At 46.1% G+C, this 115,343-nt stretch carries 93 protein-coding genes and 9 pseudogenes (2 of these 102 cut by a window edge); 64 read left to right on the top strand and 38 right to left on the bottom strand.

The annotated features are described in order from the left end of the window. From nasD to nirB, 3 genes are all read right to left on the bottom strand, one after another. Positions 1 to 532: the start of an NADPH-nitrite reductase gene (nasD, locus tag HC660_RS01870; protein ID WP_168746894.1), read on the bottom strand. Its footprint begins 1,886 nt before the window's first position; only the first 532 of its 2,418 coding nucleotides appear in the window; the start codon lies at positions 530 to 532; its stop codon lies beyond the left edge, outside the window. Positions 533 to 652: 120 nt separating this feature from the next. Continuing rightward, positions 653 to 2,785: an assimilatory nitrate reductase catalytic subunit NasC gene (gene nasC / locus HC660_RS01875; protein WP_168746895.1), complete on the bottom strand. Its 2,133-nt coding sequence runs from the start codon at positions 2,783 to 2,785 to the stop codon at positions 653 to 655. 6 nt (positions 2,786 to 2,791) lie between these two features. Then, positions 2,792 to 5,110 carry a nitrite reductase large subunit NirB gene (gene nirB / locus HC660_RS01880; protein WP_168746896.1) on the bottom strand — a complete coding sequence of 773 codons (2,319 nt, stop codon included), beginning with the start codon at positions 5,108 to 5,110 and terminating at the stop codon, positions 2,792 to 2,794. Between the two features lie 181 nt (positions 5,111 to 5,291). Between nirB and HC660_RS01885 the strand changes: the two genes are divergently transcribed. The 7 genes and pseudogenes from HC660_RS01885 to zinU all read left to right on the top strand — a co-directional run bounded on the left by HC660_RS01885 (position 5,292) and on the right by zinU (position 12,062). Next, positions 5,292 to 6,497 carry an MFS transporter gene (locus tag HC660_RS01885; RefSeq protein ID WP_010332971.1) on the top strand — a complete coding sequence of 402 codons (1,206 nt, stop codon included), beginning with the start codon at positions 5,292 to 5,294 and terminating at the stop codon, positions 6,495 to 6,497. Between the two features lie 130 nt (positions 6,498 to 6,627). Next, entirely contained in the window at positions 6,628 to 7,536 is a 909-nt protein-coding gene (folE2, locus tag HC660_RS01890; RefSeq protein WP_168746897.1) for a GTP cyclohydrolase FolE2, read from the top strand. A 2-nt stretch (positions 7,537 to 7,538) separates the two neighbouring features. Beyond that, a pseudogene (locus tag HC660_RS01895) lies at positions 7,539 to 7,625 on the top strand (L,D-transpeptidase); the annotation flags it as partial. A gap of 149 nt (positions 7,626 to 7,774) precedes the next feature. Further along, complete coding sequence (locus HC660_RS01900) at positions 7,775 to 8,938, top strand: response regulator aspartate phosphatase (RefSeq protein ID WP_168746898.1); 1,164 nt, start codon at positions 7,775 to 7,777, stop codon at positions 8,936 to 8,938. Next, a complete protein-coding gene (locus HC660_RS21215; RefSeq protein ID WP_267496093.1) occupies positions 8,925 to 9,047 on the top strand; it encodes a hypothetical protein in 123 nt (40 codons plus the stop codon). Before HC660_RS01900 ends, HC660_RS21215 begins: the two co-directional genes overlap by 14 nt. A gap of 616 nt (positions 9,048 to 9,663) precedes the next feature. Beyond that, positions 9,664 to 10,827: an FAD-dependent oxidoreductase gene (locus HC660_RS01905; RefSeq protein ID WP_168746899.1), complete on the top strand. Its 1,164-nt coding sequence runs from the start codon at positions 9,664 to 9,666 to the stop codon at positions 10,825 to 10,827. Positions 10,828 to 10,871: 44 nt separating this feature from the next. Continuing rightward, positions 10,872 to 12,062 (top strand): zinc metallochaperone ZinU, encoded by a 1,191-nt coding sequence (gene zinU / locus HC660_RS01910; RefSeq protein ID WP_168746900.1) that lies wholly within the window; start codon positions 10,872 to 10,874, stop codon positions 12,060 to 12,062. Positions 12,063 to 12,112: 50 nt separating this feature from the next. On the opposite strand, the gene HC660_RS01915 is transcribed toward zinU, so the two are convergent. Together HC660_RS01915 and HC660_RS01920 are read right to left on the bottom strand one after the other, a co-directional pair. Then, a complete protein-coding gene (locus HC660_RS01915; RefSeq protein WP_168746901.1) occupies positions 12,113 to 12,793 on the bottom strand; it encodes an amino acid ABC transporter permease in 681 nt (226 codons plus the stop codon). 9 nt (positions 12,794 to 12,802) lie between these two features. Beyond that, entirely contained in the window at positions 12,803 to 13,666 is an 864-nt protein-coding gene (locus HC660_RS01920) for a transporter substrate-binding domain-containing protein (protein WP_168746902.1), read from the bottom strand. A 244-nt stretch (positions 13,667 to 13,910) separates the two neighbouring features. Between HC660_RS01920 and HC660_RS20950 the strand changes: the two are divergent. Then, positions 13,911 to 14,012, top strand: a pseudogene (locus HC660_RS20950) (formaldehyde dehydrogenase); the annotation flags it as partial. On the opposite strand, the pseudogene HC660_RS01925 reads toward HC660_RS20950, so the two are convergent. Then, positions 14,009 to 14,104, bottom strand: a pseudogene (locus tag HC660_RS01925) (RDD family protein); the annotation flags it as partial. The pseudogenes HC660_RS20950 and HC660_RS01925 sit on opposite strands and share 4 nt — an antisense overlap. Before the next feature lie 11 nt (positions 14,105 to 14,115). Here HC660_RS01925 and HC660_RS01930 point away from each other — a divergent pair. From HC660_RS01930 to HC660_RS01955, 6 genes and pseudogenes are all read left to right on the top strand, one after another. Further along, positions 14,116 to 14,226, top strand: a pseudogene (locus HC660_RS01930) (RDD family protein); the annotation flags it as partial. Positions 14,227 to 14,305: 79 nt separating this feature from the next. Further along, complete coding sequence (locus tag HC660_RS01935) at positions 14,306 to 14,641, top strand: YckD family protein (RefSeq protein WP_168746903.1); 336 nt, start codon at positions 14,306 to 14,308, stop codon at positions 14,639 to 14,641. Positions 14,642 to 14,777: 136 nt separating this feature from the next. After that, a complete protein-coding gene (locus tag HC660_RS01940; protein WP_024120173.1) occupies positions 14,778 to 15,197 on the top strand; it encodes a MarR family winged helix-turn-helix transcriptional regulator in 420 nt (139 codons plus the stop codon). Then, positions 15,188 to 15,526, top strand: coding sequence for a DUF3147 family protein (locus HC660_RS01945; protein ID WP_168746904.1), 339 nt, complete (start codon positions 15,188 to 15,190; stop codon positions 15,524 to 15,526). Before HC660_RS01940 ends, HC660_RS01945 begins: the two co-directional genes overlap by 10 nt. 16 nt (positions 15,527 to 15,542) lie before the next feature. After that, positions 15,543 to 16,271, top strand: coding sequence for an AAA family ATPase (locus tag HC660_RS01950; protein WP_168746905.1), 729 nt, complete (start codon positions 15,543 to 15,545; stop codon positions 16,269 to 16,271). A gap of 72 nt (positions 16,272 to 16,343) precedes the next feature. Then, a complete protein-coding gene (locus HC660_RS01955) occupies positions 16,344 to 17,777 on the top strand; it encodes a glycoside hydrolase family 1 protein (protein WP_168746906.1) in 1,434 nt (477 codons plus the stop codon). 35 nt (positions 17,778 to 17,812) lie between these two features. On the opposite strand, the gene HC660_RS01960 is transcribed toward HC660_RS01955, so the two are convergent. The 5 genes from HC660_RS01960 to hxlA all read right to left on the bottom strand — a co-directional run bounded on the left by HC660_RS01960 (position 17,813) and on the right by hxlA (position 21,896). Continuing rightward, the gene (locus HC660_RS01960) at positions 17,813 to 18,211 is read right to left on the bottom strand and encodes a DNA-entry nuclease inhibitor (RefSeq protein WP_168746907.1); all 399 of its coding nucleotides are present in this window, start codon (positions 18,209 to 18,211) and stop codon (positions 17,813 to 17,815) included. Positions 18,212 to 18,237: 26 nt separating this feature from the next. After that, positions 18,238 to 18,675 (bottom strand): DNA-entry nuclease, encoded by a 438-nt coding sequence (gene nucA, locus HC660_RS01965; RefSeq protein ID WP_010332985.1) that lies wholly within the window; start codon positions 18,673 to 18,675, stop codon positions 18,238 to 18,240. Between the two features lie 186 nt (positions 18,676 to 18,861). Continuing rightward, positions 18,862 to 20,586: a methyl-accepting chemotaxis protein TlpC gene (gene tlpC, locus HC660_RS01970; protein WP_168749356.1), complete on the bottom strand. Its 1,725-nt coding sequence runs from the start codon at positions 20,584 to 20,586 to the stop codon at positions 18,862 to 18,864. 114 nt (positions 20,587 to 20,700) lie between these two features. Then, positions 20,701 to 21,258: a 6-phospho-3-hexuloisomerase gene (gene hxlB / locus HC660_RS01975; protein ID WP_168746908.1), complete on the bottom strand. Its 558-nt coding sequence runs from the start codon at positions 21,256 to 21,258 to the stop codon at positions 20,701 to 20,703. Between the two features lie 5 nt (positions 21,259 to 21,263). Then, entirely contained in the window at positions 21,264 to 21,896 is a 633-nt protein-coding gene (gene hxlA / locus HC660_RS01980; RefSeq protein ID WP_168746909.1) for a 3-hexulose-6-phosphate synthase, read from the bottom strand. A gap of 229 nt (positions 21,897 to 22,125) precedes the next feature. Between hxlA and hxlR the strand changes: the two genes are divergently transcribed. The 8 genes and pseudogenes from hxlR to HC660_RS02010 all read left to right on the top strand — a co-directional run bounded on the left by hxlR (position 22,126) and on the right by HC660_RS02010 (position 50,567). Further along, a complete protein-coding gene (hxlR, locus tag HC660_RS01985; protein WP_003241118.1) occupies positions 22,126 to 22,488 on the top strand; it encodes a transcriptional activator HxlR in 363 nt (120 codons plus the stop codon). A 578-nt stretch (positions 22,489 to 23,066) separates the two neighbouring features. Then, complete coding sequence (gene srfAA, locus HC660_RS01990) at positions 23,067 to 33,830, top strand: surfactin non-ribosomal peptide synthetase SrfAA (RefSeq protein WP_168746910.1); 10,764 nt, start codon at positions 23,067 to 23,069, stop codon at positions 33,828 to 33,830. Between the two features lie 12 nt (positions 33,831 to 33,842). Continuing rightward, a pseudogene (srfAB, locus tag HC660_RS21425) lies at positions 33,843 to 36,935 on the top strand (surfactin non-ribosomal peptide synthetase SrfAB); the annotation flags it as partial. A 43-nt stretch (positions 36,936 to 36,978) separates the two neighbouring features. Further along, a complete protein-coding gene (comS, locus tag HC660_RS21430) occupies positions 36,979 to 37,119 on the top strand; it encodes a competence protein ComS (RefSeq protein ID WP_229150297.1) in 141 nt (46 codons plus the stop codon). Continuing rightward, positions 37,065 to 44,597: pseudogene (gene srfAB, locus HC660_RS20965) on the top strand (surfactin non-ribosomal peptide synthetase SrfAB); the annotation flags it as partial. The gene comS and the pseudogene srfAB (HC660_RS20965), both read left to right, overlap by 55 nt. Positions 44,598 to 44,634: 37 nt before the next feature. After that, positions 44,635 to 48,462 (top strand): surfactin non-ribosomal peptide synthetase SrfAC, encoded by a 3,828-nt coding sequence (gene srfAC / locus HC660_RS02000; RefSeq protein ID WP_168746912.1) that lies wholly within the window; start codon positions 44,635 to 44,637, stop codon positions 48,460 to 48,462. A gap of 27 nt (positions 48,463 to 48,489) precedes the next feature. After that, positions 48,490 to 49,218, top strand: coding sequence for a surfactin biosynthesis thioesterase SrfAD (srfAD, locus tag HC660_RS02005; protein ID WP_168746913.1), 729 nt, complete (start codon positions 48,490 to 48,492; stop codon positions 49,216 to 49,218). Positions 49,219 to 49,322: 104 nt separating this feature from the next. Further along, on the top strand, positions 49,323 to 50,567 hold the full coding sequence (locus HC660_RS02010) for an MFS transporter (RefSeq protein ID WP_168746914.1): 1,245 nt from the start codon (positions 49,323 to 49,325) through the stop codon (positions 50,565 to 50,567). Positions 50,568 to 50,646: 79 nt separating this feature from the next. On the opposite strand, the gene HC660_RS02015 is transcribed toward HC660_RS02010, so the two are convergent. Then, a complete protein-coding gene (locus tag HC660_RS02015) occupies positions 50,647 to 51,186 on the bottom strand; it encodes a YcxB family protein (RefSeq protein WP_168746915.1) in 540 nt (179 codons plus the stop codon). A 49-nt stretch (positions 51,187 to 51,235) separates the two neighbouring features. Further along, a complete protein-coding gene (locus HC660_RS02020) occupies positions 51,236 to 52,177 on the bottom strand; it encodes a DMT family transporter (RefSeq protein WP_168746916.1) in 942 nt (313 codons plus the stop codon). A gap of 123 nt (positions 52,178 to 52,300) precedes the next feature. Between HC660_RS02020 and HC660_RS02025 the strand changes: the two genes are divergently transcribed. Then, positions 52,301 to 53,635: an aminotransferase-like domain-containing protein gene (locus HC660_RS02025; protein WP_168746917.1), complete on the top strand. Its 1,335-nt coding sequence runs from the start codon at positions 52,301 to 52,303 to the stop codon at positions 53,633 to 53,635. On the opposite strand, the gene HC660_RS02030 is transcribed toward HC660_RS02025, so the two are convergent. From HC660_RS02030 to HC660_RS02065, 8 genes are all read right to left on the bottom strand, one after another. After that, positions 53,630 to 54,304: a 4'-phosphopantetheinyl transferase family protein gene (locus HC660_RS02030; protein WP_168746918.1), complete on the bottom strand. Its 675-nt coding sequence runs from the start codon at positions 54,302 to 54,304 to the stop codon at positions 53,630 to 53,632. The two genes, HC660_RS02025 and HC660_RS02030, sit on opposite strands and share 6 nt — an antisense overlap. 53 nt (positions 54,305 to 54,357) lie before the next feature. After that, positions 54,358 to 55,200, bottom strand: coding sequence for a TIGR03943 family putative permease subunit (locus tag HC660_RS02035; RefSeq protein ID WP_244956480.1), 843 nt, complete (start codon positions 55,198 to 55,200; stop codon positions 54,358 to 54,360). Between the two features lie 12 nt (positions 55,201 to 55,212). Next, entirely contained in the window at positions 55,213 to 56,208 is a 996-nt protein-coding gene (locus tag HC660_RS02040; protein WP_168746919.1) for a permease, read from the bottom strand. 131 nt (positions 56,209 to 56,339) lie between these two features. Beyond that, positions 56,340 to 56,987 carry a YczE/YyaS/YitT family protein gene (locus HC660_RS02045; RefSeq protein WP_010333001.1) on the bottom strand — a complete coding sequence of 216 codons (648 nt, stop codon included), beginning with the start codon at positions 56,985 to 56,987 and terminating at the stop codon, positions 56,340 to 56,342. A 124-nt stretch (positions 56,988 to 57,111) separates the two neighbouring features. After that, the gene (gene tcyC / locus HC660_RS02050) at positions 57,112 to 57,855 is read right to left on the bottom strand and encodes a cystine ABC transporter ATP-binding protein TcyC (RefSeq protein ID WP_010333002.1); all 744 of its coding nucleotides are present in this window, start codon (positions 57,853 to 57,855) and stop codon (positions 57,112 to 57,114) included. 13 nt (positions 57,856 to 57,868) lie between these two features. After that, positions 57,869 to 58,573: a cystine ABC transporter permease TcyB gene (tcyB, locus tag HC660_RS02055; protein ID WP_168746920.1), complete on the bottom strand. Its 705-nt coding sequence runs from the start codon at positions 58,571 to 58,573 to the stop codon at positions 57,869 to 57,871. Continuing rightward, positions 58,560 to 59,366 (bottom strand): cystine ABC transporter substrate-binding lipoprotein TcyA, encoded by an 807-nt coding sequence (gene tcyA / locus HC660_RS02060; RefSeq protein ID WP_010333004.1) that lies wholly within the window; start codon positions 59,364 to 59,366, stop codon positions 58,560 to 58,562. Before tcyA ends, tcyB begins: the two co-directional genes overlap by 14 nt. A gap of 115 nt (positions 59,367 to 59,481) precedes the next feature. Beyond that, positions 59,482 to 60,354 (bottom strand): transcriptional regulator BsdA, encoded by an 873-nt coding sequence (locus HC660_RS02065; RefSeq protein WP_168746921.1) that lies wholly within the window; start codon positions 60,352 to 60,354, stop codon positions 59,482 to 59,484. Positions 60,355 to 60,442: 88 nt separating this feature from the next. On the opposite strand from HC660_RS02065, the pseudogene HC660_RS02070 reads away from it, so the two are divergent. From HC660_RS02070 to HC660_RS02090, 5 genes and pseudogenes are all read left to right on the top strand, one after another. After that, positions 60,443 to 61,058, top strand: a pseudogene (locus HC660_RS02070) (non-oxidative hydroxyarylic acid decarboxylases subunit B). Positions 61,059 to 61,060: 2 nt separating this feature from the next. Further along, positions 61,061 to 62,482 (top strand): phenolic acid decarboxylase BsdC, encoded by a 1,422-nt coding sequence (bsdC, locus tag HC660_RS02075; protein ID WP_168746922.1) that lies wholly within the window; start codon positions 61,061 to 61,063, stop codon positions 62,480 to 62,482. A 16-nt stretch (positions 62,483 to 62,498) separates the two neighbouring features. Continuing rightward, on the top strand, positions 62,499 to 62,726 hold the full coding sequence (bsdD, locus tag HC660_RS02080) for a phenolic acid decarboxylase subunit BsdD (RefSeq protein WP_010333008.1): 228 nt from the start codon (positions 62,499 to 62,501) through the stop codon (positions 62,724 to 62,726). Next, complete coding sequence (locus HC660_RS02085) at positions 62,723 to 63,187, top strand: pyridoxamine 5'-phosphate oxidase family protein (RefSeq protein ID WP_168749361.1); 465 nt, start codon at positions 62,723 to 62,725, stop codon at positions 63,185 to 63,187. Before bsdD ends, HC660_RS02085 begins: the two co-directional genes overlap by 4 nt. 73 nt (positions 63,188 to 63,260) lie before the next feature. Further along, entirely contained in the window at positions 63,261 to 64,106 is an 846-nt protein-coding gene (locus tag HC660_RS02090) for an alpha/beta fold hydrolase (RefSeq protein WP_168746923.1), read from the top strand. 35 nt (positions 64,107 to 64,141) lie between these two features. Here the strand turns inward: HC660_RS02090 and HC660_RS02095 are convergent, their stop codons facing one another. Beyond that, on the bottom strand, positions 64,142 to 65,620 hold the full coding sequence (locus tag HC660_RS02095) for a peptide MFS transporter (RefSeq protein ID WP_010333011.1): 1,479 nt from the start codon (positions 65,618 to 65,620) through the stop codon (positions 64,142 to 64,144). A 280-nt stretch (positions 65,621 to 65,900) separates the two neighbouring features. Here HC660_RS02095 and HC660_RS02100 point away from each other — a divergent pair, with 280 nt between their 5' ends. Further along, a complete protein-coding gene (locus HC660_RS02100) occupies positions 65,901 to 67,655 on the top strand; it encodes a right-handed parallel beta-helix repeat-containing protein (protein ID WP_168746924.1) in 1,755 nt (584 codons plus the stop codon). 16 nt (positions 67,656 to 67,671) lie between these two features. Here the strand turns inward: HC660_RS02100 and HC660_RS02105 are convergent, their stop codons facing one another. Further along, positions 67,672 to 67,893, bottom strand: coding sequence for a YczF family membrane protein (locus HC660_RS02105; RefSeq protein WP_010333013.1), 222 nt, complete (start codon positions 67,891 to 67,893; stop codon positions 67,672 to 67,674). 128 nt (positions 67,894 to 68,021) lie between these two features. Here HC660_RS02105 and gerKA point away from each other — a divergent pair, with 128 nt between their 5' ends. The 3 genes from gerKA to HC660_RS02120 are packed head-to-tail and all read left to right on the top strand — an operon-like array spanning position 68,022 to position 72,011. Next, positions 68,022 to 69,650 (top strand): spore germination protein GerKA, encoded by a 1,629-nt coding sequence (gerKA, locus tag HC660_RS02110; protein WP_010333014.1) that lies wholly within the window; start codon positions 68,022 to 68,024, stop codon positions 69,648 to 69,650. Next, positions 69,640 to 70,860, top strand: a complete 1,221-nt coding sequence (locus HC660_RS02115) for a Ger(x)C family spore germination protein (RefSeq protein ID WP_168746925.1) — start codon at positions 69,640 to 69,642, stop codon at positions 70,858 to 70,860. The genes gerKA and HC660_RS02115 overlap by 11 nt, the downstream gene beginning before the upstream one ends. 26 nt (positions 70,861 to 70,886) lie before the next feature. Then, positions 70,887 to 72,011: an endospore germination permease GerKB gene (locus tag HC660_RS02120; RefSeq protein ID WP_168746926.1), complete on the top strand. Its 1,125-nt coding sequence runs from the start codon at positions 70,887 to 70,889 to the stop codon at positions 72,009 to 72,011. A gap of 100 nt (positions 72,012 to 72,111) precedes the next feature. On the opposite strand, the gene HC660_RS02125 is transcribed toward HC660_RS02120, so the two are convergent. Together HC660_RS02125 and HC660_RS02130 are read right to left on the bottom strand one after the other, a co-directional pair. Then, positions 72,112 to 72,792 carry an ABC transporter ATP-binding protein gene (locus tag HC660_RS02125; protein WP_168746927.1) on the bottom strand — a complete coding sequence of 227 codons (681 nt, stop codon included), beginning with the start codon at positions 72,790 to 72,792 and terminating at the stop codon, positions 72,112 to 72,114. Positions 72,793 to 72,807: 15 nt separating this feature from the next. Further along, complete coding sequence (locus HC660_RS02130; protein ID WP_168746928.1) at positions 72,808 to 74,262, bottom strand: ABC transporter permease; 1,455 nt, start codon at positions 74,260 to 74,262, stop codon at positions 72,808 to 72,810. A 212-nt stretch (positions 74,263 to 74,474) separates the two neighbouring features. On the opposite strand from HC660_RS02130, the gene yclJ reads away from it, so the two are divergent. The 4 genes from yclJ (at position 74,475) to phrC (ending at position 77,992) form a co-directional block, all read left to right on the top strand. Then, positions 74,475 to 75,158: a two-component system response regulator YclJ gene (yclJ, locus tag HC660_RS02135; RefSeq protein ID WP_010333020.1), complete on the top strand. Its 684-nt coding sequence runs from the start codon at positions 74,475 to 74,477 to the stop codon at positions 75,156 to 75,158. Continuing rightward, positions 75,145 to 76,560: a two-component system sensor histidine kinase YclK gene (gene yclK, locus HC660_RS02140; RefSeq protein ID WP_168746929.1), complete on the top strand. Its 1,416-nt coding sequence runs from the start codon at positions 75,145 to 75,147 to the stop codon at positions 76,558 to 76,560. The genes yclJ and yclK overlap by 14 nt, the downstream gene beginning before the upstream one ends. Before the next feature lie 177 nt (positions 76,561 to 76,737). Beyond that, complete coding sequence (rapC, locus tag HC660_RS02145) at positions 76,738 to 77,886, top strand: response regulator aspartate phosphatase RapC (protein WP_168746930.1); 1,149 nt, start codon at positions 76,738 to 76,740, stop codon at positions 77,884 to 77,886. Continuing rightward, positions 77,870 to 77,992, top strand: coding sequence for a phosphatase RapC inhibitor PhrC (gene phrC / locus HC660_RS02150; protein ID WP_010333023.1), 123 nt, complete (start codon positions 77,870 to 77,872; stop codon positions 77,990 to 77,992). The genes rapC and phrC overlap by 17 nt, the downstream gene beginning before the upstream one ends. 104 nt (positions 77,993 to 78,096) lie before the next feature. Here the strand turns inward: phrC and HC660_RS02155 are convergent, their stop codons facing one another. The 3 genes and pseudogenes from HC660_RS02155 to HC660_RS02165 form a co-directional block, all read right to left on the bottom strand. Beyond that, a complete protein-coding gene (locus HC660_RS02155; RefSeq protein WP_026014660.1) occupies positions 78,097 to 78,189 on the bottom strand; it encodes a YjcZ family sporulation protein in 93 nt (30 codons plus the stop codon). Positions 78,190 to 78,274: 85 nt separating this feature from the next. Further along, positions 78,275 to 78,364, bottom strand: a pseudogene (locus HC660_RS02160) (YjcZ family sporulation protein); the annotation flags it as partial. Positions 78,365 to 78,483: 119 nt separating this feature from the next. Beyond that, positions 78,484 to 79,848, bottom strand: a complete 1,365-nt coding sequence (locus HC660_RS02165) for an aspartate kinase (protein ID WP_168746931.1) — start codon at positions 79,846 to 79,848, stop codon at positions 78,484 to 78,486. Between the two features lie 385 nt (positions 79,849 to 80,233). On the opposite strand from HC660_RS02165, the gene yclN reads away from it, so the two are divergent. Genes yclN through HC660_RS02185 form a run of 4 tightly spaced genes read left to right on the top strand, consistent with a single transcriptional unit; the run spans position 80,234 to position 83,851 of the window. After that, positions 80,234 to 81,184, top strand: a complete 951-nt coding sequence (yclN, locus tag HC660_RS02170; RefSeq protein ID WP_010333025.1) for a petrobactin ABC transporter permease YclN — start codon at positions 80,234 to 80,236, stop codon at positions 81,182 to 81,184. Further along, positions 81,177 to 82,124 (top strand): petrobactin ABC transporter permease YclO, encoded by a 948-nt coding sequence (yclO, locus tag HC660_RS02175; protein ID WP_024120217.1) that lies wholly within the window; start codon positions 81,177 to 81,179, stop codon positions 82,122 to 82,124. The genes yclN and yclO overlap by 8 nt, the downstream gene beginning before the upstream one ends. Beyond that, complete coding sequence (gene yclP, locus HC660_RS02180) at positions 82,118 to 82,876, top strand: petrobactin ABC transporter ATP-binding protein YclP (RefSeq protein WP_168746932.1); 759 nt, start codon at positions 82,118 to 82,120, stop codon at positions 82,874 to 82,876. Before yclO ends, yclP begins: the two co-directional genes overlap by 7 nt. Before the next feature lie 21 nt (positions 82,877 to 82,897). After that, positions 82,898 to 83,851 carry a siderophore ABC transporter substrate-binding protein gene (locus HC660_RS02185; RefSeq protein WP_168746933.1) on the top strand — a complete coding sequence of 318 codons (954 nt, stop codon included), beginning with the start codon at positions 82,898 to 82,900 and terminating at the stop codon, positions 83,849 to 83,851. A gap of 48 nt (positions 83,852 to 83,899) precedes the next feature. Here HC660_RS02185 and HC660_RS02190 read toward each other — a convergent pair whose 3' ends face one another. The 4 genes from HC660_RS02190 to HC660_RS02205 form a co-directional block, all read right to left on the bottom strand. Further along, positions 83,900 to 85,318: an MDR family MFS transporter gene (locus tag HC660_RS02190; protein ID WP_010333029.1), complete on the bottom strand. Its 1,419-nt coding sequence runs from the start codon at positions 85,316 to 85,318 to the stop codon at positions 83,900 to 83,902. 18 nt (positions 85,319 to 85,336) lie between these two features. Next, complete coding sequence (locus HC660_RS02195) at positions 85,337 to 86,215, bottom strand: TetR/AcrR family transcriptional regulator (RefSeq protein WP_168746934.1); 879 nt, start codon at positions 86,213 to 86,215, stop codon at positions 85,337 to 85,339. A gap of 162 nt (positions 86,216 to 86,377) precedes the next feature. After that, the gene (locus HC660_RS02200; RefSeq protein ID WP_168746935.1) at positions 86,378 to 87,127 is read right to left on the bottom strand and encodes an NADPH-dependent oxidoreductase; all 750 of its coding nucleotides are present in this window, start codon (positions 87,125 to 87,127) and stop codon (positions 86,378 to 86,380) included. 16 nt (positions 87,128 to 87,143) lie between these two features. Beyond that, positions 87,144 to 87,431 (bottom strand): putative quinol monooxygenase, encoded by a 288-nt coding sequence (locus tag HC660_RS02205; protein ID WP_003225015.1) that lies wholly within the window; start codon positions 87,429 to 87,431, stop codon positions 87,144 to 87,146. 140 nt (positions 87,432 to 87,571) lie between these two features. Between HC660_RS02205 and HC660_RS02210 the strand changes: the two genes are divergently transcribed. Continuing rightward, entirely contained in the window at positions 87,572 to 87,886 is a 315-nt protein-coding gene (locus HC660_RS02210) for an ArsR/SmtB family transcription factor (protein ID WP_010333032.1), read from the top strand. Here the strand turns inward: HC660_RS02210 and gabR are convergent. Continuing rightward, positions 87,849 to 89,328: pseudogene (gene gabR, locus HC660_RS02215) on the bottom strand (MocR-like transcriptional regulator GabR). The gene HC660_RS02210 and the pseudogene gabR sit on opposite strands and share 38 nt — an antisense overlap. Positions 89,329 to 89,433: 105 nt before the next feature. Here gabR and gabT point away from each other — a divergent pair. The 4 genes from gabT to gdh all read left to right on the top strand — a co-directional run bounded on the left by gabT (position 89,434) and on the right by gdh (position 93,998). Further along, positions 89,434 to 90,747, top strand: a complete 1,314-nt coding sequence (gene gabT / locus HC660_RS02220; RefSeq protein ID WP_168746937.1) for a 4-aminobutyrate--2-oxoglutarate transaminase — start codon at positions 89,434 to 89,436, stop codon at positions 90,745 to 90,747. A 69-nt stretch (positions 90,748 to 90,816) separates the two neighbouring features. Next, the gene (gene gabD, locus HC660_RS02225) at positions 90,817 to 92,205 is read left to right on the top strand and encodes a succinate-semialdehyde dehydrogenase (protein ID WP_168746938.1); all 1,389 of its coding nucleotides are present in this window, start codon (positions 90,817 to 90,819) and stop codon (positions 92,203 to 92,205) included. 125 nt (positions 92,206 to 92,330) lie between these two features. After that, positions 92,331 to 93,194: a glucose uptake protein GlcU gene (glcU, locus tag HC660_RS02230; protein WP_010333036.1), complete on the top strand. Its 864-nt coding sequence runs from the start codon at positions 92,331 to 92,333 to the stop codon at positions 93,192 to 93,194. An 18-nt stretch (positions 93,195 to 93,212) separates the two neighbouring features. Then, entirely contained in the window at positions 93,213 to 93,998 is a 786-nt protein-coding gene (gene gdh, locus HC660_RS02235) for a glucose 1-dehydrogenase (RefSeq protein ID WP_010333037.1), read from the top strand. A 42-nt stretch (positions 93,999 to 94,040) separates the two neighbouring features. Here the strand turns inward: gdh and HC660_RS02240 are convergent, their stop codons facing one another. From HC660_RS02240 to cutR, 3 genes are read right to left on the bottom strand one after another with little or no spacing between them, the layout of a single operon-like run. Next, positions 94,041 to 94,661: a YcnI family copper-binding membrane protein gene (locus HC660_RS02240; protein WP_168746939.1), complete on the bottom strand. Its 621-nt coding sequence runs from the start codon at positions 94,659 to 94,661 to the stop codon at positions 94,041 to 94,043. A gap of 12 nt (positions 94,662 to 94,673) precedes the next feature. After that, positions 94,674 to 96,299: a copper transporter YcnJ gene (locus HC660_RS02245; protein WP_168746940.1), complete on the bottom strand. Its 1,626-nt coding sequence runs from the start codon at positions 96,297 to 96,299 to the stop codon at positions 94,674 to 94,676. A gap of 34 nt (positions 96,300 to 96,333) precedes the next feature. Further along, positions 96,334 to 96,906: a copper uptake transcriptional regulator CutR gene (cutR, locus tag HC660_RS02250; RefSeq protein WP_168746941.1), complete on the bottom strand. Its 573-nt coding sequence runs from the start codon at positions 96,904 to 96,906 to the stop codon at positions 96,334 to 96,336. A 161-nt stretch (positions 96,907 to 97,067) separates the two neighbouring features. On the opposite strand from cutR, the gene HC660_RS02255 reads away from it, so the two are divergent. The 7 genes from HC660_RS02255 to HC660_RS02285 all read left to right on the top strand — a co-directional run bounded on the left by HC660_RS02255 (position 97,068) and on the right by HC660_RS02285 (position 102,887). Next, positions 97,068 to 97,421 (top strand): YcnL family membrane protein, encoded by a 354-nt coding sequence (locus HC660_RS02255; protein WP_010333041.1) that lies wholly within the window; start codon positions 97,068 to 97,070, stop codon positions 97,419 to 97,421. Positions 97,422 to 97,589: 168 nt separating this feature from the next. Continuing rightward, on the top strand, positions 97,590 to 99,023 hold the full coding sequence (locus HC660_RS02260; RefSeq protein WP_168746942.1) for a PTS mannitol transporter subunit IIBC: 1,434 nt from the start codon (positions 97,590 to 97,592) through the stop codon (positions 99,021 to 99,023). A gap of 24 nt (positions 99,024 to 99,047) precedes the next feature. Next, a complete protein-coding gene (locus HC660_RS02265; RefSeq protein WP_168746943.1) occupies positions 99,048 to 99,479 on the top strand; it encodes a PTS mannitol transporter subunit IIA in 432 nt (143 codons plus the stop codon). Between the two features lies 1 nt (position 99,480). After that, complete coding sequence (locus tag HC660_RS02270; RefSeq protein WP_168746944.1) at positions 99,481 to 100,602, top strand: mannitol-1-phosphate 5-dehydrogenase; 1,122 nt, start codon at positions 99,481 to 99,483, stop codon at positions 100,600 to 100,602. 87 nt (positions 100,603 to 100,689) lie between these two features. After that, a complete protein-coding gene (locus tag HC660_RS02275; protein ID WP_168746945.1) occupies positions 100,690 to 101,754 on the top strand; it encodes a tartrate dehydrogenase in 1,065 nt (354 codons plus the stop codon). Positions 101,755 to 101,877: 123 nt separating this feature from the next. Beyond that, complete coding sequence (sipU, locus tag HC660_RS02280) at positions 101,878 to 102,438, top strand: signal peptidase I sipU (protein WP_168746946.1); 561 nt, start codon at positions 101,878 to 101,880, stop codon at positions 102,436 to 102,438. Between the two features lie 68 nt (positions 102,439 to 102,506). Beyond that, positions 102,507 to 102,887 (top strand): 3-hydroxyacyl-ACP dehydratase FabZ family protein, encoded by a 381-nt coding sequence (locus HC660_RS02285; protein ID WP_168749385.1) that lies wholly within the window; start codon positions 102,507 to 102,509, stop codon positions 102,885 to 102,887. A 37-nt stretch (positions 102,888 to 102,924) separates the two neighbouring features. Here HC660_RS02285 and HC660_RS02290 read toward each other — a convergent pair whose 3' ends face one another. After that, positions 102,925 to 103,089 carry a YczO family protein gene (locus HC660_RS02290; RefSeq protein ID WP_010333048.1) on the bottom strand — a complete coding sequence of 55 codons (165 nt, stop codon included), beginning with the start codon at positions 103,087 to 103,089 and terminating at the stop codon, positions 102,925 to 102,927. A gap of 130 nt (positions 103,090 to 103,219) precedes the next feature. Between HC660_RS02290 and HC660_RS02295 the strand changes: the two genes are divergently transcribed. From HC660_RS02295 to HC660_RS02335, 9 genes are all read left to right on the top strand, one after another. Next, on the top strand, positions 103,220 to 103,969 hold the full coding sequence (locus HC660_RS02295; protein ID WP_168746947.1) for a Cof-type HAD-IIB family hydrolase: 750 nt from the start codon (positions 103,220 to 103,222) through the stop codon (positions 103,967 to 103,969). Positions 103,970 to 104,175: 206 nt separating this feature from the next. Continuing rightward, positions 104,176 to 104,943, top strand: a complete 768-nt coding sequence (gene pxpA / locus HC660_RS02300; RefSeq protein ID WP_168746948.1) for a 5-oxoprolinase subunit PpxA — start codon at positions 104,176 to 104,178, stop codon at positions 104,941 to 104,943. An 18-nt stretch (positions 104,944 to 104,961) separates the two neighbouring features. Beyond that, entirely contained in the window at positions 104,962 to 106,176 is a 1,215-nt protein-coding gene (locus HC660_RS02305; protein WP_168746949.1) for an NRAMP family divalent metal transporter, read from the top strand. A gap of 23 nt (positions 106,177 to 106,199) precedes the next feature. Beyond that, entirely contained in the window at positions 106,200 to 106,973 is a 774-nt protein-coding gene (locus tag HC660_RS02310; protein ID WP_168749387.1) for a putative hydro-lyase, read from the top strand. Positions 106,974 to 107,017: 44 nt separating this feature from the next. Then, positions 107,018 to 107,740 carry a 5-oxoprolinase subunit PxpB gene (gene pxpB, locus HC660_RS02315; protein WP_168746950.1) on the top strand — a complete coding sequence of 241 codons (723 nt, stop codon included), beginning with the start codon at positions 107,018 to 107,020 and terminating at the stop codon, positions 107,738 to 107,740. 2 nt (positions 107,741 to 107,742) lie between these two features. Next, positions 107,743 to 108,750 (top strand): 5-oxoprolinase subunit C family protein, encoded by a 1,008-nt coding sequence (locus HC660_RS02320; protein WP_168749389.1) that lies wholly within the window; start codon positions 107,743 to 107,745, stop codon positions 108,748 to 108,750. Between the two features lie 16 nt (positions 108,751 to 108,766). Next, positions 108,767 to 109,519, top strand: coding sequence for an IclR family transcriptional regulator (locus HC660_RS02325; protein ID WP_168746951.1), 753 nt, complete (start codon positions 108,767 to 108,769; stop codon positions 109,517 to 109,519). A gap of 63 nt (positions 109,520 to 109,582) precedes the next feature. Beyond that, complete coding sequence (gene lipC / locus HC660_RS02330) at positions 109,583 to 110,209, top strand: spore germination lipase LipC (protein WP_168746952.1); 627 nt, start codon at positions 109,583 to 109,585, stop codon at positions 110,207 to 110,209. A 188-nt stretch (positions 110,210 to 110,397) separates the two neighbouring features. Then, the gene (locus HC660_RS02335; protein ID WP_010333057.1) at positions 110,398 to 110,643 is read left to right on the top strand and encodes a YczI family protein; all 246 of its coding nucleotides are present in this window, start codon (positions 110,398 to 110,400) and stop codon (positions 110,641 to 110,643) included. A 2-nt stretch (positions 110,644 to 110,645) separates the two neighbouring features. Here the strand turns inward: HC660_RS02335 and HC660_RS02340 are convergent, their stop codons facing one another. Further along, the gene (locus HC660_RS02340; RefSeq protein ID WP_010333058.1) at positions 110,646 to 110,936 is read right to left on the bottom strand and encodes an antibiotic biosynthesis monooxygenase family protein; all 291 of its coding nucleotides are present in this window, start codon (positions 110,934 to 110,936) and stop codon (positions 110,646 to 110,648) included. Positions 110,937 to 111,087: 151 nt separating this feature from the next. Here HC660_RS02340 and HC660_RS02345 point away from each other — a divergent pair, with 151 nt between their 5' ends. From HC660_RS02345 to HC660_RS02355, 3 genes are all read left to right on the top strand, one after another. Then, on the top strand, positions 111,088 to 113,094 hold the full coding sequence (locus HC660_RS02345; protein ID WP_168746953.1) for a penicillin-binding transpeptidase domain-containing protein: 2,007 nt from the start codon (positions 111,088 to 111,090) through the stop codon (positions 113,092 to 113,094). Positions 113,095 to 113,191: 97 nt separating this feature from the next. After that, positions 113,192 to 114,094: an aldo/keto reductase gene (locus HC660_RS02350; protein WP_168746954.1), complete on the top strand. Its 903-nt coding sequence runs from the start codon at positions 113,192 to 113,194 to the stop codon at positions 114,092 to 114,094. A gap of 188 nt (positions 114,095 to 114,282) precedes the next feature. Continuing rightward, positions 114,283 to 115,343 carry the 5' portion of a BglG family transcription antiterminator gene (locus HC660_RS02355; protein ID WP_168746955.1) on the top strand. It continues 1,024 nt past the right edge of the window, so the window shows 1,061 of its 2,085 coding nt (coding positions 1-1,061); the start codon lies at positions 114,283 to 114,285; its stop codon lies off the right edge, out of view.

Here is a 115,343-nt window from a genome sequence, read left to right on the forward strand (position 1 = left end):
GAGCGAGATGGATAACGGAGACTTCCATACCGAGATTCAGCAGGCCGCGCGCAGCTTCCAAGCCAAGCAAGCCCCCGCCGATGACGGCTGCTTTTTTATATTGTTTTGACGCGGCGAGCATCGTGTCTGTATCCTTTATGTCCCGGAAAGCTGTGACGCCTTTTTTGTCTGCGCCCGGAATCGGCAGGATAAAAGGGACAGAACCTGTAGCCAGAATCAGTTCATCATAAGGCTGTATTCGGCCTGCATCGGTGATGACGGTTTTGCTTTCTATGTCCACTTTGATGACTGTTTCATTGGTATACAATTGTATATTGTTTTCTTCGTACCAGTTCCAATCGTTTAACGTAATATCTTTGATATCTGTATCGCCTTGCAGCACTTTTGACAAAAGGATTCGGTTGTAGTTGGGATGCGGTTCGGAACCAAAAATTGTGATTTGGAATTCGTCTTTTGAAACACTCAGTATTTCTTCAATGGCCCTTACCCCGGCCATTCCATTACCAACAAGAACTAGCTGTTTTTTCCCCATCAGATGATCCGCTCCTTATCAATGTTTTTTTCAGCGTAGCACAGCAAAAAGAAATATTTAAGATGCATGTTATAAAATGTAACAAAATATACGAAAATTTCTAAAATTTTTATGAAAAATTTAAATAGGTCTGACTCGGACGGCGCATACCTTAAAACCGGGCATTTTACACGCTGGATCTAGGCTGTCACCAATCAAGTCATTTACGTTTTGGGCATCCGCCCAGTGGATGGGAACAAATACTGTGTCTTTTCTGATGTGTTCTGACCATTTGCTGCGGACGGTGATGCTTCCGCGAGGAGATTCGATGTTCACGAGAACACGGTCCTCGATATTGTGGGCCGCTGCTGTTTTCGGATGGATTTCCATAAATGATTCAAAATCTCTTGCGGCCAAAGAGGCGCTTTTTCTCGTTTGGACACCTGTTAAATAATGAGACATGACCCTGCCGGTCGTTAAAAACAACGGATATTCGGCAGTCGTCTTTTCTTTAGGAACAACGGGTTCGTTTGGGATCACACTTAATGCCGCTTTATGATCCGGATGTGCAAATGAGTCCTCAAACAAGCGTCCGGTTCCGGGGTGATCAGGTTCCGGACACGGCCAGTGAATCCCGCCTTCTTGTCTGAGCCTGTCGTATGTGATGCCGGAATAATCGGCGATTCCGCCGCGGCTTGCTTCTCTCAATTCGTTAAAGATGTCCTCCGCAGACGTGTAGGGAAAATAACGGCCTTTTCCGAGAGTGGACGCGATCTCGCAAATGATCTGCCAATCATGCTTTGCTTCCCCCGGGCAGGGGCGGCTCGCTTCCCTTAATGTCACGCGGCCTTCCACATTTGTCATCGTGCCTTCGTCTTCTAAGTAAGAGGATGCGGGCAAAATGACATCTGCAAATTTCGCTGTTTCAGATATAAACAAGTCGATTGCAACAAAGAATGTCAGTTTTGACAGCGCCTGTTTGACAAGGTTGGCATTTGGGCTGGAGACTGCTGGATTGGAACACATTAGAAACAGTCCTTTAATGTCTCCATCGTTGATTTTTTCCATCATTTCATAGGCTGAGACGCCTTTTCGCGGGAGCTCATCCGGATTGACTCCCCACACTTTTGCAATATAAGCCCGATGGTCTTCGTTTTCGATGGAACGGTAGCCGGGAAGCTGATCTGCTTTTTGGCCATGCTCTCGGGCGCCTTGCCCATTACCCTGTCCGGTGATCGCTCCGTAGCCCGAGTAAGGCTTGCCGATTTTTCCTGTGATCAGCACCACATTTAAGAAGCCTCTCACAGCCGCGGTACCATCGGTTTGCTGTTCAATGCCGCGGGCTGTAAACAGCATGCCGGACGTTTCCATGGCAAACTTCATAGCAGCCTTTCGCATTTGCTCTAAAGGAACATTTGTCTGCTCGGCGATGTCTTCCAGATTTAAAGCACCGATATGCTGTTTGAGCTCATCAAATCCGTTCGTGCGTGTGCGAATAAAGTCTTCATTTATGAGCTGTTCGTCTATAATGATTTTGACTAAACCGTTGGCAAGGGCGGCGTCTGTCCCGGGTTTGATTTTTAGATGAAGGTCGGCTATTTTTGTCGTCGCTGTTTCCCGGGGGTCAATGGCAATGAGATAAGCCCCGTTTTCTTTCGCTTGTTCAAAATACGGCATGATGGTCGGCTGGCATTCTGCGATATTGGTGCCGGCCAAAATGATCACTCGGGAGTGGGGGATTTCCGATAATGGATTCGTCAAGCCTCTGTCTGCTCCGAATGTTTGGTTGGCTCCGGTTGCTGCGGCGGACATACAGAGCCGGCCGTTGTAATCGATGTATTTTGTCTGTAAGCCGACTCGTGCGAACTTTCCTAACAGATACGCCTCTTCATTCGTAATCGAGGCGCTTCCGTAGACAGCCATCGCATCATGGCCGTGTTTGGCTTGGATCAGGGTGACTTGCTCCTTTATATAGTTCAGTGCTTCATCCCAGGAAACAGGCACAAATTCACCGTTTTTTTTGAGCAGCGGCCGGGTGATACGGGAGGCGTGCAGGGCATGCTGATGGGCATTCATCCCTTTCATGCATAAACGGCCTAGTGTCGTAGGATTGTGGATGCCGATGGCTGTATATCTTTTCCGTGTAACGATGGTTTGTTCCACAAGCTGCATTTTGCATTGCATGCTGCAAAATGGACATTGGGTGTCGTATGTTTTTTCTGATTGGACGTCTTGCTGTTTTTCGCGGAAATATCTAAGCAGTCGTTCAGTCAAAATGCCTCATCCTTTCTTCATTGCGCCAGACTGTACAGGCTGATTTTGCAGCAATGACAGGTCTGTTTGGAGGTTTTCCAGCAGCTGTGTCCGCAAATCCTGTTCAAATAATACCTCTCTGATATGAATGATGCCGAGGCGGTCAATCCACTGATGAACCGCTTCTGCGTAGTGAGCCGTTTCGCGATAATATTGAAGAAGGCCTTTCATCATAATGGCAGTATTTTCTTCGCTATCTGTCACACAAAACAGCATTCCGGAACGGGCATGTGCTCCCCGGATGCCGCCAGTGTAAATGTCCCAGCCCTCTTGTGTTTGAATGGCGCCGATATCCTGTATAGCTGCCGTTGTGCAGTCTTTTTCACACGACAAGCTGATCGATATGTGATCGGGCATGGGAAGCATGTCAGCATGTCTTTCGATATGGCTTGCTAGCTTTTGAATAGATTGATCTTCTCCGCACGTACATGCTAAGACACTTCGCAGCGTGCGGCGGTGCTGATGAGAGAAAGCCGGCATGTTCAGTTCTTTTCTGATGTTTACAAGGTCATTTGGATGGAATCCGGAAAGCTTCAGCCTCTGGCCGTGAGTAATTGAAACATAGGGGATGCCGTATGTCTCAATGATGTTTGCGATGTTTCTGAGTTCCTTCGCATTTGTCAGTCCGCCGTACATTTGCGGAATGAGGGTGCATGTATCCTGGGCCGATGCTTTAGGGGACTGGATATAGCCGGGCTGCAGCAATTCCATATAATAGTGAAGCGCCGGAATACAAACATTGCAGCCGTTTTTCATTTTCCAGCCAAGCTGATTCATTACCTCAGCAGGATCAGTGAAATGACAGCGGTGCAGTTCGGCGATGACTTCGTCTTCCGTCAAATCAGTGCAGCCGCAAAACGAAGGCTGGCCGGCTGGTTCTGTATATTCGCTGCTGGCCATGTATTCCAGAAGGTCTTCAACGAGCGGCTTGCAGCCTCCGCAAGAGCCGGATGCTTTTGTGCACTGCTTGACTTCTTCGACCGTTTTTAAGCCTTTCGTGTGCACCGCTTTTTCAATCAGACCTTTTGTCACTGAGTTGCATTGGCAAATGGTTTCAGTGGGAGGCATGGTTGCAAATGAAATGCCCGTTTGATCCGGTTCAATCAGCTGCTGTTTGACAATGGAAATGTCTCTTTGCTTGAGAAGGCTGTCGAGAAGCCGCTGTTTATCGCGTGTGTCTCCGAATAAAATAACGCCAGCCAGTCTGTCGTTCTCAAAGAGCGCTTTTTTGTAGCAACCGGCATGTTCATCATGAAGCTTCATGCTCGTCGTGCCTGCGTCTTCGTGCACCTTTCCTGCCGACCACACATCAATTCCCGCTATTTTTAAGGCTGCCGATTGGGCAGAGCCATGATATCCTTCACATGGAACGCCGCAGATGTGCTGTGCGAGGACTTTTCCTTGTTCATAAAGAGGGGCGACCAATCCGTATACCATTCCGTTATGCTCGGCGCATTCCCCGACGGCATACACATTCGGTTTGCTCGTCTGCATGAATTGATTGACGATGAAGCCGCGGTTTGCGGCGAGTCCGGCTGATGCAGCCAATTGGATATTGGGTCTTACACCAGCCGCCATTACAATCAAGTCTGCTTTTATCGAAGAACTGTCGCTGAATCGGATACCATCTGCCCGTGAGCCTCCTGTAATGGCTGCTGTGTCTTTCTCTAAAAGAAAGGTTAAGCCTTTTCGTTCCAGTTCAGACCGCAGCAGACGAGACGCTGTTTGATCGAGCTGTTTTTGCATGATGTTGGGGGAGTGGTGAACGACGCTGACATCCATGCCCAGGTGCCGCAGGCCGACAGCCGCTTCAAGGCCTAATAAGCCGGCGCCGATGACCGCTGCCTTTTGATAATGTTCAGCCATGCTGATAATAGCTTGACAGTCTTCTATTGTCCGAAAGCCGTAAACACCTTCTTTGTCTGTCCCGGGTATGGGGAGAATATGAGGGGAGGAGCCTGTTGCCAGGATCAATTTGTCGTAGGACAGGCTGCGTTTTTGATCTGTAGTGACTTGCTGTAAATCTGGGTTGATTTGCACGACCGTTTCTCCAGTGTAAAGTGTTATGCCTTGCTTGGCGTACCATTCACTGCTGTTCAGCACAATGTCATCGAGCGCTGCCTCCCCCTGTAAAACAGAGGATAAGAGAATGCGATTATAGTTGGGATGCGGTTCGCTGCCGAAAATGACAATCTCAAACATGTTACGATGAAGCTTCAATATTTCTTCAATACAGCGAATTCCGGCCATTCCGTTCCCTGCTACGATTAATCTTTGTCTCTTCATTTGCCAGACCTCCTTTGCCTCAGCTTGTAAGTTTTTCTCCTACCAAAAATTATGGCACAATGCTCAGTTAACGCATTAAACGTGTCACATTAGCTTACACATGTCTTTTCCGAAAAAATAAGGTCATATATTCTTAATTCAGAAAATTGAAATTTTTAATAGGTCAAGAAAGGGGAATGTTATGAAGCTGTCGGAACTGAAAACAAGCGGTCACCCAACCACTTTGCTCTGCTCGTTTTTATACTTTGATGTAAGTTTTATGATATGGGTTATGCTTGGAGCGCTCGGTGTTTATATTTCTCAGGATTTTGGCCTGTCTCCCTTTGAAAAAGGACTTGTCGTGGCTGTGCCGATCTTATCGGGGTCTGTGTTTCGGATCATATTAGGCGTGTTAACGGACAGAATCGGTCCAAAAAAAACAGCTGTCATCGGGATGCTGGTGACAATGATCCCGCTGCTTTGGGGGACATTTGGAGGCCGGTCGCTGACTGAACTTTATGCGATCGGCATTCTGCTTGGCGTGGCAGGCGCGAGCTTTGCTGTTGCGCTTCCTATGGCAAGCCGGTGGTATCCGCCTCATTTGCAGGGACTAGCGATGGGGATAGCGGGTGCGGGTAATAGCGGCACCTTGTTTGCGACACTGTTTGGCCCCCGGCTTGCAGAGCAGTTCGGCTGGCACAGTGTGATGGGGATTGCGCTTCTTCCTCTGATTATCGTCTTTGTTCTATTTGTTTTCATGGCGAAGAATTCCCCTGAACAACCGGCGCCGCAGCCGCTCAAAAACTATTTGCAGGTGTTCGGACAAAAGGAAACGTGGTTTTTCTGTCTGCTGTACAGCGTCACGTTTGGAGGTTTTGTGGGGCTGTCCAGCTTTTTGGCGATATTCTTCGTCGATCAATATCAGCTGTCAAAAATTCATGCAGGAGATTTCGTCACATTATGTGTAGCAGCCGGCAGTTTTTTCCGGCCTGTAGGGGGCTGGATTTCAGATCGTGTCGGGGGCACGAAGGTTCTTTCTGTTTTGTTTGTCATTGTGGCCCTTTGCATGGCCGGAGTCAGCAGTCTGCCGTCTCTTTCAGTGGTTATCATCCTTTTATTTGTCGGAATGATGGGACTCGGAATGGGCAACGGAGCAGTGTTTCAGCTCGTCCCGCAGCGCTTCCGGAAAGAAATCGGAATGGTGACGGGAATCGTCGGCGCAGCAGGAGGCATCGGAGGTTTCTTTCTGCCAAACATTTTAGGGTCATTAAAACAGATGACAGGCACATATGCCATCGGATTTATCACATTTTCCTGTATCGCATTGCTGGCGTTTGTGCTTGTGATTGCCGCAGGATATTACTGGAGAAAAAGCTGGAGCGCGGAAAGCAGCCCGGCGGATGTTTGATGTTTGAATGGAAGACACGCGATTGTGCGTGTCTTTTTTTTGCTGTTTTCAACTTTCTCTTGATTTTAACTCGTGAACCGATCAGAATAAATAGTAATTATTACGATTTAAATCGGAAGGAGTTTTCTGATTGGAACAGCACATTCTGCTCCCGGGAAAAACGGAGCGTCTTCACTATTTTGGGTCAGTCAGTCCCATGAAAGGGCAAAAGCCTGTGGAAAAGGAGAACATGAAGGATCTTCAGAATATTAGAAAAGACTATTTTTTTGATATTCAGCAAGTAGGTGTCACCAATGTGTCTCACCCGGTTACTGTTGCCTCAGCGATGAAGCCTTTTCAGCAAACGACAGCAGCGAACTTTACCATGACCGCCAGCCTGCAGCGGAATCAGAAGGGCATCAATATGAGCAGGTTAACAGAGCAGCTTCAACGCTATCATCAAAACGGCTGGGTTCTCTCTTTTTCTTCCCTTCAGCAATTTACGAAAGAGCTTGCAGAAAACATGGATCAAATCTCGGCTTGCGTCGAAGTGCGGTTTCCGTGGTATTTCGAAAGAAAGAGTCCAATGCTGGAGAAAGCGGGGCTGATGCATGCTGAGATGCTGATGTCTGTCACCTACCACGAAGATCAGCCGTTTAAACAGCGGGCCGGTATCTCAGCGAAAGTAACGACTCTTTGTCCTTGCTCTAAGGAAATCAGTGAATACAGTGCCCACAATCAGAGAGGAACGGTCAGCATTTTGGCCGATATTCATCCGGCGGCACTGCTCCCAGTCGATGTCAAAGCCGATTTGCTTCACGTTGCAGAATCAAATGCCAGCGCGAGGCTGCACCCGGTGCTAAAGCGTCCGGATGAAAAAGCCGTAACGGAAACCGCATATGAAAATCCCAGATTTGTTGAGGATCTGGCCCGTCTCATTGCCGCAGACTTGTATGAGCTTGAATGGGTGTCGGCCTTTGATATTGAATGCCGCAACGAAGAATCAATTCATCTGCACGATGCCTATGCGAAGCTTAGGTTTTCAAAACAGGAGGAATGACTATGAAGCTTTCATTATTATTTATTTCTGTTTTTGCGCCGGTAATTCTGCTGTCAGCTTGTTCTTCTCATGCGGAAGAGAAAGAAAGCTAAAAACGAGTCCATATCATTTGATATGGGCTTTTTACTTTTTAAATCATAATTAGGATGAATAGAGAGATTTTTCAAAAAATAATACTATTGATACATGTCTTTAGTGGTATAATATTTAATAAATGTAAAGAAAAGGGGGTAAATCGTTGTCTGTCCCTGATTTAATCCCATATCATTTTGTTACCACAGACATAAATCACTGGTATGTTGTAATAAAACAAGGCCGAATAGAGAAAGCAAAGGAAATGAAAAGAAAAGTAGAGAATGAATTTAATAAGATGGAGAAAAACGAGAAGGTTGCAGTTTACCTTCAGCTCTTAAAATTGAGGCATGAGATTATGCTTTCTTATTTAGAGCCTGACTCTGTTAAAGATATTGACAGCGTTTTTGAGGGCCTTAAAGAGACAAGAGAAAACCTTGCTCCGGAATCTCTTACGAATACAATTGAATTTTATTTTCATTTTTTCACCGGGATGTATCATTTCCGGACAAGAGATTTAGTCATTGCTTTAACATATTATCGAGAAGCCGAGAGATATCTTGATTTATTAGATGAAAACGCAAATACAGATAAGGCAGAGTTCTATTTCAAAGTGTCAGAGGTCTATTACTACATGAAAGAGACTCATTTCTCCATGAATTATGCTCAACGGGCATACGCTATTTTTAAACGGCAGAAAGACGATAAGGGCAATCTTACATATGGAAAAGAAATGGTTCACTGCCAGTTTGTTATCTTTGGTAACTGGCTTGATAAAATGTGTTATGAAGAAGCCTTAGAAACAGCAGAAAAAGCGTTAAAAGATGCTGTTAAAATAGGTGAGCAGCATTTAATTGGTTCTGCTCATTTTAATGTAGGATTATGTTATAATCATCTTGAAGAACTTGACAATGCAGAAAAACATTTTCAAATTGCCTATGAAATTCACAAGGCCCAGAAACATATCTATGAGTCAAAAGCGGTCTTTAATTTAGCTTATGTTAAGGCAAAACAAAATGACCTTCAGGCTGCATTAAAATTGTACGAAGAAGGAAAAAAGATTGCAGAACGTCATAATAATCAAGAGGTAGCAGAAAAACTGAAACTCGTTAAAGGGCTTTATTTATCATTTGATTTGCAGACACTCAGAGAAGTGTTCGAGTTCTTCAGGGAAAAAAATCTGTATGGTGACATGGAAGAATACGCTGTTGCTGTTGCTGATTTTCTGACCAACAAAGAAAAAAGACATGATGCGGTCGATTTTTATCAATTGGCAATTGAAGCACGCAAACAAATTCAAAGGGGGAAACATTTAAATGAAAAAATGTAAAATTGCAATTTGTTTAGCGCTTTTATTTGGCATTGTTGGTGTTTCTGGCGCTTCGTATGCTTTTAATGAGCAGTCCACTTATAAAGTCGCAGATAGAGCAGCGACTTAATTGAATATTATCAATCAACCCCCATTTTGGATAATCTCTATCAAAATGGGGTTTATTAATTTCTATGTTCGATGCTCATCCAAGTCGTGTATTGATTTAATAAAGTTTCGAATATTCATGGATGTGAATGAAAGTTCTTTGAATGAAACTCTTCAACTGAATGTAAGATGCAAGCATGGGTTCTTTATCAATAAACCCTCAGCAACAATAAAGTGGGACCAATTATCACATTATGATGGATGGAGTACTAAAAAGAGATTGAGCAAATGACAAAAACATTAAAATTAGAGGATTGGCCTGTAGCATAATTTTATTATGAAGCTTGTATACTTTGTGTAATGCCAATTGTTCCCCAGTCGATAAAAAATTCCCCATATCCATCTAACTCTTATTCTATAACAAAGATCGATAGAGTTTGTTTTATCTAAACTTCAACATAATTTGGTCGTTTTGAGATGGTTTGTTTGGATGGATCTCCAACGACATGGATATACAAAAACATACCTGACCACACAAAAGTTGTGATCAGCTGATAGAAAGCAGTTGACAAAAAGGGAAAAAGAACATACGATTTAAATCGTAATAATTACGTTTTGTGTAGAGAGGAGTTACTCCTATGTATAAATGGCTTATCATTGGCGGCGGAATTCAAGGCTCGACCTTGGCTGTGCATCTGGTGAAAAGCGGAAAGGTGCCTATACAGGATTTTGTGGTCATTGATCCTCATGAACAGCCTCTTGAGTGCTGGAAACGAAATACGGGCCGCATTCGGATGAACTATTTACGCTCTCCATCGGTTCATCACATGGATACCGAGCCGTTCAGCCTGCAAACGTATGCGGATAAAAGCCAGTGGCCGGAGGTATTCTTCGGAAGGTATAAGCGCCCCTCTTTATCGCTTTTTAATCAGCATTGTGAAACGATATTGGATGAGATACATATTGATCAGGCGTGGAAGAGAGGTATGGTGACAGACTTGAGAAGGAGAAACGGATTGTGGGAAGTGAGGACAGATGCCTCCGAAACAATCATGAGCGAAAGAGTTGTACTAGCCATGAGTTTTTCACAACAGCCTTGCTGGCCGGAGTGGGCAAAGCCATTTCAGAATGACGGCATTTACCATGTGTTTGACAGGGATGTGCAAGGGTTAGGACAGGAAGGTGGAAGTGCGGCAGTTGTGGGCGGAGGGATCACGGCGGCTCATTACGCCATCAAGCTCTCAGATGACGGGTACGACGTGACGATGTTCGTGAGGCATCCACTTCGCACCTATGATTTTGACAGTGATCCGGGCTGGCTTGGCCCGAAATATATGAAAAGATTCAGCAAAACGTCAGACTATCAAAAGAGAAGGCAATGGATCACAAACGCCAGACATCGCGGCTCCTTCCCGAAGGACATCTCAAGAAAGCTTGCTGTCTATAGAGAAGAGGGCAGGATAAAGGTCATTCAGGATGAAGTGATATCATGTCAAAAAACAGCTGACGGCTGGATGTACATACAGCTGAAGAAAAATGAATCGTCATACACATTCGAACATATCGCGCTGGCAACAGGCTTTGCTTCTGACATCAGCCGATTCGAGTGGGTTCAAAAAGCAGCGCAAGCAGAGCAATTGCCTTTTGCCGGCTGCGGCTTTCCGATTGTCGGCAAGGATTTGCAATGGGGGAACGGGTTATACGTGATGGGTGCCTTTGCGGAACTTGAAATCGGGCCGACTGCGAGAAATATTTCTGGGGCGCGAAAAGCGGCATTCACTATTACACAAACGGTGAAGTAAATGATTTAAATCGTAATGATTCTATTTTGGAAGGATGAGATCACATGAAAAAAATTCCGGTTACAGTACTAAGCGGCTATCTTGGCGCGGGAAAAACAACACTGCTCAATAGCATTTTGCAGAATCGTGAAGGCTTAAAAATAGCCGTTATTGTAAATGACATGAGCGAGGTAAACATTGACGCTGGGTTGGTTAAGCAGGAAGGCGGGCTTTCCAGAACAGATGAAAAGCTAGTGGAAATGTCAAACGGCTGCATTTGCTGCACACTTCGCGAGGATTTGTTAGTCGAAGTGGAGAAGCTGGCAAAAGAGGGACGGTTTGATTATATCGTAATCGAATCGACGGGAATCAGCGAACCGATCCCGGTGGCCCAGACATTTTCTTATATTGACGAAGAGCTGGGAATCGATCTCACAAAGTTTTGTGAGTTAGATACGATGGTGACAGTGGTCGATGCGAACCGTTTTTGGCATGACTATCAGTCGGGTGACAGCCTTCTGGACCGCAAAGAAGCACTCAGGGAAGAGGATGAAAGAGAAATTGCCGACCTGCTAATCGATCAAATTGAGTTTTGCGATGTTCTGATCTTAAATAAATGTGATTTAGTCAGCGAGCAAGAGCTTGAACAGCTTGAGAAAGTCCTTCGCACCCTGCAGCCAAGGGCTAAATTCATTCGCGCTGTCAAAGGGAACGTCAAGCCGGAGGAGATTTTACATACAGGGCTATTTAACTTCGAGGAAGCGAGCGGATCTGCCGGCTGGATAAGAGAGCTGACAGCAGGCCATGCAGCCCATACCCCGGAAACCGAGGAATATGGCATTTCTTCATTTGTTTATAAAAGACGACTGCCGTTTCATTCAACGCGCTTTTATCAATGGATGGATCAAATGCCTAAAAATGTTGTCCGCGCCAAAGGCATCGTCTGGTGCGCATCGCATAACAGCCTCGCTCTTCTGATGTCTCAAGCCGGTCCGTCCGTAACGATTGAGCCGGTATCCTATTGGGTGGCGGCGATGCCGAAGCTTGAACAGGAGCAAATCAAACAGCAGGAGCCGGAAATATTAGAGGATTGGGATCCAGAGTTTGGCGACCGTCTGACGCAGCTGGTGTTTATCGGAACAGACTTGGACGAAGAAGCGATTACAAAGGAGCTTGATCAATGTTTGCTGACTGAATATGAGTTTGATTCCGATTGGTCGCTGTTTGAAGATCCATTTAAATGGAAGCTGAATTAATAGGAAAAAGCCGTCTCCTGCGGAGCGGCTTTTTTTAATGAAACGTTTGTTTAAAGATAATGCGCGTATTTCTTCTCAAGGATATTCTGAAACGCCGCCGCAACGGAGCAGATGGCCCAATAAATGAGTGCGGTCAGAATATACATGGTCATGTAATCAAACTCTCGGCCCCCGATAATTTTCGCATGCTGGAGCAATTCCGGCACCGTAATCATCGCGGCGAGCGAGGATGCCTTGATCAAATCGAGCAAAACATTGGCGAGCGGAGGCAGCGCAATGCGGATCGATTGCGGCAAAATGATCCCCCTCATCGTCTGCCAATATGAAAGACCGAGCGAGGATGCAGCTTCCCACTGTCCTTTTTCAACGGATGAAATGGCTGAACGGTTAATTTCCGCAATATAAGCAGCGCTGTTGAGGCTAAAGCCGATCAAGGCGGCTGTAACGGCAGAAAATTCAATGCCGATATAAGGGAAACCAAAATAAAGGATAAACAGAATTACCAAAATCGGAACACCGCGCATAAAAGAAATGTAAAGACGCGCCGGCCATCTCAGCAGGGCAATCTTAGACATTCTGGCGAGCGATATAAACAGCCCGATCACCGTTCCGGCAAACATGCTGACAAAAGAAATAAGCAACGTGTATCCAATACCCTTTATAACATAAGGAAACGATTCTATCGCCAGCTGCGTGTTGAAAATATATTCCCACTGAATGCTGTATATCATGGCGTCTGATTAAAGGTCAACGTCTTGAACGTCGACATCCAGTTTCTTTGATACATCCGCTTTATTGAAGAATTGTTTCGACAGCTTGGTCAAAGTGCCGTCATTGCTCATCTTTTTCAGCGTCTCGTTCATTTGTTTCTGAAACTCAGTATTGCTTTTTTTCATGACAAGCGCCTGTTTATTCGGCATGTACTTGATGTCAGGATGGATCGTGATGTTAAGATTCGGAAATGCCGCCAGTGCGAGTGTCTGCAGGTAATAGTCGTTTAAGATGACATCAGTGCGGCCGTTGGCAACATCTTTTAAATACTGCTCGTTGGTCGCGTTATCATAAATAACTTCTTGGGCGCCGTATTTTCTGGCAACGTCCATATAGACAGTTGTCGCTGCGCCAGCCGCTTTTTTCCCTTTTAAATCTTTCAGCGTTTTTATCCCTGATAAATCATCTTTTCGGACAATGGCTGTGCCGTATGAATATTTATAAGGAGAAGAAAACGCGAACTTCTTCTCGCGGTCCTTTGTCACATCTATATCATTGGCGGCAGCGTCAACCTGGCCGCTGTTCACCGCTGTCAGCATCCCGTCGATACCCATTTCCTTGAACTCGACTTTCAGCCCGAGACGCTTAGCCGCTTCTCGAACAACTTCAACCTCATAGCCTGTCAGTTGATCCTTACCTGAATCGGTATCATGATAGGACGTAGGATAAAGTGTGCCGGACGTAGCAACGACAATTTTTCCTTTTTCTTTGATCTGCTCCCAGTCTGTATTCTTGGAACCGGCTTCATCCTTGCCGGAACAGGCTGCCAATATAAGAAAGAAAGCCATTGTTAAGCTAAAGATAACGGCTTTTGATTGCTTAAATGATTTCACCTATGTTTCCCCCAATCTGTTAATCAACTAAAAAGATAGCATTGAACATAGGGGGTTGCAATATGTTGATGGCGTTTTCAAAAAGTTCGAATTGTGTATACAAATGAGACTGTGAGCCTAAAAGCAGCAAAGAGGTTGAAGCTCGCCGGATTCAGGAAGCAAGAGATGCTGTTATCAGAATTCCGGCAACAGGTATTTGCGGCTCTGATCTTCATTTGGATAAAACGGGATTCCTGCTGCGCCTGATATCATTACGCACAAATTAAGTCTTGCTGATGCCCCTAGAGCATATGATATATTCGATAAGAAAGAAGACAGCAACATCAAAGTCAAATTGAAACCATAGTAGATCAGCAAAAGAGGCACCGAGACAATAATGTAATCCAGTAATGAAGCTCCTAGTCTGATCCAAAATCCGGCCGGTTTGTAGATGTTCATGTAACTCCCCCAGAGAAGACAAACAGACGCTGCATGATTTTATCGCAGGAACATACGTTACTTACGCAGCACCGGGAGAAGAAGAACTTTATACAGACGAACAGATCAGAAAGAGCGAATAATGGTTCGCTCTTTTTATTTTGTATACATAAAAAACACAATGAAGCAAAATATACAAAAAAGATAGGAGGAATAAACTGGATGAAAAAAGCGAATGTCAATATCATCGGAATGCTCATTGCCGCGGCTGTTATTTCTTTAACTGGCACAGCTGAAGCGGTGGAAAAACAACAGCAACAGCCGCCTGCAAATGTTACACTGACTGAACAGCAAAAGAAAGAAATTGAACAGCTGGAAGCAGATATATTAAAAAAACGCAAGGATGTCATCTCTAAGTATGTAGAATACGGCGTTCTGCCTAAAGAAAAAGGAGATCACATCAAAAATCACATGGTCCAACACTTTGAAATGATGAAACAAAACGGCTTTGTTCCGAAACGCCATTCTCATCAGCATAAATTTGAAAAGAGACATTAGGCTTCAAGCATCCAATTGAGATTGGATGCTTTTTTGATTAAAGGTATTATCCATTATGATATTGAAGTTTTTTTATAAAATTATATCGTTCAAAAAGAATATATCGTAATATAAGATATAAAGAGGGGTGTGAATAATGGAACTGGATTTCATAAATAAATTAAATCAGCAATGGACCGACATCTACTATTCATTACACTACAAGCAAAAAGATAATATTTCTCATCAGGCGATACGACTCATGCAGCATATTGAAAAGCAAGGTGAGGCAACAATAGGAGCTTTAGCAGAGTATTTATCTGTCTCTCATAATACAGCATCTGAACATACAAAACGGTTGATTCAAAAGGGATTGGCAGCTAAACGTCGAAGTCAGCAAGACGAACGTAAGGTTTTGGTAGTTTTAACAAAGGAAGGACGCTCTGTTCTTGAACAGCATACTCAGCTGGACAAAGAGAAATTAAAAGAAATAATCGAACGAATAAGCTCATCGGAAAAGGAATTGATTCAACAAGCATTTGAAATTTTAAGCAAGGAAGCTAAACAATGGCGGTAATCAGTAAAGTAATCATCTCAGCACTGATTATTGGATTCGTTACTGAAATATCAAAAAGACATCCAACCTATGGAGGGATTATTGCAGCTTTGCCCTTAGTCAGCTTGTTAAGCCTGTTTTGGATGAAAGTGCAGGGCGAAAATACAGCACAATTGAGTCAATTTGCGTCTGGTGTGCTTAAGGGCATACCTGCTACGGTTTGTTTGCTCGCGGTAATGGCGTTTTTATTGAAAACGAATGTTCCATTCTGGTTAGCGCTATGCTTTGGAGTCCTAGGATGGATCGCTTTTTTGCTACTGCAAAAGATTTTTTTGAATATATTCATTTAACGCGAGAGGAGAAGCTATGTATTTAAAAAAGGTCACACTCCTTAGAGAAAAGATCCCGTCCTTTGACAGATACCCATTCACTATCCCTGCTGTAAGTCAATTACACGAAATTTCATTTACCAAAGAAGTGTCTTTTTTTGTCGGAGAAAACGGCTCGGGGAAATCAACGTTGCTTGAAGCAATTGCGGATAAGTGTGAATTTAATACAGCGGGCGGCAGCCGTAATAATATCTATGAATTGCAGGAGTCAGACTCTCATTTGGGAGATTACATACGTTTATCATGGCTTCCTAAGATCACAAATGGTTTCTTCTTAAGAGCAGAATCGTTTTATCAGCTTTCTCTTCACCTTGATGAAGTGGAACGAGATGCTCCGCAGCCATATCTCTCCTATGGCGGAAGGCCGCTGCACAAGCAATCGCATGGTGAGTCTTTTATGTCGCTGTTCCATCATCGTTTTAAAGGAAAAGCCATTTATCTTTTAGATGAGCCTGAAGCCGCACTTTCTCCCGCACGGCAGTTAGCTTTTTTGAGAGTCATACACGATTTAGTGAAGGGCGGAAATGTACAGTTCATCATTGCTACTCACTCCCCAATTTTGCTAGGTTATCCGAATGCTGACATTTTCAGCTTTGACGGGGGCAGTATACATCATACAGAATACGAAAGCACTGAACACGTCCAGTTAACCAGGTATTTTCTTGAACAAAGAGAGAAAATATTAGCTGAGCTGTTCCGAGATTAACATCGTGTTGCTATGAAACGCGTTTCATAGCCTATGATAGGTTTATCAAATACTTCAGGAGTGATTAACACAATGATCCATCAACATCCAGAATCTTTTCCGAAACATTTTTTATGGGGCTCGGCTTCAGCAGCTTACCAGGTTGAAGGAGCATGGAACGAAGATGGCAAAGGCCCTTCTGTATGGGACGTGTTTACGAAAATCCCCGGCAAAACGTTTAAGGGCACCAATGGTGATGTTGCAGTTGACCATTATCACCGTTATAAGGAAGATGTCGCTCTGATGGCTGAGATGGGGCTGAAAGCATATCGATTCTCTGTCAGCTGGCCGCGTATTTTTCCAAAAGGAAAAGGAGAAATCAATGAAGCCGGCCTGGCATTTTACGATAACCTGATTGATGAATTGCTTTCTCATAACATTGAACCGGTTTTGACTTTATATCACTGGGATTTGCCTCAGGCGCTTATGGACGAGTATGGCGGATTTGAGTCGAGAAACATCATAGAGGATTTTAATCATTACTGCATGACTCTTTATAAACGCTTTGGACAGAAAGTGAAATATTGGGTAACGTTGAATGAACAAAACTACAATTTTAATCACGGCTTTCTTACAGCCATGCATCCGCCTGGCGTGAAGGACCGAAAACGATTTTACGAAGCAAATCATATTGCGTTTCTGGCAAATGCGAAAGCTATTGAGTCCTTCAGAAAATATGTGCCCGAAGGCAAAATAGGACCAAGCTTTGCTTATTCTCCCGCATATCCTTTAACCAGTCACCCAGAGGATATCACAGCTTTTGAAAATGCTGAAGAATTTATGAATAATTGGTGGCTGGACATGTATTGCTGGGGAACCTACCCGCAAATTCCTTTCCGCTATTTAGAAAAACAGGGATGGGCGCCGACAATCGAACCGGGTGATATGGAGCTGCTTGCCAAAGGGAAGCCGGATTTTGTAGGTGTCAACTATTATCAAACGATTACTTACGAACGAAATCCGCTTGACGGCGTTTCAGAAGGGAAAATGAATACGACGGGCCAAAAAGGGACCAATCAGGAAACAGGGATGCCGGGACTATTTAAAACTAAGAAAAACCCGAACCTCACAACGAGCAACTGGGATTGGACGATTGATCCGGTAGGATTGCGTATCGGGCTCCGCCGCATTACGACACGTTATCAGCTTCCTGTGTTTATTACAGAAAACGGTTTAGGAGAATTCGATAAAGTTGAAAACGGCACTATACATGATGATTATAGAATTGATTATTTGCGATCGCATCTTGAGCAATGCAGACAGGCCATTAGTGATGGAGTCGATTTGATCGGATATTGCAGCTGGTCATTTACTGATCTGTTAAGCTGGCTGAACGGTTATCAAAAAAGATACGGCTTTGTTTATGTGAATCGTGACGAAGAGAATGAATATGACTTAAAACGATTGAAGAAAAAAAGCTTTTATTGGTATCAGGACGTTATTAAGAAAAATGGAGAAAATATATAAAGAGTCCCTGAGAGTATTCCTCTCAGGGCTTTTCATTAGACGGAAACAGCATCAATGATGTAAGTGTCAGCATGCAGATCTGACAGCTCAGCCGGTACAGTGTAGCATGTGAATTGATAGTCCCCTTTAGGAAGGTCGAAGGAGAGCCGTTTGGACATGATGCTTTCAATTTCAATTCCGTCATTTGTGACGTGAAAAGGAACAGTCACTTTTTTTTCATAGGATGCTACTGTTTCTGAACTGTTAAGGCGCAAAAGAATATATACCTTTGAATTTCGCTGTGCCTCAAACGAAATGGCTTCGGCCGCTTCCGCATATCCTTTTTCAATCGCTTCATCTGTCCAATCGATGACAGGCGGTGCGGAACCCCTTTGAAATACAGTAAATTGATGATATGAAATCGTCAGTTCTTGCGGCTTCCATGATTTGATCAATGTGCTGTTCCTCCTCTTTTAACTGTTTACTGAATCGTAAATAAAACCTTTGTGCCATCAGGGTAATCGGTCAGCTGATGCCCGACCCAGGAGCCTGCGCCGCGATTGTCAGCGGGAGAAATATATTCTACAGAAGCCCCTTCACCGCCTTCTTTGCACATGGCCATTGGCCATTCATCTCGGTCATACCCTGTTTTGGTAGGTACGTCTTTCAATGATTGTTCGCGGCGTTCCTCAGCTCCGTCTCTGTCTACAGTGCACACATCTGAATGCCCCTCACTTATTGCGTCCTTGATATGATTTGCTGTCTCAGGATAACGCTCAGAAGGGAAGGCTATTGTTTCGTCATATTCTTCTGTTTGAGACGTTTTTTGTTCGTCTGAGAAAAAGTCTCCCTTAATCAGGCCAACAGCTGCAGCTGCTATGACAACTATTACGAGAAGTAAAGTTTTTATAATGTCCATTCGTGATGATCACCTCCCGCGTCAGCAACTTTTAAAACTGCTCCAAGAGTAATGCAGAAAGGGCTTGGTGTAAAGATTAACATTTTTTGTTTTGCCTTAGGTTTATTGCAGGAATCGTCATTTTAGCAGATCGAAATATTCATTTTTAATAAAATAACGTTATCAAATTGAAATATTAATACGAGATTATAAGCTGTTTTCAGGTTGATTAATCATTTTAAATTGGCTTATGATACCGGTAAGCTCTTCAGCTAAATGGGATAACGTTTCCGAGGCTGCAGTAATCTCTTCCATTGCAGCAAATTGCTCTTCTGTTAAAGCTGCTGCCTGCCGGGTATTTTCTGTTGATTCTTTAATGTCTGTTGTATTGGCGGCAAAGGATTCATTTATTTTTTGCGTGCTTGCTGAAATGTTGGTAACAGATGCTGATAGATCGCTGATTTCCGCAGTAATTTCATCTGTTGCAGCTGCAATTTCTTTAAATGCGTCTCTGGTGCGGTGGATCATGTTTACACCTTCAGCAGCTTCTGTTTTCACATGTTCAACAGACTGCGCAGATACAGTCATATCATTTTTTATCTCAGCGATTAATTTGGAAATCTGTCCGACAGACCGTTGAGATTCCTCTGCTAATTTGCGAACTTCATCAGCAACAACGGCAAAGCCTTTGCCGTGTTCTCCGGCTCGGGCAGCTTCAATTGCCGCATTAAGGGCAAGCAGGTTTGTCTGATCGGCAATTTGGGTGATGACAGATAAGATTTGTTCAATTTGTTTAGAGCGGCCGTCCAGCTGCTGAATGATCTCACCGCTTTTTTCAATCGAATGGTGAATGGTATCCATTTGTGCCTGAACATTTGAAATTTCTTTTTGGCCAATGTCTGCTTTAGATTGCGCAAGCTGTCCTTTCTCAGCAATGGCAACAGTATTTGAAGAAATTTGCCGTATGTCAGCCGTTGTTTGCTCCAGTGATTTTTCACTGTTTTCAATTCGTGTGATTTGATGCTTTGCTCCGTTTGCAATATGCTGAACAGCTTCTGTGATTTTTTCTGAAGCTTGATTTGTTTCTTCAGCTCCGGCTGAAAGCTGCTGAGAGGCTGATGCAAGCTGAAGGGCCGATTGCTGTACGGTTTGGATTGTCTGATTCAGCTTCATTCTCATCTTATTATAGTAAACACTCAGTTCTGCTAACTCATCAGCGGACTTGTCTGAAACTTCTATTGTCATATCTCCGTTTCCGGCGCTTTCAAAGGCGTATTTTAACACGTTTAGCCGCCGATTGATTCTTCTGGTGAAAAGCAGAACAAGGATGACAGATATAATAATAACTACAGCGAGAACGATAGCGAATTGAGTGAACAGCGATTGGGTAAGCGATGCTAAAATGCTTTGATTGGCTCCTGTATACAGCATACCGATAATGTTGCCTTCCTTATCTTTTAAGGGCATATATGCTGTTTGATAAGAGGAGCCCGCCACATCTGCTTGTCCGTAGAATTGCTTCCCGTTTTTTAAAACAGCGTCAGTGACTTCAGAAGAAGCTTGAGTGCCGACAGCTCTTTCGCCGTCTTTCATTACGTTGGTTGCCACTCGTGTATCTCCTTGAAAAATCGTTACGGTGTCACCTGTTTTTTTGCCAAGCAGATCAACAATGTCTTCATTTCCGTTTATTTGTGTCTCGCCTTTATACAGCTTATCGTTTTTTACCTCCCAGTTCCCTAAAATCACGTCGTCAATATACGTGCTGCTTAAAGCAAGATCGCCTTTCGCCTTGTCAGTGGCCATTTTTTTCATGCTGCTTGTAATGTCCTTAAGCATCACGGCGCCGACTGATAGAGAAAACAATAGAATAACCGCGAAGACCAAGCCGAGAATTTTAGTTCCAAGCTTCAGTTTTATTTGCTTTTTCAATATAATTCCTCCCTTTGTATATTTGTAGGTCATATTACTTATCGGGTTTTTGGGTTTAAAGTTTTATTTTAGAGGAATATCAAAAACCGGCCTGATCTCCAGGCCGGTTATGTGACGCTATTCAAGGTTTGCGTGGTAAGTGAACATGGTTTCAGAATCGAGTCCTTTTTTCTCCATGAGTTTTAAGATGACTGCATCATAGAATAGCAGCAATGTTTGCTCAAATAATGAACCCATTGGCTGTATGGTTTGATAGCTTCCGTTTGACCGGTCTTTAGGAGAACCGGGCATTTTGATGATGAGATCCGATTGTTTTCCAATGCTCGAATCCGGATTGATGGTTAAAGCGGCAACGACTCCGTGTAAGCTTTTTGCTTTAGCTGCTGTGTTGATCAGGCTCTTTGTCTCGCCTGATCCTGAGCCGATAATGACGAGGTCTCCTTTGCGGAGTGGCGGAGTGAGAACCTCACCGACAATATGAGCGTTGAAGCCCATGTGCATCAGTCTCATCGCGAAGGATTTTGCCATCAGGCCAGACCGGCCCGCGCCCGCAGTGAAAATTTGGTTGGACGAAAGAATGTGATCTGCAAGCTGATCAGCTTCTTCATTAGAAATATAAGCCGCTGAACGGTGTAACTCATTGAGAATTTCCGTTACGTATTCAGTCGTTTTCATATGAATTATCCTTGGGATATAAGCTGTTTCATTTTTGAAGCTGTCTCTGCTTTATCAGCTGCGCTTGTAATTCCGCCCCCAACAATGACAAGGTCGGGGGTTTGTTTGATCACTTCTGGCAGTGTATCAAGTTTGATGCCGCCCGCAATTGCGGTTTTTGCGTTTTTTACTGTATTTTTGATTGTCGTTAATTCTTCGAAAGAGTTTTTGCCCTCTGCTTGAAGATCGTATCCAGTGTGGACGCAGATGTAGTCAACACCGAGTGCGTCAATTTCTTTCGCACGGGATTCAATATCTTTCACGTTAATCATGTCCACTAAGATTTTCTTCTTCTGTTTTTTGGCTTCTTCTACTGCACCTTTAATCGTTGCATCGTCTGTAGCTCCTAACACGGTGATGATGTCAGCTCCCGCTTCCGACGCTTTCATAATTTCGTATCCGCCGGCATCCATGATTTTCAGGTCTGCCAGGACCTTCAATTGCGGAAATGTTTCTTTTATTTCTTTAACGGCTCTAAGGCCTTCATTAATGACAACCGGTGTTCCGATCTCAACCACGTCGATATATTGTTCCACTTCTTTGACAAGCTCGATGGCTTCGGGGATATTTACCAGGTCTAATGCCAGCTGTAATTCCATTGTTGATCCACTCCCTTATTCGAATTATTTCTCATTCTATAGATTCCTTCTTTAGCTGAGAAGTAGGCACTTTGAAGTCAACTAGTTACTTGAAGGATACTGTGAGAAGAGGCAATCAGATTTCTTTCGCTTGTTTTTGTGAGTGAGTATAATAAAAAGAGCCTGCTAAAAAGTAAGTAAGTGATGATACGTATCTAGCATATAAAAAGTATACTAAGGGGGATTTCTTTTGAGCCGGATGGACGACAAAAGGTTTAATTGTGAGAAGGAATTGACGCTAGCGGTGATCGGCGGTAAATGGAAAATGCTTATTTTGTGGCATTTAGGAAAAGAAGGCACAAAACGTTTTAATGAATTAAAAGCTTTGATTCCTGATATTACGCAGAAGATCCTCGTGAATCAGCTGAGAGAGCTTGAGCAGGATATGATTGTTCACAGGGAAGTGTATCCGGTTGTCCCACCGAAGGTTGAATATTCCTTGACCCCGCAAGGAGAAAGCCTGATGCCTATTCTTGATGCCATGTATGAATGGGGGAAAGGCTATATGGAATTGATTGATATCGACAAAAATGTCATTAAGGAATCGTTGTAAGGCGCTCTCGGTTAAGGGTGTCTTTTTTTTTGCCTGTTTTTTGGTTTTTGGGCGGTAAACATATGGGATGTAAAGATTGTAAATGGCTTCCAACAGTAAATGGGCTGTAGCGAAGTGGCTCAATTTAAAAATTTTTATTTTTCTGTAAATAATGTTTAGTGGAAATTTTTGCGGTATCCCGCAAAAATACCCCTGTAAAAGAACTGGAATCTTTTCGGTATCCCGCATGGAACTTTTCACCCATTTTTCGGTGATAAAAACAATTTTTTCATTTAAAGTGAACGTTAGAAAGGTTAAAAATATTGAAAACAATGAAGAATTAGGCAAAAATGTTTCTCTTTGGTGAAAAAGAAACTGCAGGCTTTATCTGCCTGTGCCGGCCGCCCGCAATAAAGGCTTACGGCACCCGCTTTTAAGAGCGGTAGTTGTTTTTTGTTTGGATGCAACGCTTTTGAGATGTAGTACTTTCGGCTTTTTGATCAGTTAGTCCATTAGATTCAAAAGTTGTCAATGGATACGAAAGAGAAATCATCCTGCACATGTTACAAATTATTGAAGATTAGGGGAGGTAAGATAATATGGAAATAACTTTTTATCCTTTAACTGATGCACAAAAACGAATTTGGTATACAGAAAAATTTTATCCTCACACGAGTATTTCAAATCTTGCGGGTATTGGTAAGCTGGTTTCAACTGAAAGAATTGACTGGAAGCTTGTGGAGCAAGCGATCCAAGAGTTTGTCCGCAGAAATGACGCAATGCGTCTTCGTTTGCGTCTCGATGAAAACGGAGAGCCCGTTCAATATATAAGCGAGTATAAGCCTGTTGATATAAAACATACTGACACCACTGGAGATCAGCATGCGATAGAATCCATTTCACAATGGGGCCGGGAGGAAACGAAAAAACCTCTGCCTCTGTACGATTGTGACTTATTCCGGTTTTCCTTGTTTACCATCAAAGAAAATGAAGTATGGTTTTATGCAAATGTTCATCATGTGATTTCTGACGGGATCTCCATGAACATTCTCGGAAACGCCATTATGCATATTTACTTGGAATTAGCAGGCGGCTCAGAAACAAAAAGAGGAATCTCGCATTCATTTATCGATCATGTTTTGTCTGAACAGGACTATGCTCAATCAAAGCGGTTTGAAAAAGATAAAGCGTTCTGGAACAAGCAATTCGAGACGGTGCCTGAACTCGTTTCCCTGAAACGGAATGCTCCTGCAGGCGGAAGTTTAGATGCTGAGAGATTCTCTCAAGATGTGCCTGAGGCGCTGCATCAGCAGATTTTATCCTTTTGTGAGGAACACAAGGTCAGCGTTTTATCGGTATTTCAATCGGTGCTTGCCGCCTACTTGTACAGAGTCAGCGGGCAGAATGATGTGGTAACTGGTACATTTATGGGCAACCGGACAAATGCGAAAGAGAAGCAGATGCTCGGCATGTTTGTTTCTACGGTTCCGCTTCGGGCAAACATTGACGGCGGACAGACGTTTTTTGATTTTGTTAAAGACCGGATGAAGGATTTAATGAAGACTCTTCGGCATCAAAAGTACCCGTATAATCTTCTCATCAATGATCTTCGTAAAACAAATAGCTCTGTGACAAAGCTGTTTACCGTTTCTCTTGAATATCAGGTGATGCAATGGCAGAAAGAAGAGAATCTAGCCTTTTTGACTGAGCCCATTTTCAGCGGAAGCGGATTAAATGATGTTTCGATTCATGTGAAGGATCGATGGGATACTGGGAAACTTACAATTGACTTTGACTTCCGTACTGACTTCATGACACGTGAAGAAATTAAAATTGTTTGTGAACGCATGATGACATTGCTTGAGAACGCACTTACGCACCCGGATCATACGATTGATGAATTGACGCTGATTTCTGAGGCGGAGAAAGAGCGGCTGCTATTGCGGGCTGGCGGTGAACCGGTTAATTACCGCAAGAACATGACGATTCCGGCGCTATTCCAAGAAAAGGCGGAATCGCTTGCTGATCAGCCTGCGGTTGTGTTTGAAAATCGTGCATTGTCTTATCGAACGTTACATGAACAATCCGCACGCATTGCCAATGTGCTGAAAGAGAAGGGGGTCCGTGCAGACAGCCCGGTTGCCGTTTTGCTCGAACGTTCTGAACGGATGATCACGGCCATCATGGGGATTTTAAAAGCCGGCGGAGCCTATGTGCCGATTGACCCCGAGTTTCCGGCAGAGCGTATCCAATTTATTTTGGAGGACTGCGGTGCGGACTTCGTCTTGACTGAATCGAAGGTTGCGTCTCCAGATGCATCTGCTGAGCTTATTGACTTTGATCAGGCGATTGCAAGCGGTACAGATGCTATTTTGGATGTCAATGTGAATGCTGGTGATCTTGCCTACATTATTTATACGTCGGGAACAACCGGACGTCCAAAAGGAGTGATGATCGAGCATCGCCAGGTTCATCATTTGGTTGAATCTCTGCAGCAGACCATTTATCAGAGTGAGAGCCAGACCCTGCGGATGGCATTGCTTGCGCCGTTCCACTTTGATGCGTCAGTGAAACAGATTTTCGCGTCGCTTCTTTTGGGACAGACTCTTTATATTGTACCGAAGAAAACGGTGACGAATGGCGCTGCTCTTGCGGAGTATTACCGCAGACACGGAATTGAGGCGACGGACGGAACACCGGCCCATCTGCAAATGCTGATAGCTGCGGGAGATTTGACTGGTCTTAAGCTCAAACACCTGCTGATTGGCGGGGAAGGTCTTTCTTCTGTTGTGGCGGACAAGCTTCTGACATTGTTTCAAGAAGCGGGTGCCGTTCCTCGTTTAACCAATGTGTACGGGCCGACTGAAACGTGTGTGGATGCATCTGTTCATCCGGTTCACCCGGACAGTTCAGTTCAATCAGCGTATGTGCCAATCGGGAAAGCACTTGGGAATAACCGCTTGTATATTTTGGATCAAAAAGGCCGTCTGCAGCCGGAAGGCGTGGCGGGTGAGCTTTATATCGCGGGTGACGGTGTTGGACGAGGCTATTTAAACCTCCCGGAATTGACAGCTGAGAAATTTTCACAAGACCCGTTTGTGCCCGGTGACAGCATGTATCGTACCGGAGATGTGGTGCGCTGGCTTCCGGATGGAACGATCGAATATTTAGGAAGAGAAGATGATCAGGTCAAAGTTCGCGGATACCGCATTGAGCTTGGAGAAATTGAAACCGTGCTTCAGCAGGCGCCTGATGTTGCCAAAGCTGTCGTCTTGGCGAAGCCTGATACCCAAGGAAATCTTGAGGTTTGTGCGTATGTTGTGCAAAAAGCGGGAAGCGAATTTGCTCCTGCGCGTTTGCGGGAACACGCGGCAAAACACCTTCCTGACTACATGGTGCCGAACTACATCACAGAAATCACAGAAATTCCGCTCACGCCAAGCGGAAAAGTGGACCGCCGCAAGCTATTTGCGCTTGAGGTAAAAGCGGTAAGGGGAACAGCGTATACCGCACCTCGAAACGAAATGGAAAAAACAATCGCCGAGATTTGGCAGGATGTGCTGAGCGTTGAGAAAGCCGGGGTCTTTGACAATTTCTTTGAAACGGGCGGTCATTCATTGAAGGCAATGACGCTTTTAACAAAGATTCATAAGGAAACGGGCGCTGACATCCCGCTGCAATATGTGTTTGAGCATCCGACCATCGCCGCTCTTGCTGAGGCGGCCGAGCGTAAAGAAGGCCGGACGTTTGCGGCGATTGAGCCGGCTGAAAAACAGGAGCATTACCCGCTTTCTCTGGCGCAGCAGCGGACGTACATTGTCAGCCAATTCGAGGACGCGGGAGTCGGATATAACATGCCGGCGGCAGCTATTTTAGAGGGACCTTTAGACATTCAAAAACTGAAACACGCATTTGATAAGTTAATCAGCCGCCACGAGTCGCTGAGGACATCATTTGTGCTTGAAGGCAGCATACCGAGACAAAAAATTCATGACAGCGTCCAGTTCAACATCGAGATGATTGAAAGAAGCGGCCGCTCAAATGAGGAGGTTATGACTTCTTTTGTCCGCCGGTTTGACTTATCGAAAGCGCCGCTGTTGAGAATCGGATTGATGGAGCTCGAAGAAAACCGTCATATGCTTCTGTTTGATATGCACCATTTGATTTCTGACGGTGTTTCCATCGGCATTATTTTGGAGCAACTGGCACAGATTTACCGCGGTGAACAGCTTCCTGAGCTTCGCCTTCAGTATAAAGATTACGCCGTCTGGCAAAGCGCGCAGGCTGCTGAAGGATACCAAAAGGATCGGGCGTATTGGAAGGAAGCCTTTGCGGGTGAGCTTCCTGTGCTTCAGCTTCTATCCGATTATCCGAGACCTCCTGTCCAAAGCTTTGAAGGAGACCGGGTTTCCATCAAGCTGGATGCAGAGTTAAAGAATCGCCTGTATCGTTTAGCTGAAAAAAATGGCGCCACACTTTATATGGTCATGCTGTCAGCCTACTATACGCTCCTGTCTAAATATACGGGGCAGGATGACATCATTGTCGGCACTCCGTCAGCGGGCAGACATCATTCTGATACAGAGGGCATTGTCGGAATGTTCGTTAATACGCTCGCTATTCGCAGCGAAGTGAAGCAGGATGAGACTTTTAACAGCCTGCTCACACGTGTGCGCCAGCAGGTTCTGGATGCCTTTTCTCATCAGGATTATCCATTTGAATGGCTTGTTGAAGACCTGAACATCCCGCGTGATGTAAGCAGACATCCGTTGTTTGACACGATGTTCAGTCTCCAAAACGCGGCGGCGGGCATTCCGGCTGTCGGTGATTTGACATTGTCGATTCATGAAACCAACTTCAACATTGCCAAATTTGATGTAACGGTTCAGGCAAGAGAAACGGACCGAGGCATTGATCTTGATTTAGACTACAGCACAAAACTGTTTAAACGAAGCACGGCAGACAGGCTGCTCACGCATTTTGCGCGCCTGCTTGAAGATGTAGTTGCTGAGCCTGAGAAACAGATTTCTGAGTACAACCTTCTTTCTGAAGAGGAAGCCGCCTCACAAGTTCAGCAGTTTAACCCGGAAAGAACGCCTTATCCGAAAGACAAAACGATTGTTCAGCTGTTTGAGGAGCAGGCTGCCAAAACGCCGGATCGCCCGGCACTTCAATATGAAGGGCAATCGCTCACATATCGAGAGCTGAATGAACGGGCCAACCGTTTAGCGCGCGGCATTCTTTCAATGGGAGCAGGCGAAAGCAGGACAGCGGCCGTCCTATGTGAACGGTCAATGGACATGATTGTGTCCATCCTTGCGGTATTAAAATCCGGTTCGGCTTATGTACCGATTGATCCGGAACACCCGATTCAGCGGATGCAGCATTTCTTCCAAGACAGCGGAGCGAAAGTGCTTCTCACCCAGTCGAAATTAAAGGCGTTAGCGGAAAAAGCTGAATTCAAGGGTGTCATCGTGCTCGCTGATGAGGATGAAAGCTATCACGGCGATGCGCAAAATCTCGCTCTGCCGTTTGATTCTGCGGCCATGGCCAACCTGACGTATACATCCGGAACGACAGGAACGCCAAAGGGAAATATTGTGACACATGCCAATATTCTGCGTACGGTTAAGCAGACGAATTATCTCAGCATTACGGAACAGGATACGATACTCGGACTCTCAAATTATGTATTTGACGCATTTATGTTTGACGTATTCGGCTCTCTATTAAACGGCGCCAAGCTTGTGCTCGTTCCGAAAGAAACTGTTCTGGACATGGCTCGTCTTTCTCGCGTTATTGAGCGGGAGAACATCAGCATCCTCATGATCACGACAGCTCTGTTCCATCTTCTTGTGGACTTGAATCCGAGATGCTTGTCGACTTTGCGCAAGATTATGTTCGGGGGAGAACGGGCTTCTGTAGATCATGTGAAAAAAGCGCTGCAGACTGTTGGAAAAGGCAAGCTGCTTCACATGTACGGCCCATCTGAAAGCACGGTTTTCGCAACGTATCATCCGGTTGATGAATTGGATGAGCATACGATGTCCGTTCCGATTGGAAGACCGGTCAGCAATACGGAAGTGTACATTCTTGACCGCGCAGGACATGTTCAGCCTGCCGGCATCGCGGGAGAACTGTGTGTCAGCGGGGAAGGCCTCGTAAAAGGTTATTACAACCGCCCTGAACTGACTGAGGAGAAATTTGTGCCGCATCCGTTTAAAAAAGGCGAACGCATGTATAAAACAGGTGACTTGGCAAGATGGCTGCCGAATGGCGATATCGAATTTATCGGACGGATAGACCACCAGGTGAAAATCCGCGGACAGCGTATTGAGCTCGGAGAAATTGAGCACCAGCTGCAAAGCCACGATCGTGTGCAGGAGAGCGTTGTGCTTGCTGTCGATCAAGGTGCGGGAGACAAACTGCTTTGCGCGTACTTTGTCGGGCAGGGTGAAATTACAGCGCAAGAGCTGAGAGAGCATACGGCAAAGGATCTGCCGGCGTACATGATTCCTGCGGTATTTATCCAAATGGACGAGCTGCCTCTGACCGGTAACGGAAAAATCGACCGGCGGGCGCTTCCGCTTCCTGACGGCAACATCTCAAATGGTGTTTCATATATTGCGCCGCGCAATGAAATAGAACAAAAAGTTGCAGACATTTGGGCACAGGTGCTTCAGGTTGAAAAGATCGGCATCTATGACCAATTCTTTGAAATCGGCGGACACTCGTTAGCGGGGATGAAGATGCTTGCCTTGATTCATCAGGAACTGGGCGCTGAGCTTTCTCTCAAGGATCTTTTCCAATCACCGACCGTTGAAAGCTTAGCACAGGTTATTGCCGCCGCAGAAAAAGGAACAGCGGTCAGCATAAGACCGGCAAAGACACAAGAGACGTATCCAGTTTCTTCTCCGCAAAAACGGATGTATGTGCTTCAGCAGCTTGAAGGAGCGAACACAAGCTACAACATGCCATCGGTTCTTCGCCTGAAGGGTCATCTGGATGTTGAAAGGCTCAAATGCGTAATGAATCAGTTAATGGAGCGTCATGAAGCCTTTAGAACAACCTTTGAAATAAAAGACGGAGAAACGGTGCAGCGAATCTGGGATGAAGCGGCGTTTGATATGGCATATTTCGAAGCGCCAGAAGAAGAGACCGAGCGGATCGTTTCTGAGTTTATCCGTCCGTTCACACTTGACCGGCTGCCGCTGTTCAGAATGGGGCTGATCAAGCTGTCAGAAGCTGAGCATCTGCTGCTGTTTGACATGCACCATATTATTTCTGACGGAGCGTCTGTCAGCGTGCTGATTGATGAACTCTCGAAGCTGTACGACGGAGAAACCCTTGAGCCGCTTCATATTCAATATAAGGATTATGCCGTGTGGCAGCAGCAGTTTATTCAGTCCGATCTGTACCGGAAGCAAGAGGAGCATTGGCTGAAGGAGCTTGACGGAGAGCTGCCGGTGCTGACTCTTCCGACTGATTACAGCCGTCCTGCTGTTCAAACGTTTGAAGGAGATCGGATTGCGTTTGCATTGGACGCAGGAAAAGCGGATGCTCTTCGCAAGCTTGCAAAGGAAACGGATTCCACTCTGTATATGGTCCTTCTGGCGTCTTACAGCGCGTTTTTATCAAAATTGAGCGGCCAAAACGATATCATTGTGGGTTCGCCGGTAGCCGGACGTTCCCAAGCGGACATCAGCCGCGTCATCGGAATGTTTGTCAATACACTGGCGATGCGCACATATCCGAAGGGCGATAAGACGTTTGCGGATTATCTTGGTGAAGTGAAAGAAACGGCACTTAGCGCATTTGAAGCGCAGGATTACCCGCTTGAGGACCTGATCGGAAAAGTTGAGGTTCACCGTGACACAAGCAGAAATCCTTTATTTGATGCAGTATTTTCTATGCAAAATGCGAGCATCACAGATTTAACAATGAAAGGAGTCGAGCTTGAACCGCATCCGTTTGAACGGAAAACGGCCAAGTTTGATATCACGCTGACAGCTGACGAAACCGGCGGAGGGCTCGCATTTGTTCTTGAATACAATACGGCGCTGTTTACACCGGAAACGATTGAACGATGGAAGCAATACTGGATTCAGCTTTTAGGAGCAGTAACAGAAAATCCGAACCAGCCGCTTTCCAGCCTGTCGCTCGTCAACGAGACAGAAAAACAAACGCTCTTGGAGGCATGGAAAGGAAAAACACTGCCTGTGCCGACAGACAAAACGGTTCATCAGCTGTTTGAAGAAACCGTTCAGCGCCACAAGGACCGCCCGGCTGTCACGTATAACGGGCAGTCATGGACGTACGGCGAGCTGAATGCGAAGGCGAACCGTCTGGCGCGGATTTTGATCGACTGCGGCATCAGCGCGGATGAGCGCGTCGGCATTCTGACGAAGCCGTCGCTTGAAATGTCCGCCGCGGTGCTTGGTGTCCTGAAGGCGGGAGCGGCATTTGTGCCGATTGACCCTGACTATCCGGATCAGCGGATTGAATATATCCTACAGGACAGCGGTGCGAAGCTTCTCTTGAAACAGGAAGGCATCACAGTGCCGGACAGCTATACGGGCGAGGTCATTCTTCTTGACGGCAACCGGACGATCCTGAGTCTGCCGCTTGATGAAAACGATGAGGAAAATCCGCAGACCGACACAACCGCGGATCATCTTGCTTATATGATTTACACGTCAGGAACGACCGGACAGCCGAAGGGTGTTATGATCGAGCACCATGCGCTTGTCAACCTGTGCTTCTGGCATCATGACGCGTTCGGCATGACGGAGGAGGACCGCAGTGCGAAGTACGCGGGCTTCGGGTTCGACGCTTCCATTTGGGAGATGTTCCCGACCTGGACGATCGGCGCTGAGCTTCACGTCATTGATGAAGCGATCCGCCTTGATATCACCCACCTGAATGACTATTTCGAAACAAACGGCGTGACGATCACCTTCCTGCCAACGCAGCTGGCGGAACAGTTCATGGAGCTTGAGAACACGTCACTCCGCGTGCTCTTGACTGGAGGGGACAAGCTGAAGCGTGCGGTCAAACAGCCGTACAAACTCATCAACAACTACGGGCCAACCGAAAACACCGTCGTTGCGACAAGCACAGAGATCAATCCGGAGGAAGGCTCGCTTTCTATCGGGCGCGCGATCGCCAATACGAGAGTGTACATTCTCAGCGAAAGCCATCAGGTTCAGCCGGAGGGCGTGGCCGGAGAGCTTTGTGTGGCGGGACGCGGACTGGCGCGGGGCTATCTGAACAGGGAAGACGAAACCGCGAAGCGGTTTGTCTCAGATCCGTTTGTGCCGGGTGAACGCATGTACAAAACGGGCGACTTGGTGAAATGGACGGGCGGCGGCATCGAATACATCGGCCGGATCGACCAGCAGGTCAAGGTCCGCGGCTACCGAATCGAGCTGTCAGAAATCGAAGTGCAGCTGGCCCAGCTTTCTCAGGTGCAGGATGCGGCAGTGACAGCTGTGAAGGATAAAGCGGGCAATACCGCAATTGCCGCATATGTCACACCGGAAACTGTCGACACAGAAGCGCTGAAGTCAGCGCTCAAGGAAACCTTGCCGGACTACATGATCCCGGCGTTCTGGGTGCCGTTGAACGAGCTTCCGGTTACCGCAAACGGCAAAGTAGACCGCAAAGCGCTGCCGGAGCCGGATATTGAAACAGGAAGCGGAGAATACAAAGCGCCGTCCACTGACATGGAAGAGCTGCTTGCCGGCATTTGGCAGGACGTGCTCGGTATTTCTGAAGTCGGTGTCAGCGACAATTTCTTCTCGCTCGGCGGAGATTCCATTAAAGGCATCCAGATGGCGAGCCGCTTGAACCAGCACGGCTGGAAGCTGGAAATGAAGGATCTCTTCCAGCACCCGACGATCGAAGAACTGACACAATACGTGGAGCGTGCCGAAGGCAAACAGGCAGACCAAGGCCCGGTGGAGGGCGAAGTTATCCTGACGCCGATTCAGCGCTGGTTCTTTGAAAAGAACTTCACGAACAAACATCACTGGAACCAGTCGGTTATGCTTCATGCCGCGAAGGGCTTTGATCCTGAACGGGTTGAAAAGACATTGCAGGCACTGATTGAGCATCATGACGCGCTTCGCATGGTCTACCGCGAGGAACAAGGGGAGATCGTTCAATTTAACAAAGGGCTTGATGCTGTCTCTGTTCACTTAGAGATCACCAAACTTGAGGGGCAGGCTATAGATCATGAAGACCGCATAGAGAGAGAAGCGGAGCGTCTGCAAAGCAGCATCAATTTGAAGGAAGGCGGCTTGTTAAAAGCAGGCTTGTTCCAAGCGGAAGATGGAGACCACTTGCTGCTTGTGATTCACCACTTAGTGGTTGACGGTGTATCGTGGCGGATTTTACTGGAGGATTTCGCTGCGGTTTATACACAGCTGGAGCAAGGGAACGAGCCGGTACTTCCGCAGAAAACCCATTCGTTTGCGGAGTATGCAGAGAGATTACAAGACTTCGCAAATTCCAAGGCCTTTCTGAAAGAAAAAGAGTATTGGAAACAGCTTGAAGAACAGACTGTCCCGGTGAAGCTTCCGAAAGACCGCGAATCTAGTGATCAGCGAATGAAACATACAAAGACAATCGGATTTTCGCTGACTGCTGAAGAGACAGAACAGCTTACCACTAAGGTGCATGAGGCTTATCATACAGAAATGAATGATATTTTGCTGACGGCATTTGGATTAGCGATGAAGGAGTGGACAGGTCAGGAGCAAGTGAGTGTTCATTTAGAGGGGCATGGACGTGAAGATATCGTAGAAGACCTGACCATTTCCCGGACAGTCGGCTGGTTTACGAGTATGTTCCCGATGGTGCTGGATATGAAGCATGCGGATGATCTGGCTTATCAGCTGAAGCAAATGAAAGAAGACATCAGACATATCCCGAACAAGGGAGTGGGCTACGGCATTTTGCGCTATTTGACGGCGCCGGAGCATAAAGAAGATGTGGCGTTCTCCATTCAGCCGGATATCAGCTTTAACTATTTAGGGCAGTTCGACGAAATGTCGGATGCAGGTTTATTCACGAGATCAGAGCTGCCATCAGGACAGTCATTAAGCCCGGACACGGAAAAACCGAACGCGCTTGATGTTGTCGGATATATTGAAAATGGAAAACTGACGATGTCACTGGCCTATCATTCTCTCGAATTTCATGAAAAAACGATACAGACATTCAGTGACAGCTTTAAGGCCCATCTTCTTAGAATCATTGAACATTGCCTATCTCAAGATGGCACGGAACTAACGCCGAGTGACCTTGGCGACGACGATTTGACGCTGGATGAGCTTGATAAATTAATGGAAATTTTCTAATAGAGGTGGCATATGAGCAAAAAATCAATTCAAAAGGTGTACGCACTTACACCGATGCAGGAAGGAATGCTGTATCATGCGATGCTTGATCCGCATTCTTCCTCTTACTTCACACAATTAGAGCTTGGCATTCAAGGTGTTTTTGATCTTGAAATCTTTGAGAAAAGCGTCAATGAACTGATCCGGTCATACGATATTCTCCGTACGGTATTTGTACACCAGCAGCTGCAAAAGCCGCGTCAGGTTGTGTTAGCGGAACGCAAGACAAAGGTGCACTATGAAGATATCAGTCATGCAGACGAGGATCGCCAGAAAGACCACATTGAGCGTTACAAACAAGACGTTCAGCGCCAAGGCTTTAACCTGGCAAAAGACATTTTGTTCAAGGTGGCAGTTTTCCGCCTTGATGCAGATCAGCTGTATCTTGTCTGGAGCAATCACCATATTATGATGGACGGCTGGAGCATGGGCGTGCTGATGAAAAGCCTGTTCCAAAACTACGAAGCGCTCAGAGCAGGCCGCACACTTGCAAATGGGCAGGGCAAACCATATTCCGACTATATTAAGTGGCTTGGAAAACAGGATAATGAAGAAGCGGAAGGCTACTGGAGCGAACGCTTGGCGGATTTTGAACAGCCAAGCGTGCTCCCGGGCCGCTTGCCGGAGAAGAAAGACGAGTATGTGAACAGAGAATACTCATTTACATGGGATGAGGAACTGGTTGCACGCATTCAGCAAACGGCGAACCGCCATCAAGTGACGGGGCCTAACCTGTTTCAGGCGATCTGGGGAATCGTCCTCAGCAAATATAACTTTACGAATGATGTTGTCTTCGGCACGGTCGTATCGGGACGGCCGTCTGAAATCAACGGAATCGAAACAATGGCGGGGCTCTTCATCAATACCATTCCGGTGCGTGTAAAGGTTGATCGGCAGTCTACATTCGCTGATATTTTCACAGCTGTTCAGCAGCATGCGGTGGAGGCGGAGCGCTACGATTACGTGCCGCTTTACGAGATTCAAAAACGTTCAGCCTTGGACAGCAGTCTTTTGAACCATCTTGTCGCTTTTGAAAATTATCCGCTTGATCAAGAGCTTGAAAACGGCAGCATGGAAGACAGGCTCGGGTTCTCTATCAAGGTTGAGAGCGCATTTGAACAAACAAGCTTTGATTTCAACCTCATTGTTTACCCGGGTAAAACCTGGACCGTCAAAATCAAATATAACGGCGCTGCATTTGATTCTGCTTTTATTGAACGGACAGCAGGACATCTCACCCGCATGATGACAGCCGCTGTCGAGCGGCCGGACGCCTTTGTGCGTGAGCATGGGCTTGTGGGAGAAGAAGAGCAGCGGCAAATTGTGGAGACCTTTAACAGCACTTCAACAGAACTCCCTGAAGGAATGGCTGTTCATCAAGTATTTGAAGAACAAGCAAAGCGGACACCGGCAAGTACTGCCCTCGTATATGAAGGAGCCGAGCTGACATACCGCGAGCTGAACGAAGCGGCCAACCGTCTGGCGAGAAAGCTCCTCGGGCAAGGTCTTCAACAGGGTGAAACAGCAGCCATTATGAATGACCGTTCGGCAGAGACTGTTGCCGCCATACTGGCTGTTTTAAAAGCCGGCGCTGCATATGTGCCGCTTGATCCCGCACTTCCGGAGGATCGGCTCCGTTTCATGGCGGAGGACAGCTCGATTCGGATCGCTTTAGCTGGAGAGGCCTATACAAAACAGGCAAATCAGCTGCAAGTGCCGGTTCTCCCGCTGGAAGGCGTCTTTGAAGAGAATGAAACGGCTGACAATCTGAATCTGCCCGCCGATCCGTCTGATCTGGCTTACATCATGTACACGTCAGGTTCGACCGGAAACCCGAAAGGCGTCATGATCGAACACAAAAGCATTCTGCGTCTCGTCAAAAATGCAGGATACGTTCCTGTTCATGAAGAAGACCGCATGGCGCAAACGGGAGCTGTCAGCTTTGATGCCGGCACATTTGAGGTCTTTGGCGCGCTGCTGAACGGCGCGGCGCTTTATCCGGTGAAAAAAGAGACACTGCTTGATGCGACACGGTTTTCAGCGTTCCTGCGTGAGCAGAAAATTACGACGATGTGGCTGACATCGCCATTATTCAACCAGCTTGCTGCAAAGGATGCCGGCATGTTTGGCACACTGCGTCATTTAATCATCGGCGGAGACGCGCTCGTGCCGCATATTGTAAGTAAAGTGAAACAGGCATCGCCGTCGCTTTCTCTGTGGAATGGGTACGGCCCGACAGAAAATACGACATTTTCTACAAGCTTTTTGATTGATCGCGAGTACAGCGGTTCAATTCCAATCGGGAAGCCAATCGGAAATTCCACTGCATACATCATGGATGAGCAGCAGCGTCTGCAGCCGATCGGAGCGCCCGGTGAACTGTGTGTCGGGGGTAGCGGTGTGGCACGGGGCTACGTCAACCTCCCAGAGCTGACGGAGAAGCAATTTCTCGAAGATCCGTTCAGACCGGGTGAAAAAATGTATCGAACTGGCGACTTGGCGAAATGGCTTCCGGACGGGAATATCGAGTTTTTAGGAAGAATTGATAACCAGGTGAAGGTGCGCGGGTTCCGGATTGAGCTTGGGGAGATCGAAAACAAATTGAACATGGCCGAACATGTGACAGAGGCTGCCGTGATCATTCGCAAGAACAAAGCGGATGAAAATGAAATTTGCGCGTACTTTACGGCAGATCGCGAAGTGTCTGTGAGCGGGCTGAGAAAAACGCTGTCACAATCATTGCCGGACTATATGGTTCCTGCCCGTTTGATCCAGATGGACAGCCTGCCGCTTACACCAAACGGAAAAATCAATAAAAAAGAACTGCCTGCGCCTCAATCAGACGCTGTGCAGTCTGAATATGCAGCACCCAAAACAGAGAGTGAAACGAAATTAGCTGAGATTTGGGAAGGGATACTTGGCGTTAAAGCAAGCGTTACAGATAACTTCTTTATGATCGGCGGACATTCTCTGAAAGCGATGATGATGACGGCGAAAATTCAAGAGCATTTCCACAAGGAAGTACCGATTAAAGTGCTTTTTGAAAAGCCGACCATTCAAGAACTGGCACTGTATTTGGAAGAGAGCGAAAGCAAGGAGGAGCAGACGTTTGAACCGATCAGGCAAGCACCTTATCAGCAGCATTATCCTGTATCCCCGGCCCAGCGGAGAATGTACATCCTCAATCAGCTTGGACAAGCAAGCACAAGCTACAACGTCCCTGCTGTACTTTTGCTGGAGGGAGAAGTAAACAAAGACCGGCTTGAACATGCGATTCAGCAATTAATCGATCGGCACGAAATTCTCCGTACGTCGTTTGACATGATAGACGGAGAAGTCGTACAGACCGTTCATAAAAACATATCGTTCCAGCTGGAGGCTGCCAAGGGACGGGAAGAAGACGCGGAAGAGCTGATCAAATCGTTTGTTCAGCCGTTTGAGTTAAACCGCGCGCCGCTCGTCCGTTCGAAGCTTGTCCAGCTTGAAGAAGAACGCCATCTGCTGCTCATTGATATGCATCATATCATTACGGACGGCAGCTCGACTGGCATTCTCATCGGCGATCTCGCCAAAATCTATCAAGGCGCAGATCTGGAGCTCCCGCAGATTCACTATAAGGATTACGCTGTCTGGCAAAAAGAACATGCGGATCATCAAAAAGATGAAGCATACTGGCTGGATACGTTTAAAGGCGAGCTGCCGGTTCTTGACCTTCCGGCGGATTTCCCGCGGCCTGCAGAACGGAGCTTTTCCGGTGAGCGCGTCATGTTCGGGCTTGATAAACAAATCACGGCTCAAATCAAATCGCTGCTGTCAGAAACAGACACAACAATGTACATGTTCCTTTTAGCCGCATTTCATGTATTGCTCTCTAAGTATGCGTCACAGGATGACATCATCGTCGGCTCACCGACTGCGGGCAGAACACATCCTGATTTGCAAGGTGTGCCGGGTATGTTTGTCAACACGGTGGCATTACGGACAGCGCCTGCGGGGGACAAAACCTTTGCGCAATTCCTAGACGAAGTCAAAACGGTCAGTCTTCAAGCATTCGAGCACCAAAGCTATCCGCTTGAGGAATTGATTGAAAAGCTGCCGCTCACAAGGGACACAAGCCGTAGCCCGCTGTTCAGCGTTATGTTCAACATGCAGAACATGGAGATTCCTTCTTTGAAATTAGGAGATTTGAAGATTTCTTCCTATTCTATGCTACATCACGTGGCGAAATTTGATCTGTCCTTGGAAGCTGTCGAACGTGAAGAAGAAATCGGTTTAAGCTTTGACTACGCAACTGCCTTATTTAAGGACGAGACAATCCGCCGCTGGAGCAGCCACTTTGTCAATTTGATCAAAGCAGCTGCGGTTAATCCGAACGTACGGCTGTCTGATTTGGAGATTCTTTCACCGGCTGAAACGGCAGCTTTGCTTGAAGAGAAAAAACAAACCACTCATTCTGGCGAAGACACGTTTGTATCACTTTTCGAAAAACAGGTGCAGCAAACACCTGATGATCCGGCTGTCATTTCTGGCGGAAACCAGCTGACCTATCGTGAGCTTGATGAACAGGCGAACCAGCTGGCGCATCATTTGCGCGCGCACGGGGCAGGAAGTGAAGACATCGTAGCCGTTGTCATGGATCGTTCAGCTGACCTAATGACAGCTGTTCTTGGGATCATGAAGGCGGGAGCCGCTTTCCTTCCGATTGATCCGGATACGCCTGAGGAACGAATCCGCTATTCATTAGAAGACAGCGGTGCGAGATTTACAGTCGTGAATGAAAGAAATATGACTGCCATAGGGCAATATCAAGGAACCACGATCAATATCGATCAAGCGGATTGGCGGAATGAAAACAAGGAGCGTCCGGAATTGATGTCTGGGCCTCAGAATCTTGCATATATCATTTACACATCCGGCACGACCGGGAAGCCGAAGGGTGTGCAGATTGAGCATCGCAATCTGACAAACTATGTTTCTTGGTTTAGCAAAGAGGCGGGCCTGACAAAAACGGATAAGTCTGTCTTGCTTTCGTCTTACGCATTCGACTTGGGTTATACAAGCATTTTCCCTGTGCTCCAAGCAGGCGGTGAGCTTCACATTGTGCCGAAAGAAACCTATACGGCGCCCGATCAGATTGGCCGTTATATCAAGGAGCACGGCATCACGTATATCAAGCTGACACCGTCCCTGTTCCATACGATGGTGAACACGGCCAGCTTTACAAAGGAGCCGCATTTTGAATCCCTGCGCTTGATTGTGTTGGGAGGAGAAAAGATTATCCCTGCTGATGTTCTAGCGTTCAGCAAAGTATATCGGCATACCGAATTTATCAATCACTACGGTCCGACCGAAGCAACAATCGGCGCCATTGCCGGACGGATTGACCTGACTGAACCTGGCACATTCGCGAAACGGCCGACAATCGGACGGCCGATTGCCAATACCGGCGCACTTGTCTTAAATGAGTCATTGAAGCTTGTGCCTCCGGGAGCGAGCGGTCAGTTATATATCACAGGACAGGGGCTTGCCAGAGGATATCTCAGCCGTCCTCAGCTCACATCCGAGAAATTCGTTGAAAACCCGTATGCGCCGGGGAGCCTGATGTACAAGACCGGAGATGTCGTCCGGAGACTGGCGGACGGTACGGTTGAATTTATCGGCCGGGCTGATGATCAGGTGAAAATCCGTGGCTACCGCATAGAGCCGAAAGAAATTGAAACGGTCATGCTTAGCCTCAGCGACATTCGAGAAGCGGTAGTGCTTGCGGTTTCTGAGGGCGGGCTTCAAGAGCTTTGCGCGTATTATACGGCGGATCAAGCCATTGAAAAAGCAGAGCTCCGGAAACAGCTTTCACAAATACTGCCGTCTCATATGATCCCTGCCTTCTTCGTGCAGGTAGATGTCATCCCGCTCACGGCAAACGGGAAAACCGACAGAAACGCATTGCCGAAGCCGAACGCGGCGCAATCCGGATATGAGGCGTCAGCTGCTCCGGAAACAGCGCTTGAAGAAAGCCTTTGCCGCATCTGGCAGAAAACACTCGGCATTGAAGCGGTCGGAATCGATGACAATTTCTTCGATTTAGGCGGCCATTCACTAAAAGGAATGATGCTCATCGCCAATATACAGGCGGAATTGGAGAAAACCGTGCCGCTTAAAGCGCTGTTCGAGCAGCCGACTGTACGCCAGCTGGCGGCTTACATGGAGGAATCGGCAGCATCAGGCGGCTATCACATGTTAAAGCCGGCTGACAAACAGGATGTGTATCCATTGTCATCCGCGCAGAAACGGATGTACGTGCTCAATCAGCTTGACCGGCAGACGATCAGCTATAATATGCCATCGGTTCTTCTGATGGAAGGCGAGCTTCACATTTCGCGCCTGAGAGAATCACTTAACCAGCTCGTAAACCGTCATGAATCATTGCGCACGTCATTTACGGAAGCAGACGGAGAGCCTGTCCAGCGCATTGTTGAGGAGGCATCAATTGATCTTCATGTATTTGATGCAAAAGAGGGCGAGGCGGAACAGAAGATTAAGGAATTTATCAGGCCATTCGACTTAAGCGGCGCTCCGCTCATTCGCGCGGCATTACTCCGAATTGCAGACCAAAAACATCTGCTTCTATTGGATATGCATCACATTATCGCGGATGGTGTATCAAGAGGTATTTTCGTTAAAGAATTGGCACTGCTTTATAAAGGCGAACAGCTTCCGGAGCCGAAGCTTCATTACAAGGATTTCGCTGTTTGGCAAAATGAAGCCGGACAGAAAGAACGGATGAAGGAGCATGAGCAATACTGGCTATCAGTTCTCTCAGGCGAACTGCCGGAGCTTGACCTTCCGCTTGATTACACCCGACCGCCTGTTCAAAGCTTTGAAGGGGATACTGTCCGTTTCCGCGCGGGAAGCGGGACGGCAAAGGCGATTGAAAAACTGCTCGCAGAAACGGGAACGACTTTGCATATGGTGCTTCACACCGTCTTCCATGTCTTTTTAAGCAAAATCTCCGGACAGCGGGATATCGTGATCGGCTCGGTTACAGCAGGCCGCACGAATGCCGACGTGCAAAACATGCCGGGGATGTTCGTCAATACGCTTGCACTGAGAATGGAAGCAGGAGAAAAGCAGACATTTACAGAGCTTCTGGAGCAAGCAAAGGAGACGAATCTGTCAGCGCTTGAGCATCAGGAGTATCCGTTTGAAGATCTGGTCAACCAGTTAGACCTTCCTCGGGATATGAGCCGAAATCCATTGTTTAATGTGATGGTTACGACAGAAAATCCTGATAAAGAACAGCTTGAGCTGCAAGATCTCACGATTTCACCTTATGAGGCCCATCAGGGAACATCGAAGTTTGATCTGACATTAGGCGGTTTCACTGACGAAAACGGCATCGGTCTGCAGCTGGAATATGCGACGGATCTATTCTCAAGAGAAACAGCTGAGAAATGGAGCGAATATGTCCTCCGCTTATTGCAGGCTGTGGCAGAAAATCCAAACCAGCCGCTTTCCAGCCTGTCGCTCGTCAACGAGACAGAAAAACAAACGCTTCTGGAGGCCTGGAAAGGAAAAACACTGCCTGTGCCGACAGACAAAACGGTTCATCAGCTATTTGAAAAAACCGTTCAGCGCCACAAGGATCGCCCGGCTGTCACGTATAACGGGCAGTCATGGACGTACGGCGAGCTGAATGCGAAGGCGAACCGTCTGGCGCGGATTTTGATCGACTGCGGCATCAGCGCGGATGAGCGCGTCGGCATTCTGACGAAGCCGTCGCTTGAAATGTCCGCCGCGGTGCTTGGTGTCCTGAAGGCGGGAGCGGCATTTGTGCCGATTGACCCTGACTATCCGGATCAGCGGATTGAATATATCCTACAGGACAGCGGTGCGAAGCTTCTCTTGAAACAGGAAGGCATCACAGTGCCGGACAGCTATACGGGCGAGGTCATTCTTCTTGACGGCAACCGGACGATCCTGAGTCTGCCGCTTGATGAAAACGATGAGGAAAATCCGCAGACCGACACAACCGCGGATCACCTTGCTTATATGATTTATACGTCAGGAACGACCGGACAGCCGAAGGGTGTTATGATCGAGCACCATGCGCTAGTCAACCTGTGCTTCTGGCATCATGACGCGTTCGGCATGACAGCGGAGGACCGCAGTGCGAAGTACGCGGGCTTCGGGTTCGACGCTTCCATTTGGGAGATGTTCCCGACCTGGACGATCGGCGCTGAGCTTCACGTCATTGATGAAGCGATTCGCCTTGATATCACCCGTCTGAATGACTATTTCGAAACAAACGGCGTGACGATCACCTTCCTGCCAACGCAGCTGGCGGAACAGTTCATGGAGCTTGAGAACACGTCACTCCGCGTGCTCTTGACCGGAGGGGACAAGCTGAAGCGTGCGGTCAAACAGCCGTACAAACTCATCAACAACTATGGGCCAACCGAAAACACCGTCGTTGCGACAAGCACAGAGATCAATCCGGAGGAAGGCTCGCTTTCTATCGGGCAAGCGATCGCCAATACGAGAGTGTACATTCTCGGCGAGGGCCATCAGGTTCAGCCGGAAGGCGTGGCCGGAGAGCTTTGTGTGGCGGGACGTGGACTGGCGCGCGGCTATCTGAACAGGGAAGACGAAACCGCGAAGCGGTTTGTCTCAGATCCGTTTGTGCCGGGTGAACGCATGTACAAAACGGGCGACTTGGTGAAATGGACGGGCGGCGGCATCGAATACATCGGCCGGATCGACCAGCAGGTCAAGGTTCGCGGCTACCGAATCGAGCTGTCAGAAATCGAAGTGCAGCTGGCCCAGCTTTCTCAGGTTCAGGACGCGGCAGTGACAGCTGTGAAGGATAAAGCGGGCAATACCGCAATTGCCGCATATGTCACACCGGAAACTGTCGACACAGAAGCGCTGAAGTCAGCGCTCAAGGAAACCCTGCCGGACTACATGATCCCGGCGTTCTGGGTGACGTTGAACGAGCTTCCGGTTACCGCAAACGGCAAAGTAGACCGCAAAGCACTGCCGGAGCCGGATATTGAAACAGGAAGCGGAGAATACAAAGCGCCGTCCACTGACATGGAAGAGCTGCTTGCCGGCATTTGGCAGGACGTGCTCGGTATTTCTGAAGTCGGTATCAGCGACAATTTCTTCTCGCTCGGCGGAGATTCCATTAAAGGCATCCAGATGGCGAGCCGCTTGAACCAGCACGGCTGGAAACTGGAAATGAAGGATCTCTTCCAGCACCCGACGATCGAAGAGCTTACCCAATACGTGGAACGTGCCGAAGGCAAACAGGCAGACCAAGGCCCTGTGGAGGGCGAAGTTATCCTGACGCCGATTCAGCGCTGGTTCTTTGAAAAGAACTTCACGAACAAACATCACTGGAACCAGTCGGTTATGCTTCATGCCGCGAAGGGCTTTGATCCTGAACGGATTGAAAAGACATTGCAGGCACTGATTGAGCATCATGACGCGCTCCGCATGGTCTACCGTGAAGAAAATGGCGACATCATTCAAGCGTATAAACGAATAGACGAGTGCGAGGTCAGCTTTGAAATCGTTGATCTGTACGGCTCAGATGAAGATATGCTGAAAAGCCAGATTAAGGTTCTTGCTGACAGTCTGCAAAGCAGTCTCGACCTGCAAAACGGACCGCTTCTGAAAGGGGAGCTATACCGCACGGAAGCAGGGGATCACCTGCTCATCGCTGTACACCATCTCGTGGTCGACGGCGTATCTTGGCGGATTTTACTTGAAGACTTTGCATCAGGCTACATGCAGGCGGAGAAAGAAGAGCAAATCGTCTTCCCGCAAAAAACGAACTCTTTCAAGGATTGGGCGGAAGAATTGGCGGCATTCAGCCAATCAGCACACCTTTTGCAGCAGGCTGAATACTGGGCGCAAATTGACGCTGAAGAGGTTTCTGCTGTTCCGAAGGATGATGAAACAGAGGAGCGGATTGTCAAACATACCTCATCCGTCATCTGTGAATTAAATGAGGAAGACACTAAACACCTCTTAACAGATGTTCATCAGCCATATGGAACCGAGATCAATGATATTCTTCTCAGCGCGCTCGGATTAACGATGAAAGAATGGACAGATGGTGTCAAAATCGGCATCAATCTTGAGGGGCACGGACGGGAAGACATCATCCCGAATGTGAACATCTCCAGAACGGTTGGCTGGTTTACGGCACAATATCCTGTTGTGCTCGACATGTCTGAAACAGATGTCTCAGCGGTCATCAAAGCAGTCAAAGAAAACCTGCGCCGCGTTCCGGACAAAGGCGTCGGATACGGCATTCTCCGCTACTTTACAGAACAAGCGGGAGCGCGAGGCTTCACACCGGAAATCAGCTTTAACTATTTAGGCCAATTCGACAGTGAAGTGAAAACGGATTTCTTTGAACCGTCCGCTTTCGATATGGGACGCCAAGTGAGCGAAGAATCAGAAGCCCTGTACGCTTTAAGCTTCAGCGGCATGATCCGTAACGGACGTTTTGTTCTTTCTTGCTCCTACAATGAGAAGGAATATGAAAGAGCAACGGTCGAAGCACAAATGGAGCGGTTTAAAGAAAATCTCCTCCTGATCATCCGCCATTGTACGGAAAAAGAGGACAAGGAATTCACACCGAGCGACTTCAGTGCGGGAGACCTTGAAATGGATGAGATGGGCGATATCTTTGACATGCTTGAGGAGAATTTGAAATAAACATGCAAGGGAATTACAGAAGGCGGGAGCGAAACATATGAGTCAATTTAGCAAAGATCAGGTTCAAGATATGTATTACCTATCGCCGATGCAGGAGGGGATGCTGTTTCATAGCATCCTGAATCCCGGCCAGAGCTTTTACCTTGAACAAATTACGATGAAAGTAAAGGGCGACTTCAATATCAAATGCCTTGAAGAAAGCATGAATGTCATCATGGACCGGTACGATGTATTTCGTACCGTGTTCATTCACGAAAAAGTAAAAAGGCCCGTTCAAGTCGTATTAAAAAAACGTCAATTTCATATAGAAGAAATGGATCTGACACATTTATCCGAAAGTGAACAAACGGACAAAATCAATGAATACAAAGCACAGGATAAGATCAAAGGCTTTGATTTAACGCGGGATATTCCGATGAGGGCAGCCATCTTCAAAAAAGCTGACAACAGCTTTGAATGGGTGTGGAGCTACCACCACATTATTTTGGACGGATGGTGCTTCGGCATCGTCGTGCAGGATCTGTTTAAGGTATACAACGCCCTGCGTGAACAAAAGCCGTACAGTCTGCCGCCTGTCAAACCGTATAAGGAATATATCAAGTGGCTTGAAAAGCAGGATAAACAAGCATCGCTCCGCTACTGGCGCGAGTATTTGGAAGACTTTGAAGGACAGACGACGTTTGCGGAGCAAAGAAAGAAACAAAAGGAAGGATACGAGCCGAAAGAACTGCTCTTCTCACTGCCGGAAGCGGAAACAAAAGCTTTTACAGAGCTTGCGAAATCTCAGCACACCACTTTGAGTACCGCTTTGCAGGCAGTCTGGAGCGTACTGCTCAGCCGTTATCAGCGGTCTGACGATTTGACCTTCGGTACAGTCGTTTCCGGGCGTCCCGCGGAAATCAAAGGCGTTGAACATATGGTCGGCCTGTTTATCAACGTTGTTCCTAGAAGAGTGAAATTGGCTGAAAACATGACATTCAACGGTTTGCTCAAGCAGCTTCAGGAACAGTCACTTGAGTCAGAACCGCATCAATATGTGCCGCTTTATGATATCCAAAGCCAGGCCAACCAGCCGAAATTGATTGACCACATCATCGTGTTTGAAAATTATCCGCTTCAGGATGCAAGCAATGAAGAAAGCGGTCAAAACGGATTCGATATGGAGGATGTTCATGTATTTGAGAAGTCGAATTACGATCTCAATTTGATGGCCTCCCCGGGTGACGAAATGCTGATCAAGCTTGCCTATAATGAGAATGTGTTTGATGAAGCGTTTATGCTGCGCTTAAAATCCCAGCTTCTCACAGCGATTCAGCAGCTCATTCAGCATCCGGATCAGCCTGTCAACACCATTGATTTCATTGACGAAAAAGAAAAAGAGTACTTGCTTAACGGCTTAAATCCGACACCTCAAACGTGTGAGCCAAAACCTCTGACAGATTGGTTCAAGGAGGCGGTGGACGTCAATCCAAGTGCACCGGCGCTCACATTTGCAGGCCGAACGCTGTCCTATCACGAATTAGACGAGGAAACGAACCGCCTCGCACACCGTTTACAAAAGCAAGGTGCTGGCAAAGGCTCTGTTGTTGCATTGTACACAAAGCGCTCGCTGGAACTGGTGATTGGGATTCTCGGTGTGTTAAAGGCGGGAGCGGCTTATGTACCGGTTGACCCTAAGCTTCCGAATGACCGAATTTCATATATGCTGACCGACAGCGGGGCGGCATGTCTGCTTACACATCAGGAGATGAAAGAGCAAGCGAATCAGCTGCCGTTTACAGGCCAAACACTCATCATTGATGATTCCATCCGTTTTGAAGAAGACGCAAGCGATCCTGAAACCGTGATTGCACCTGATGATGCGGCGTATATCATGTATACATCAGGCACAACCGGAAAACCAAAGGGAAATATCACGACGCATGCCAATATTCAAGGATTAGTGAAGCACGTTGACTACATGACGTTTTCTGAAAAAGACACGTTCTTATCTGTATCGAATTACGCTTTTGACGCATTTACCTTTGATTTCTACGCTTCCATTCTGAATGGAGCAAGACTGATTATTGCTGATGAAAATACACTGCTTGATCCAGAGCGTCTCACGAGTCTCATCCGCCAAGAGAATGTCAGCGTCATGTTTGCGACCACAGCTTTATTTAATCTTCTCACAGATGCGGGAGAGGATTGGCTGAAGGGGCTTCGCTGTGTGTTATTCGGAGGAGAACGCGCGTCTGTGCCTCACGTCAGGAAAGCGCTGAAAATAATGGGTCCGGGCAAGCTGATTAACTGCTACGGCCCGACTGAGGGCACGGTGTTTGCAACGGCTCACGTTGTGCACGAGATTCCGAGAACTCTCTCCTCTCTGCCGATCGGAAAGCCGATTAGCAATGCGAGTGTTTATATTCTCAATGAATCAAATCAGCTCCAGCCGTTCGGAGCGGTCGGTGAACTATGCATCAGCGGAATGGGCGTATCAAAAGGCTATGTTAACCGTGACGAGCTGACAAAGCAGAAATTTACCGCCAACCCGTTCAAACCCGGAGAAACACTTTACCGCACTGGGGATCTCGCTCGCTGGCTGCCTGACGGAACGATTGAATACGCCGGCCGTATTGATGACCAAGTGAAAATACGTGGGCACCGGATCGAGCTGGAAGAAATCGAAAAGCAGCTGCAGGAATATCCCGGGGTAAAAGACGCGGTTGTCGTAGTGGACCGCCACGAGTCTGGCGACGCATCCATCAACGCCTACCTCGTGAACCGGACGCAGCTTTCAGCAGAAGACGTTAAGGCACATCTGAAAAAACAGCTTCCTGCTTATATGGTGCCGCAGACATTTACGTTCTTGGACGAGCTTCCTTTAACAACAAACGGAAAAGTCAATAAACGTCTGCTGCCAAAACCGGAGCCAGATCAGATATCGCAAGAATGGATTGGGCCTCGAGATGAAACGGAAGAAACAATTGCACAAATCTGGTCCGAGATTCTCGGGAGAAAGCAAGTCAGCATCCACGACGATTTCTTCGAGCATGGCGGTCATTCCTTAAAGGCGATGACAGCCGCTTCTCGCATCAAAAAAGAGCTCGGAATTGACCTTCCGGTGAAGCTTTTGTTTGAAGCGCCGACGATTGCCGGCATTTCTGCATACCTGAAAAACGGGGGCTCAGAAGGACTTCAGGACGTAACCATCATGAATCCGGAACAGGATGACATCATTTTCGCGTTTCCTCCGGTATTGGGATATGGCTTAATGTATCAGAACCTGGCCAAGCACTTGCCGTCATACAAGCTGTGCGCCTTTGACTTTATTGAAGAGGAAAACCGTCTTGACCGGTATGCCGCTCTGATCAAGGAGCTTCAGCCGGAAGGGCCTGTGACACTGTTCGGTTATTCAGCAGGGTGCAGCCTGGCGTTTGAAGCCGCTAAAAAACTTGAAGAGCAAGGACGCACCGTACAGCGGATCATCATGGTGGATTCCTATAAAAAACAAGGCGTCAGTGATCTGGACGGACGCACGGTCGAAAACGATGTCGAAGCACTGATGAATGTAAATCGGGACAATGAAGCGCTCAATAGTGAAGCCGTCAAGCAGGGGCTCAAGAAAAAAACACATGCCTTCTACTCATACTACGTCAACCTGATCAGCTCGGGCCAAGTAAAAGCGGACATTGATTTGCTGACCTCTGATCTTGACTTTGAAATGCCCGAATGGCTTTCATCGTGGGAAGAGGCGACAACGGGCGCTTACCGGGTGAAAAAAGGCTTCGGAACACACGCCGAAATGCTGCAGGGCGAATGTCTTGATAGGAATGCCGGGATTTTGCGCGAATTTCTAAATAAACAAACCATAACGCTTTCTTAAGGAAGCGATGAAAGGGGGAGCCGGCCAATGAGCCAACTGTTCAAATCATTTGATGCGTCGGAAAAAACGCAGCTCATCTGTTTTCCGTTTGCCGGCGGCTACTCGGCTTCATTTCGCCCTCTCCATGCTTTTTTACAGGGAGAGTGTGAAATGCTCGCAGCTGAACCGCCGGGGCACGGCACGAATCAGACGTCAGCCGTTGAGGATCTCGAGCAGCTGACTGATTTGTACAAGCAAGAATTACATTTGAATTCAGATCGGCCGTTTGTGCTGTTCGGGCATAGCATGGGCGGCATGATCACCTTCAGGCTGGCGCAAAAACTGGAGCGTGAAGGCATTTTTCCGCAGGCCGTGATTATCTCTGCGATTCAGCCGCCGCATATTCAACGGAAAAAAGTATCGCATTTGCCTGATGATCAATTTCTCAATCATATTATGAAATTAGGCGGAATGCCCGCAGAGCTCGTTGAAAACAAGGAAGTCATGTCATTTTTCCTGCCTTCGTTCAGATCGGATTACCGTGCGCTTGAACAATTCGAACTTTACGACATGACACCGATCCAATCGCCGGTCCATGTCTTTAACGGACTGGATGACGAAAAATGCATCCGGGATGCGGAAGGCTGGAAGAAGTGGGCGAACCATACCACGTTCCATGAATTTGACGGCGGGCATATGTTTCTGCTGTCACATACGGAGGAAGTGGCGGAACGGATATTTGCGATTTTGAATCAGCATCCGATTTCCAGTTCCTGATGAAGAAGCGAACAGCGCTGTGCTGTTCGCTTTTTTGATATAGAATGTAAATTTTTTCATGATATAATAGTCGCAATACTCAAATAAAGGCAGGTCAGGAAAAAATGTCTCGGCACATCCTTCACGCGTCTCCTAAGATGAAATGGTTTGTATTGCTGTTCACGTTTGTCTTCGCCATCGGAATGAACTCATTCAGAAATTCCTTTCAATTTTTTATGCTCCCGATGGCAGCGACCTTTCACGCCGAAAGGTCGCTGATTTCGGCTTCCGTCAGCATTTTTATGATCACGACGGGTGTCGTTCAGTTTTTTGTCGGCTTTTTTCTTGACCGGTTCAGCGTCAGAAAGATTATGGGGATCGGCGCCATCTGTATCAGCGCAAGCTTTTTGGCGCTCCCGCATTCGCCGAATGTCCATATATTTTCCGTGATCTACGGTGTGCTCGGCGGAATTGGCTATTCCTGCGCGGTTGGCGTGACGACACAGTATTTTATCAGCCGCTGGTTTGACACGCATAAAGGCTTGGCGCTCGCCATTTTAACCAATGCAAATTCAGCCGGTTTGCTGCTGCTGTCACCAGTTTGGGCTGCAGCTCCTTACTATGCAGGCTGGCAAACTACGTATACGATATTGGGCATTTTCTTAGCTGCTGTTCTGCTTCCTCTTTTGGCCTTCGGAATGAAGCACCCGCCCAATGTCCAAGGACAGTCCATGAAAAAATCTTATGACTGGCAAGGATTTTGGAAGGTGTTAAAACAGTCCCGCCTCATTCATATCCTGTACTTCGGCGTATTTACGTGCGGATTTACAATGGGAATCATTGATGCTCATCTCGTTCCCATGCTGGAGGATGCGCATGTCTCTCATATCAACGGAATGATGGCTGCGTTCGGGGCGTTTATTATCATTGGGGGATTATTGGCAGGCTGGCTGTCAGATTTGCTTGGCAGCAGAAGCGTGATGCTCTCCATTTTGTTTTTCATTCGTCTCATTAGCTTGATCTGCCTGCTCATTCCCGCGCTCGGCATTCATAACAGTGAGCTTTGGTACTTGGGCTTTACGCTGTTATTCGGGCTCAGCTACACAGGCGTGATCCCGCTGACCGCTGCGTCCATTTCTGAAAGCTTTCAAACCGGGCTTATCGGCTCGCTCCTAGGCATCAATTTCTTTATCCATCAAATCGCCGGCGCTCTCAGTGTGTATGTGGGCGGGTTGTTTTTTGATATGAATCATAATTATTTGCTGATTATGGTTGTGTGTTTGGTGCTGGTATGTTTATCAGCATTATTGGAGCTGGTGCCAATCAAAAAAAACAAGCATTTTCATAACGAAGAGAGTGTTGAAAATTAATCTCCATTAGCTGAAGAGAATGTTACTCGATGGAAAGAAGATAAAATATCTCATTAAATAAAAGAGGGAACACCCTCTTTTAAGTTTGTCGTTTTCCTTTTTTGGCACGTACATGTTCTTTTACAAGCTGTCTGAATGAGTGGAGCTCATTTTCGAATACAAAAAAACGTTTAGGAACTAAGATGACCTGGTGACTAGAAGTTTTGATAGAGAATAAGTGTTTATATTCTGCAACTGCCCTTATTTCATCCCATTCAAACAACGTAACATCGTTTTTGGATTGAATTTGGATGCCTTGCCGGTTCATGGTATATGTCCTTTTGCGTTTTAGCCGTGTATTGTTCTTATAGCTGGTACGCAGCCGCATATAATGAAAAGCAATCAAAAGCAATGTAAAGATCAAAGATAGAATCGCTATGAAAATACCATTATATATCTCTTCAAGTGTTTCGCTGTCATAAACGGTAAACGGAAATCCATAAAGTGAATACACCAATAAAGATAAAAGAAAAATATAAATAAAAGAAAACAATGCTGATATTCTTTGCCGGTATAAAAAGTAACATCTCATATCTTGTAATGATATGGCTCCCTCTAGGAAGACACTGTGCTGAATCATTCTTACACTGCACCTCAAACCATTTTTCCTTCAACTCTAACATAACATCTCATCTGTTCATAGAAATGGTTTTTTCGGTTTGCTTTCTTTTTCGGAGACCGGCATTGCTTCCCAGCACGCCGATGATAATACAAACCGCACCAGCAAGGTGGTACCAGGCCAGGCTTTCGTTCAGAATCACAACTCCGGCAATCATCGTCACGATGGTGGACAAATGATTAAAAGCGCTCATTTTAAACGCCTCAATCCGGGACAGCGCATAGTTGGACATAAACGAAGTCACGAGCGAAGATAACACGCCCAAATACACAATCGCGAGGATAAAGCCGGGCTCCCTGAATGGATGGAAGTAAGTGCCGACCGTTCCGGAAGCACCGTGACGCACCAAAGCGATGGCATTGAAGACGACAAATCCGATCGCTGACATGATGTAGGTAAGCTCCATCAGCCGGAAACGCTGTGTCATTTTTCTTGCGGCGGTATTGTACATAGCTGAAGACAGCGCGGACAATAGAATGAGTACAGACCCCTTTAGGCTGGCCGATTCCACGTTCACGCCCTTCATCACAAAAATAAACATGACGCCTGCAACTGATAACACGGTGAACCCTTTTTGAGCCCACGTCGATCGCTCTTTTAAAAAATAAGCGGCAAAGACCATTGTAAAAATCGGAATGGATGCCTGAATGATCCCGGCTTCAGAGGATGACGAGTACACCAGGCCGAATGCCTGAAAGCTGAAAAACAGCGCCGGATACAGCAGGGCGAGCGGCAAAATGGCCATTACATCTTTTAAACGGATGGACAGCTTCACCCATCCGAATAAGACAGGGATAGTAGCTGCTGCAAACGCAAGGGTAAACCGATGTGCAAGAATATCAAACGGTTCTGCCGATTGCAGGGCGATCTTCACGAAAAGAAAGGATAAGCCGATAATCAATGCATTTAACAACGCTGCAAGATAAGCTGAGGTTTGCTGATTTTTATACATACAGGAAGTGCTCCTTTATATAAATAATAGAGCCGGCCGCTCCCTTTTATTGTATGGGGAGGATCGGAACGGTACAATGAGAAAAACAATGAACTGTACCGGTACAAAACAGGGGGAGAAAGAATGGAGAAGTATATCAGTCTCTTAATAAAGATAGAGGAAATGATGCAAGGCAGTGTCTATCAAGAAGGAGACAGGCTTCCTTCCATCCGGCAGCTGTCTACCCGCTATCAAGTCAGCAAAAGCACGGTGATCCGCGCGCTGCAAGAGCTGGAAAAACGCCATCTCATCTATTCTGTTCCGAAAAGCGGCTATTATCTTGTGAAAAAGACGAAGAAGCCGCATCACGGCAAGGCAGGCCCAATCGACTTTGCAACATCTGCGCCAGACCCTGATATTTTTCCGTATGTGGATTTTCAGCATTGCATCAACAAAGCGATTGATACATACAAGCGTGATTTGTTTCTATACGGAACACCGAAGGGCCTCCCGTCGCTCATCTCTGTTCTGCGAAAGCTGTTTGCTGATCAGCAGGTATTTGCGGACGAGAGGCATATGTTTATCACATCCGGCGTACAGCAGGCACTTTCCCTGCTGTGTGCAATGCCGTTTCCCAATGGGAAAAAGACGATCGCCATTGAACAGCCAGGCTATCATTTGATGATTGAACAGCTGGAGACACTGGGCATCCCCGCCATCGGGATAAAAAGAACGGAGGAGGGGCTTGATTTAGCAGAAGTCGAGCGGCTGTTTCAAACAGAACCGATCAAATTTTTTTATACGATGCCACGCTTCCATAACCCGCTTGGGAGTTCACTGGCCGAACGGGACAAACAAGAGCTGGTGAGATTGGCAGAAGCCTATGACGTCTATCTTGTTGAAGATGACTACCTTGGTGATCTTGAGGAAAATAAAAAGGCAGATCCGCTGTACGCATACGATCTGTCCTCACATGTGATTTATTTAAAAAGCTTTTCAAAAATGATGTTTCCCGGTCTTCGCGTGGGGGCCGCCGTTTTGCCGGATGTGCTGACTGACACATTTCATACGTATAAAAAGCTGAACGATATTGACTGCTCGATGATTTCTCAAGCCGCGTTAGAAATTTACATCAAAAGCGGAATGTTCGGCAGGCACAAGGAAAAAATCAGAAATTCCTATAAGGAACGGTCCCTCAGGCTTCATGAAGCTATCCAAACACACGGACAATCGAGCCGCGGCCGCTTTATATTTTCCAGCGGCCAAGCCCCATGCATGCATACCCATCTGGTGCTGCCTGAGGATCTGCCGGCATCAAGAGTGATTCAAAAGGCGAAAAAGCAGGAGGTTCTCCTTGAAGCAATTGACCGCCATTATTTATCAGACTATCCGAAAGAAAATCTATTAAAAATCAATATTTCCAATGTAAAGACGGAAGATATTGAGCGAGGCATTAAGCTTTTGATGGGCCATTTATAAAAGGGCTTCGTACGAGATCATGGTGATGTCCTCCGGGAAATCAGGGCGGGCGGCGCACACGGCCATTTTATAGCCGGGGTCTACCTCATACGATTTGATAAAGCAAGGTGTATGATGTTTCGGAAGCTCGACGGTTACTCGGCCATCCTCATGCAGGCGCACGGAGAAGGAGTCAAGCGGCAGCGACAGGCCTTTGCCTTCCTGCTTGATAAAGCTTTCTTTCATAGACCATAAATGATAAAAATAATCGTTTTGCTCGTCTTTATGTTTGGATAAAAGATCGCTGTACTCGGTCTTTGAAAAGAAACGTTCGGCAATCCCGAGGCTGATTGGCTTCATTTTTTCAATATCGACGCCGATCGGATCTGAATCAAATGCGCCGATGACCCAATGGCCGGAGTGGGAAATGTTAAAGTGGGCATCGGGGAGGTCAGGGATGCAAGGCTTCCCGTATTCCTGCGCGCTGAAGCGGATATCGGCTTTATTCAGCTGGTACTGCTCGCTGATGACAGAGCGGACAAGCACATCTCCCAGCAGGGTGCGGTGAGCATCTTCTTTATGATAAAATCTCCGGCATTTCTCCCGCTTTTCAGCGGAAACGAAAGACATCAGCCGATCCGATTCTGCCTGTGAAAGCGGGCGGTCCATATAAATTCCGTAAATTTTCATTCTAGATCCTCCGTCTGCAAAAGATTGTCAAAACCATCCTATCATATTTTGATTTACTTCGGAGTAAGATCCTCGATGATCTCATATACATAAGGGCTTTTAGGTGTGCTGATTTTTTGTGTGTTTGTCACAGAAATGTTTGGAAGACGTTCGCCGTCCTGATCGATCGTTGTAAGCTTTCCCGTTAGGTAAACCCATTCGCCTGCCTTAATTTCAGGTTTTTTAGAGAAACCAACCGGCAGCCCGTAAACCGTGGCATCGGCGATACAGCATGATATTCCATAACGGCCGATAATATAGCGGTTCAGCTGTTCGTCAAAATAGACAAACCCTTTGATATGAATCTCCTTTCCTTCATAAGATTCCGGATTCTCCATCAAAAGATGAACAACCGGAACATAATATTTATCCACTACAGAAATCGTTTCTTCTTGCTCCATTTGCCGCGCCAGTTCTTTTTCATAGCCGCTTGGAAGTGTAGAAGCCGTTCCTTCTTCACCAGCATTTGTTTCTGATTTGATGTCATCAATCGAACCATTTGTGGAAAACATTCGGTTTTGGGCGATTTCATTTGTCAGAACATGGTTTGGGAAAAGGAAGCCTGATGCGATAGGTATCAGAAAAAAGCTGTACAGCCATGGGTGAGTCTGTGGATGCTGATGACTGCATGCACAGACGGAGCAGCTGTACCGATTGTCTTGTTTTCGCCACATGATTGACAATATCCCGAGTGTAAAAGCAGTTAAGATAAAGAACTTTGTAAACCAAATCATGCGGGGAGAAATGAAATGTAAAATGTCGCCTGTCAGATAAAGTTTTAAGGTCATAAAAGCAAAGCCGATTAATAGAAGTCCGCGAACCACAGCTTCAAAAGAATACATTGCAGTATGTTTCAATTCAACCACCCTTTATCCGAATATGACACCATAGAGCCAGGCGATTCCAAGCACCGAAGCTGAAATGATCAGAAAAAATGCGATCACAAAGCGTTTTTTGAAACATGCAGCATATACAAACGTATTTTTCAAATCAAGCATCGGGCCATACAGCAAAAAGGAGAGAAGGGAAGCGTGAGAATAAGTGCCGGCGAATGTAGAAGCGACAAAAGCATCCGCATGCGAGCAGAGTGAAAGGACAAATGCAAGTCCCATCATGACAGCCGAACCTGACAGATCACTCGTTCCCAGTTCAGCGAGAGCTCCCCGATTTAAAAAGGTTTGAAAAAGACTGGCGATAAATGCGCCGGCGATTAAATATCTGCCCATGTCGAAGAATTCCTCAATCGCATGGGTAACGATAGATCTCAAGCGGTTTCTGTGCTGCTGCGGGGTGTATTCTGTCCGCGCGTCTGATGTAGATTCTTTCAGCATTGATTGCTTTCTGAATAACCAATACATCATAAGGCCAGTGATGATACAAATGACGACGGCCAGCCCGAAGCGCGCATAGACAAGCTCCAGGTTCTTGCTGAATGCAAAGTAGGTGGACAATACGACAATCGGATTTAAGATAGGAGCTCCGACTAAAATGACCGTACCGACGTGCAGAGGCATGCCTTTTTGGATCAGACGGCGCACCACTGGAATCACCGCACATTCACACACTGGAGAAAGAATGCTGATCAAGAGAGCGGAGCCAATTGCGCCATATGGGTTCTTCACGATCCATTTGGTCATCCATTGATCGGATATGAACAAGTCAATCAGTGATGAAAAAAAGATGCCGAGCATGATGAAAGGAATGGACTCAAGTAAAATACTCAGAAAAATGGTATTGACGTTAAGCAGGGAATTTGGAACAGGAATAGAAAGCTTGTCGGGTTCAAGGAGGATGAAACAATAGAGTAAAAAGAAAAAGAGCAATATGCTGAAGGAGCGTCTAGCAAAATGTTGGATAACTTCCATTATGATACCTGCCGTCTCTTGTATTTCTCTTATATGAGATAGTACCAATCTATGAGACAAGCTTGCAGAACATGAGTGAAAAGCAAAAAACCGGACAAATGTAATTGGTCCGGTTTTTGTGTATCAGTAGATTAGTGCAGAGGCGGAGTCGCTTTGGCAGCGGCTGTCCGTCTCGCCATAGCATATTGTAATAATTGTGTGGACTGCGGCAATGAAAAACGCAAAATCAGCCCAGTAAGGATCGCAGTCAAAATGGTTCCGATCCCGATCGGTCCGCCCATGCCCCATGCCGCGAACAAAATCGTGATTTCAATGCCGTTTCGCACCCATTGCACATTCCAGCCGGTTTTTTCTGAAATCAGCATCATCAGCGAATCACGCGGGCCTGCACCAAGACCTGCTGATACATAAACACCGACGCCGTAGCCAATCAGCAGCACGCCGAGAGAGAAGACAATAGCGGAAGCCATGTAACCGGAGGGTTCAGGCAGGAGAAAATTGAAAAAATCTATAAAAATACCGATGAGCAGCATGTTCAGTATCGCTCCGATTTTTGGCCAAGCTCTCGTAAACAATGACGTCAACCCAACGATGATCGCACCTATAATGATGGCCCACTGGCCGATCGTAAGCCCGAAGTGCTGAAACAGGCTGTAATGAAATGCATCCCACGGACTGATCCCTAGCGCTTTTCCTTCTATCGTAAGGGATACACCAAAAGACAAAATAAGCAGACCGGCAAAATAAAATGTCCAGCGCAGAACAAGTTCTCGCTTCACGTGAAGTCCCTTCTTTCGTAAAAATCAATCGATTGTCATTGTAGCATATCTGACAGAAGGGCGGAATAGGCGAACAAGGCTCAATAAAAAAACAGGGCCGCCGGCAGGCGCCCTGTTTTGGATTTTATAACGGATTCAAAATCCGATTCAAAAACCGCTGGGTCCGTTCTTCTTTTGGGGCGGAGAAGATTTCCTCCGGCGGCCCCTGCTCCACGATGACGCCGCCGTCAATGAAGACGACTTCGTCCGCCACTTCCTGGGCGAATTTGATTTCATGGGTAACAACGACCATGGTCCAGCCTTCATTGGCTAAATCCTTGATAACCTTCAGCACGTCACCGACAAGCTCAGGGTCAAGCGCTGAGGTCGGTTCGTCAAACAGCATCAGCTCCGGCTGAATGGCCAGTGCGCGGGCAATCCCGACGCGCTGCTGCTGGCCTCCGGAAAGCTGGAACGGATATAAATCCATTTTGTCCTTCAATCCGACTTTTTCCAGAAGCTGAATCGCTTCTTTTCTGACCTCTGCCTTGTTGCGTTTTTGCACCTGAACAGGGCCCTCCATGACGTTTTCAAGGGCTGTGCGGTGAGGAAAGAGGTGATACGCCTGAAACACCATTCCCGATTTCCGGCGGAGCTGAAGGATATCCGACTGCTTCACTTTCTTTGAAAAATCGATGGAGAAATCATCAAATGCAAGCTCCCCGCGATTCGGGATCTCCAGCGCGTTCAGACAGCGAAGCAGCGTCGTTTTCCCTGAACCGGAAGGCCCAAGTATAGCGATGACTTTTCCTTTTTCTATCTTCATATCTATCTGTTTTAAAATTTCATTTTGACCGAATGATTTGTTTAATCCTGTAACGGAAAGCATACTCGGAACCTCCTTATTTGGCCACGTAGCGGTCAAGACGCCGTTCGATGACATGCTGGACGAGCGAAAGCAAGAAGCAGATCATCCAATAAATAAAGGCCGCTTCAATATAAATGACTAAGATCTGATCGAGATTCCGCGCGCCGATTTCCTGAGCTTTTCTGAACAGCTCAGCGACGAGAATCTGAGACGCAAGCGATGTATCTTTGATCAGACTGATAAAGGTATTGGATAATGGCGGGATTGACACACGAAACGCCTGCGGCAAAATGACGCGGAACAGCGTCTTCTGGTGTGTCATGCCAATTGTATAGCCAGCTTCCCATTGCCCCTTCGGCACGGATAAAATAGATGCCCTGATGATTTCAGATGCATAGGCGCCGACGTTTAAGGAAAAGGCAATAACTGCGCTTGGAAAAGGATCTAGTGTAATGTTAAAGGCCGGGAACAGATAGAAAATGATGAACAATTGAACGAGAAGTGGCGTGCCGCGTATGGCGGATACGTATACGCTGAACACCCATCTCAAAGGTCTCATTTTCGACATTCTGGCAAGCGCCGTAATCAGCGCCAGTATCATTCCGAATATAAAGGAAAGAATCGTAAGGGGAATCGTATAGTAGATTCCCCCTGAAAGTATCGGCCAGAATGACTGCTGCACCAGATCCCACGGGATCGCCGTGCCAAGCGTCAGTGCCGGTATATTATTTAGAAACATCTTCGCCGAACCATTTTTTAGAGATTTTAGAAAGAGTCCCGTCCTCTTTCATTTCTTTTAATGCTTTGTTGACTTGGTCGACAGCCTCACCGCTTCCTTTACGGAACGTGAAATACGTTTCCTGAGGGTCGCCTGTTTCAAACGCAATTTTTACGTTTTTGTTGCCTGATGTTTTTAAATAGTTTAATACGGCAAGCTTATCGTTGTACGTCATGTCGACGCGGCCTTGCTGGATCATTTGAAGGGCCTGCGCCATGCCTTCAACGCCTTCTACTTTCGCGCCGGCATTTGTAGCTAGTTTGTTATAGTTGCTTGTCAGTGATTGAGCTGACGTTTTTCCTTTTACGTCTTTTTCAGACTTAATATCGTTGTTGTCTTTTTTCGTCACGACAACGGCTCTTGATGTTGTGTATTTGTCTGAGAAATCATATTTGTCTTCACGATCTGTTTTTCCGACTTGGTTGGCAACGACGTCAAACCGTTTGGAATTCAGGCCGGCAAACATGCTGTCCCACTGTGTTTCCTTAAATTCGGCTTTCAGTCCAAGGCGTTTTGCGACTTCTGTGATGACTTCCACATCATAGCCAGTCAGTTTGTCATTGTCTTTGTCATGATAAGTGAACGGTTCATACGTTCCTTCTGTACCGACTGTCAGTACACCTTTTTTCTTAATTGAAGCCCAAAGATCGCCGTTTTTTCCGTTATCTTTTGACTGATTGTCATTTCCTGCTCCGCAAGCTGCGAGAACTGCAATGCTTACGACCATGAATAAAGCTAAAAGTGCTTTTTTCATTCTATTCCCCACTTTTCTGATTAATTTTATTGAAATAAAAAAATAGCTTACAAATCTAAAGGATAACTTTTTTTTAGTATGAGTCAAGTATTTGGTTTTCATGAGACAAAAACACTTAAAATAAATTCAAAAATTGCTGCACCGGTTTTGGCAAATAACTGTCAGTTCTCCACATGACAGCCGGTGTCATAACGAAGGGATTGTTATTAATTTTAACTGTGTGAATATGGTTTCTCATATGAACAGGAATCATGGTGACGGGCAATATGGACGCGCCAAATCCTGATGAGACGAGACTGAGCAGTGTTGCTGAGTCGTGGCATTCACAAACAATACGCGGCTCCAGCTGAAGACGCTGAAATTCATTCATGACCTGATTATAAACACCTTTTCCGTTCACAGGCCGCAGCAGAATCAGCGGGAAAGAAGGGATATCCTCCATTTGGATGGTGTCTCCGCATGTATACCCAGCATCATCAGAAAGAACGAGCACACATGGAATGTCGTCAAGCTTTTTAAATTGTACAGTATCGCTTTTTATCATGGTTGTCGTGACAGCGGCGTCGATTTGCCGGCTTTCCAGCAGCTCTAACAGCGTTGCCGGCTCGTTTTCCCAAATATTAAAGGTGAGGTGCGGATATCTTTCTTTCATTTGCGTCACTTTCTCAAGCATTAGAGCCGCGCAATAAATCGTCGAACCCACAGCCAGCGTGCCGGCAACCTCCTCCCTGAGCTCTTGCACCTCTATGACTGCATCTTCAAACCTGTGCAGAATCTCTTTGGCTCTTTTGAGAAAAATGCTTCCTTCATATGTAAGGGTCATTTGTTTTTTCTTATTGCGGTCAAACAATACAACACCCAGCTCATCCTCAAGCTGTTTGAGCTGCCTGCTTAACGGCGGCTGCGCCATATGGAGCTTTTTGGCGGCAGAGGTGATCTTTTGTTCTTGGGCAATGGTAATGAAATATCGCAGCTGACGGATGTCCAAAGAAGCGCCTCCTTTTATATACCTTTTAGGTATTGAATATAGATTTAACGAATATTTTTCATATGGATATATCAGGAGTATGATTGAAATGAAGACAGAATTCAAGCGTAAAGGAGGGGCAAAATTTGAAACTCGTTGTCGGTATGACCGGGGCAACAGGGGCTATTTTCGGTGTTAGGCTATTAGAATGGCTGAAGGCAGCGGAAGTGGAAACCCATCTCGTTGTGTCTCCTTGGGCTAACGTTACCATCAAACATGAAACAGGTTATACGTTAAAAGAAGTTGAAAAGCTGGCCACATACACATACTCGCATAAGGATCAGGCGGCGGCCATCTCCAGCGGCTCGTTTGATACCGATGGCATGATTGTGGCGCCGTGCAGTATGAAATCGCTTGCGAGCATCCGTACCGGGATGGCGGATAATCTGCTGACTCGCGCGGCGGATGTCATGCTGAAAGAGCGAAAAAAGCTCGTTCTCTTAACAAGAGAGACACCTTTAAACCAGATTCATCTCGAAAATATGCTTGCACTCACAAAAATGGGTACGATTATTCTTCCGCCCATGCCGGCGTTTTATAATCAGCCGAGCAGCTTAGAAGAAATGGTCGACCATATTGTATTCAGAACTTTGGACCAATTCGGCATACGCCTTTCTGAGGCAAAGCGCTGGAATGGAATTGAAAAACAAAAAGGAGGAGCTTGATGATGGCTTATCAAGATTTCAGAGAATTTCTCTCTGCCCTTGAAAAAGAGGGACAATTGTTAACGGTGAATGAAGAGGTAAAGCCTGAGCCAGATCTGGGAGCAGCTGCACGGGCAGCCAGCAACCTCGGCGATAAAAGCCCCGCACTGTTATTTAACAATATTTACGGCTACAACAATGCGCAAATCGCGATGAATGTCATCGGCTCTTGGCCGAACCACGCAATGATGCTCGGACTGCCGAAAGATACACCGGTGAAAGAGCAGTTTTTTGAATTCGCGAAGCGATATGAACAGTTTCCGATGGAGGTCAAACGCGAAGAAACAGCGCCATTTCATGAAAATGAAATCACAGAAGACATCAATTTGTTCGATATCCTGCCTCTTTTCAGGATTAACCAAGGAGACGGCGGTTACTATTTAGACAAAGCATGCGTCATCTCTCGTGATCTTGAGGACCCTGAAAACTTCGGAAAACAGAATGTCGGCATATACAGAATGCAGGTAAAGGGAAAAGACCGCCTCGGCATACAGCCTGTGCCGCAGCACGATATTGCGATCCATCTGCGCCAAGCGGAAGAACGCGGCATTAATCTTCCGGTCACGATTGCGCTCGGATGTGAACCGGTCATTACAACTGCGGCATCCACTCCGCTTCTCTATGACCAATCCGAATACGAAATGGCGGGAGCAATCCAAGGAGAACCGTACCGCATCGTAAAATCAAAGCTGTCTGACCTTGATATTCCATGGGGAGCAGAAGTTGTGCTCGAGGGAGAAATCATTGCCGGAGAACGTGAATATGAAGGCCCATTCGGTGAATTTACAGGGCATTATTCCGGCGGACGCAGCATGCCGATTATCAAAATTAAACGTGTGTATCACAGAAACAACCCGATTTTTGAACATTTATACTTAGGCATGCCGTGGACAGAATGTGACTACATGATCGGTATTAATACTTGTGTGCCGCTGTATCAGCAGTTAAAAGAAGCGTATCCGAATGAAATTGTGGCTGTGAACGCCATGTACACTCACGGGTTAATCGCGATTGTATCAACAAAAAACCGCTACGGCGGATTTGCGAAAGCGGTCGGCATGCGAGCGCTCACAACCCCGCACGGTCTAGGCTACTGCAAAATGGTTATCGTTGTCGACGAGGATGTCGATCCATTCAACCTGCCGCAGGTCATGTGGGCGCTCTCTACAAAAATGCATCCGAAACACGATGCGGTCATTATACCGGATTTATCAGTTCTGCCGCTTGACCCGGGATCAAATCCATCAGGAATCACACACAAAATGATTCTTGACGCCACAACACCTGTTGCGCCAGAAACAAGAGGCCATTACTCACAGCCGCTTGATTCTCCATTAACAACAAAAGAATGGGAACAAAAACTAATGGACTTGATGAATAAATAGGAAAGGATGATTTGATATGCATACATGTCCTCGATGCGATTCGAAAAAAGGAGAAGTCATGAGCAAATCGCCTGTAAAAGGCGCCTGGGAAGTCTATCAATGCCAAACATGTTTTTTCACATGGAGATCCTGTGAACCAGAAAGCATTACAAATCCGGAAAAATATAATCCAGCCTTTAAAATCGATCCAAAAGAAACAGAAACAGCGGTTGAAGTCCCCGCTGTTCCAGAACGAAAGGCCTGATCGGCGTGAATCAACTATCAGACCGTCTCTATGAGCTGCTTGACGGTGAACGCCTGAAAGAGAAGCAGCATGAAGCCTTCGTTCTGCAGACGGTATCAGAGGACGGCTGGCCGCATGCCGCCATGATCAGCGCCGGAGAAATCATCGCCCTGAATCGGACGGATATCCGGATCGCCCTGTGGAAACACACAGAGACCGCGGGAAATATCCTTCGTACGGGACAAGCTCAGCTCACTGCATGGTGGAAGGGAGCTGCTCATTACGTGAAACTGCAATGTGAGCCGCTCCCGCCGCTGAACGATGCGGTCTATGACAGGGAACGCTTTGCCTGCCGTATCACTTCAGCTAAGGAGGATGCTGCAAAGTACGCTGATGTAACTTCCGGCGTCAGGATACAGCTTCATCATGCTGACGAAGTGCTGAACAGATGGAAAGTGACGCTGGAGGAATTAAAACGATAAATGAAAAAGCCTGACGCCATGCGTCAGGCTTTTATTTTATAATGAAACATATAAAAACAAAGGGGCGTGAGGAATGGGCACAAAGGGGATCTGTCATTCAGACGGTTTTGATTTATCTTATTGTCTTGTAGGAGAGGGCGCGCCGATTCTCGTGGTCGGCAGTGCGGTTTACTACCCGCGTCTATTTCATGAGGATATCAAACAGAAATTTCAATGGATCTTTGCCGATCACAGAGGTTTTGCCAAGCCGGCACGGGCGCTGCGGCCGGAAGATCAAAGCCTGGATGCGGTGTTGGACGATATTGAAGCGATAAGACGCCATCTCCAGCTTAAGGATTTTATCATCATGGGGCATTCGGGGCACGCGTTTATGGCATTAGAATACGCTAGAAAATATCCTGAGCATGTGCGGAAGGCCGTCCTTCTCAATTCAGCGCCTGATAACAGTCAAAAGAGACAGCAGGACAGTGAAGCGTTTTTTAGGGAAACAGCCAGTCCTGAGAGAAAGAAACGTTTCGAAAAAGATATTGCTAGTTTAGCAGGTGACATAGAAAAAGATCCTGAAAGACGTTTCGTGCACATGTGCATTCGCGCTGAAGCGAAAAGCTTTTATAAAGAGAGACCGGATGCGGCAGCTTTATGGGAAGGTGTTTCCACCAATATGCCAATCATAGATGAATTATGGGGACATACCTTCGCGCAGATGAACCTCATACAGCGGTTAGCAGACGTTCGTGTTCCTGTCTATATCGGTTTAGGAAGGTATGACTATTTGGTTGCTCCTGTATCGTTGTGGGATGCCGTTGACGGCTTATATCCGCATGTGAAAAAGGTCATCTTTGAAAAGAGCGGGCACCAGCCGATGCTGGAGGAACCGCAAACCTTCGAGCAAAGCTTAATAAAATGGATAGACGAATAAAAATCCCGCAGGGCTGATCTGCGGGATTTTCTTTATTATAGGATACCTTTCATCGCACGTTTGATGATCGGTGAAATCAGCAGCAGAATGCCGCCGAGTATGATAGAAATCAAGCCGATAGTACCGAAGTAAGTTGTTTCAGGTATTTTATCAAACAACCCGGCTACTTGGGCATTGATTGCTTGGGCTGCTGCGTTCGTCAGAAACCACATACTCATTGTCTGTGCAGAAAATGCAGCTGGCGCCAGTTTTGTTGTAACGGATAAACCGACTGGAGACAGGCACAGCTCTCCCAGTACGACAAGCAGGAAACTGAGAACGAGCCAAAGCGGACTGACGAGTGCTTCTTTTCCTTGCATGGCAGGGAATACCATGATAATAAATGACAAGCCGGCTAAAATAATTCCGAACGCAAATTTAACTGGTGTGGACGGCTGGCGTTTGCCAAGCTTCATCCAAAACCATGCGAAAATTGGTGCGAAAATGACGATAAACAATGGGTTTAATGATTGGAACCAAGATGACTGAAGTTCTAATCCGCCCACTGAAAGCCTTGTGCGTTCGTCAGCGTAAAGCGCAAGAATAGTTGCTCCCTGTTCCTGAATGGCCCAGAACATGACAGCAGCAATAAACAAAGGAACGTAAGCGGCAAGACGAGATTTTTCTGTTTTGTCCGCTTTTTTGCTTGTAAACATGATAATGAAATAAACAATAGGAATCAAAATACCGAGAATACTTACAAGGTCGATGAACCGATTGATCGTCAGCAGACCTGTTTGCAAAGCAATAATCACTGCGACCGCCACAATGATCGCCCCGATGCCAGTGCCAATTGCTGATTTTTTAGACAGCGGGTTCGGCACATTTGAACCTGCAAACCCGAGGTTTTTCTTTCTTGTCAGAGCAAATACGATAAGTCCGAGTAGCATTCCGACTGCGGCAACTCCGAAGCCAAGATGATAGTTGTACTTCTGTCCGAGTGTTCCGACAATTAACGGCGCAAGTAAACCGCCGAGGTTGATCCCCATGTAGAAGATGCTAAAACCTGAGTCGCGGCGCGCGTCTTCTTTTGTATAAAGATCTCCAACCACGCTTGAAACGTTTGGTTTTAATAAACCTGTCCCGATTATGATAAGCGCCATACTGATATAGAATGCTGTCGTGCTGCCTGGAAAGGCGAGTGCAATATGGCCGAACATAATGAATATCCCGCCGTAAAACACAGTGTTTGCAGTACCGAATAACCGGTCAGCGAGCCATCCGCCAATAATAGTGGACATGTATACGAGAGATCCGTAAATTGACATAATAGCAACCGCAGTGCCTTTGTCAAAGCCGAGCCCTCCGTTTACTGTCTCTGTATACAAATAGTAAAGAAGAAGTGCTCTCATGCCATAGTAGGAGAAACGCTCCCAAAATTCAGTAAAAAACAGAGTAAATAGTCCTCGCGGGTGACCAAAGAACCCTTTTTGCGGGACGCTTTTGATGATAGTTTCGTTATCAATCGAAGCCATGTCAGCCAAACCCTTTCTTAAAAAAGTGTATTATAAAAATCATATTCTTATATAATACTTGTGTCAATATAAATTATACTTATTTCAAGAAGTTCCAGAATGGAAAAACTATAAGGGTATAAAAATAGTGAGTTTTTCCTGTTCCTTAAGTCTCATTTTGTTACATTTTCTAACGATAGTATTTCTTTATACTTTTTTAATAAAATTTTAGAGAAATGTACAAGCGGATCAGGCTGCCGCGAATATCATAGTAACAATCATGCAGGAGGAGGCTGGATCATTGGCTGAATTCATCTTGAATGCAGCAGATTTCGGTATTTTAGGGGACGGAAAAACGGATTCGACAGAACTGATTAATCAATGCCTCAAGGCGGCTGTTTCAAAGGGGTACCATACAGTCTGGTTCCCGAAAGGAACATATTTAATTGACGGGACACTTGGAGGGGATGCGAATCAGTTGTTTCGCAACGCTGGGATTATTGTTCCCGGCAATCTTCATATTGTCATGGACTCTGAGTGTATTATCAAAGTCATTCCTAACAGCTCATGGGGGTATTCTGCATTTTATGTAGGCAAGCAAGAGAATATAACCATTTCCGGTGGACAAATTATCGGCGAGCGCGATGAGCATACGTATGCGTCAGCGGGAGTAAGGTCAACACATGAATGGGGCTTCGGCATTTGTATTGAAGGGTGTTCGAATGTTGTCGTTGAGGATGTCAACATTTCTGATTTTACCGGAGATGGGATCATTGTCAGTCCGCGGGGCTTAAAGACAAATGACGATTATCGAACATCAAAGCACATTACCATCCGCCGCTGTAAGGTTCGGCGATCAAGAAGAAATAACATTTCGATTACCGGATGTGACACAGTCACGGTGGAGGGCTGCGTGATTGAAGATGCCGGAAGGGGAAATGGAACAGCGCCGAAATTCGGAATTGACATTGAAGGATATGGTGAAGGAAATATTGATTATGAGGAACCGATCAATGTTTCGATTCGCAATAACTATTTTAATGGAAACGTTTCAAGTTCTGTGACCAATTTTAACGGGTACGGCATTTCAATAGAAGGAAACCACTCAGACAATACGATCAGCTATGGGTACGGCACTCAAACGGTTATTAAGGGGAATATTCTCAGAAGGGCGGGAGACGGGGCTGCGGCGCCTAGAGTCGGGATTACCGGACTGGGTGTTTCACAAGGAAAAGAAAGCAGTGATGCAGTGATCGCTGGCAATCTTATTACCGGATTTTCAACTGGAATTGATGTCAGGGGAAAGAGCGTTCTTGTCACGAACAACAAAATCAGCAATTTTGAAAACACTGGGATATTGGTTTATCAGTCTTCCGACGTAAAGGTAGATGGCAACCAGATTCAAAACGGACTCTCTGGAACAAGGCGCAGTACCGGTCTTCGGGCGGTGCTGTCTGATGATACCGCATTTCTGAATAACTGTCTTATTCAAGTCATCGACGGGGTGAACATTTCAGGAGGCGATATGATTATTAAAGATAATGTGCTGAGAAAATTCAGCCGCGGCATTTGGATCACTCAAGGAAACGCGGTGATCGAAGGAAATACACTGAACCCCGATGCGTTTGAAGCGCCCCTTGAGTCGTATGCCGTTTCTGTTACAAACAATGCTGGCGCGATCATTAAAAACAATACATTTAAAAACTTTAAAAATTACCCGATTTACTGTACGACAAGTGCAAAAACCTCTATAATCGGAAACCACTTTGAAAGATCTCCTCTTCTAGTAACCATCTATATCAGCACCGGCGTTCATGATATTTTTGATAACACCATATCAGTCAATAGAACAGCCGGCAAACCAATTGTGATTTATCTCAACGGCTCCTCAGGCTCTATCATTTCAGGAAACACCATCAACAATCTCTCCCCAAGCACGGCGGTGGCTATTCAAACGGACACCTCAACGAATTCCACCATCATCGGAAATCGAATCATCAAAGGAACCATCACCACTAACAGCAGAGATAAGGTAAACGGCAATATTATCGTCTGAACAAAAGCGCCTCGCTCTAGGGGCTCTTTTTGTTCGATTTATAGATCGCGAATATATCTCTCGCCAATATCAAAACAAAAAATAATAGCATCGCCCATTCCGCAACCGATGTCATCTTGAAGCTGGACATATTATTATAAATGGCTTTTCCCAAACTGAATCCTTGAAGCATATCCATAGAAACTGAAATCACTAACAAACAAATTAATAAAACAGCCGTCACGCCTAATATTTTCATCCTTCATCACCCTCCGCTTTTAGTGTCTATCTTTATGAGAGAGTTATACCCCGATCGCCCAGTCACATGCATAATCCTGAGGCTAACAGGAAGAATATGAGAAAACGATTAGGAAAGGTATTTTGTGTATGCCGTCATTTTTTAAGCAAAAGAAAAATACCGAAACGAAAGACAGCCAGAAACAAGAAGATAGAAATCAGCAGAAAAAAGAACAAGGGCCCGTTCTGGCTTCCTCAAGTTTGGCGAAAAATGTGGCGGACGTGAAGAAGAAAGTCGGAAGCAGCTCTGATGTCATCATTCGGGAAGTGAAAGCAGGGGAACAGGATAATGTTCACCTGGCCATTATTTATGTCGCAGGTTTGGTTGATAATAATACGATTCATGAATCGTTAATCGAGCCTTTGATTCAGGATCAAGCCATCCAAAACGCCCATGCAATGAAGCAGATCCTTGAAAAAACGCTTCCGCTGGGCGGCGTAAAAGCTGAAAAGAGCTGGGACAAGCTGTTCACTGAATTGATGCTTGGAAATGCGCTGGTTTTTGCGGACGGTTCTGATGAGGCGCTTATTTGCAGCACCCAGGGGGGAGAGCACCGCTCCATTCAAGAGCCGAGCACCCAGGTGTCATTCCGTGGCCCGCGCCAAGGGTTTACAGAGTCTTTGCAAACCAATATTTCCATGATTCGGCGATATATTAAAAATCCCAATGTATGGGTCGAAAAAATGAAAATCGGTTCTGTGACCAATACGGATATCGCGCTTATGTACATTCAAGGCATTTGTGATGAAAAGGTGCTGAAGGAAGTGAAGCAGCGCCTGAAAAAAATAGACATTGACAGTATTTTGGAATCCGGATACATCGAGCAGCTGATCGAAGATGAAACGTTTACGACGTTTCCGACCATGTATCACACGGAACGCCCTGACGTCGTCGCAGGAAATCTGTTAGAAGGAAGATTTGCGATCGTTGTGGACGGAACACCGTTTGTTCTGATTGCCCCAGCCTTATTTATTCAATTTTTTCAGTCTGTTGAAGATTATTATTCACGCTTTGACATTGCGACAAGTATACGGATTTTGCGGATATTTATCTTTTTTATTTCACTTGTCGCACCGGCTGTTTATGTGGCAGCCACGACGTTTCATCAGGAAATGATTCCGACACAGCTGTTAGTCGTCATTGCTGCCCAGCGGGAAATCGTTCCGTTTCCGGCCGTTGTAGAAGCAATCACAATGGAGGTTGCGTTTGAGATTCTCAGGGAAGCTGGGGTCAGATTGCCGAGGGTTGTGGGATCGGCTGTGTCCATTGTAGGCGCGCTTGTTATCGGCCAAGCTGCTGTTCAGGCTGGTATTGTGTCTCCGGCAATGGTCATCATCGTTGCCATAACGGCCATTGCCAGCTTCGCAACGCCGGCGTTTGCCATGGCGATATCTGCCCGCCTCATTCGGTTTATTTTTATCATTGCTTCTGCCGTAATGGGTTTTTACGGGCTGGTATTAGGAATTATTATGATGTTTGTTCATTTATGCAGCCTGCGTTCCTTTGGTGTTCCTTATATGTCGCCGCTTGCGCCCTTTTCTTCACAAGGCGTGAAAGACACGCTGTTCCGTGTTCCTTGGTGGGCCGATCAAAAAAGGCCCGAATCCATCAGCAAGAAAGATAAGGTCCGCCAGGGGAAAGACCAGCGTCCTCAGCCGGATGGTTCACGCGGAATGGTGAACAAAGAGTTGAGAGAAGGAGATCATGATGATACGTAAACGTGTATTAGCCGTTATCATGCTTTTGAGCATCATTGTGCTGCCCGGCTGCTGGGATAAGCGCGAGCTGACAGATCTTGCGATTATTTCGGCAATCGGTATTGATCGGACAAATGAAGGGAACTACGTCCTGCACTTTCAGATCATTAATCCCGGAAACGTCGCCGGAGGGCTTCAGGGCGGGGGTGCGGGGGACAGACCGCCTATATCCGTCTATTCCATAGTAGGTGACAACATGACGGAAGCGCTTAGGAAAGCCTCTATGAAAGTATCCAGGCGGCTTTACTTTGCACATACCAACCTGGTCGTGGTTAGTGAAAAGCTGGCGAGAGAGGAAGGTTTGAATTTTGTGTTAGACAACCTTGACCGTGATACGGAATTCAGGACAACGGCAACGATTGTCATCGCCCATAAAACGAAAGCCGAAAACATCGTCAAAACGCTTACGCCGATTGATAAAATTCCGTCCAATAAAGTCAACAAAACACTCGACTTCACGCAAGCGCAATATGGGCGGGTGATTAAAACCAGTATCCAAGATGTCTTGAAAACACTTGCCATCACCACAGAAGCGCCGGTGATCCCCGGATACAGGATGATCGGGGACGATAAAAAAGGAGTCAGCCTGGAAAACACACAGGCGACTGACCCGCAAGCCATTCTTCAGGCGAACGGTCTGGCGGTGTTTGATAAAACAGGCCACTTAAAATATTGGATTGAGGATAAGGAAAGCGTTGGGATCGTCTGGCTTAAGAATCAAATCCAGCACACCTTTATTAATGCCGATTGGGGCAAGACAAAAGATGCGGTAAGCTTACAGGTCACGCATCAGGCAACAAAGCTTACCCCGGAGATACGAAACGGCCGTCCCCGTATTCATGTTCACGTGACGGTTGAAGGCATAATAGACGCAGTAAAATATCCATTTCATTTGTCTGATCCAAAGGTGTTAGCCGATATCGAAAAAGCACTCAACAAACAGCTGGAAAAGGAAATTACCCATGCGGTTGAAAACATAAAGGAACATAAAATTGACTTCATCGGATTTGGAGACACGATATACAGAAAGTATCCGAAGCAGTGGGAAAAAATGAGGGATACATGGGACAAAGAATATTTGCCTGATCTGCCTGTCGATGTAAAGGCGGAGACCTATATCAGAAGAACAGGGCTGCGAAATAACCCGCTCAGAAACCAGCTTAATCGATGAATAGGTCGAGAAAGGAGAAGTGACAGATGGAAAAAGCCAAAATCAGCATTAGGCAGCTGTTTGTCATGATGATCATATTCGAGCTGGGCAGCTCCTTATTGATTACCCCGGGAACAATGGCGGGCCGGGATGCCTGGATCGCTGTGCTATTAGGCTGTGCAGTTGGTTTGTTTCTTTTTTACTTGTATCAGGGGATCTATCAATGCTATCCGGATTTCTCCCCAAAAGAATACATGGATGATATGCTCGGAAAAAAACTGAGCTGGACCTTTTCGTTTCTATATATCTTATATTTTGCATATATTGCCGCCCGGGTGCTGCGTGATTTCGGAGAAATGCTGCTGACATTTGCTTACCATGATACTCCGATTATCATCGTAAATGCTTTACTAATGGTGGTCTGCATATATGCCGTCAGAAAAGGAATTGAAGTGCTGGCGAGGGCGGGTGAGCTTCTCTTCGGGGCCATGTATCTATTGGGTGCGCTCGGTCTCGTGCTGATCATTGTATCGGGTTCCATCGATCTGAAAAATTTAAAACCAGTTTTAGCAGACGGGGTTTTCCCTGTTATTCATTCTGTTTTTACACAAACCATGTATGTGCCGTTCGGTGAAGTTGTTTTATTTGTCATGATTTTCCCCAATCTCAATGATCGCAAGAATGTCAAAAAAGTGGGGATGCTCGCTATGGTCATCAGCGGATTGATTGTGGCGCTTACCGTAGCGATTAATATCAGTGTGCTTGATGTTGATCTGACATTGCGATCGCAGTTTCCGCTTTTAAGTACGATTCAGACAATCAAAGTAGAAGAATTTCTGGATCGGCTTGATATCTTTTTTATGCTGGCACTGATTATCGGCGGCTTCTTCAAAGTCAGCCTCTACCTGTATGCGGTGGTGGTGGGTACGTCCACTCTCTTTAAGGAAAAAAATCCTTCACAGCTGGCATATCCAATGGGACTGGGCATACTCATCCTCTCCATCACAATTGCCACCAATTTTTCAGAGCATTTAAATGAAGGACTGAAGGTAGTGCCGCTGTACATTCATTTGCCCTTTCAATTGCTGTTTCCATTATTTCTGTTTATCCTCGCTGTTTGGAAAAAGAAAAGAAGAGAGAAATCAAAGCAGGCTGATAAACAGAAACAATAAAAAGAGCGGAGGGATGCAGCCGCCGCTCTTTTACTGTTCACATCTATATAAAAGGGGGATATAGGTTGCGCCCCTGTCTGCACTGGCAGAGGCGCGTTTTTTATACGACTGCGGCGTTTTCCGTCACAGTAAAGCTTCCTCGTGAAAGTCTGATGTTTATATCAGATACCCGTGCAATTTGTTCATCATGCGTCACCATGATAATGCATTTATTTTCTTTGTGCGCCAAATCCTGAAAGAGCCGCACAATTTCTTTTGACGTATCCTCATCAAGGTTTCCGGTCGGTTCATCAGCTGCGATTAAATCGGTGTCACAGCAAAATGCTCTTGTAATGGAAACACGCTGCTGCTGTCCGCCGCTTAATGTCAGCACCTTTTGCCGGGCTTGTTTTTCATTGATGCCGACCTTCTCCAGCATCTCCAACGCATATGCTTCTTTGTTCTTTTCCTTTGAACCTGTGATTTCCATGGCGGTTGTCACATTTTGCAGAGCGGTCATATATGGAAGCAGGTTGTACGCCTGAAAGACAATTGATACGTATTTATTTCTGAAATTCGCCAGTCCGATTTTGGAAACAGCTTTTCCGCCATAAAGAATTTGTCCTTCTCTAGGTGTGTCAAGTCCGCCTGCCAGAGACAGAAAGGTCGTCTTTCCTGTCCCTGAAGTGCCGACGATTGTATAAAATTTACCTTTTTCAAAACTGATATTTATATCTTGAAACAAGGGCTGGCTTTTGTCTTTATACCAATAGCCGACTTGTTGAAATTCTAATAAGCTCATTCGATTCGCCTCTTTCTATTCCTGTTTAGTCAATATTGTTTTCGGGTGGAGCCGCAGTACTGAAATAGACGGCAGCAGCGTTGCAATGACAGCGATTACCATTCCGATTCCGCCGAGAACAAGCATATCGTTCATAGAAACGGCCACATTCAGTGAATCAATGACGTCCGCGTTTGAAGAGCTTTGGCCGAACATTCCGTGGCCCATGCCGCCCCCGCCGCCGGGCATTTGGCCGCTTGCGGTTTGTGTTGAATCAGTTGATGAACTGATCTGCTGGGATAAAAGCTGATTTCCGAGCTGGTTCGCAACTAGATTTCCCGTCAATGATGCAATGCCAATCGCGATAACAGCCACGATCAGAATCTCAGTTAAGAACTGTCCGATCAGTTTCCAGCGTTTTTCACCGATCGCCATTAACACACCCATCTCATATTTGCGCTCTCTGATTGACATCATGACAATGAGGCCTAGAATGACAGCGCCTGCCGCTGATACAAGGTACACAACGTTTTTAGAGAAAGAAGCTACATTTTCAATCGGGCCGACCATTTGCTGGTAAAGCTGATCGTTTGTATTTAATGTAAACGTATCAAAGTCAATTGATGTTTTCTTCGCTGCTTTAACGAATGCATCAATATGTTCAGCATCGTCCATAACATAAACAGCTGAATCAATCGTATTTTTATAATCGTCACCTTTCAGAGCTGCTGTTGCTGTGTAAGGTGTGTAAAGCTTATTGTAAGGATTTAAGAATGAGAAATTCTGGGCTTGGTCATCGCCTGAAGACGTTGTTTTATAAAGACCGACAATCTTCAGTTTGACTGTTGTGTCTTCGTCTGTTGCTGATTCAATTGTGATGGAATCCCCAACGCTTAGATCATTTTCTTCTGCTAATGTCTCATTGATCACTGTGACTTTTTTGCCGACATCAGATTTTGTAATCGCGCGCCCATCTGTGATTTTTGCATTTCCGTCAGAGAATTCCTCTAACAGCGACGTGCTGATGACACCTTCAATCGAAAGATCGGCTTGAACCATTTGTTTCCCGCCTTGCATTGGAGCGGCTTTTGTATCGCTTGAGCTTGAGTCTGTGCTCGAATCACTGGAGCTTGAGCTTTCAATCGCATCGAAGTTTCCGGCGTTGGCTGAAGCTGATGTAATGAAGTTGTAGCTCTTCACATGATCAAGCGCTGTCAGCTTATTGGCATCAGACACTTTTATCGGTGTAGATTCGAAGCTGCGTTTTTCACCGCTGTCCTGCTGCTTCTCCATTTGTTTTTGGCGGTCAACTTGAAGGGTAACGGTTCCGCCCAGCTCCTGTCTGGCAAGGTCGCTGGATTTTTGAGCTGCTGACTGGATCGTGAGGCCAGACAGAACAAATATACAAATGACTGTAAACACAAATAACTGCAAAAACGTTTTTCCTTTTTTGGCCCTCATGTTCCAAAAAGCCCGTTTGATAAAATTCATTTATGTTCCTCCGTATAGGTATTTTTATGGATAAGACCGCCTGTGAGGCAGGCCCGCTTGTTGATAAATTTATAGTAGTCCAAAGGTATGAAAAAAATATGAACAATCTATTTCTAGTTGATGAAATAAAAACTAACAATTGTGGAACCTAAAATCTTCTGTATAAAATGGTGCTATTATAGAAAAAAGCATCTAAACAATCGGAGGAACCAATGAAAATTTTAATGATAGAAGATAACGTTAGTGTTTGTACGATGACAGAAATGTTCTTTTTTAAGGAAGGTTTTGAAGCTGAATTTGTTCATGACGGTTTAGAGGGGTATCAGCGTTTTGCGGAAGGAAATTGGGATTTGGTGATTCTGGATATTATGCTTCCGTCTATGGACGGCGTAACCATCTGCAGAAAAATAAGGGAGACAAGCACGGTTCCGATTATCATGCTGACTGCCAAAGACACCGAATCAGATCAGGTGATCGGCTTTGAGATGGGTGCGGACGATTATGTGACGAAGCCATTCAGCCCGCTGACATTGGTTGCCCGCATCAAAGCCGTGATCAGAAGATATCAGGCGACGGGCAAGGCGGCAGTGGAAGAAGATACGATTGAATCGGAATGCTTTAAAATTAATAAAAAGACAAGAGAAGTATTTTTAAACGGAAAGCCTGTTGAAAACCTTACACCTAAGGAATTTGACCTGCTTTATTACCTTGTGCAGAACCCGCGGCAGGTGTTTTCCAGAGAGCAGCTGCTAGAGCAGGTATGGGGCTATCAGTTCTACGGAGACGAACGGACTGTCGATGTCCATATTAAACGGCTGCGGAAAAAGCTTGCAAGTGAGGACAGGCCTTTCCTATATACTGTATGGGGAGTAGGGTATAAATTTGATGAGGATTAAATATTTATATCAGCTGCTGCTGAGCCATGTCAGCATATTAATTTTAGCATTTGTTATCATTATTTCTCTTTTTTCTCACTTCGTGAAAGAGTTTGCCTACCAAAATAAAGTAGAGGAACTGACGTCATATGCGGTGCAGATTGCAAGCGAATTTCAAACCGGCCAGGTTGATATACGCCGGCTATACCCATATCAGGACATTTTAAGGACAAGAAAAACACAGTTTCTCATCTTTAATGAAGACCAGGTGCCTTATTTTCACCCTGAAGACTTTCACCCAAGGGAAAAGCTAAAGAAAGCGGAGTGGGAGAAGCTGAAAAAAGGGCAGACAGTCATGAACAGAGCGGATGGCCGCTTTAACGATGAGGTTTCCCTTGTGGCACAGCCGATTTTTGTTAACAATGAATTTAAAGGTGCGGTACTGCTGATTTCTCCGATCAGCGGCGTTGAGCAAATGATTAATCAGGTCAATCTCTATATGTTTTACGCGATGATCAGTACGCTTGTCATTACCATTCTCGTCAGCTGGCTGCTCTCCAAATTCCATGTGAAACGAATTCAAAAGCTGAGAGAAGCAACGGATAAAGTAGCTTCCGGCGACTATGATATTCACTTGGAAAACAGCTATCGGGATGAAATCGGGGTGCTGGCGTCTGACTTTAATATCATGGCAAAGAAATTAAAGCATTCAAGGGATGAAATCGACCGGCTCGAGAAGCGGAGAAGGCAGTTTATTGCCGATGTATCCCATGAATTAAGAACGCCGCTGACAACCATTAACGGTTTGGTTGAAGGGCTGAACAGCAATACAATTCCAGAGGAAAATAAAGAAAAATGCTTCTCGCTCATCAGTGAGGAAACGAAGCGAATGCTGCGGCTCGTCAAAGAAAATCTCGATTATGAAAAGATCAGATCACAGCAAATCACTTTGAACAAGCTTGACGTTCCACTGATAGAGGTATTCGAAATCATTAAAGAGCACCTTGAACAGCAGGCGGATGAAAAGCAAAATCAGCTGGTGATTCAGGTGGAGGACAGCGTGATCGTTCATGCCGACTATGACCGGTTAATCCAAATCCTCATGAACATTACGAAAAACAGCATCCAATTTACACAACACGGGGACATTTGGCTGCGGGGAACAGAAGGATATAAAGAGACCATTATCGAGATTGAAGATACGGGAATCGGCATTTCAAAAGAGGATATCGAGCATATTTGGGAGCGATTCTATAAAGCTGATATTTCAAGAACGAACACGGCGTACGGAGAATACGGCCTCGGCCTCTCCATCGTCAAGCAGCTTGTGGAAATGCATCAAGGTACAATAGACATTAAGAGTGAACAAGGGAAAGGCACAACATTCATTATCCGCTTTCCTTTACCTGCAAAACAGCATTAAATCATGCAAGGCGGCGGCATATCATCAGATGCTGCCGCCTTCTTTCTCATATCGCTTCGGTATTCCTTTTTTTATTGCGTGCTCCCGAAATAAAGTTTGCGTGTTTTTCGGGTTAGGACAGTCTGTAAACATGATAAAATATGACATAAACAGTTTTTGATGGGAGAGGGTGAAGGAATGAAGAGCGGGGTAATTCCTTCTTCAGCGGTCGGTCAAAAAATTAACGAGTGGTACAAATATATCCGGACCTTCAGTGTACCGGATGCCGAGGTGCTAAAAGCTGAAATCCAGCAGGAACTGAAACACATGCAGCATGACTCCAACTTGCTGTTATATTACTCACTAATGGAATTTCGCCACCAGCTTATGCTTGATTATCTCGAGCCGCTGGAGAAATTAAATATCGAAGACCAGCCAAGCCTGTCTGAATTATCACGAAATATAGACAGCAACCAAGCTGACCTAAAAGGGCTTCTTGATTACTATGTGAATTTCTTCCGCGGAATGTATGAGTTTGATAAGCGGGAATTTATTTCTGCCATTACATATTACAAACAGGCGGAGAAAAAACTTTCTTTTGTTTCCGATCATATTGAACGGGCTGAATTTTATTTTAAAATCGCGGAAGCTTATTATTATATGAAGCAAACGTACTTTTCATTGATTCATATCAAGAATGCATATGAAATTTATGTAGAGCAGGAAACCTATAATGTTCGGATTATCCAATGCCATTTCGTGTTCGGGGTTAACCTCATGGATGAGAGAAATTTCGAACAAGCCGCACGGCATTTTAAATTGGCGCTGGAGATGGCGGAAGCGGAACAAAGAGCCCAATTGGTTGGAAGAGCATTTTATAATTTGGGGCTGTGTTATTACAATCAAGACCTTCTCGACCCTGCCATTGACCATTTTGAGAAAGCAGTTTCTACTTTTGAAAACAGCAGAATCACCAATTCTCTGCCTCAGGCATATTTTTTAATAACACTTATTTATTATAAACGCGGAAAACATGAGAAGGCTTCGGAATATCACAAGAGGGGCTATGAATATGCTAAAGAAACAGACGATGCAGATTACGCGGTAAAATTTGAGTTTTTACAATCCCTATATCAGGCACAGCCCAACACAGAAGGAATCGAACGATGTTTTCAATACTTAAAAAATAAAAATATGTATGCTGATATAGAGGATTTAGCCCTAGAAGTAGCAAAATATTACTATGAACAAAAATGGTTTGAACTGTCTGCTTCCTACTTTCTTAGAGTTGAAGAGGCAAGAAAACAAATACAAAGGAGTGAAGGTTTGTATGAAATTGAAATCTAAGTTATTTGTTATTTGTTTGGCTGCAGCAGCTGTTTTTACAGCGGTTGGCGTCTCTGCACATGCTGAAGCATCCGACTTCCATGTCACAGAAAGAGGAATGACGTAAGAACCAGGCCCCTTCTCAATAAGAGAAGGGGTTTTCTTCTAAAGAAACAGCGACGCAGGATATGGATCTTACGGCGCCGCCTGATTCATGGAGATTCCTTTTTCTTAGTAGCCTCCGTTAAAAAATGCAGCTCCCACGATAATCAAGAGGATAAATAACACAACAATCAAAGCAAAAGAGTTTCCGTAACCAGACATCTGATGCCACCTCCCTGTGAGATTACTTTATGATATGCTGCATAAACGCAGCGGACAGGGCTTTCAGATAGGGATTGAAAATTGTAAAGGCAGTACCTACGATAATTAATAGAATGATTAAAGCGAAAGAACCGAAGCCGTAACCGCCACCGTTAGAGTATCCTGACCTCCCTATGATGGATGCGGAATCGGCCAGATGAATAGGGGAATAGTGGACAAGGCAAGAATGAAAAATTCATCGATCGACGCGGACAATATAAAAGGCGGGCTCTGCCGCCCGCTTTTATGTATAGATTAAGAGACCAGCACTCCCGCGAAAAACTCCCGGTATAATGCTTGGACGGCTTTTCTTTCTTCGGCTTCTTTTACGCCGAACATCATGCTCACTTCAGAAGATCCTTGGTTAATCATTTCGATATTCACTTTTGCCTCTGATAAGGCTTTGGCTGCTCTTGCCGTTGTGCCGACATTATGACGCATTGCTTCTCCTACAACCATAATGAGCGCCAGATTGTGCTCGACAATAACTTCATCGGCATGAAGATCCTCTTTAATCTGCTTCATTACGCTTCGTTCAACCGAAGCATCCATTTGACCCTGTCTTAAGATGATCGTCATGTCATCAATTCCCGATGGAACATGCTCATACGTCAAACCGTGTTCTTCAAGGATTTGCAGGGCTCTGCGGCCAAATCCGATTTCTCTGTTCATTAAATACTTGCTGATATAAATACTGCAAAAGCCGGTATCGCTGGCAATACCGACGACAGGACCGTTTGTGTTATCGCGTTTGCTGACGACGCGTGTTCCGTTCGCCGACGGGTTGTTCGTATTTTTGATCTGCACGGGAATGCCCGCTCTGAAGGCCGGAATGAGCGCTTCATCGTGAAACACTGAAAAGCCTGCGTACGACAGTTCGCGCATCTCTCTGTATGTCAGCTCGTGGATTTCCTTCGGGTTGTCAACAATGGAAGGATTAACAGAATACACAGCATCTACATCAGTAAAGTTTTCGTACAGATCGGCCTGAAGACCATTGGCCAAAATAGAGCCTGTAATATCAGAACCGCTCCGTGAAAATGTCATCACATCGCCATCCTTGCTGAAACCGAAAAAGCCGGGGAATATGATGAGGCCTTCACGCTCTCTCAGCTGATAGAGATTTTGATACGATTCAGGCAGCACCTGCGCGTTGCCGGGTTCATTAGTTACAAATAGGCCTGCATCTTTCGGGTTTACATATTCCGCTTTCACGCCTTTGTGGCGGAAATAGGCGGCGATCAGCTTAGCGTTGTTATCCTCACCGCTTGCTTTGACAGCGTCCAGATATTGTTCGGGATTGCTTTTATCTCCTTCTAAAAGCGTAAACAAATCATCGCGGATTTTTTCTATAATACACGGCTCAAGCTGAAGCTCATTTGCGATCAGAGCATAGCGTTCAATTACCGCTTCCGCCAGTTCAGGGGAGCTTCCAGATGATAAATACTGTTCAGCACATGTGATTAAGAGATCAGTCACTTTCGTATCCTCGGAATAGCGTTTGCCCGGAGCCGACACCACTACAGCTTTGCGTGCGGGATCTGAGGTTACGATTTGAAACACCTTTTCAAGCTGTGCGCCTGAAGCGAGTGAGCTGCCTCCGAATTTAACGACCTTCATGTTTACATCTCCTAATGTTTAAAATTTTCACACAAATTTAGTATTTATTATCCCTCTTTCAGTTTTGTAAATCAAGGGGAAATTTCTATGTGGAAAGAACATTTGTATTTACAGAGAGGAATTATGTCAGGTTTGATGCCGAAGTTGAAGCATAGTGAAGATAAATATGGTAAACAGACTAACGATTTGTGATGGAAAATGGTTTGAATTATGAGTAAAATTGAATAGATAACGAGGTTAATATTTTTAAAGAATATTGACTAACACTAAAAAAGTGGTAATATGTAAATGATAATGATAATCAATTACTATATGGCCATATTGTTTTGAGTCCTTGCGGAGTAGGAGATACGTTCTTTTTGCTGTAAGGATGTAAGGAGGCAGCATGAAGTTACGTTACTTATTTTTTCTACTTATCATACTAGCAGTCACTTCTGTATTTATCGGCGTAGAAGATCTGTCGCCGCTTGATCTCTTCGATCTAAGCAAAGAAGAGGCATCAACGCTCTTTGCCAGCCGTTTGCCGCGGCTGATCAGCATTTTAATCGCAGGGATGAGCATGAGCATCTGCGGCCTGATTATGCAGCAGATCACCAGAAACAAATTCGTGTCACCGACGACGGCCGGCACGATGGACTGGGCGAGGCTGGGAATCTTAATATCCTTGCTTCTGTTTACATCGGCAAGTCCATTAATGAAAATGCTGATTGCTTTTGTCTTTGCTTTAGTTGGTAATTTTCTGTTTATGAAAATTCTTGAAAGAATTAAGTTTAACGACACCATCTTTATTCCGCTTGTCGGTTTAATGCTCGGGAATATCGTCAGCTCAATCGCGACGTTTATCGCGTATAAATATGACTTGATCCAAAACGTGTCATCATGGCTTCAGGGGGATTTCTCCTTAGTTGTGAAAGGGAGATACGAGCTTCTCTATCTGAGTATTCCGCTTGTCATCATTGCCTATGTTTATGCGGATAAATTTACAGTGGCGGGTATGGGAGAAAGCTTTTCTGTCAACCTCGGCCTCAAGTATAAGCGGGTTGTGAACATCGGGCTCATTATCGTATCCCTGATTACGTCACTTGTCATTTTGACTGTCGGTATGCTTCCGTTTCTCGGTTTAATCATCCCGAATATTGTATCGATTTACAGAGGAGACAACCTGAAAAACAGCCTGCCGCACACTGCGCTGCTGGGAGCGGTTTTTGTTCTGTTTTGCGATATATTGGGCAGAGTCATTATCTTCCCTTATGAAATCTCGATTGGTCTGATGGTCGGAATCATCGGCAGCGGCATTTTCCTGTTTATGCTGTTAAGGAGAAAAGCGTATGCGTAACCAGATGAAAATTGCTTTGCTTGTTGGTATAGCTGTTGTATGTATCGGTTTATTTCTGTTTTATGACTTAGGCAATTGGGATTACACACTGCCGAGAAGAATCAAAAAAGTCGCTGCCATTATGCTGACAGGCGGAGCGATTGCGTTTTCAACAATGATCTTCCAAACGATCTCGAATAACCGCATCCTGACGCCCAGCATTTTAGGCCTTGATTCTCTCTATATGCTGATTCAGACCGTCATTATCTTTTTGTTCGGTTCAATGAATATCGTAATCATGAATAAAAACATCAACTTCATCATCTCTGTGTTGCTGATGGTGCTGTTTTCTTTTGTTCTCTATCAGATCATGTTCAAAGGTGAGGGGAAAAATATCTTCTTCCTTCTGCTCATCGGAATCGTGTTCGGCACGCTGTTCAGCAGCCTGTCTTCCTTTATGCAGATGCTGATTGACCCGAATGAGTTTCAGGTTGTGCAGGACAAAATGTTTGCCAGCTTTAACAACATCAACACTGATCTATTATGGCTCGCCTTTATCATCTTCCTGCTGACCGGTATCTATGTCTGGCGTTTTACGAAATTTTTTGACGTGCTTTCACTCGGCCGTGAACACGCTGTCAATTTGGGCATTAACTACGACAAAGTTGTTAAACAGATGCTGATCGTGATCGCGATTCTTGTTTCTGTTTCTACAGCGCTTGTCGGCCCGATTATGTTCTTGGGGCTTCTCGTCGTCAACCTGGCGAGAGAATTTCTGAAAACATATAAGCATTCATACTTAATCGCAGGTTCTGTTTTAATCAGTATTATTGCGTTAGTCGGGGGACAATTTGTGGTTGAGAAAGTATTCACCTTCTCAACGACGCTGAGCGTTATTATTAATTTTGCCGGCGGGATTTATTTTATCTACTTGCTGTTAAAGGAGAATAAATCATGGTAGAGGTCAAAAATGTAAGCAAACAATATGGAGGGAAAGTTGTCCTTGAAGAGACGTCAGTCACGATTCAAAAAGGCAAAATCACCTCGTTTATCGGTCCTAACGGCGCCGGCAAAAGTACGCTGCTGTCTATTATGAGCCGCCTGATCAAAAAGGATTCCGGTGAGATTTTCATAGACGGAGAAGAGATCGGAACCTGCGACAGCAAAGAGCTTGCCAAAAAAATGAGTATTTTAAAGCAGGCGAATCAAATTAATATCAGACTAACCATTAAAGACCTTGTCCGTTTCGGCAGATTCCCCTATTCACAGGGACGGCTGACAGAGGAAGACTGGGTTCATATCAACCAGGCGCTCAGTTATATGAAGCTGGAGGAGATTCAGGATAAGTACCTGGATCAGCTGAGCGGCGGACAGTGCCAAAGGGCGTTTATCGCAATGGTCATTGCCCAGGACACGGACTACATATTTCTTGATGAGCCGCTGAACAACCTGGATATGAAACATTCAGTTGAAATAATGAAGCTTCTGAAGAGGCTGGTAGAGGAGCTTGGAAAAACAATCGTGATCGTGATTCACGATATCAACTTTGCTTCCGTCTACTCTGATCATATCGTTGCTTTGAAAAACGGCCGAATTGTAAAAGAGGGGCCGCCGGAGGAGATCATTGAAACCTCTGTGCTCGAAGAAATCTACGATATGACCATCCCGATTCAGACGATTGATAACCAAAGAATAGGTGTTTATTTTTCTTAATATACAGAAGAGGTGAAGACTATGAAAAAGTTTGCAATTCTATTCATCGCATTGGTGACAGCTGTTGTCATTTCTGCATGCGGAAACCAAAGCTCAAGCAGCAAAGGATCTGACACGAAAAAAGAACAAATAACGGTAAAGCACCAGCTGGACAAAAACGGCACAAAAGTAACAAAGAACCCTAAAAAAGTCGTCGTATTTGATTTAGGAAGCTTAGATACATTAGATAAATTAGGTCTTGATGATAAAGTAGCGGGCCTGCCGAAACAAGCCCTTCCTAACTATCTGTCCAAATTCAAAGATGACAAATATGCTGATGTCGGAAGCTTAAAAGAGCCAGACTTTGAAAAAGTAGCTGACTTGGATCCTGATCTCATTATTATTTCAGGAAGACAATCTGAGTCTTACAAAGAATTCTCTGAAATCGCACCGACGATTTACCTTGGCGTAGATCCAGCAAAATACATGGAAACATTTAAATCAGACGCAGAGACAATCGGTAAAATCTTTGATAAAGAAGATGAAGTAAAAGACGAACTTGCAACAATTGATAACTCCATTTCAGATCTTAAGAAAACAGCTGAAAAGCTGAACAAAAACGGTCTAGTGCTTCTGGCGAATGACGGCAAAATCAGCGCGTTTGGTTCTAAATCAAGATACGGCCTGATCCATGACGTATTCGGCGTGACACCGGCTGATAAAAATATCAAAGCGTCTACTCACGGACAAAGCGTTTCATATGAGTACATTTCAAAAACAAACCCGGATTACCTGTTTGTTATTGACCGCGGTACAGCAATCGGTGAAACATCATCTACAAAACAAGTCGTTGAAAACGACTATGTGAAAAACGTAAACGCCGTGAAAAATGATCATGTCGTATACCTTGATTCAGCTACTTGGTACTTATCAGGAGGCGGACTTGAGTCAATGACGCAAATGATTAAAGAAGTGAAAGACGGTTTAGAGAAGTAAAACGAAAAAGAGCCTCCGCTCTCAAAGCGGGGCTCTTTTTTTATAGGATCAGCGTGCCGGCTGCTGTTCGGCGGGGCGCTGAGGTTTCTTTAATGTAAAGGATAGAAGTAAGCCGGCAAGCGCGATACAGGCTGCCACGATAAAAGCGGCGTTCATGCCGTGCAGAGCGGCGTGTTTCACATTTGTGGTTCCTGCATGTGCCGCCTGGTTGCTCATCACGGATACAAGGAGAGCAGTCCCGATGGATCCGCCGACTTGGCGAACCGTATTGTTCATTGCTGTTCCGTGCGGAATCAAGTGGCGCGGCAGCGCATTGATTCCGGCTGTTGTCACAGGCATCATAATCATCGCTGTCCCTAAGAGACGAACGGTATATAAAACGACAATCCATGCCAGTGACGTATGATCAGTCAGCTGCATAAACGGCAGTGACGTCAGGAAGATGATACAGAAACCAGCAATCGCCAAGCCTCTTCCGCCGACACGGTCAAAAATTCTTCCGATAATCGGGGACATGAAGCCCATCACAATGGCTCCCGGCAGAAGCATAAGCCCTGTATCAAAGGCTGTGACGTTTCGGACGTTTTGTGTATACAGCGGCAGAATGGTTTCCGTACCAATTAATAAAGCAAAGACAAGTGTTCCCAGCAGGGTTGTTAAGCTGAAGATACCAAACGTAAATACGCGGAATTCCAGCATCGGTTTTTCAAGCTTCATCTGTCTTGTAATAAATAAGAGCAGCGCGATCACACCCACAAGCAGTGAAACCAGAACCGTTGAGCTGGTCCATCCGTAAGAGCCGACGCTTGAGAAGCCATACAGCAGCCCGCCAAATCCAAGGGTCGACAGGATAACTGATAAAATATCAATCTGTGTTTTTCTTAATGTCGTCACGTTTTTCATAAGAATGATAGCGAGAAGCAAATCGATTACGGCAAACGGAAGAATGATATAAAACAATGATCTCCATGAGAAAGCTTCTACTGCCCATCCTGAAAGAGTCGGCCCGATCGCAGGCGCGAAGGAGATGACCAATCCGACCATACCCATAGCCTGGCCGCGCTTTTCAATCGGAAAGATCGTTAAAAATACTGTCTGCATGAGCGGCATCATAATGCCGGCTCCGGCCGCCTGAATGATACGGGCCGCCAGCAGAACCGGAAAGTTCGGGGCAAACGTGCCAACGATTGTTCCGGCAGTGAAAATACTCATCGCCGTAATGAGAAGCGTACGGCTCGTGAATTTTTCAATTAAAAATGCGGTAATCGGAATTAAGATACCGTTCGTTAACATAAATGAAGTCGTCAGCCATTGGGCTTGGTTTGCATCTATATGAAAATCCCTCATGATATGGGGGAGAGCGGTAATTAACAGTGTCTGGTTCAAAATGGCGACAAACGCCCCGGCTAACAAAATGCCGACAATGACAGAACGGTTAAACGGTTTTTTTTCAATACTTGTGTCCAATAAGATCCCTTCTTTTCTTTAAGTAATTAACAGTGTTTTTAACATAGAAATAGGCTGTGTTAAAACACCGGTTTGTTCCAGATAGCCAATCAGTGATTTCAGTAAAAAGGCGCGGGGCTCTTCCTTTTTTGCTTCCTCTTCCAGCATGGCTGCAGCTGATGCCAGTTCATCGATGTCATAATCCGCGGCGGGCAGGGAAGAGATGCCTTTATGTAATTCTTTCAGGCTTTCTGATAACAGGAGTGATTTATCCTTTGGCTGGTAGGAGGACGCCGATTGGATATAGAGCTCGATGGTCTCAGGCGGAAGCAGGGACTGCCGCGTTTCTCTGTTTTTGATAATCTGATTGAGGGTGCTGATGATAAACGCTGCAATCGGGTCAAGGTCAAGCGGTTTTTCCTCTATTTTGATCAGCATTAAAAATTCCCGCATCATGCCGTGAAGAATGATGACCAAATCCCATACAAAAGGGAGGATGGCTTCTCCATAGGCCTGAATCAGCGAATCCCGGTGCCAGCAGATAATCGTCGATCTGGTCTGATGGATATGCTGTTTTACACGGTCATTGTGCAGTTTGGGATTTCCGTAGGTCAGCATATTAAAAAACTGCTGATTCCGCCTGAATCCTTCCAGCTCCATTTTGACCTTTTGAATCAAACGCTCCTCAGGTGTCAGCGCGGTATTTTCCTGCAGTCTTGATGCCGCGGCCACCATCTGCTTTTGGTTAAACGTCAGCAGCTCCAAAAGCAAATCTTCCTTGGATTGAAACAGCTTATATATAGAAGCTTTTGACATCTTACATTCTTCCGCGATTGCCTGCATGGAAACCGACGTAAAATCCTTTTCAGAAAAAAGCTTCCGCGCGGCTAACAAGATTTCTGTTTTTTTATCAAGCATCTCATGGCTTCCTTCTTTCTTGAACAATAGAAAACCCATTGGTTCACAGAAAACCAATGAGTAACATTGATAAAATTTTACCAAATAAACAAAATGAAAGTCAATGGATTTTATCCGGACAAATAAAAAGGCCTGCCGGAATTCCGACAGGCCGGGTGAGGCTTATTTTTCAACTTTAAACCCTTGTTTTTCGAGCATTTCACGAATATGCGGATAGTACAGGCGCTCATAGTATGAGGCGATGCCTTGTGACCAGTTTCGTGTTTCTTTTCCGTTGGTCCGTTTTTTCATGTATTCGGCCATTTGTTCATCATATGACTGAATGTGTGATGTCAGCTCGTCCTGCTGCAAATACGTTTCTTTATGATAAACCGCTGCCTTTGGAAGGCGGGGTTTTTTCGCTGAACGATCAGCAGGATGGCCGATGACAAGACCCGATACAGGGAACACGTATTTTGGAAGCTGAAGCAGCTCGATCAGTTCATTTGGGTTTCCCCGAACTGCGCCGATCGGAACAGTGCCAAGCCCGAGTGATTCAGCTGCCGCTGTCGCCGTGCCAAGTGCGATGCCGGCATCTACAGCGCCGACAAGAACGGATTCTAAACCGTTTGTGATTTCCATGTTGAAGTCATGCAGATCTTCAAGCGCAATTTTTGCCCGGTTGAAGTCTGCGCAGAAAAGCAAGAAAACCGGAGCTTGGTCAATCCAAGGCTGTCCGCCCGCCAGTTCGGAGATTTTCTTTTTCCGCTCTTTATCCTGAATCGCGATGACAGTCACTTGCTGCCCATTGATAGAAGTAGGGGCTGATTGCACCGCTTGTATAATGAGGTCTAGCTGTTCTTCTGACACCGGCTCATCCGTATAGCTGCGGATGGAGCGGTGATCTGTTAATGATTTGATTACTTCGTTCATGTGAGTCATCCTTTCCTTACTCGCTGAGTTCTGTGCGGACAACATCAAGAGGAGCGCTCAGCAGTTCTTTGCCTTTTGCTACAAACCCTTGGAAATGCGCAGTTTCATTGTGGGATTTCATCGCCGCTTCATCTTTCCATTGTTCAAGCATCACAAATGTATTTTCTTCGCCTACTTTTTCAAAAAGGTCGTATTGGGCGTTGCCTTCCTCGGCTCTTGAATGTTGAACCAGCGATTGTGCCTCGCTCAAAAATTCTTCGCGTTTCTCGGGTTTTACTTTGATATAAGCTTGTAATACGATCATGTAAATCTCCTCCATTTGTCTTTTGAATTTATTGTTCGAATTTGATCGAACTAAATGTACCATGTAATCAAAATCAGGTAAAGGAAAAACCCTCAAATAGTAAAATTGTCATTCTAATTGTTGTGTGATACATTTGTGTCATGAACATTCCAAACCATCCAGAAACAGAAACGTTGCAGCTGACAAAGGTTCTTCACGCACTGAGTGATCCGCTTCGTTTAGAGCTGGTGAAGCAATTGGCCGAAGCAAAAGAGAAAACGTGCGGCACCTGTGCCGATGTACAGGTTGCAAAGTCGACCTTGTCCCACCATTTTAAAGTATTAAGAGAATCGGGCATCGCTCAAGTACGCATAGAAGGAAAGCGCCGTTATTATTCGCTTCGCACAGAAGATCTGGAAAGGGCATTTCCGGGCCTGCTTAAAGCAGTGCTGAACGTGGACCAGGAGCGCTGGTAAAAAATCCCCTGAACAGGGGGATTTTTTTATGTCCCATAAACAGCGCGGCGAAGTCTTCGCACACCTTCCTGAATGTCCTCTTCCCTCAGCCGTGCAAAGCCGATGATGAGCGCGGGTTTGTCTGGCTGCGGACGGCTTTCTTTTAAGCGGAACCGGCTCATCCCGAAGATTTCAAGCTGCTGGGCGGCGGCATGCGCGAGTATCTCTTGTTCCGTGCGGCAGGTGTAAAATTCGGTGACGAAATGCAGTCCCGCATTTGCCCCTTTTACCGTGATCTCTCCTCTAAACTCTGATTCTAATGCGCTGATGAGGCGTTCTCTCTTTTCTTTATAATGCTGCTTCATTTTTTTTATATGCTTCTGATATTCTCCAGACTCAATAAATTCCTGCAAGGCGATCTGTGTAAGCGACGAGCAGGTCTGCAGGTCATAACCCCGCTTTTTGTAACCCCGTAACAGCTCCGGCGGCAGCACCATGTAGCTGATCCGCAATCCGGGGAGAAGTGATTTTGAAAAGGTGCCCATATAGATGACATTTTGAAAGCGGTCGAGGCTTTGGAGCGCCGGGATACTGTCTACGTCATATTTAAACTCGCTGTCATAATCATCCTCAATAATATAGCGGCTCGGCTGCTCCGCTGCCCAGTTCAGCAGCTGAATTCTTCGGGATACAGGCATAATCGCTCCGGCCGGGAATTGATGCGAAGGGGTAGTGATTAATACATCTGGGTTCTGTCTGATAATTTCAGAAATGGAAATCCCTTTTTCATCAAGCATAATCGTCTTCACCTGTTTTCCGGTATGTTGCAAAAGCTGGTACATTCGCCTGTAACCAGGCTCCTCCATCGCATACACCGCATCCTGAGGCAAAAGCTCCGTCAGCAGCTGCATCAGCACCTGAGTGCCCGCCCCGATGACGATTTGTTCAGGCCGGCATTTCACCCCTCGCGTCAGAGAGATGAGCCTTGTAATGGCGGCTCTTACTTCATATATGCCTTGCGGATGAGACATGTCGCCGAGCGTGCGGTATGAGCGGGCAGCCGCTTTTTGCTCACAGCGAAACCAGCTTTTCATTGGAAAATGATCTGTATCGGCACTCATATGTGAAAATGATATCCAATCGCTTTGATCGATATGAACCTCTTTCAGGTCATCCGGCAGTGAAGATGAGGGCTGTTCCTCAGAGGAAAATGTGTCCAGGTGTTCCACGAAAAAACCCTTTCTTTCTTCAGCGTACAAATACCCTTCCGCGAGCAGCTGCTGATAGGCTGAATTCACAGAGTTTACGCTGACCTTCAGCTTTTCAGCCAGCTCACGTTTGGAGGGAACCTTCGAGTGGGGCAGCAGATTACGGCTGAGGATTTCGTTTTTTAGTTTTTGATAAATCTGCTGATAGATATAATCGGCTTTTTCTGAGCGATCGAGAGTGATTGTGATGTCCATTGCGGTGTCTCCTTCTGATACCATTAAAAAGTTATAATTGGTACTTTTCATCATACCAAAAAGAAGTCAGAATGATAAGAAAACAATGACAGTGGGGGGATTTACATGAGTCAAACAACCGCATCAACTTTCACTACCGCAGAGTGGCAGCAAAAACGGGACCAATTTGTTTCTAAGGGCGTGAGCAACGGAAACCGCAGCCTGGCGGTAAAAGGAGAGGGAGCAGAGCTGTATGATTTGGACGGCCGAAGATTTATTGATTTTGCTGGCGCCATTGGAACTTTAAACGTCGGACACTCGCATCCGAAGGTGGTAGAAGCTGTGAAGCAGCAGGCGGAGGAGCTGATCCATCCGGGCTTTAACGTCATGATGTATCCGTCTTATATTGAATTAGCTGAAAAGCTTTGTGGCATTGCGCCGGGCACTCATGAGAAAAAAGCGATTTTCCTCAACTCCGGAGCGGAAGCGGTGGAGAACGCTGTGAAAATCGCCAGAAAGTATACCAAGCGCCAAGGCGTTGTCTCGTTTACACGCGGGTTCCACGGACGCACGAATATGACAATGAGCATGACAAGCAAGGTGAAGCCGTACAAATTCGGTTTTGGTCCATTTGCATCAGAGGTATACCAGGCGCCGTTTCCATATTATTATCAGAAGCCTGCCGGACTGAGTGACGATGCATATGACGATATGGTCATTCAAGCGTTCAATGACTTCTTTATCGCAGCTGTTGCTCCTGAAACGGTAGCCTGTGTTGTGATGGAGCCGGTGCAGGGAGAAGGCGGATTCATTATTCCTTCTAAACGGTTTGTGCAGCATGTTGCTTCCTTCTGTAAAGAACACGGCATCGTCTTTGTAGCCGATGAAATTCAAACCGGATTTGCCAGAACGGGTACTTACTTCGCGATCGAGCATTTTGGTGTCGTCCCAGATCTGATCACGGTTTCGAAGTCTCTTGCGGCTGGTCTGCCGTTAAGCGGTGTGATTGGACGCGCGGAAATGCTTGATGCGGCGGCGCCCGGAGAGCTCGGCGGCACGTATGCGGGAAGTCCGCTTGGGTGCGCGGCGGCATTGGCTGTTTTGGATATTATTGAAGAAGAAGGATTGAATAAACGTTCTGAGGAAATCGGCAGGATCATTGAAGAAAAAGCGCTTGAATGGAAAACCGAATACCCGTTTATCGGTGACATCCGCAGACTTGGGGCGATGGCAGCAATCGAGATCGTCAAAGACCTTGAAACACGTGAACCTGATAAAGCGAAAGCGGCAGCGATCGCAGCGTACGCGAATCAAAACGGATTGCTGCTGCTGACAGCCGGAATCAACGGCAATATCATCCGCTTCCTGACGCCGCTGGTTATTTCAGATGATCTTCTGAATGAAGGGCTCCACATTGTGGAAGCAGGTCTGCGAGCTTAATCATTGGAAAGAATACGCACGGGTCTGCTATCATTTTAAGTAAATACAAGATAGAAAGGAATGTTCAATATGCCAGATCAATTAACGGTCTACAACCCGGCTACAGGCGAGGCAATCAAAACGATTCCTCAGCAATCAGCCAAAGAAGTAGAAGAAGCCATTGAACGTTCACATCAAGCGTTTAAATCATGGTCTAAAACATCAGCGAACGAAAGAGCGTCTCTTTTGAAAAAGTGGTATGAGCTAATCGTTGAACATAAAGAAGAACTCGCAGATTTAATTACGAAGGAAAACGGAAAACCGTACCAGGAAGCTGTCGGCGAGGTACTGTACGGCGCTGGTTATATCGAGTGGTTCGCAGAGGAAGCGAAGCGCGTGTATGGAAGAACCGTTCCGGCTCCGACAACCGGAAAACGAATTGTCGTAACGCGCCAAGCCGTTGGCCCAGTTGCCGCGATTACGCCATGGAATTTTCCAAATGCGATGATTACACGTAAAGCGGCGCCTGCTCTTGCTGCCGGCTGTACGTTTATCATCAAGCCGGCGCCTGATACACCGCTGTCAGCCTATGAACTTGCACGCCTCGCGTATGAAGCAGGTATTCCAAAAGATGTGCTTCAGGTTGTCATCGGTGATGGCGAGGAGATCGGAAACGTATTTACAAGCAGTCCGAAAATCCGCAAAATCACCTTTACAGGATCAACACCTGTAGGGAAAATCCTGATGAAAAACAGTGCAGATACTGTGAAACACGTATCCATGGAGCTCGGCGGGCATGCCCCGCTGATTGTGGATGAAGATGCAAACATTGATCTTGCTGTTGAACAGGCAATGGTGTCCAAATACCGAAACGCGGGCCAAACATGCGTATGCGCCAACCGGCTCATTGTCCATGAATCCATCAAAGATGAATTTGCTGCGAAACTGAGCGAGCAAGTATCGAAGCTGAAGGTTGGAAACGGACTTGAGGAAGGCGTTAACGTCGGTCCGATTATCAACAAAAGGGGCTTTGAAAAAATCGTCAGCCAAATTGATGATGCGGTTGAAAAAGGAGCGAAGGTTGTTGCTGGGGGCACTTATGAACGAAACGATGATAAAGAATGCTACTTTGTCAATCCGACAGTGCTCGCTGACGTCGATACGTCCATGAATATCATGCACGAGGAAACCTTTGGCCCTGTTGCGCCAATCGTCACTTTTACAGATATTGATGAAGCCATTGAGCTCGCCAACGATACACCGTACGGACTGGCTGCTTATTTCTTCACAGAAAACTACCGTCGCGGCATTTATATTTCCGAGAACCTCGAATACGGAATTATCGGCTGGAATGACGGAGGGCCATCCGCGGTTCAAGCTCCGTTCGGCGGAATGAAAGAAAGCGGAATCGGCCGTGAAGGCGGTTCAGAAGGTATTGAACCATATCTCGAAACAAAATATATGTCCATCGGTTTATAAACGAAATGATATGCTCCTAAAGAGGTGCCGGAAAATCCGGTACCTCTTTTTGTGTTTCAGCGAATAAACACAACAATTCCAGCCAAAATAACAGCAAATACATTTTGAAAGAAGGTTCCCCAATAATGGATTTATTACTGGCTCTTCTCCCTGCTTTGTTTTGGGGGAGCATTGTTCTCTTCAATGTTAAATTAGGCGGCGGGCCTTACAGCCAAACATTGGGAACGACGATCGGGGCGTTAATTGTTTCTATCGTTATTTATTTGTTTGTCCAACCCGTCCTGTCCATGCGCATTTTTATCGTTGGAATTATATCCGGCTTATTTTGGTCACTTGGGCAGAGCAACCAGCTCAAAAGCATTCAGTTAATGGGTGTGTCCAAAACGATGCCGATTTCTACGGGGATGCAGCTTGTTTCCACCTCACTGTTCGGTGTCATCGTTTTCCGAGAGTGGTCAACACCGATTGCGATTACACTTGGAATCCTCGCTCTTATCTTTATTATTGTCGGTATCGTTCTCACGTCATTAGAAGATAAGAAAGACAAAAAAGATGGAGAGCCGAGCAACTTAAAAAAGGGCATTTTAATCCTTCTGGTCTCGACACTGGGATATTTGATTTATGTTGTTGTCGCAAGGTTGTTCAATGTATCTGGATGGTCCGCCCTGTTGCCGCAGGCGATCGGGATGGTCATTGGAGGGGTCATACTAACCTATAAGCACAAGCCCTTCAATAAGTATGCCATCAGAAATATTCTCCCGGGCTTAATCTGGGCAGGGGGAAATATGTTTTTGTTTATTTCTCAGCCGAAAGTCGGCGTTGCCACAAGCTTTTCTCTTTCGCAAATGGGAATTGTCATCTCGACGCTTGGCGGTATTTTCATCCTGCGTGAAAAGAAATCAAAACGCCAGCTGATTGCGATTGCGATTGGGATTGCACTGATTATTGTGGCTGCCGTATTCTTAGGAATCGCCAAAACGAATTCATAACAATTAAGGAGGATGGATATGTATCCGGATTTGAAAGGAAAAGTCGTCGCTATTACAGGAGCTGCTTCAGGACTAGGAAAGGCAATGGCCATTCGCTTCGGCAAGGAGCAGGCAAAAGTTGTAATCAACTACTACAGTAACAAGCAGGATCCAAACGAGGTAAAAGAAGAGGTCATCAAGGCGGGCGGTGAAGCCATTGTTGTCCAAGGAGACGTAACGAAAGAGGAAGATGTAAAAAACATCGTCCAAACAGCGATTAAAGAGTTTGGCACACTCGATATTATGATTAATAATGCCGGTCTTGAAAACCCCGTACCGTCTCATGAAATGCCGCTCAAGGATTGGGAAAAAGTCATCAGCACGAACTTAACAGGCGCCTTTTTAGGAAGCCGTGAAGCGATTAAATATTTTGTTGAAAATGATATCAAAGGAAGCGTCATTAATATGTCGAGCGTCCATGAAGTGATTCCGTGGCCATTATTTGTTCACTATGCGGCAAGTAAAGGCGGAATCAAGCTGATGACGGAAACATTGGCACTGGAATATGCGCCGAAAGGCATTCGTGTCAACAATATCGGGCCTGGCGCGATCAACACGCCAATCAATGCTGAAAAATTTGCTGATCCTAAGCAGAGAGCAGATGTAGAAAGCATGATTCCGATGGGATATATCGGTGAACCGGAGGAAATTGCGGCAGTGGCAGCCTGGCTTGCTTCGAAGGAAGCCAGCTACGTCACAGGCATTACGTTATTTGCGGACGGCGGTATGACACAATACCCTTCCTTCCAAGCAGGACGCGGATAAATCAAAAAAAGCGATCCAGAACTCATCTGGATCGCTTTTTCTTTAGGCGCGCTTTTTCTTTACAAGAGCTGCAACAGATAAAATAATAGCGGCTGCAGACAGCACAATTGCTGTTATATCAAGAGCCGATGAACCTGAGTCTGCAGGAGCAGAATCATCTTTCGTTTGAGTGGCGCCGTGCTCGTCTGTTACTTCTTTGGATGTAGTGATTTTTGTAATGGCATGAGGCGTATCCGCATCTTCATCGCCTGTCCATTCAACAATGCTGCCGTCTTTGTAATATTGATAAGCATCCCAAGCGGCTTCCTCCGCTTTATCTGGGTTTTTGGCAACAAAGGTAAACTGCTGGAACTGGCCTTCCTGAATGCCCCCGCCAGTGGCTTCCCACGTCACGGACACTGATTTGTCGTCGTGTTTTGCAGTAGACACCTTCCAGCCCGGAACCGGTTCGTATTGCTGGAACTCAACATTCTTTGGCATTTTTAAAACAACCTTTGTTGTCGGCTGATTTTTTTCGGAAGGAACCTTCATTGTGTAGGTCTCCCATGAGCCTGCGGCTGATTCAGCCGGTTTTACAGACACGTGCGCGCTGGCAGGCGCCGTAAAGAATAAAAGAGAGCCGATAACAGCTGGACATAGTGTGAATGCGATTTTTTTAAACAATTCAAACACTCCTTAATTTGTCTTTGTAAACATGATATTGATTTCGTTAAAGTCGCCGGTCAGTCCGTGGACTTTGATCTTCCAGTTTCCCTTTTCATTAATAGACAGGTTTTCAGTCTGGAAGATACCATCTGTTTTTTCTTTCAACTGAAACGTGCTTTTGTTTTTACTGCCGGACAGTCCCGTTTTATAAACGGTCAAGGTGATTTGCTGTATGTTTTTTGCTGGGTCTCCGTTATGATCAGTAACCCTGAGTTCAAACACGTTTTTGCCGGGCTGGTTCGGGCTGATGCTGAGAGACACACTTTGCCCGTTTTCAATCGCTTTGGTTTGATAAAACGGTTCCGGTGCAGGCTCAGGCGGACTTGGCAGACTTGTAAATACGGCGGCTGTGATCAGGACAGCGATGCCGATTGCCCATTCCGCTTTTAGCGTGCGGGTGATTTTGGACCCCTTCCGTTTTCTGGTGAGCAGAAAATGAATACCGCCCAGAATCAGCATCAAAACAAACAGTCCGCTTTTGACTAACAAGGCTTGGCCGTACGCCGTATGGAAAAGTGAATCCATTGACCGGATGATAAAAAATCCATTGAGCAAGCCCGAGAACAAAATGACACCGACTGCAGTGAGCGCCCATGGAGAGAACCGTTTTACCGTCTCCCATGCAAGCGTCTTGTCCTGCTGTCTCCACTCCTGTGACAGCAGGAAAACGATGGCCGCTATTCCGCCGACCCAGATAGAGGCGGAGGATAAATGTAGGAAATCCATCAGGATACCGACCGTTTTTTCTTCTACAACAGCGGCATGTCCGGTAAACGCTTTGGCAAGCAGAAGACCGAAAAAGAAAATGAGCGGCGCCGTCCAATATGCGAAGGACGCAAAACGCTTTTTGCGTAACACTGGGATGGCAGAAAGGACAAGCAGTACGTACAGCACGGCTTGAATCATCCATATTGTGCCTCCCGCGGTTTCAAACAGCGTTTCTTTCATATATTCCGGCTGAAAGGCATTGGCCCAGCCGCCACCTGTATTCGCTTTTGTCTGTAACGGAAGCTGAAGCAGGAGCGCCAGTCCCAGCACAGTGACTGAGATGACAAGCAAACGCTTCGTCCGTTTGGCGAGTTTTTTTCCGTCCCCTTTATACCAGAAGAGATGGAAGAAAACGGTCCCGATAAACAGAGAAAAGGCTGTATACAGAATGGCACGGTCTGCAGCTGTTCCCGGATTAAGCGCTGAGCTTGATGTTTTCTGGCTGCTGAACCCTCCTTCCGCTTTGCCGATGCTGAACGGAATGACACCGGAAACAGGGTGCCCGTCTGCCGAAACGGCATTCCATTCCGCTCTGTACACGTCATGAGGCAGATTTTTTTTCAGCTTCACGGTCATGATGTGATTGTTGTCTTTTTTGATTTCTGTTTTGTCCGTATCCACCCGGTCACCGTCTGAATTATAGACTTTAATGTAGTGAAAGCCTTCTTCAACAGGTTCATTAAATTCAATTTCCACCTGTGCGGGAGCGCTTTTTAATTCACTGTTTTCTCCGGGTGAAGATTTGACAATATAGGCGTGAGCAAAGCTTGTTTTCGGCAGGAAAACAAGAAAAAGCAGAAGGAAGATCCACCATCTGTTTCGTTGCATTACTCAGACACCACCTTCCGCTAGTTATGTTGTGTTATTTCTTGGTGCATGTGCAGCGTTTTTTTCTGTCCCGTAGCATGTCTTCCAGCGCTTGATCGAAGGTGCGGACGGCTCCGCCAAAGCCTTTTTGAAACCGTTCAGCATGGTCAAGAGTCGCAAACGGTATGGCCTGCGGCTGGCAGCAGTGCAGATTTAATTCGGCGTTTACAACAAAATAAGCCGAAGCGGCACTGACCGTAGTTTGTAACAGAAAGTCTCTGCAAATCAAATGAGAAACCTCTTCCGTTTTATCTGCATACCGCAAAAACGCACAATGTGCGCAGCACAGCTGTTCAATGTCTTGTGTCACCGTGATCAGTTGGACCGAATAAGCTTGATTTGCTGGCTTCAGGCAATAGCTGCACATGTGATCAGTCTGAGGCGCACGGACTGGGAGTGTGATGCCGCCGGCTGTTTTTATCACCTGGTTTGATTGGACAAGCTGATTCACATCTCTATATACCGTCATTTCTGACACACCGAACCGTTGACTGATATCAGAAATTCTTAGGGCGCCTTCTTCTTTCAGCCACTCAAGTATGTGCTGCTGTCTATTAATCGGAAGCATTCATACATCCCCTTCATTAAGATCTTCTTAAGCGTAGAGGATTTCAGAGACTGAGACAAGTATGCTGATGATAAAAAATGTGAAAATGTGTTGAACAGTAACAAAACGAAACAGAGTGGTCTCTGGTATAATGGACATATGAATGGAGAGTGAAATACCATATGAAAGAAACTGTATGCCCGAACTGCGGCAAACCTTTGACAGGCGATATGGTCAGATCGTCAAATGTCCCGTGCCAATTTCGCTGCGGACACTGCCGGGAACGGCTTTATGAATATAAAGTATCAGCACCGATTATGCTGGTATCATTAGCAGTCATCGTGCTGCTCATTTATCTGATGCTGCTCCTTCGCAATGCGGCAGGCTCATTGATTCCGGCCGTTCAGCATGTGCCGATGGCTGTTTTTGCACTTGTGTGCGCCTATCCCGTTTTTATTGTGAGTGAGCGGATGATTGCAAAGTACGTAATTCAAAACGGAAACATTATTTATAGAGGAAAGAGAAAAGGCTCCTGAAACCAGGAGTCTTTTTATTTTTAAAAAATTGTCACACCCATGTGCCAAAGTCCTCTTTACTTTCAATTGTATAGGGACTGTAAGCGTTTTAATATAGAGTCAAAGGGAAGCATCATTCTCTGACATTATCATTCTTTTAGCGACAAACAAAACAGGGAGGGTTTATATATGCAGCAAGAACAGCAGCAAGGCGGCATGAAAGTGAAAGTTCAGCGCTTCGGCAGTTATTTGAGCGGAATGATCATGCCGAATATCGGCGCGTTTATCGCTTGGGGCATCATTACCGCGCTGTTTATTCCGGCGGGATGGTTTCCGAATGAACAGCTGAATACACTTGTCAGCCCGATGATTACGTATTTACTGCCGCTTTTGATAGCGTATACAGGCGGAAAAATGATTTACGACCACCGCGGCGGAGTCGTCGGAGCGACAGCGGCGATCGGTGTGATTGTCGGATCGGATATTCCAATGTTTTTAGGTGCAATGATAATGGGGCCGCTTGGCGGATACCTCATTAAACAGACTGATAAATTGTTCAAGGATAAAGTCAAACAAGGCTTTGAAATGCTGATCAACAACTTTACGGCAGGGATAGTCGGCGCGGCTTTGACGATTCTCGCGTTTTACGCCATCGGTCCGGTTGTCCTGACGTTAAACAAATTGCTGGCAGCTGGTGTGGAAGTCATAGTACACGCTAATTTGCTGCCTATTGCAAGCGTTTTCGTAGAGCCGGCGAAAGTGTTGTTCCTAAACAACGCCATTAACCATGGAATCTTAAGCCCAATCGGAATCGAGCAGGCAGCCCAAACGGGAAAATCGATTCTGTTCTTAGTAGAAGCAAACCCTGGGCCAGGACTCGGCATTTTACTCGCGTACATGTTCTTTGGCAAAGGATCTTCAAAATCAACGGCTCCTGGAGCGGCAATCATTCACTTCTTCGGAGGGATTCACGAAATTTACTTCCCGTATATTTTGATGAAACCGGTCTTGATTCTCGCAGCCATTGCCGGCGGAGCAAGCGGACTCCTAACGTTTTCTATCTTTAATGCCGGTCTAGTTGCAGCTTCGTCACCGGGCAGCATTATTGCATTGATGGCAATGACGCCAAGAGGAGGCTATTTCGGCGTATTGGCGGGTGTATTGGTCGCTGCGGCTGTTTCGTTCATCGTTTCAGCAGTGATCCTGAAATCCTCAAAAGCAAGTGAAGAAGACCTGGCTGCCGCAACAGAAAAAATGCAGTCCATGAAGGGGAAGAAAAGCCAAGCAGCAGCTGCTTTAGAGGCGGAACAAGCCAAAGCAGAGGAAGCGTCTGAGCTGTCTCCTGAAAGCGTGAACAAAATTATCTTTGCGTGTGATGCGGGAATGGGATCAAGTGCGATGGGGGCATCCATCTTAAGAAACAAAGTGAAAAAAGCGGAGCTTGACATCAGTGTGACCAACACGGCCATTAACAATCTGCCAAGCGACGCGGATATTGTTATCACCCACAAAGATTTAACAGACCGCGCGAAAGCAAAGCTGCCGAACGCGACGCACATCTCAGTGGATAACTTCTTAAACAGCCCGAAATACGACGAGCTGATTGAAAAGCTTAAAAAGTAATCTCATAGAAAGAGAGTGATATTCATGCAAGTACTCGCAAAAGAAAACATCAAACTCAATCAAACGGTATCATCAAAAGAAGAGGCCATCAAATTGGCAGGCCAGACGCTGATTGACAACGGCTACGTGACAGAGGATTACATTAGCAAAATGTTTGAACGTGAAGAAACGTCTTCTACCTTCATGGGGAATTTTATTGCCATTCCCCACGGCACAGAAGATGCGAAAAGCGAGGTGCTTCACTCAGGGATTTCTATCATTCAAATTCCTGGCGGAGTAGAGTATGGAGAAGGAAACATAGCTAAAGTCGTATTCGGCATTGCCGGAAAAAATAATGAGCATTTAGACATTTTGTCAAACATCGCCATCATCTGCTCAGAAGAAGAAAACATTGAACGCCTGATTTCTGCGAAAAGCGAAGAAGATTTGATCGCGATTTTCAACGAGGTGAACTAGCATGATTGCCTTACATTTCGGTGCGGGAAATATCGGGAGGGGCTTTATCGGTGCGCTGCTTCACCACTCCGGCTATGAAGTGGTGTTTGCGGATGTAAATGACACGATGGTCGGCCTCCTTAATGAAAAACGGGCATACACTGTTGAACTCGCAGAAGAAGGGCGTTCGTCAGAGGTGATCGGCCCGGTCAGCGCCATTAACAGCGGCAGCCAGCCGGAGGAGCTGTATCGGCTGATCAATGAGGCGGCGCTCATCACGACGGCAGTCGGCCCGAATGTGTTAAAGCTGATTGCTCCGTCCATCGCAGAAGGCTTAAGACGAAGAAGCTGTGCTGACACGCTGAATATCATTGCCTGTGAAAATATGATTGGAGGAAGCAGCTTCTTAAAAAAAGAAGTATATAGCCACTTAACAGAGGCGGAACAGGAGGCTGTCGGCCAAACTGTCGGATTCCCGAATTCCGCGGTTGACCGGATTGTGCCGATTCAGCATCATGAAGATCCGCTCAAAGTGTCGGTTGAGCCGTTCTTTGAATGGGTCATCGATGAATCAGGCTTTATCGGGGAAACACCGGCAATAAAAGGGGCGCTGTTTGTTGATGATTTAACGCCGTACATCGAACGAAAGCTGTTTACCGTAAATACCGGCCATGCTGTAACGGCCTATGTCGGCTATCAGCGCGGATTAAAAACGATAAAAGAAGCGATCGATCACCCGGAGATCCGCCGTGTTGTTCACTCGGCTCTGCTTGAAACCGGTGATTATCTCATCAAAACGTACGGTTTTAAGCAGTCAGAGCACGAGCAATATATTAAAAAAATCATCGGCCGCTTTGAAAATGAATTTATCACTGACGATGTGACCCGTGTGGCGAGATCGCCGCTCAGAAAGCTTGGAGAAAATGACAGACTTGTAGGTCCGGCGAAGAAAATCAAAGCGCCGAATGCACTGGCTGAAGGCATTGCGGCGGCGCTGCGATTCGACTTTGCCGGTGATCCGGAAGCGGTCGAGCTCCAAGCGCTGATCGCGGAAAAAGGATACAGCGGAGTGCTTCACGAGGTGTGTGGTATCCCGTCCCATGAACCGCTCCATGCCATCGTTTTAAAAAAACTGAATCAATAACTGACCCGTGACAGCACGTCACGGGCTTTTTTTGCCATCTCGTAATCTAGTATAATAGAAAACGCTTACGATAGCAGGGGAAGGAGAATGACGATGAAACGATTCGAGATTGCGGCAATACCGGGAGACGGAGCAGGAAAAGAAGTTGTGGCGGCTGCTGAGAAAGTGCTTCATACAGCTGCTGAGGTGCACGGGGGTTTGTCATTCTCATTTACGTCATTTCCATGGAGCTGTGACTATTACATGGAACACGGCGAAATGATGCCTGAGGACGGAATACATACACTCACGCAATTTGAAGCGGTTTTCTTAGGGGCGGTTGGAAATCCGAAGCTTGTTCCCGACCATATCTCATTATGGGGGCTGCTCCTGAAAATCCGGAGAGAACTCGAGCTTTCTATTAATATGAGACCTGCCAAACAAATGGCGGGCATTACGTCGCCGCTTTTGCATCCAAATGATTTTGACCTCGTGGTGATTCGCGAGAACAGTGAGGGTGAATATAGTGAAGTTGGCGGACGCATTCACAGGGGCGATGATGAAATTGCCATCCAGAATGCCGTGTTTACCAGAAAAGCGACAGAGCGAGTCATGCGCTTTGCCTTCGAATTGGCAAAAAAACGGCGCTGCCATGTGACAAGTGCAACAAAGTCTAATGGCATATATCACGCGATGCCGTTTTGGGATGAAGTCTTTCAGCAGACTGCCGCTGATTACTGCGAGATTGAAACGTCATCCCAGCATATTGATGCGCTGGCCGCTTTTTTTGTGACGCGTCCGGAAACGTTTGATGTCATTGTGGCAAGCAACCTGTTCGGTGATATTTTAACCGACATCAGCTCGAGCCTGATGGGAAGCATCGGCATTGCGCCGTCTGCGAACATCAATCCGGACGGGAAATACCCGTCTATGTTCGAACCGGTTCACGGCTCAGCTCCCGACATTGCCGGTCAGGGTCTTGCCAATCCAATCGGCCAGATTTGGACAGCGAAGCTGATGCTTGACCATTTCGGAGAGGAAGAGCTGGGGGCAAAGATCCTCGATGTGATGGAACGAGTAACGGCTGACGGCATCAAAACACGCGACATTGGCGGACAAAGCACAACGGCTGAGGTCACGGACGAAATCTGTGCGCGGTTAAGAAACCTATAATCATGTAGGCCGGGGCGAAGTTGCCTCGGCCACTTACAACATTTCAACAGATTCCTAACCAAGAAGATCCCAAATGCTGTATAATGACATGGAATTCTTTAGGAAGGTATCAGGTGAAAGAAGTTGAACGCAAAAACGATCACATTAAAGAAAAAATCAAAAACCAAATTTATTGTACTCAGTATCGCATGTATCCTGGCTTTCATATTCATGATCAGAATGGCATTTTATATTCCCTATCTTGTTGAAGGTTCATCAATGGCTCCAACGCTAAAAGACTCAGAACGGATTTTGGTGGACAAAGCAGCCAAATATACAGGCGGGTTTCAGAGAGGCGACATCATCGTGATTCATGACGAAAAGAGCGGCCGTTCATTTATAAAACGGTTAATTGGTTTGCCGGGCGACTCTATTATCATGAAGGATGATCAGCTATACATAAACGGTAAGAAAGTCGACGAACCGTATCTAAAGGAACATAAACAAGAAATGCAAGCGTTAGGGGAAAATCTCACGAATGATTTTAAAGCTGAGGTGCCTTCCGGCAAATATTTTGTCATGGGAGATAACCGTCTCAACTCGGTGGACAGCAGAAATGGAATGGGTATGCCTTCTGATGAAGATATCATTGGTACTGAGTCTCTTGTCTTTTATCCGTTCGGTGAGATGAGACAAGCAAAATGAATACATACGCAAAAAAGAGATGATGCTTGATGAAATGAAAGAAAGGGTGAAGAATGGTGAAACCTTATATGCTACCTCACCGCTATCCGTTTTTGTTTATTGATGGCGTGATTGAAAGTGAGCCCGGCAAACATGCAGCTGCTTATAAGCTGGTCAGTGAGAACGACTGGTTTATCACTGACACGCAAACAGAAATGCCGTTTTCACTTGTGATTGAAGCACTTGCGCAAACCGCGGCTTTTACAGGGATTACAGATGAGAACAGCTTGGGCTTATTGTCATCCGTGAAGAAAGCGGAAAAGCTGGGCACGGCCGCACCGGGTGACCGGCTTGATCTATTATTTGAAGTCACACGAAATCGCCGCGGGTTTGTGTTTGGACATGCCAAGGCGTCAGTGGGCGGGCGGCCTGTTGCTGAAGCTGAAATCGGCATCTATATTGAAAAATGAAAAAAACCCTTCACAACCATTTTTGTGAGGGGTTCTATTATTTCGTATCGTAATCTCGTTCGCTTTGTGAGTCATCTCTTTGCTGGCGTTTGTGTTTTTCATCATTCATGTTTTCCTTCAGCTCTTCATTCGGTATCGGATCGGTTAAGTCATTATGTTCGGGATTTTCATTTGGGCGGTTCTGCTGTTTTCTTTCTTTCATGTTTGATCACCTCACTATTTGTTTTCCTCTTATCAGTGCACCTCAAACATGTGAAATCGCTTTTTTGTTCTGCTCGGTGTAATGTATTAGAATAGAAAGAAGCACAATTTAGATAAAGAGAGGTACATATATGTCTGTTCAAAGAGAAAATGTAGATATCAAGCTGATCGCAATTGATATGGATGGAACGCTGCTGAATGACGAGCAGCTGATCTCGGATGAAAACCGTAAAGCCATTCGTGAAGCAGAGGATAAAGGCGTGTATGTGGTGATCAGCACGGGCCGTACGCTGATGACGTGCCGGGAACTGGCTGAGTCGCTGGAGCTGTCGTCTTTTTTAATCACGGCTAACGGAAGCGAAATCTGGGATTCGAATTTTAATTTAGTGGAACGCAAGCTGCTCCACACGGATCATATCAAAATGATGTGGGATTTGCGGAATAAACACAACACCAATTTCTGGGCTTCAACCGTTAACAAGGTGTGGAGAGGCGAGTTTCCGGAAAACATCACCGATCATGAATGGCTCAAATTCGGATTTGACATAGAGGATGACGGCATTCGAAACGAAGTGCTGGCGGAGCTTAGAAAAAATAAAGAGCTCGAAATCACAAACTCAAGCCCGACAAACATTGAGGTCAACGCGCTCGGCATCAACAAAGCCGCAGCCCTTGCGAAGGTTTCTGAAAAACTCGGCTTTACGATGGAACATGTCATGGCGATGGGCGACAGCTTGAATGATATCGCGATGATCAAAGAAGCGGGGCTGGGCGTAGCGATGGGCAATGCTCAAGACATCGTGAAAGAAACGGCTGATTGGATCACTGACACAAATATAGAAGATGGAGTCGCTAAAGCGATACGCCATTGGGTACTATAAGAAAAAGAGTCCTGAGATAAGGACTCTTTTTCTATTTAATCAGGGAGATTTTCTTCTAGGTCCATGGTAGGTTTTCTAACAAAGTTATTTCACAAACTAATATGATTGAATATAATGAAATAAAGTTCAAAAATTCGGAATAGTCGTTCCGAATTTCGGAACAATAAAATACATAAAGCAATCATTTGCTTGGCAGGAGGGATTCTGTGTTTCAAGTTGATTTAAATTGTGATTTAGGGGAAAGCTTCGGAGCCTATACGATAGGTCTTGATCAAGATATTTTAGAGTTTGTCACATCGGCGAATGTCGCATGCGGATTTCATGCAGGGGATCCTGGTGTCATGCGGAAAACAGTTGCCCTTGCTGCTGAAAAAGGCGTGACAATCGGCGCGCACCCGGGACTCCCGGATTTACTCGGCTTTGGCCGCCGAAATATGGCGATTTCTCCAGAGGAAGCGTATGATCTTGTGGTTTATCAAATTGGCGCCTTGTCAGGATTTTTAAAAGCGGAAGGTCTTCACATGCAGCACGTCAAGCCGCACGGCGCTTTGTACAATATGGCTGCAGTCGATCAGAAGCTATCGGATGCCATTGCAAAAGCTGTCTACAAGGTCGATCCAGGACTGATTCTTTTCGGCCTTGCTGAGAGCGAGCTTATAAAAGCGGGAGAACGGATCGGGCTGCAAACAGCAAGCGAAGTATTCGCCGACAGAACATACCAAGCGGACGGCACACTGACACCGCGCTCCCAGCCGGACGCTCTCATTGAAAGCGATGATGCCGCCGTCACTCAGGTGATCAAAATGGTAAAAGAAGGGACGGTCAAATCTCAGCAAGGACAAGATGTGTCCTTAAAAGCAGATACGGTTTGCATTCACGGAGACGGTGCCCATGCCCTGACGTTTGCGCAAAAAATCCGTAAAGAGCTTACATCGGCCGGAATCGAAGTGACTGCTATTTCAGCTCAGAAGTAATCAGAAGGAGGAAAATAGATGGAGCAGAAGAAAAAAACAGCAGGGAAAAAAACGGGCAGCTGGTCATTGCTCATGGGTGCCGCCTTCTTAATGGCAACATCAGCAATCGGCCCGGGATTCCTGACACAAACCGCAACATTTACAAACACACTCGCAGCAAGCTTCGGTTTTGTTATTTTAATTTCTATTATTTTGGATATCTTCGCTCAAACCAACGTATGGCGTATCATCGCGGTCTCAGGAAAAAGGGGCCAGGAGATTGCGAATATGGTGTTTCCCGGACTGGGATATTTCATCGCCATTCTCGTCGTGCTTGGCGGACTTGCCTTTAATATCGGGAATATCGGAGGGGCTGGGCTCGGACTGCAAGTCTTGTTCGGTATTACACCAGAAACAGGCGCCTTAATCAGCGCCGTCATCGCAATTCTGATTTTTGTCATCAAGGAAGCAGGAAAAGCGATGGACCGTTTTACGCAAATCGCGGGGTTTGCCATGATCATCTTAACGCTGTACGTCGCAATTTCGTCTGCGCCGCCAGTCGGACAGGCTGTGGCGAACACATTTGTACCTGAACATATCAGTATATTCGCAATTGTCACATTAGTCGGCGGGACCGTCGGTGGATATATCACATTTGCCGGCGGACATCGTTTGCTTGATGCTGGGATTAAAGGCAAGGAATCCATCCCCCAGGTGACAAAAAGCTCAGTTATCGGCATTTTAATTACATCGATCATGCGAATCGCCCTTTTCTTAGCTGTGCTCGGTGTTGTTTCAAAAGGCCTGCACATTGACGAAAGCAACCCAGCCGCCTCTGTGTTCCAGCTGGCAGCGGGAAATGTCGGTTATAAAATTTTCGGATTGATCATGTGGTCAGCAGCCATTACGTCCGTTATCGGAGCCGCTTATACGTCTGTTTCGTTTTTTAAAACCTTTTCTCCAAAAATTGAAAAGAATTCACGCGGCATTATTATCGGATTTATTGTCGTTTCCACATTAGCCTTTGTCACCATCGGCCAGCCGGCGAAAATTCTCGTGCTTGTCGGATCTCTGAACGGTTTGATTCTGCCGATTGCGCTTGGAACGCTGCTCATTGCAGCATATAAGAAAAACATTGTCGGTGATTATAAGCATCCGCTTTGGCTGACAGGCTCAGGTGCACTGGTTGTCATCGTCATGGCGATTATGGGCATCTACACGTTATTTACACAACTTCCTCAATTGTGGAGCTGATAAGAGTGGATCATTTTAACAAGATGGCGCCAAGAGATGTGCGCGCTCTCATACGAGAGGGGAAAATAAACGGCCCGACCGCCGGAATGTCCGGCGGCTATGCTCAAGCGAACCTTGTGATTTTGAAAAAAGATCTGGCATTTGACTTTCTGCTGTTTTGCCAGCGGAATCAAAAGCCCTGTCCGGTGCTGGATGTGACGGAATCCGGTTCGCCTGTGCCGTCGCTTGTTGCGCCAGATGCGGATATCAGAACGGATTTTCCAAAATACCGTATATACAGGCACGGTGTTTTGACGGAGGAAGCATCTGATATCACGCCATACTGGGAGGACAATTTTGTCGGTTTTCTGATCGGATGCAGTTTCTCTTTTGAACAGGCGCTGATCAATAATGGAATACCCGTCAGACATATTGACGAGGGGACGAACGTTCCGATGTACAAAACGAATATAGATTGTGTTCCGGCGGGGCCGTTTCATGGACAGATGGTTGTCAGTATGAGACCGGTTCCTGAACGGCTCGCTGTACGCGCCGCACAGGTGACCTCGCGTTTTCCGGCTGTGCACGGAGGACCGATTCATATCGGCAATCCCAAAGCGATCGGCATACAGGATCTGGGCAATCCGGATTTCGGAGATGCCGTTTCTGTTCGTGAAGGCGAGGTTCCTGTATTTTGGGCATGCGGGGTCACTCCGCAAGCTGTGGCTATGAATGTAAAACCTGAAATGGTCATCACACATGCGCCGGGGCATATGCTCATCACAGATATTCGAGACGAGTCGCTTGCGGTGCTGTAACCTCCCGTCCTCCTGATGAACGAGAAATAAACGAGGTGAGAAAGATGACTGAACGATTACAATTCGAACAGCTCGGTGATTCTGCAATGATGATCCGATTTGGAGAAGAAATAAGCGAGCAAGTAAACGGTCTTGTCCATGCCGCTGCCGCTTATATAGAAGAACAGCCGTTTCCGGGATTCATTGAATGTATCCCGGCTTTTACGAGCCTTACCGTATTTTATGATATGTATGAAGTGTACAAGCATTTGCCTCAAGGCATCAGCTCACCTTTTGAGAAGGTGAAACGTGATGTTCATGAGCGGCTTGGAGAACTAACGGCTGATTATGAAAGCAGCCGCCGCGTCGTTGAAATTCCCGTCTGCTATGGCGGTGAATTCGGGCCTGATTTAGAAGAGGTGGCTAAGATCAATCATCTGACACCCGAAGAAGTCATTGAGATTCATACAGGCGGCGAATATGTGGTGTATATGCTGGGCTTTGCACCGGGGTTTCCTTTCTTAGGCGGGATGTCCAAACGTATCGCAGCTCCAAGGAAATCATCGCCAAGACCATCAATTTCCGCCGGTTCAGTCGGAATTGCGGGACTGCAAACAGGCGTTTATCCGATTTCGACACCGGGCGGCTGGCAGCTGATCGGCAAAACGCCGCTGGCTCTATTCCGGCCGCAGGAAAACCCGCCGACGTTATTAAGAGCAGGAGATATTGTTACATTTGTCCGCATCTCAGAGGATGACTATCGCGCCTATAAGGAGGAGTCCAATTGAGCATGAAAGTGTTAAAGCCCGGACTGCTCACAACGGTTCAGGATATAGGCAGAACGGGGTATCAAAAATACGGCGTGCTGGCAAGCGGCGCCATGGACACGGTGTCGCTTCGAATCGCCAATCTGCTGATCGGAAACAGCGAAAAAGAAGCCGGCCTTGAAATTACGCTGATGGGTCCCGGCCCGTCGCTTTATGTGTCAGAACCAACGCTGATTGCTGTAACAGGAGCGGACTTTACCCTGCGTGTGAATGAAGAAGAAGCGCCTCTTTGGAAACCTGTGCTCGTTAAGGAAAACAGCACGATCACCTTTGGCCCCTGCAAACTCGGCAGCCGTGCTTATGTAGCGACAGCCGGCGGCTTCAATGTACCTGCTGTCATGGAAAGCAAAAGCACGTATGTCAGAGCGGGAATCGGCGGATTTCGCGGAAGAGCGCTTCAGAAGGAAGATGAACTGCCGATTGGTGAAATGTCATTTCTTTCGAAAACCATCGTTTCCCGCTTGAGCCAACACCTTGGTCAGCGAGGATTTGCAGCGCCGAACTGGTCAGTCAGCCGATACAGATTTCTGCCGTTAAAAAAGAATCCGGTGATCCGAGTGCTGGAAGGAAAACAATTCTCTTTTTTCACAGAAGAATCGAAAACGCGGTTTTATGAAGAGACGTTTCGTGTCACTCCGCAGTCCGATCGGATGGGCTACAGGCTCAAAGGGGAACCGCTTGAATTGAAGGCACCGCTTGAGATGGTGTCAGAGGCGGTTACATTTGGAACAGTTCAGGTGCCGCCTGACGGCAATCCGATTATCCTGCTTGCAGACCGGCAGACGACGGGAGGTTATCCGAGGATCGCTCACATCATTTCAGCTGATCTTCCGATTGCCTCGCAGATCATGCCGGGCGAGCATGTCCAATTTGAGCCTGTGTCCCTTCAGGAAGCGGAAGCGCTTTTTATTGAACGGGAAGAGTATCTAAAAGAACTGAAAACAAGAATGAAAATGGAATGGCTGACATAACAAAGGGGATGGAATGATGCAGAATAAAAACAAAACCGTAGTAAAATCTATGGCGCTGCTCAATTTGTTTTTGCATGAACCAAGCCTTACTTTAAGCGAACTCGTTTCCCTATCAGGAATGCCGAAGACCTCTGTTCACCGAATGGTCAGCTCACTGGAAGAAATGGGGTTCCTCAATCGAGACCCATCCGGCGTTTATACGCTGGGATTGGTGTTTTTGGAATTCGGTCAGCTTGTCGCGGACAGACTCGATATCAGAAAAATAGCCAAGCCTGTGATGGAGGAGCTTTGCCGTGAAGTAGATGAAGCCGTTCAATTGATTATGAGGGACGGAAATGAAGCAATCTACGTGGAGAAAATTGAAGGGACACAGACTGTTCGCCTGTACACTGCAATCGGCCGGCGTTCTCCTCTGTACGCAGGAGCATGTGCCCGCAGCATTTTGTCCTTTCTGCCCCGTGAAGAAATTGAAGCGTACATGAAACAGACAGAGCTCATACCGATCAGTTCAGGGACCATTACAGATCCGTCAAAGCTTCTTGAGGCGATTGATACCGCTGTGCAAAACGGCTATACCGTCAGCTATTCAGAACTCGAAAATTATACGGCGGCCATTGGTGCGCCGATTTTCAACCATCATCACCAGGTGGCGGCAGGTATCAGTATTGCAGGGTTTGAAGCGAGATTTACAGAAGACAGGCTGCCGTACTTAACGGAAAAAGTAAAACAAGCCGCTTTGCAGATATCCAGAAAAATAGGGTATCAATAAGTAGCCGATCTTTTCTCTTCTGCGTACATTAACGTATCGACGTTCATGAGTGGAGGAAAGATCATGGTGCTTCAATATACAGCGCTCGGAGATTCTTTAACGACGGGAAGAGGCTCAGGGCTGTTTTCTGCCGGATTTGTCCAGCGCTTCAGGGGCATGATGGAAGCCGATCTGAAATCAAAAACAGCCGTATCGGTTTTCGCCAAATCCGGCCTTGATACAGAGGAAATCCTCGGCCTCCTGTCATATCCCTATGTTCAAAAACAAATTCAAGCTGCTGATATGATTACGATCACAGGGTGCGGAAATGATCTCATTGAATCTGTATTATCCTATCAATCTTCTCAGGATGAAACGATTTTCAGTCGTGCGTCCGCGCATTGTCATGAGAATTTTGAAAAGATGATTGCTCAAATTGCCAAAATCAAAGGGGCAGATCCATCACCTTACGCCATCCGTGTTTTTAATTTATACAATCCGTTCCCCGGCATTGGCATTGCTGATCAATGGATTACTTCATTTAATTCGCATTTAAAAACGCTGGCCTCAGCGCCTCATGTTAAAATCGCTGACGTTTACAGTGTCTTTAAAGGGAAAGAGCAGGAATACCTGTCTTTTGACGGTGTCCATCCGAATAGCAGCGGCTATCAGGCAATGGCCGAAGTGCTTCGCGGACTAGGTTATCGATAATGATCAGTTTCATAGAAAACGCGCCTGATCACTGGCGCGTTTTTTTTATATGAATTCAAATATTAAAAGAAACTTAAATTTCCCCGTCTCATGTTCTATATACAAAAAAAGTGCGCTAGAATAATGGAGGGCAAAGGCAAATATAGGCATAACGCTCAATATTTCGTATATCAGGAAGGATGGTCCTTTTGTTTCGCATTTTTAAAATGTCTTTTGCGGTTATCATTATTATACTGGCGCTTATCGCTTTTAACTATACGGAACACACCTCTGTTATCCAATCGGTCATGCTCGTTTTTCTGGGCGCGGTCATGTTTATTCAGGGACTTGAAGAACGCAAAAAAGAAAACGACAGCTCAGGGGCATTTAACATCTATACTGCCGTTTTCGTTTGGTCTGTTTCTCTCATCGGTTTTACGCTTTATATGATATAAATCTATGATACATCCAGAAAATGCTCAACCGTCGGGAACGGCGAATAAAACTGATGCAGCAAGGCTTTCCACTCTTTGTACTCGGAAGACCCGCGAAAGCCTTCAGTGTGGTCCTCAAGCGTTTCCCACTCTACGAGCAGCAGGTACTTATGTGTTTCTTCCATGCATTTTGATAAAGAATGTGTGATATAGCCCTTCATTCCGGCAATGATCGGCGCCGCCAGCCGGAACGCCTCCTCAAATTCTTGTTCAAGTCCCTCTTTAATATGAAGCATAGCTGCTTCTCTGACCATGCGATCCCTTCTTTCCCTCTTTTCAAATAGTTTACAGGAAACGAAAGGAGATTTCTGCAAAATCGATGAACCTTTTCCTTCATTTTCAAAAAAATCTTGCACGTACTAATTCATTTAAGAGAAAATAACAAGTGGAAGGCAGGGGAAAGTCATGTGTAAAAAGTGTATTCTACTATTATTTCTATGTATCGGGCTGATCGGATTAATCGGATGCTCCAAAACAGATTCACCAGAGGACCGAATGGAAGCATTCGTAAAACAGTGGAACGATCAGCAATTCGATGACATGTATCAAAGCCTGACCAAAGATGTAAAAAAAGAAATCTCCAAAAAGGATTTCGTCAGCAGATATAAAACCATCTATGAGCAGGCAGGCGTAAAAAATCTGAAAGTCACTGCGGGAAAAGTGGATGAGGATGATAAAGACAATAAAACGATGAAGCACATCCCATACAAAGTCAGCATGGACACAAATGCGGGCAAAGTCAGCTTTAAAAATACCGCTGTGCTGAAAAAAGAAAAAACAGATGACGAGGAGTCATGGAATATAGATTGGGACCCATCGTTTATTTTCAAGCAGCTGGCTGATGACAAAACCGTTCAAATCGCCAGCATTGAACCGAAACGCGGCCAAATCTACGATAAAAACGGGAAAGGCTTAGCCGTCAACACAGATGTTCCGGAAATCGGAATTGTTCCCGGAGAGCTTGGTGATAAAAAAGAAAAAGTCATAAAAGAGCTCGCGAAAAAACTGGATGTAACTGAAGATGACATCAACCAGAAGCTGAAACAAAGCTGGGTCAAAGATGATTCATTCGTGCCGGTCAAAAAAGTAAAACCGGACGAAGAAAAATTAGTGTCTGAAGTGACGTCATTAAAAGGCGTCACAAGAACAAACGTCAGCTCACGCTATTATCCGTATGGCGAAAAAACAGCCCATCTGACAGGCTACGTTCGCGCGATTACAGCGGAAGAACTGAAGAAAAAGAAAGACGGAACGTACAGTGATACGTCAAACATCGGAATCTCAGGTCTTGAAAATGTGTATGAAGACAAGCTTAGAGGCACAACAGGATGGAAAATCTACGTTCCGCAAACCGGCGAAGTCATCGCTGAAACGAAAGCGAAAGACGGTGAGGATCTTCATCTCACAATTGATATCAAAACACAAACAAAGCTGTATGACGAACTGAAGGATGACAGCGGAGCGGCAGTCGCACTGCAGCCGCAGACAGGTGAAACACTGGCTCTTGTCAGCGCGCCTTCTTACGATCCAAACGGATTTATTTTCGGATGGAGCGATAAAGAATGGAAAAAACTAAACGAAGACAAAAACAATCCGTTTTCTGCGAAATTCAACAAAACATATGCACCAGGATCTACGATTAAACCGATTGCTGCTGCCATCGGCCTGAAAAACGGCACGTTTAAAGCCGCAGAGAAGAAAACAATCAAAGGTAAACAGTGGCAGAAAGATTCAAGCTGGGGCGGCTATTCTGTTACACGAGTGTCTGACAGCCTAGAGCAAGTGGATTTGGAACATGCCCTGATCACGTCAGACAATATTTACTTTGCACAAAACGCGCTTGATATGGGTGCGGATACCTTTACAAAAGGCATGAAAACATTTGGGTTTGCAGAGGATATTCCATATGAATTCCCAGTCCAGCAATCGTCAATCGCAAACGGAAAGCTAGACTCAGACATTTTGCTTGCGGATACAGGCTACGGACAGGGACAAATGCAAATGTCTCCGCTTCACCTAGCGGCAGCTTACACGCCATTTGTCGATAATGGAGACCTCGTGAAACCGACGCTTATCAAGAAAGAGTCACAAACCGCTGATGTCTGGCACAAACAAGTGCTCACGAAAGAAGGAGCCGCCGATATTACAAAAGGGTTGAAAGGCGTAGTCGAAGATGAACGCGGGTCAGCCTATCAGCCTGTCGTAAAAGGAATCACTGTGGCTGGAAAAACGGGAACAGCCGAGCTGAAAAAATCAAAGGATGATAAAGACGGCACTGAAAATGGCTGGTTCGTCGGCTATGACTATAAAAACAAAGACCTGCTTGTCGCGATGATGATTCAAAATGTTCAAGATCACGGCGGCAGCCACTACGTAGTCGAAAAAGCAAAGAAGCAATTTCAATCGAAATAAAACCTTTTTAACGGGAGTGAAAGGAAAAAGGGCGTCTGAGGCCGAATGATCTAGTAAGGGGCAAAAACCCGGTTTATTAAGAAAAGAGGGATTTTGCATGCAGCGTATTCATTTGGCGGAGGGTCTTCAATTTTCAAGAGTGATACACGGGCTTTGGCGTCTGAATGAATGGAACTATTCAGACGCTGAGCTGCTCAGTCTCATTGAGTGGTGTGTCGATCAAGGTATCACCACCTTTGATCATGCGGATATTTACGGGGGCTACACGTGCGAAAAACGGTTTGGAAATGCTCTTGCTCTTTCACCCGGATTAAGGGAAAACATAGAGCTGGTCACAAAATGCGGCATCGTTCTTGAATCACCTGAACGCCCAGCTCACCGATCGCACCATTATAATACAAGCAAAACTCATATTCTGGCGTCTGTTGAACAGTCGCTTTTGAATCTCAGAACGGATTATATCGATGTGCTGCTGATTCACAGACCGGACCCGCTCATGGATCCGGAAGGAGTGGCTGAGGCGTTTCATGCGCTGAAAAGCTCCGGCAAGGTCAGATATTTCGGTGTTTCGAACTTTAAAGGCCATCATTATCGGATGCTGGAGTCGTATCTGCCTGAAAAGCTTGTCACCAATCAAATTGAGCTTTCTGCATATGAATTAGAAAATATTCAGGACGGCACATTGAACCTGTGTCAGGAAAAACGGATTTCTCCGATGGCCTGGTCGCCGCTTGCAGGCGGTAAAGTATTCGCCGGAAACACGGAAAAAGATCGCCGCATTCGCACGGCGCTTGAAACCGTTCAGGCTGAAATCGGTGCTGCCTCATTGGACGAGGTGATGTACGCATGGCTCTTCACGCATCCGGCCGGCATCATGCCGATTGTCGGAAGCGGAAAACGCGAGCGGATTTCCGCCGCGGTAAACGCCTTGGCGTATAAGCTTGATCAGGATCAGTGGTTCCGTATTTATACAGCCGTACAAGGCCACGATATACCATAAAGAAAAAGCATCAGCATAACGGCTGATGCTTTTTCAATACTGTCACACCGCTTAGTGCCAAATTCCCATTTATAAGTGATTGAATCCTATATGAAAGCGTTTTATATTAATAAAGAAAACCTCTTTTTCCTCTTTCTATATCTCCATGCGACCTCATCCGCACATCACGAATGTCTGGAGGCCTTTTTATGTATATGACTGCAAGAGAACAAAAGCTTTTAAAGCATTTATTATTACTGAACCGATATGTAACCGTAACGGAGCTGGCTGAGGTGATGGAGGTCAGCACCAGAACCATTCACAGAGAGTTGAAATCAATCAAGCGGCTGATGGAGACTGTGGGGCTCAAGCTCGATAAACAGCCCGGCAAAGGCTTGAAGGTGCTAGGGAATCCCGAAGATAAACAAAAGCTGATCACCGAGCTGTCACATGAACAGCATGAATACAGCGCGGACGAACGAAAACTGCTGATTCTCTGTTCGCTATTGGAGTCCCAAGAACCGGTGAAGCTGTACACGCTCGCTCATGATCTGCAGGTCACCAATGCTACGGTCAGCTACGATTTAGATGAGCTGGAGAAATGGATTTCTCCATTCGGATTAACACTGATTCGAAAAAGAGGCTTTGGCATCCAGCTAATGGGGCCGGAGAACGCGAAACGAAAAATTGTCGGCAATCTGATTGTGAACCGCCTCGACATCCAAATGTTTTTGGAAGCGGTTGAATTAAACATTAAAGGAAAAGCCGATTCCTCCGAGAAGATGTTCGGGGTTGTCAGCAAAGGCGAGCTGTTAAAAATGGAGCGGATTTTATTCCAGCTGAAAGAAAAAATCGCATTTTCTCTATCTGACAGCTCCTATATAGCGCTTGTCGTTCATCTGACGTTTGCGATCGAACGCATTAAACTTGGTGAAACGATCAGCATGGAAGAGAGCGAGCTTGATGAACTCAAGAGTGCAAAAGAATACAGCTCCGCTCTGGAAATCGCGGGTGAGCTTGAACGTGCTTTCGGCGTGACAATCCCGGAAGCGGAGGTCGGCTATATAACGATCCACCTGCGAAGCGCCAACCGCAAATACAAAACAGAATACAGAGCACAGGAAATAGAGCTTGAAACAGCCCTGCAAACAAAACGGCTGATCGCTTTTATTTCAGATAAAATCAGAATGGATCTGACGAAAAACTACTCTTTATATGAGGGCTTGATTGCCCATTTGGAACCGGCCATCAGCCGCATGAAAGAAAACAT

It is taken from the genome of Bacillus mojavensis, from assembly GCF_012648005.1.
In the GTDB taxonomy this organism is placed as follows: Bacteria; Bacillota; Bacilli; order Bacillales; family Bacillaceae; genus Bacillus; species Bacillus mojavensis.

Excerpts from the sequence above, each read along its gene's own strand:
- HC660_RS02010 (WP_168746914.1), top strand. The coding sequence starts at position 49,323 with ATGTCTCGGCACATCCTTCACGCGTCTCCTAAGATGAAATGGTTTGTA.
- HC660_RS02040 (WP_168746919.1), bottom strand. The coding sequence starts at position 56,208 with ATGGAAGTTATCCAACATTTTGCTAGACGCTCCTTCAGCATATTGCTC.
- HC660_RS02115 (WP_168746925.1), top strand. The coding sequence starts at position 69,640 with ATGATACGTAAACGTGTATTAGCCGTTATCATGCTTTTGAGCATCATT.
- bsdC (WP_168746922.1), top strand. The coding sequence starts at position 61,061 with ATGGCTTATCAAGATTTCAGAGAATTTCTCTCTGCCCTTGAAAAAGAG.
- nucA (WP_010332985.1), bottom strand. The coding sequence starts at position 18,675 with ATGGACATTATAAAAACTTTACTTCTCGTAATAGTTGTCATAGCAGCT.
- HC660_RS02290 (WP_010333048.1), bottom strand. The coding sequence starts at position 103,089 with ATGAAAGAAAGAAAACAGCAGAACCGCCCAAATGAAAATCCCGAACAT.
- HC660_RS02310 (WP_168749387.1), top strand. The coding sequence starts at position 106,200 with ATGGCGCCAAGAGATGTGCGCGCTCTCATACGAGAGGGGAAAATAAAC.
- HC660_RS01940 (WP_024120173.1), top strand. The coding sequence starts at position 14,778 with ATGGAACTGGATTTCATAAATAAATTAAATCAGCAATGGACCGACATC.
- HC660_RS02260 (WP_168746942.1), top strand. The coding sequence starts at position 97,590 with ATGCAGCAAGAACAGCAGCAAGGCGGCATGAAAGTGAAAGTTCAGCGC.
- gabD (WP_168746938.1), top strand. The coding sequence starts at position 90,817 with ATGCCAGATCAATTAACGGTCTACAACCCGGCTACAGGCGAGGCAATC.
- nirB (WP_168746896.1), bottom strand. The coding sequence starts at position 5,110 with ATGAAGAGACAAAGATTAATCGTAGCAGGGAACGGAATGGCCGGAATT.
- zinU (WP_168746900.1), top strand. The coding sequence starts at position 10,872 with ATGAAAAAAATTCCGGTTACAGTACTAAGCGGCTATCTTGGCGCGGGA.
- HC660_RS02270 (WP_168746944.1), top strand. The coding sequence starts at position 99,481 with ATGATTGCCTTACATTTCGGTGCGGGAAATATCGGGAGGGGCTTTATC.
- HC660_RS01905 (WP_168746899.1), top strand. The coding sequence starts at position 9,664 with ATGTATAAATGGCTTATCATTGGCGGCGGAATTCAAGGCTCGACCTTG.
- srfAC (WP_168746912.1), top strand. The coding sequence starts at position 44,635 with ATGAGTCAATTTAGCAAAGATCAGGTTCAAGATATGTATTACCTATCG.
- rapC (WP_168746930.1), top strand. The coding sequence starts at position 76,738 with ATGAAGAGCGGGGTAATTCCTTCTTCAGCGGTCGGTCAAAAAATTAAC.
- glcU (WP_010333036.1), top strand. The coding sequence starts at position 92,331 with ATGGATTTATTACTGGCTCTTCTCCCTGCTTTGTTTTGGGGGAGCATT.
- HC660_RS02205 (WP_003225015.1), bottom strand. The coding sequence starts at position 87,431 with ATGATCGTATTACAAGCTTATATCAAAGTAAAACCCGAGAAACGCGAA.
- HC660_RS02275 (WP_168746945.1), top strand. The coding sequence starts at position 100,690 with ATGACGATGAAACGATTCGAGATTGCGGCAATACCGGGAGACGGAGCA.
- lipC (WP_168746952.1), top strand. The coding sequence starts at position 109,583 with ATGGTGCTTCAATATACAGCGCTCGGAGATTCTTTAACGACGGGAAGA.
- HC660_RS02025 (WP_168746917.1), top strand. The coding sequence starts at position 52,301 with ATGGAGAAGTATATCAGTCTCTTAATAAAGATAGAGGAAATGATGCAA.
- HC660_RS02185 (WP_168746933.1), top strand. The coding sequence starts at position 82,898 with ATGAAAAAGTTTGCAATTCTATTCATCGCATTGGTGACAGCTGTTGTC.
- hxlB (WP_168746908.1), bottom strand. The coding sequence starts at position 21,258 with ATGAAAACGACTGAATACGTAACGGAAATTCTCAATGAGTTACACCGT.
- tcyA (WP_010333004.1), bottom strand. The coding sequence starts at position 59,366 with ATGAAAAAAGCACTTTTAGCTTTATTCATGGTCGTAAGCATTGCAGTT.
- yclJ (WP_010333020.1), top strand. The coding sequence starts at position 74,475 with ATGAAAATTTTAATGATAGAAGATAACGTTAGTGTTTGTACGATGACA.
- HC660_RS02340 (WP_010333058.1), bottom strand. The coding sequence starts at position 110,936 with ATGGTCAGAGAAGCAGCTATGCTTCATATTAAAGAGGGACTTGAACAA.
- pxpB (WP_168746950.1), top strand. The coding sequence starts at position 107,018 with ATGACTGAACGATTACAATTCGAACAGCTCGGTGATTCTGCAATGATG.
- HC660_RS02350 (WP_168746954.1), top strand. The coding sequence starts at position 113,192 with ATGCAGCGTATTCATTTGGCGGAGGGTCTTCAATTTTCAAGAGTGATA.
- HC660_RS02325 (WP_168746951.1), top strand. The coding sequence starts at position 108,767 with ATGCAGAATAAAAACAAAACCGTAGTAAAATCTATGGCGCTGCTCAAT.
- HC660_RS01885 (WP_010332971.1), top strand. The coding sequence starts at position 5,292 with ATGAAGCTGTCGGAACTGAAAACAAGCGGTCACCCAACCACTTTGCTC.
- HC660_RS02015 (WP_168746915.1), bottom strand. The coding sequence starts at position 51,186 with ATGATTCAGCACAGTGTCTTCCTAGAGGGAGCCATATCATTACAAGAT.
- HC660_RS02285 (WP_168749385.1), top strand. The coding sequence starts at position 102,507 with ATGCTACCTCACCGCTATCCGTTTTTGTTTATTGATGGCGTGATTGAA.
- HC660_RS02155 (WP_026014660.1), bottom strand. The coding sequence starts at position 78,189 with ATGTCTGGTTACGGAAACTCTTTTGCTTTGATTGTTGTGTTATTTATC.
- cutR (WP_168746941.1), bottom strand. The coding sequence starts at position 96,906 with ATGCTTCCGATTAATAGACAGCAGCACATACTTGAGTGGCTGAAAGAA.
- HC660_RS02030 (WP_168746918.1), bottom strand. The coding sequence starts at position 54,304 with ATGAAAATTTACGGAATTTATATGGACCGCCCGCTTTCACAGGCAGAA.
- hxlA (WP_168746909.1), bottom strand. The coding sequence starts at position 21,896 with ATGGAATTACAGCTGGCATTAGACCTGGTAAATATCCCCGAAGCCATC.
- tcyC (WP_010333002.1), bottom strand. The coding sequence starts at position 57,855 with ATGCTTTCCGTTACAGGATTAAACAAATCATTCGGTCAAAATGAAATT.
- HC660_RS01915 (WP_168746901.1), bottom strand. The coding sequence starts at position 12,793 with ATGATATACAGCATTCAGTGGGAATATATTTTCAACACGCAGCTGGCG.
- HC660_RS02245 (WP_168746940.1), bottom strand. The coding sequence starts at position 96,299 with ATGCAACGAAACAGATGGTGGATCTTCCTTCTGCTTTTTCTTGTTTTC.
- HC660_RS02320 (WP_168749389.1), top strand. The coding sequence starts at position 107,743 with ATGAAAGTGTTAAAGCCCGGACTGCTCACAACGGTTCAGGATATAGGC.
- tcyB (WP_168746920.1), bottom strand. The coding sequence starts at position 58,573 with ATGTTTCTAAATAATATACCGGCACTGACGCTTGGCACGGCGATCCCG.
- phrC (WP_010333023.1), top strand. The coding sequence starts at position 77,870 with ATGAAATTGAAATCTAAGTTATTTGTTATTTGTTTGGCTGCAGCAGCT.
- HC660_RS02345 (WP_168746953.1), top strand. The coding sequence starts at position 111,088 with ATGTGTAAAAAGTGTATTCTACTATTATTTCTATGTATCGGGCTGATC.
- HC660_RS02255 (WP_010333041.1), top strand. The coding sequence starts at position 97,068 with ATGAAAGAAACTGTATGCCCGAACTGCGGCAAACCTTTGACAGGCGAT.
- HC660_RS02265 (WP_168746943.1), top strand. The coding sequence starts at position 99,048 with ATGCAAGTACTCGCAAAAGAAAACATCAAACTCAATCAAACGGTATCA.
- HC660_RS02090 (WP_168746923.1), top strand. The coding sequence starts at position 63,261 with ATGGGCACAAAGGGGATCTGTCATTCAGACGGTTTTGATTTATCTTAT.
- HC660_RS01950 (WP_168746905.1), top strand. The coding sequence starts at position 15,543 with ATGTATTTAAAAAAGGTCACACTCCTTAGAGAAAAGATCCCGTCCTTT.
- HC660_RS02200 (WP_168746935.1), bottom strand. The coding sequence starts at position 87,127 with ATGAACGAAGTAATCAAATCATTAACAGATCACCGCTCCATCCGCAGC.
- HC660_RS02095 (WP_010333011.1), bottom strand. The coding sequence starts at position 65,620 with ATGGCTTCGATTGATAACGAAACTATCATCAAAAGCGTCCCGCAAAAA.
- yclN (WP_010333025.1), top strand. The coding sequence starts at position 80,234 with ATGAAGTTACGTTACTTATTTTTTCTACTTATCATACTAGCAGTCACT.
- HC660_RS02105 (WP_010333013.1), bottom strand. The coding sequence starts at position 67,893 with ATGAAAATATTAGGCGTGACGGCTGTTTTATTAATTTGTTTGTTAGTG.
- srfAA (WP_168746910.1), top strand. The coding sequence starts at position 23,067 with ATGGAAATAACTTTTTATCCTTTAACTGATGCACAAAAACGAATTTGG.
- HC660_RS02305 (WP_168746949.1), top strand. The coding sequence starts at position 104,962 with ATGGAGCAGAAGAAAAAAACAGCAGGGAAAAAAACGGGCAGCTGGTCA.
- HC660_RS01955 (WP_168746906.1), top strand. The coding sequence starts at position 16,344 with ATGATCCATCAACATCCAGAATCTTTTCCGAAACATTTTTTATGGGGC.
- HC660_RS02195 (WP_168746934.1), bottom strand. The coding sequence starts at position 86,215 with ATGCTTGATAAAAAAACAGAAATCTTGTTAGCCGCGCGGAAGCTTTTT.
- HC660_RS01945 (WP_168746904.1), top strand. The coding sequence starts at position 15,188 with ATGGCGGTAATCAGTAAAGTAATCATCTCAGCACTGATTATTGGATTC.
- yclP (WP_168746932.1), top strand. The coding sequence starts at position 82,118 with ATGGTAGAGGTCAAAAATGTAAGCAAACAATATGGAGGGAAAGTTGTC.
- HC660_RS02295 (WP_168746947.1), top strand. The coding sequence starts at position 103,220 with ATGTCTGTTCAAAGAGAAAATGTAGATATCAAGCTGATCGCAATTGAT.
- gdh (WP_010333037.1), top strand. The coding sequence starts at position 93,213 with ATGTATCCGGATTTGAAAGGAAAAGTCGTCGCTATTACAGGAGCTGCT.
- gerKA (WP_010333014.1), top strand. The coding sequence starts at position 68,022 with ATGCCGTCATTTTTTAAGCAAAAGAAAAATACCGAAACGAAAGACAGC.
- HC660_RS02165 (WP_168746931.1), bottom strand. The coding sequence starts at position 79,848 with ATGAAGGTCGTTAAATTCGGAGGCAGCTCACTCGCTTCAGGCGCACAG.
- HC660_RS02210 (WP_010333032.1), top strand. The coding sequence starts at position 87,572 with ATGAACATTCCAAACCATCCAGAAACAGAAACGTTGCAGCTGACAAAG.
- HC660_RS02130 (WP_168746928.1), bottom strand. The coding sequence starts at position 74,262 with ATGAATTTTATCAAACGGGCTTTTTGGAACATGAGGGCCAAAAAAGGA.
- HC660_RS02020 (WP_168746916.1), bottom strand. The coding sequence starts at position 52,177 with ATGTATAAAAATCAGCAAACCTCAGCTTATCTTGCAGCGTTGTTAAAT.
- HC660_RS01935 (WP_168746903.1), top strand. The coding sequence starts at position 14,306 with ATGAAAAAAGCGAATGTCAATATCATCGGAATGCTCATTGCCGCGGCT.
- yclO (WP_024120217.1), top strand. The coding sequence starts at position 81,177 with ATGCGTAACCAGATGAAAATTGCTTTGCTTGTTGGTATAGCTGTTGTA.
- HC660_RS02120 (WP_168746926.1), top strand. The coding sequence starts at position 70,887 with ATGGAAAAAGCCAAAATCAGCATTAGGCAGCTGTTTGTCATGATGATC.
- HC660_RS21215 (WP_267496093.1), top strand. The coding sequence starts at position 8,925 with ATGAAAAAATGTAAAATTGCAATTTGTTTAGCGCTTTTATTTGGCATT.
- srfAD (WP_168746913.1), top strand. The coding sequence starts at position 48,490 with ATGAGCCAACTGTTCAAATCATTTGATGCGTCGGAAAAAACGCAGCTC.
- HC660_RS02125 (WP_168746927.1), bottom strand. The coding sequence starts at position 72,792 with ATGAGCTTATTAGAATTTCAACAAGTCGGCTATTGGTATAAAGACAAA.
- gabT (WP_168746937.1), top strand. The coding sequence starts at position 89,434 with ATGAGTCAAACAACCGCATCAACTTTCACTACCGCAGAGTGGCAGCAA.
- bsdD (WP_010333008.1), top strand. The coding sequence starts at position 62,499 with ATGCATACATGTCCTCGATGCGATTCGAAAAAAGGAGAAGTCATGAGC.